The following is a 113,217-nucleotide window of genomic DNA, read 5'->3' as shown; positions in this document are numbered from 1 at the left end:
ACCGTTGGAGAAGGCGCGAATTGACCCAGAACCAGCTGCTTGCGCGCTCTGCAATGCACTTTCCGCGGCCTGTAGCAAGGATTCCCCGGTCGCTTCCGGTGCGCGTTGTGGAAGGGCAAAGCCGATACATGCGGTCAGGTGAAGTCGCGTTTGATCAAGTTCAATGGGATTGGCTATCGCCGCTTGCAGTCGCGTGGCGATCTGCAACACCACCTCAAGATCCGCGCGCGTAGATCGGTCTATGGCGATGCCGAAACGGCCACGCCCAAGTGAACAAATCAAATCGGTGACCCGCAACATCGATCTTAACGCCTCGCCCAGCTGTGCTTCGATCTTGTCTTGAGCGTCTAATCCGTAGTGATCTGCAATATTCGCGAATTCATCAATTGCGACAACAAGGCAGGTTTTTTCTTTTACATCAGGTGTTTCAAACCCTGCGTCCAATAGTGTTGTCAGGCGTTCGCGCAACGGCAGGTCTGTCACCGAATCCGTCGGCCACCTGTCTTTTAATGTCGAGCGAGTTATCGCCCCACCCAGTGCAAACGTGCCGGGGAAGACGATCGCGGCCAATAGCAAAGCGGGTTCACCGCCCCACCAATAAGCAAGTAACATCACAGCAGGAAGTAACGCCGTAAGATGGGGGCTGGTCAGCAGATTTCGAACAGCATTTTTAACGGATCTTTGACCAAAGCTGGCAGCCATGACGGGTTCCTAAATTGATACTCCAATCGCGTCCCGGTTGTCGGGGTCGCAAGGGACAAAGTAGGAACATGTGGTCAATCAGGTATTAACACGCCCAGAAAAACTGCTAAAAATTATTCAGGAATCTTCGGCATTTTCCGGCGCGCTACGTGTAAGACCTGCAAAATCAAACAGTTGCGGGTCTAAGAGGTGAGTGGGTCGCGTATTCATCAGTGCTCTGAACATGATTTGGCGGCGTCCTGGGAAGTTCGTTTCCCACTGATCAATGATCTTTTTGACCTGCTGGCGCTGTAGTCCATCCTGCGATCCGCAGAGGTCGCAGGGAATAATTGGGTAGTTCATCTGGGTCGCGAATCTCTCGCAATCTTTCTCGGCCACGTGGGCAAGAGGGCGATAAACAAACAGATCACCTTCTTCGTTGACCAGTTTTGGGGGCATTGTCGCAAGACGCCCGCCGTGAAAGAGGTTCATAAAGAAGGTCTCTAAGATGTCATCGCGGTGGTGCCCCAGAACGACGGCCGAACAGCCTTCTTCGCGCGCAATGCGATACAGATTGCCGCGTCGCAGGCGTGAACAGAGCGAACAGAAGGTGCGGCCCTGTGGGATTTTGTCCATGACGATCGAATAAGTGTCTTCATATTCGATCCGATTTGGCACCTGCATTTTTTCAAGGAATTCGGGCAGCACAGTTGCCGGAAATCCAGGCTGGCCCTGATCAAGATTGCAGGCCAGAATTTCGACCGGCAACATGCCGCGCCACTGGAGTTCGTACAGCGCGGCCAGCATCGTATAGCTGTCTTTTCCGCCCGACAGGCAGACTAGCCATTTCGCCCCGCGTTCGACCATGCCGTATTGGTCCAAGGCCTCGCGTACGTTGCGCATGATGCGCTTGCGCAGCTTCTTGAACTCGGTGGTCGAGGGCGCGCCGTGAAACAGCGGGTGAATATCGTCTAGGTCGTCCAACATGGGCGCGGCATAGGGGAAAACGCCACGTCGAGCAAGGGTTGGTCTGACAAGTGAAACGACAAGGCCGTGCTGCCTGACGGCAGTTCGGATCGTGCATATTCTCTGCGTGCGGTTGTGATCTGACGCAGCCCCAGTGTTTGGTAAAACGAAAGGGCTGCGTCGACGTCGGTGACGTTGATCGTGATCTGATTCAGGCCCATGACACTACAGCAGATGATGGCGCTGAGACGGCAAGGGACCGGGTTCTTCGGGCAGATTCAGATTCCGACGCAGGTGTGCGCTAAGGTCCTCTGTCCGAAGTGGGGCTGAAGGGCGTGCGAACAACGCCGCGCGCAGAACACGCCAGCGGCCATGGCGTTCGATCAACCCCATAAGGGCAGATTGCAGCCGAATAGAAGTGTGCCGACGGGGCGGAAGGGTCAAAACATGGGTCATTTCCGTGTCTCCTTTTGCAAGTTTGAACCAGTTGTCGGACCTCAAGTGAACTTTAGGTCAAGGGTTTTCTGACCCGCCCCGAAAGACTGGGACGGGTGCTGTGTAAACGGTTACCAAAACCGCGGTCTGTGAAGCTCTGGCGGAGGGTGGCCGGGCGGAAGCCCTACATCACGACGCAGATAGTCGGACAGGTTCTCTGCTTGCAGTCGTTTTGCTTTGCCTGAAACCACGCGCATCGCAAGCGCACGCAAAACGCGCAATGTGCCGTGATCCGCAATCAGATCATCCAGCAGATCGTTCAGCCGGACGGGAGTAGAATGAATATTAGAGTCCATCATGGGTTGGATACCGGCGCGGGCCGGCCCTCTTTATATTGGGTTTGGTTAAATGAAAGCTGGCGGGACGCAGAAACGCGGGCGCAATGCGACCGGGATCAGGGTTTATGTGTCAGCTGTGGGAAGGCCCGGAATGCGGGCGGATCGGGGCGGTTAAGCGCGGGACAGGTAGGTCACGCGGTAAGATAACCCCAAAGAGCCGCAACATGGCATGGGCAGAGAGCGCTGATATTCGTCATGTAACGCCTCCTTATGCTTGTGCGTTGCGATGGCGCTTGTTTAGCGCAAACAGGTTGAACCTCAAGCTTCTTGTTCCGGTTGTGGTCTGCTGTGGCCATTCGGGCACGATTGTATCAGTCGTGAGTGTTACAATCGTGATCCGTGCCTGGCACCGGATCATAACCGCAAGACCCCCAAGGATTGCAGCGCGCGATGCGCTTGGCTGCAATCCAGCCCCCTTTGAATGCGCCGTGTTTCTGCAAGGCTTCTAATGCATAGGCGCTGCAGGTGGGTTGATAACGGCAGTTGAACCCAACCCAGGGGCTGAAGATCATCCTGTAAGCGCGGATGGGTAAAGACAGTATGAATGCAGCTGGGCTCATTGTTTTTTGCGCGGTGCGTGCGATCTGTTCAATGGCGCGGACAAGGTCCGCTTTCATCTCCATATAGTCACGCGATGCTGTCTTTTCAGCGCGACCAATAAGCACATAGTCCCAACCGGCTTGCCCCAATCCGGGAAGAACCTCATGTGCAATGGCACGCAAACGGCGTTTTGCGCGATTGCGCGCAACCGCGTTGCCGACTTTCTTCGAGCAGGTAAACCCGATGCGGATTTGCTCGACTGGAACGCTTTCTTCAGCCCTGCGCTTACGCGCTTGAAGCATAAAGGCAGGGGCTGATGCGCGGCGGGCGCGGGCTGCTGTCAGAAAGTCGCGTCGTTCGGTCAGAGTCGTTAGCTTGCGATCACCCACGCAAACGGAAACCGCCGCAGACCCATCGGTCTCGGCGGTTTTCATTTTGTCAGCATTGGGCGCAGACATATCTGCGACCCGAGCGCTTACGCGCTCAGCGACTTCCGGCCACGTGCGCGGCGGGAGTTCAGAATCTTGCGTCCAGCTTTAGTAGCCATGCGCGAGCGAAAACCGTGGCGGCGTTTGCGAACCAGGTTCGAAGGTTGGTATGTGCGTTTCATCGCCCGTCTCCGTTAATGCGCCCAATCCCGGTGGATTCGGAGCGTGTGTCATTCGAAGCCCGGTCTATAGGGGGCATTCTGGGGCAAGTCAAATGCCTGATGAAATATTTTCGCCCCTTTTGTTACATCAGCGAACGTTTTCTTCACCACCGTTCAAGCAAGCGTGAGGTGGGTGGGCAAGGCCGGTGTTTGCGCTCATGTTGCTGGCAACTTAACGCGGCATTGCTGCACGTACGCCATACCGGCCCAGAAAGACAATTGATGATGACTGAACCCGATGCGGATATTCAGAAGCCTGTGCAAAACGCACTTCTGCGCCGCTTGCCATTGATCGCAATCCTAAGCGTAGCTGTGATCGGCGCGTTTACCCTGCGTGATTATCTAAGTTTCGAGACATTGGCGCAAAACCGCGAGGCACTTTTGGCCTTCCGGGACGCCAATTATCTGCTGACCGTTGGGGTGTTTATTGCAGCGTATATTGTGATTGTTGGGTTTTCTCTGCCCGGCGCGACCATCGCAACGCTGACGGGCGGTTTCCTTTTTGCGACCTTCCCGGGCGTGCTCTTCAACGTGACAGGGGCCACCATCGGGGCCACAGTGATATTTCTGGCCGCCCGTTGGGGGCTGGGCGAACGATTGGCTGCCAAGATGGAGGGCAGCGAAGGTGCGGTGAAAACCATCAAGGATGGGATAGACGAGAATCAATGGTCGGTTCTTTTCCTGATCCGCCTTGTGCCAGCTGTACCGTTCTTCGTAGCCAACTTGATCCCTGCGCTGGTCGGTGTGCCGCTGCACAGGTTTGTCATATCAACTTTCCTTGGCATCATTCCCGGCGGACTTGTCTACACTTCAGTCGGCGCTGGTCTGGGCGAGGTCTTTGCCCGCGGCGAAACCCCGGACCTTGGAATTATCTTCGAACCCCACATCCTATTGCCCATGCTGGGCCTGGCCGCACTGGCCGCCTTGCCGATGGTCATCAAGCTTTTCAAGAAGGACGCCTGATATGGTTGAACGGATCAAAACAGATGTCTGCATCATTGGCGCAGGCTCGGGCGGATTGTCAGTTGCAGCTGGTGCGGTACAGATGGGTGCTTCGGTTGTCCTTTTGGAAGGACACAAAATGGGCGGCGACTGTCTGAACTATGGTTGTGTGCCGTCAAAGGCGCTGCTTCATGCGGGGAAGTCAGGCATGGAATGGGGTGCGGCGCATGATCATGTGCGCGCGACCATCGCCACCATCGAACCCCACGATTCTGTCGAACGGTTCGAAGGGCTGGGTGTGCGTGTCATCACGGAATACGGCCAATTCATTTCACCTAAAGAAGTGCAAGCGGGTGATACCATCATCGAGGCACGGCGCTTCGTTATCTCGACAGGGTCTTCGCCCTTTGTGCCACCCATTCCGGGCATCGAGAACGTACCCTACGAGACGAATGAAACCATCTTTGACTTGAAGGAACAGCCCAAGCATCTGCTGGTAGTCGGCGGTGGCCCCATCGGTATGGAGATGGCGCAAGCACATCGCCGCCTTGGCTGCGAGGTTACGGTGATCGAGGGCATGAAGGCGCTGGGCCGTGACGACCCGGAACTGGCTGTACAGGTTCTAGACGCCCTGCACGACGAAGGCATTGTCATCGAAGAAGACGCAATGGCCGCCGAAGTTCGCGGCAAAGCTGGCGCGATCGAGGTTGAAGCAAAAGACGGCCGCATCTTTAAGGGCACGCATCTTTTGATGGCCGTGGGGCGCAAACCCAACACGGACAAGCTGAACCTAAAGGCTGCGGGCATCGAACCCACCCGTGCGGGCATCAAGGTGGATGACAGCCTGCGCACGACCAACAAAAAGGTCTATGCTATCGGCGATGTGGCCGGCGGACTGCAATTCACCCATGTCGCGGGCTACCACGCGGGCGTGATTATCCGGTCCATGTTGTTTGGTCTGCCCTCGAAACAACGCACAGATCATATTCCGTGGGCAACCTATACCTCGCCCGAGATGGCGCAGATCGGCCTGACCGAAGCGCAAGCCAAGGGCGCCCATGGCGACAAGATGGAAGTGGCGCGTTTTGACTTCGCGGGCAATGACCGCGCCATTGCGACCCAGCAAACGAAGGGCCTGATCAAGGTGATGATCGTCAAAGGGCGTCCCGTGGGGGTTTCGATTGTCGGCCCCGGGGCGGGCGAGATGATCAACCTGTGGGCGCTTGCCATGGCCAACCGTTTGAAAATGGGACAGATCGCTGCCATGGTTGCGCCGTACCCGACCATGGCGGAAATCAGCAAACGGGCCGCTGGGGCCTATTTCTCGCCACGGCTCTTTGATAGTCCTATGGTGAAGCGGGTTGTGGGTTTCGTACAGAAGTTCCTTCCCTGATGTGACCACACGAGGACGCGCAATTGTTCAACACTCTGTCTGGCCGATTTCTTATCCTGACGACCGCGTTCGTCATGTTGGCCGAAGTGCTGATCTTCGTGCCTTCAATCGCGCGGTTTCGGGCGGACTATCTTCAAGATCGGCTTGAGCGCGCGCAGATTGCATCTCTGGCCCTTTTGGCTGACGACATGATCGCGCCCGAGCTGGAAGCCGAGCTTCTGGAAAATGCCGAGGTCTATAACGTCGTGTTGCGGCGTGATGAAATGCGCGAGCTGATGTTGTCATCCTCATTGCCCGGCGCTGTGACACAAGACTTCGACCTACGTGATGCGTCAGCAATGCAGTTGATCCGGGACGCTATGATGCGGCTTTTTGAAACCGAGCCCGAGGTCATACGGATCATCGGCGATCCAGTGCGCGAGGGCGGATTGGTAATCGAGGTTACGATGTGGACCGCCAAACTTCGGGCAGCGATGATCGACTACGGTTTGAACATCTTGCTGCTGTCGGCGGTTATCTCGATCATTACAGCTGTGTTGTTGTTCCTTGCAGTGCAAATCCTGATTGTGCGCCCCATTAAGGGGGTCGTGGGCAATATGAAAGCCTATGCGGCCGACCCAGAAGACGCACGTCGTATCATTTCGCCGGACACCAACGTGACAGAACTGCGCGAAGCGGAGCTAACGCTTCGCAGCCTGCAAACCGACCTGACAGGCGCGCTGCGCCAGAAAGAGCGGTTGGCGCAATTGGGCGGAGCCGTTGCACGGATCAGCCATGACTTGCGCAATGTTCTGACCACCGCACAACTTTTTGCTGACCGTATGGAAGGAAGCAACGATCCAATGGTCAAGCGGGTGGTGCCAAAGCTTCTAAACTCGATCAGTCGCGCTGTCAGCTTGTGTGAAAACACGCTGGCTTTTGGGAAGGCTGAAGAGCCTGCACCGTCACTTGGTTGGGTGAACCTGGCTGACTTGGCAGGCGATATCTTCGACAGCGAACGTCTGTCTGCAGGTGACCATGACCTATCCTTTGCCGAGGATATTCCCATGGGGCTTTCCTTGCGTGCGGATTCCGAGCAGCTTTATCGCGTCCTCTCCAATCTCGTACGAAATGCGCGGCAGGCGATCGTTGCTTCTGGCCAACCCGGAGAGATCGCGTTGCAAGCGATCGAGACGGATGTGGATTGGCAAATTCGCGTGATCGATACCGGGCCGGGCTTGCCCAAAAATGCGCGCGACCATCTGTTCCAACCTTTTGCGGGGACAAACCGCAAGGGCGGCTCGGGTCTTGGTATGGCAATTGCTGCTGAACTGGTGCGTGGCCATGGCGGCGCGCTGGAGCTGGAGCGGACGGGTGAAGATGGAACAGCCTTCCTGGTCACCCTGCCGAAATCGATCGAAGAATAGACCTTCAACAAAAAAGGGGCCGCGCGAGCGACCCCTTACCTGCCCACCGTGAGTGGGGGACTAAGCTTTAGCTTTCCGGAGGCAGGATCACGCTGTCGATGACGTGGATAACGCCATTTGACGTTTCGATGTCTGCGGACACCACATTGGCACCTTGGACAGTGACGCCCGACATGGTGCCGATTTTAACTTCGGATCCTTGTACGGTTGCGGCCATCATGCCGTCTGACAGATCGCCCGACATCACTTTGCCCGGGACGACGTGGTACGTCAGGATTGAAACCAGTTTGTCTTTGTTCTCTGGCATCAGCAGCGTTTCGACAGTGCCTTCAGGAAGCGCAGCGAATGCGTCATCAGTTGGGGCAAAAACTGTGAATGGGCCATCGCCTTTCAGGGTTTCGACAAGGCCTGCAGCTTGAACGGCTGCAACAAGGGTGGTGAAGCTGCCAGCAGCTACGGCCGTGTCGACAATGTCTTTCGAGTGTCCGTCAGCGAAAGCGGGTGCGCTGAAGACTGCGGTGGCGGTGAGGGCGATAAATGTGCGACGAAACATAACGTTCTCCATGTTGTATGATACTAGGAGTACGCAAGCCTTTTCAGATCAGATCACTACTGATGATGACGTTTCCGTGATCTCAGAAATCCACCGCGATTTCACCGTCGGGTTCCTTTGCCCTGCTTTGACACAGGATCATCGCGCCTTCGCGCTGGGCGTTTGACAAGACAAAATCCCGGTGTTCGACATCGCCTGCGATCACGCCGCATTTGCACACACCGCAAATCCCGTCAGAGCATTTTACATCCACATGCACCCCGACGGCATTCAGCGCATCGGCAGCAGTTTGGTCCGCCGCTACGTCGACATGACGCCCGTCTTTCAGCCGGAGTGTGAACGGATGGTTTTCATAGTCGGGCTGTTCGGGAACCGAGAAATATTCCAGATGCCGCGCTTCTTCCGGGAAGCCCTGCTTGGCAGCAGCCTCCATCACCGCGTCCATGTAGCGATCCGCGCCACAGGCATAGACATGTGCGCCTTCCGGTGCATCCGCCAGCACGGCGTCGAAGTCCGCCCGCGTGTCTTCGTCGGTGATATGCAAATGCACTCGGTCTGCCCAAGACATCGCGGTAAGATCTTCAAGAAATCCGGCCTGGTCCCGGCAGCTGACAGAATAATGCAGCGCGAAGTCCGAACCCAGTGCGTGGAGCCGGTGGGCAAATGCGATCATCGGCGTGACGCCAATTCCGCCGCCCATCAGGAAGCTTTTGGGGGCGTCTTCGACCAATTCGAAATGGTTGAGGGGCTTTGAGACGAAGACCTTGCGTCCCTCGGTGAAAATGCGATGCAAAAGCGCAGATTCGCCGCGTCCGCCCTCCTCGCGCAGAACGCCAATTTGATAGAGACTGTGATCTGATGGATCGCCGGACAACGAATACTGGCGCAGGAAATCTGGTGACACCAGCACGTCCAAATGCGCCCCCGCCGTCCATGAGGGCAAACGCGACCCATCTGGCGCAGACAGTTCGTATTTGGCGATGCCCGGCGTCATTTGTTCGACCTTGGACACTGTCAGCTGCAAAACCGGGCTATCTTCTGGCACTGTATACCGATGCACCATCGACAGGTCGCCCTGTCCCTTGCGTTCGCGATATTCGCCCGCAGTGATCATTGTGTCATAGGCCGTGATACCGGCCTCGCGATCCATGGGGAAGGGATAGGGATAGGGCGGTGGCGCAAGATCGGCTGGATAGGCCGCAAGGGTCTGGCTTTCCGGATCAAGCCTGATCTCGCGTTGAAGATCGCGTCGGTTCACCGGGTCGTCTGTGGGGTGATAACCGCCATCCGGGCCAAGCTTCAGTATCCCACCACCATTTCTTGACGTCATTCAGCCCACCATTACCTACGGCATCATCAAGTTTCGCCAGCACAGGTGCTGCCCCTGGAACGGTCGATGCGGCCCATCGCAGGGGAGCCTGTGCGAACAGTCCCTCAAGGTTCCATGGGCACGTCTTCATACAGCGCCCACACATCGCACCACCGGGTTGGGTCACGCGGTAGGTGGTGCATTTCTGGCTGTCGGACTTCCAGATCTCATAGCCGTTGAACATTTTCTTTGGCCCGGCAGTGATTGCTCCGGACGGGCATTCGCGCGCGCATTTGTTGCACGCTTCGCAGAACCGTTGCAGGCCAAAGTCAATCGGCTTGTCATGAGCAAGTGGCATGTCGGTTGTCACAACGCCTGATTTCAGGCGCGGCCCCAGATAGGGATGCAGGATCACGTCACCGATCCGCGAAATCTCACCCAAGCCGGCCAAAAGAAGCAGCGGCGGCTGCAAGACCGTGCCATCCATCACTGTATGGGCTTTGGCCGAGTATCCCAGATTGCGGATTTGCTGCGCGATAACGCCCCCGATCAGCGAGAACCTTAGATAGGCACGCATGGACTGGCTGACGGCGATCCAATCATCTCCTGATGCGCCCTCCATCGTTTCGAACCCCTGATCGACAATCATGGAAATGGCCTGATCATGAGGCGGGTTGATTTCATCCCCGGCGGCATCATGGCTGTACCATGTCCAATCGGGACAACGACTGGTGCCCGCCGCATCGATACCTAAAAAGTAACTGGCGGCCCGGATTGCGGCAGCGTTCTGTTCCGCATCCGTCGGGCTTGCACCGTTGGCGACAGGCCCGTCTTGCAGCAACGTGAAAACACCCAGCGCACGTCGTTGCGCATAGCTGGGCGCGGCCTTGCGCACATACATTCCCCCGGACGAGCCTTCGTGCAAATGCTTCCCCATGTCCCCAAACTGCGCACGCGCGAACATGTCCGAACGCTTGGGAACCCGGGCAACGTTTTCTTCGTCGATGTACGATGTGGGCGTCTCGACCCGTTTCAGGCGCTCAAAAGGAAGCGGACCCATGGCGTAGTCGCGTTTCGCGTAGGGATCTTTGTTCAAGCCAGATTTGGCGCTGTCCTTGCCCAACCACCAGCGCAACCCGGTCAGGTTGGGTTGGTCAGGTTCAAGGGCAAGGGGGCGGTCTGGTGTCATCTCAAGATTGGTGGTGACAACCGCCAGTCCGAAGTTTTCCCCCAGCCATGGGGCACGCGCCCCGTCCGAGGTTGCCCAAGTCAGTCCGGCTTGAACCGACAGACGTGAGAGCCAGACGTCGCTGGCGGCTGCCGTGTGAGCCTTCGCATCAAACCCCAAAAGGCGCAGATAGTTCGCAATGACGATGGCGGTTTCAGCGGAGAGCAAACAGGCCCGTTGATCCTGCGCATCCATGATCCAGTTCGCACCGGGTTCGTCCTGCCTCGACGCGCGGTGATGTTCATATAGAAAGACGATCGCGTGGCTGTGATCCGTGATCGCTCGGTTCTTGGTTGCAAGGCTTTCTTTAAGGTCGGCCATCAGGACATCGATCCCAGCGGCCAGCGTTTTCACCTCGCGGGTTTCAAGGGCGTCTACAAGCTCTTGTATGCCGGGGTTTTCAACGGATGTCTCAAGATGGGCGGCCGCGTCCAGCCGAGTGATGCCCACCATTGATGCATCTGAAAAATACCCAAAGGCCTTTACGTGTCGTGCACGTTCGTCTGGGTCCGTGGGGATGGTTGAAGGCGCAGAGTTGATTTGACCATCGCGAATGGCATCCAAAGCCGCCTGATAGGGTGCCATTGCATTGACGATACTGTCCGGTTGATTTGGGCGGTCAAAGCTGATTGGCGCATCCATCGGCAACTGATCAATTGCGGCAAAGTGATCCGAGCGCCGAAGCCGTTCAAGCGGATAGGGGCCCAGAATTCACAGGCCGATTGCGGGTCGAAAACAAGCGCATCTTTGTCTTTCAGCTTGGCGAGCTGCCGGTGTCACAGGGAAAAATTAACAAGCCCCAATCCGACGACCCGACCTTGGTCGAGTAAGTATGTCTGTCAAATGATCATATTAGGTAACGCAACGCCAGTCAAAATTGGATTCAATATCCATTCCGGGCGCGAAACCTACCAATCTCGCGCGCCGAGGGCGCTTTTCCTGTGAAAAGTTCAACGTATAGGGGGACGCGATCTATGCGGGCGGCGTGATCTTCCCTTATTTCCATCGCGATATAGCCAACCTGCGTAAACAGAATGGTCATCGTCCTTATTTCGGCATCCGTAGGCGCATAGCCGAAACGCTCGAACATTCCTTGAATTGCGGTTTTGCGCTTCGCATCCGCTTCATCGACCCGCGCTTTCAGCTTCGTGTCATGATCTGCCCAATTTCGGATGGCACGATCCAGCTGGGCGTCAAACAATTTGGATTGGAACCAGCAATCCTGAAGGTTGAACATCGCCTCGCAAATCGTCTCGGCATATAGGTCACATTGGGCGACCAGATTGCCTGTGTTTTTGCGTTCCCACCGTTCAATCATCGCATCCAGCAGGGCGTCGCGATCGCGGAAATGATGGTAGAACCCGGTGCGTGTCAGGCCAAGGCGATCGGCCAATGGCATGATTTTCACACCGTCAGCACCAGTTTCGATCAACAGCTCTATTGCGGCGTCTAGCCAAAGCTTTTTGGTCGCGCGCGGGCGATTTTGTCGTTTTTGGGTCATGCGGTGCACTCTAGAGAACTTGACACATGTGTCAAACCTCCTGACGCTTGTGTCAATGGCAACTCGCAATGGAGGAGAATGGGATGAGCGAAACTGCGGTTAAGCGGCGGCGTAGCCGGGGTGGACGTCAAGCAAGGGATGGCTCGCCCGGACAGAATCCCCATTTGGAACGCCCCTATATCAAGCGGAACATCCCTACCTATGACCTTCTGGGCGATGAAGCGTTAGAACAGATCGAGGCGACAGCTGATCGCATCATGGCCGAGATTGGCATCGAATTTCGAGATGACCCCGGCACGGTTGAGATGTTTCGAAAGGCAGGTGGTGAGGTCACTCAGCTTGATCCCACACGATGGAACATCAAGTTCGCGCCGGGCATGATCCGCGAGATCCTGAAGACTGCTCCGGCAGTGTTTACACAACACGCGCGCAACCCTGCCAACAACGTCGAGATTGGCGGCGACAACGTGGTTTTCGCGCCTTCGTACGGTAGTCCCTTTGTCATGGATTTGGATAGGGGGCGGCGCTACGGCACGCTTGAGGATTTCCAGAACTTCGTGAAGCTGGGACAGATGAGCCCATGGCTGCACCACTCGGGTGGGACGGTTTGCGAGCCGACGGACATCCCGGTGAACAAGCGCCATCTGGATATGATCTATGCCCATATGCGGTATTCCGATCGGCCCTTCCTGGGATCAATCACCGCGTCTGAACGGGCCGCTGACAGTGTCGAAATGTGCCGAGTGCTGTTTGGCGCGGATTTCGTTGACCAGAACTGTGTGGTTATGGGCAACTTCAACACCACTAGCCCGCTTGTCATTGATGGCGTGACCTCTCTGGGTATTCGCGAATACGCCAAGGCGGGGCAGGGGTCTATTCACCTGCCGTTCTTGCTGGGTGGCGCGGTGTCGCCTTTGACCATAGCGGGATCAGCGGCGCAGTGTCTGGCGGAAAGCATGGTCTCGTGTGCGATTGCGCAATTGGAACGCCCCGGTTCCCCCGTTGTGTTGGCGAGCTTTTTAAGTTCGATGTCGTTGCGCTCTGGCTCTCCGACTTTCGGAACGGCGGAACCCGCGTTGGGCAGTCTGGTTTACGGCCAGCTTGCACGTCGTCTGAACTTGCCGCTGCGCTGCGCGGGGAATTTCTCGACCTCGAAGCTTCCGGATGCGCAAGCGATGCAGCAGGCCATGATGTCGATGATGTCAGCGGTGCAGTGTGGGGCGAACTACTTGCTGCATTCGGCAGGGTTCCTCGATGGGCTGTTGTCGATGTCGTACGAGAAGTTCATGCTTGATCTGGACCTCTGCGGCGCGTTGCATGCGTATTACGATGGCGTGCAGGTGAACGAGGATACTCTGGGCTTTGATGCTTTGGCCGAAAAAGGACCCGGAGAGCACCTCTTCTCGACCGCCCATACGATGCGTCACTACAAAACGGCCTATTACGACAGCGCGTTGGACGACAATCAGCCGTGGGAAACATGGGACGAGCAGGGCGAGGTCGATATGGCGAGCCGTGCCAACCTGCGCTGGAAGGCACAACTGGCAGCCTATGAAGCGCCGGGGATGGATCCGGTGAAGGATGAAGAACTGAAAGACTTCGTGGCGCGTAAGAAAGCCTCGATGGAAGATGCCTGGTACTGACGGAGAAGACGATGTCGAACGATCCCCTTTTGCAGCCTTATCAATTGGGTCACCTGACCTTGAGAAACCGGATCATGACGACCAGCCATGAACCGGCCTATCCTGAAGATGGGATGCCAAAAGAACGTTATGCAGCCTATCACGCAGAGCGTGCGAAGGCGGGTGTGGCGATGGCGATGACGGCTGGATCGGCGGCCGTGTCGAAAAACAGCCCACCGGTGTTCAACAACATCCTTGCCTATAAGGACGAGGTGGTGCCGTGGATCAAGAATCTCACCGATGCGGTGCATGAACATGGTGCGGCCTGCATGATCCAACTGACCCATTTGGGGCGTCGCACGGGTTGGAATAAAGGCGACTGGTTGCCACCGGTCTGCTCCACACCGCATCGGGAACCTGCGCATCGTGCGTTCCCGAAATTGGCCGAGGATTGGGATATTTCCCGGATCATTTCTGACTTTGCGGACGCGGCCGAGCGGATGAAAGCAGGTGGTATGGACGGGGTCGAGATCATGACCCACGGGCATTTGCTGGATCAGTTCATCTCGCCTCTGACCAATCATCTTGATGGTCCCTATGGCGGTGATCTGTCCGGACGGATGAAGCTGACGTTGGACATCATTGATGCCGTACGCAAACGCGTTGGCGACGAGTTTATCCTTGGTGTGCGCTTTGCCCCGGACGAGGTGGAAGACGGCGGCATTGACCCGGATATGGGTATGGAGATTGCCAAAATGCTGCGCGACAGCGGCCAGGTCCAGTATCTGAACATCAACCGTGGGCGTATTCATACGGATCCGGCGATGACAGATATGATCCCAATTCAGGGTGCGCCTTCATCGCCGCATCTGGATTTCGCAGGGCGAGTGCGCGCTGAGGTCGGAATGCCGACCTTCCACGCCGCGCGCATCCCTGACGTGGCCACCGCACGCCATGCCATTGCGTCAGGCCAGTTGGATATGGTTGGGATGACCCGCGCCCATATGGCAGACCCGCATGTTGTGCAAAAAATCATAGAAGGTCGAGAAGAGGATATCCGCCCCTGCGTCGGCGCGACCTACTGTCTGGATCGTATTTATCAGGCAGGTGATGCGCTGTGTATGCACAACGCAGCCACCGGTCGTGAACTGACCATGCCACATGTTGCCGATCCGGCGGACGAAAAGCGCAAAGTGGTTGTCGTTGGCGCAGGACCGGCAGGGTTGGAAGCGGCGCGCGTCGCGTCCGAGCGTGGGCACGATGTGACCGTGTTCGAAGCGCAACCTGACCCCGGTGGGCAAGTGCGGCTGGCCGCGCAAACCCCACGTCGACGTGAGATGATTGGCATTATCGACTGGCGCATGTCGCAATGCGCCGCCCGTGATGTGACGTTCCATTTCAACACATGGGCCGAGGCCGTGGACGTGAAAGCGCTTGATCCCGATGTGGTGATCATTGCAACAGGGGGGCTGCCCAACCTGACGCTTTTCGAAACCAAAAGCGAACAGGAGCTGGCGATCAGCGCGTGGGATGTGATCGCGGGCGATGTGAAGTGCGCGGGTGATGTGCTGATCTATGACGAAAGCGGCGACCACCCGGCGCTACAAGCCGCCGAAATCGCGGCCGAGGCGGGTGCAAATGTCGAAGTCATGACACCTGATCGCATGTTCGCCCCTGACATCATGGCGATGAACCTTGTGCCTTATATGCGGTCGCTTCAGCCCAAAGGGGTGAAGTTCACTGTGACTGAGCGCCTTAAGAATGTTGTCCGCGATGGTAACCGCCTGAAGGTCACACTGGGTACAGATTACTCTGACTTCACCCGCGAGGCGACGTATGATCAGGTGGTGGTGAACTATGGCACAATGCCGATGGACGACTTGTATTTCGAGCTGAAAGAGATGTCGTTAAACCGTGGTGAGGTTGACCAAGACGCCTTGATCGCGGGCAAGCCACAAACGATCAACATCAATGCAGAGGGTAAGTTTCAGCTGTTCCGCATCGGAGACGCCGTGACGGCGCGCAATACGCATGCAGCAATCTATGACGCGCTTAGGCTGGTGAAAGACCTGTAAAGCTTAACCCTGCTGCGTGCGTTCGATATACGCGCGCAGCTCTTCCGCTTCATGACGGGCGTCGCGTAGACCATCCATGGCAGCGCGAAGTTCAGCTTCAGTCTGGTGCAGTTGATTTGACATCTCGGCCTCACGCGATTGCAGATAGGTGATCGCTTCATCACGCGTTTCTTCCGCGTCGTGCAGGGCTTGCGCCATCTTGTCCAGCTCGCTCATTTCGCTGCCTTGCACCTGAACGAAACGGTGGATCAGCCAATGGGCAAACCAGCCCAGCACGAATGCCACGAAAAGAATGATCGCGGTGACGATGATAAACTCGGTTCTGTTCATCGGGCTGTCCTTTGATGTCTATCAGCGGTCCGGGCGCGGGGCCGGGCGGACGTCATTGTCTTCAGGGGCGAAGACCTCTGGACCACTATAGGGTGGTTCCGAGGGTTCATCACCAGAATTCGGTGTCGGGTGCGGTCGCGTCAGAAGCTTGGTCGGCTTCCGGGCTTGCGGCGGCATTTGGAAGGGCGTCGTTAGGTGCGCTGGGCTCTTCTACAGGGCCTGCGGGTTCAGCAGCTTCTGGGCTTTCAGCCTCTGCCACAGGGGCGGTTTCCGAGGTGCTTACAGCCTCTTCTACGGCATTGGCTTCGGTTGCGGGAGCGTCAGTTTCAGCACTTGGTTCGCTGACGGTCTCTTCGGTATCGGTAGCACCTTCAGAAGCAGGATTGACTGGTGACTCCTCAGTTTCCGTGACCTCTGTCGCGGGTTCCGCCTCGGCCTCAGGTGCTATTTCCGCATCAGTGCCGCTTGCGCCTTCTTCTGTGGCGGTTTCGGCTTCTGGCGCTTCACCCGAAGGTTCGGCTGTTTCCGCGCCACCTTCCAGTGTGGCACCTTCAAGAAGGCGGAACTCGATCCGGCGGTTGGCTTCGCGACCAACGTCGGTCCCGTTGTCGGCAATCGGGTTTTCCTCGCCATAGCCAACGGCTGAGAGGTTCGATGTCAGGATGCGGCGTGACAGCAGCGCCGTAAGTACGGCTTGCGCGCGGTTTTGCGACAGGGCCAGGTTCATCTCTTCGCGGCCTTGGCTGTCGGTGAAGCCCGAGATCTTCCATTCTTACATCAGAACAGGTGCGCATGATTTCTGCGATCTTGTCGATCGTATCGGCGGCAGAGGCCTCGATGTTGGCTGATCCGGGCGCGAAGGTGATTTTCTTTTCTGCCAGAACCGCGTTGATGTTCGCCGCGCACTGTTCCGGGCTGGGCAGGTTCAAGGTCGGGTCCAGGCGTTCTTCGTAGGTGACATTGACCTGAAAGTTCTCAGACGCTCCCAGTTTTTCGCCCAGCAAGCGCGAGATCTCGGCGCTGGCCTCGGGGTCGCCAGTACGGCCACGAATGTCCACAACATCGGGCTGCACAACGACAACACCGCTGGCAACAAGTGACAGTGCTTCAAGCCCGGCCAATACGCGCGTGGGCCAGTTGCCCGGCAGTTCAGGATCAAGACGGGTTGCAGGATAAACCGAGCGCGTTCCAAACTTGGCGCGTGCAAAGCTTTCTGCAGCGCTGCGCAAGGCTTCGTCCGACAAACGACCGCGCAACTGGACCTGCCCTTCGGGGCTGAGTGTTGCGACAAACTCAGGAGTTGCCTCTCCTTCGCCGGTACCATCTATTTTAACCGGTTCAGGCAAAACAGAATGCAGCGAATACAGATCGGGCAGATTGCTTTCCAGTTCTCCCACCACACGATCAAACGTTGCTTGTGGGGTGGTGTCTTGCGCAATCAGCGTGACGTCAGCATCCGAAAATGTAACTGACCCGCCACCAAGCGTAGCAACAGCGTTGATGCCCATTACGGCAGCGTCAGCCCAGTCGGGGGACGGAACACCCAACCCGATAATGCAATTGGTGACCCCGTCCAATCCGGCTTCAGTCGCGGCCGAGATAATCTTGGCGCGCCCAATAGCGTTATGGGCCGAACAGGCATCGAAACGGGCACCTTTATCGTCAATCAGGAACCGCAATGTGAAAGGGGTAATCACGGGGCGGGGCGCGGAAATGTCAATCGACAGAAGAATAGAGCGCGGCGCTTTGCGCTTTAGGCTGCGCGCCCAGTCTTGTTGTTGTTCGGCACTGTCGGCCACCGCGGTGATCGAAACCTTGTCCGCATCCATCGAAATCTTCGATCGCGGCAATTTGGACAGTGCATAGAGCACATAGTCCAGTGTTGTTTCCCAATTGGCGGGAACGGCGTAATCGGCAACCTCAAGAAGGTCCGTCACATCCGTTTCGCCTGCGATGTCGCCTACTTCCTCAATCAGATCATCGCGGTCGGTCTTTGCAGGGATCAGGCCGATCATGGAAATGCCGGCATCGTTTCGAAGAACCTCGATCGAGAAACGCGGCGGCTCTACCACCTCTGCTTCCGGGATCGTCATGTTGTCTATGACCCGTGCGGCATCAACCTCACTGCCCGCTACAGACAGAGCGCGAAATCGCATGGCTTCGCTGGGGGCAATGCCAGATAACACAACTTGCAAACCGTCCGACTGGACGTCAGTCCACTCGTGGCCACGCAATGTCAAAGCATCCCGCACGGCATCTTCCGAGCTTCTTTCGATCACGTTGACCGAAATTATGGCCGCGAACAGGGCCAGAAATGCGCCGACCACAAGCGAGGCCGGGACCAGAAGAATTTGCGATGCGCGCATACGAAAGTGGGTCCGTTATCTCTTTGGTTTAAAGCTTCTTATGGGGTGTTGGGGCGGGGTGCAATCATACGATTTGGCTTGCGGCAAGAAATAGCACAAAAATCAGTCCGGTATCGCGATTGGATCGAAACAATTTCAGGCAGATTTCAGAACTGTCCGTGTCTAGCTTGCGCAGCTGCCACGCCAAGTGCCACCCCATGAACCACGTTCCCCCAAGTGCGATGACCAAGGTTAGCACATTGGCCGAGGGTGCAAGTGCAAATATCGTTGCAAAAGCAGACAGAGCAACGGTTGTCATCAGGAATAGCATCAGCCACTTGCGGCTGTTTTCCCCAAATAGGCGGGCGGTGGATTTCACGCCGATCAAAGCGTCATCTTCAGTGTCCTGATAGGCATAGATCGTATCGTAAAACAACGTCCAGGCAATGCCAGCGCCATAAAGCAGGATCGGGGGCCAACCGAGCGAACCGGTATGTGCGACCCAACCTACCAATGCCCCCCAATTGAATGCGATGCCCAGAAAGGCTTGTGGCCACCAAGTGAACCGTTTGGCGAAGGGATAGATCGCAACAGGTATCAGGGCTGCGATACCCAGCAGGAACGTCGCAGCATTGAAGGTCAGCAGGATGCCAAACGAGATCAGCGCTTGAAGTCCCATCCAAATAACCGCTTGTTTCACAGAGACTTGGCCCGATGGAATGGGGCGACTTTTGGTACGCGCGACCTGCCCGTCGAAGTCACGATCAGTGATGTCATTCCATGTGCAGCCCGCGCCGCGCATCAGCCAGGCACCTATTGCACACCCCAGCATGATCCATGCGTCATAAAGCCCAAACTCTCCGGTGCTGGCGGTGGCAAGAAGCAGGCTCCACCAACAAGGGATCAGCAAGAGCCAAGTGCCAATCGGACGGTCCGCTCGGCTAAGCCGCAGATAGGGGCGCGACCAAGCGGGTGCACGGTGATCAACCCAATTACCCCGATATGCGTCGGAAACCTGTCCGGTAGGGTCTGGCAAATCGGCGTTCGGGGTCATAGGTTTCCCTCATGAAACAGGCAAAAGTTCGGCTCTATGTAGATCACCCTTTGGCCGAGGGGCAAACCGTTTCGCTGGATCGCGACCAAGCGCATTATCTTTTTGGGGTGATGCGGATGAGCGAAGGCGACCGCGTAGCACTGTTCAATGGGCGGGAGGGAGAGTTTCCGGCCCGCGTGATTGAGGTGGGGAAACGCAAGGGTGTGTTGGAGTGTGAGGCGCAATCCAAGCCGCTGCACATGCCGCCTGACCTGTGGCTGTGCTTCGCGCCGATTAAAAAGGCGCGCACGGATTTCATTGTCGAGAAAGCTGCCGAAATGGGTGCGGCGCTGATCCAACCCATGTCGACCGAGTTTACAAATTCCGAACGGATTCGCCGGGAGCGCTTGCAAGCCCACGCGGTTGAGGCTGCTGAACAATGCGGCGGCACATATGTGCCCGAGGTCGTGGACCTGATGCGCATGGACAAGCTTCTGGATGCGTGGCCGGATGATCGCCAGATCATGTTTTGTGACGAATCCCTCGTAGGCGCCGCTGAAACCCTGACCGCTGCTAGCGGCCACCGTTGGGCGATCTTCATTGGTCCAGAAGGTGGGTTTTCGGACCGCGAACGCGCGCGACTTCACGCGATGGAAAACGCCCACCCGGTTAGCCTCGGCCCCCGCATTTTACGCGCGGATACCGCCGCTGTTGCCGCAATGACGATGTGGCAGCAGGTCTTGGGGGATTGGGGATGATCCGCCTTGCGCAAGCTGGGGATGAGCCTGCGATCGAGGCTTTCTTGGCGGGTCATGCTGAAACTAGCATGTTTTTGCGGTCTAACCTTTTGAATCTGGAATTGGGGCAGGGGGCTTCGCCGCGCTCGACTGATTTCTGGCTGGTTGAAAGGCCGGACCTGCAAGGTGTCGTCGGATACAGCAAGGCGGGTTTTGTGATGTGCCAGATGCCGGACGCGACCTTGGCGAATTGGCAGGCAATTGCGAAGCAGCTGAAGGGGCGACCCGTTGGTGGCATTATGGGTACATCGGAGCAGGTTGCATTGGGCAAACGCGGTTTGGGGTTGGAGGCTGCAACCTACTCCACAGATCGCGAAGAACCGCTTTATCGACTGTCTATTGGTCAGATGGTTAACCCTGAAATCAGGGGCAAGCTGCGTTCTGCTGGCGAGGATGATCTGGATCTGCTGACCGACTGGATCATCGACTATGACATGACCGCATTCGGGCTGGAACTAACCGATGACGTCCGTCAGCGCGCAGTTGGAACTGCAAAGGCTCATATAGGATCGGACTTGCACCGCATTCTTGAAATTGACGGCACACCCGTGGCCAAAACCGCCTTCAATGCCAGTCTGCCCGACTTGGTGCAGATCGGCGGGGTTTATACGCCGCCGGATTTACGATCACGCGGCTATGCGCGACAGGCCGTAGCGCTGCATCTGCAAGAGGTGCAGGCAAAAGGTGTTGAAACCGCAATCCTTTTTGCATCTGGACCACCGGCTTGCCGGGCCTATGAGGCGATTGGATTCAAGCAGATCGGATCGTATCAGCTTTCCCTTCTGACCGAGCCTCAGCCTTTAGGAGGAATGCAATGACCTTCGTTCGAACAGATGCGATGACCGCCTTGACCCGTTTCCGCGAAGCGCTGGTTGGCGTGGGCGTCGTGATCCTTGGCTTGTGGTGGGCGTGGGGCTCGCTTGGATTGATAAAGTGGATGGGATTGGCGTTGGCTGTGCTGGGCGGATTGATCCTGTGGTCAGGCCTTAGGCAGGCGCGCATCCGGTCGGCTCATGGGGGCGTTGGTGTGGTGCAGATTGATGAACGACAAGTGACCTATTTGGCCCCGGTGGGCGGCGGATTTGCGTCTCTGGATGACGTTGTGCGGATCGAGATCGGCCGTGACCTGTCCGGCTTGCCGGTCTGGAGGTTTCAGAAGTTTGGTGAAGTCTTGACCATTCCCGCCCGCGCCGAAGGGGCCGAGGCAATCTTTGACGCGCTCACGGCATTGTCCGGGGCCAATATCGACATCGCCATCCGGGCGGTGAATACGCCACCCAATGACACTGTCGTGATCTGGCAACGCGGCCTTACGAAGCTGCATTGACACTGGCGGCAGCTTGCCGCACGACTGGAGCCCCTAAGGGCGAATTCTTACAGGAGCCGAACATGTCCATTCCTCAGTCCGGTGGTGGTCCGATCACCCATCATGATCAATTGGCGCAACTGCTTGAAGATGGTTGTAAGCCGCGCGAGTCGTGGAAGATCGGCACCGAACACGAGAAGTTCGGCTATTGCAAAGATACGCACAAGCCGCTGCCTTATGATGGTCCGCGCTCGATCCTGAAAATGCTGGAAGGGCTGCGGGACCGGTACAACTGGACCGAAGTGCGCGAGGCGGGCAACCTGATCGGGTTGGAACGCGATGGGGCCAATATCTCGCTTGAACCGGGCGGGCAATTCGAACTGTCAGGCGCGCCTTTAGATAACATCCACCAGACCTGTGACGAGGTGAACGAACACCTGCGTGAAGTACACGAGATCGCGGACGAGATCGGCGCGCGGTTCATCGGTTTGGGTGCCGCACCTGAATGGACCCACGAACAAATGCCGGTGATGCCCAAGGGGCGTTACAAGTTGATGACCGACTACATGGATAAGGTCGGCACGCACGGCAAGCAGATGATGTATCGGACCTGCACGGTTCAGGTGAACCTCGACTTCGCGTCCGAAGCTGACATGGTGCAAAAGTTCCGCGTGGCACTGGCGTTGCAGCCCGTGGCCACAGCGCTGTTCGCCAATTCGCCCTTCTTCGAAGGCAAACCCAACGGCCACAAATCCTGGCGCTCACGCATCTGGCGTGATCTGGATGGCGCGCGTACTGGCATGCTGCCGTTCGTCTTTGAGGACGGCATGGGGTTTGAGCGCTACGTGCAATATGCGCTCGATGTTCCGATGTATTTTGTCTACCGCGATGGCCAATACATTGACGCGCTGGGCCAATCGTTCCGCGACTTCATGCAAGGCAAACTGCCCGCGCTACCCGGTGAAACCCCGACGCTGTCGGATTGGGCCGACCATCTGACCACAATCTTCCCCGAGGCCCGCATCAAACAATATATGGAGATGCGCGGCGCCGATGGTGGCCCGTGGCGTCGACTATGCGCATTGCCCGCCCTTTGGGTCGGGTTGATGTATGACCAATCAAGCCTTGATGCTGCGTGGGATCTGGCCAAAGGCTGGGACGCGGAAACCCGCGAAGCCTTGCGTGTCGCGGCATCCGTCGACGGCTTGCAGGCCGAGGTAAACGGCGTCCGTATGCTGGATCTGGCTGGTGAAGTGGTGAAAATTGCGGAAGGTGGCCTGAAAGCCCGCGCGCGCGTTGGCACAGGTGGCATGGTGCCGGATGAAACCCACTTCCTGAACGCGTTGCAAGAATGCGTCGAAGAAGGGCGTTCGCCTGCCTGTGAACTGCTCGGCAAGTATCATGGCGAGTGGGACGGAGATCTAAGCCGGATATATGACGAGTACAGTTACTGAGAACGACCTTACGTGGTGAAACAGCCGCTGGTTGCTTTGGTTTGGTCTCTTTCTTGAAGGGCTTCGCGAGGCCAAATAAAAACAGCAGACCAGGTGGCGGAACTCTTCTCGCCAACACGATTGGGCATGTTTCTGTTCGTTTTGAAGCCACCCAAAGAAGGGTGATGGATGCAGTCGTGTCTCACATAGCGGCGAGCGTGTGTTCCTGCCCACTACGAATATGATCTGCCAGTGATTTCTATACCTTGGTCGCATCACGTGCCAATGCGGCTTCACGCCTGATACACGCTGTCTTCTCTCTGCCTTTTGTCGAAACATGGACGACTGATACCAGTGCGTTGAATGCAAAGTTATTGCAGGCCAATACTACTCTGCAGCCAGTTAGCACGTTCCTGTTGCTTGCGTACCAATGCTAACTTGCGTTCGAGACGCTGCTTTTTTTCGGGCTTTTCAACATCTGCAATTTCAGTTTGTAGCAGCAGCGCCTTAGCTTCGAGCTTTTTGATAACCTTGCTGACATGATCTGGCTTGATCTTCCGGGTTTTTCCTTTCTCAAGCCGATCGTAATACTTGTCGAGCTTCTCGATCATGCTCTCAAGTCCCATGGCATCCTCCCGCACGCGACGCTCTAAACTGCCGCAGGTTTGTAATAGCATTATGACACGCGGTACCGATCATTGGCCACCGCCACTGCGTTGATTGGCCGACGCGGTCAGTAGCAGATCGGCCAGTTCCTCGTCCTCTAGGGCGAGAATGCGTTCGACTTCGGCCATGGCATCTTCAGTTTCGATGTAATACGCGCGTGCTGCCCCCAGCAGGTCGCGTATCGCGGCATAAGCATAGTTGGAGTCATTCAGGAATGATGTTGCAACGGTTGCTTCAAGTTCTTGATTACGGATCAGTACATCGATCCTTTTGTTGGTATCCTGCGCATCACTGAGCACCTGAACACGCTCCTGATCAAGCCACAAGCTTGACCGGTCTTCGGGATCAGCCAGATCCAGCTTGTTGATCTCGACCAAAATCCGCGCGATTTCTGTCCGTAGCTGATCATAGAGGTCGGTGATTTTGCCTTGTGGCGTTTGTGTATATCGCGTGGCGTTTCGCCTTAGATGTTTGACAGCTTTCACCGCCCTAACGATCCGTCCGGCCACGTCACGTAGTGAATAGATATCGTCCATCACATCTTCGGGAATGTCCCTGGCACCAACGCGCGTCGCAAATTCAACAATTGCAGAATAAAGCGTTTTGATCCGCGCTTCGTAGCGTTCGTCGATGTCGAAGTCGACGGGTTCGCGGCTGGCGGCAACGGTTGCGGCGATGTCTTTGGTGGTGAAGATATCATGTCTGTGTAGGTTCAACCCGTGCACGATCAGTTCGACGGCATTGTCGTAAAGGTGTTTCACCTCGCTTCTCATTGCATGTTCAATGGTCTGCGGGAATTCATCCACTGCAGCAGACAGGTATTTCGGTTTGCTCAAGTCCTCTGCAGGTTGGACAATTGTTCGTTCTAAGAACACGATCAGTTTGTTCAGAAGCGGCAGCATGATCAGCACGCCAAGCGTATTAAAGATCGTGTGGAACACCGCCAGTTTCAATGTGTAATCGGTGTCGGCAATGCCAACGCCCGCGGATATGAAATCCACTGACATACGAATTGGACCAATAAAAATTAGGGCCACTCCTGCGGTGACCATGTTGAACACAAGGTGAGCCAGCGCCAGCCTCTTGCCTTGGAAATTGGCCGTCAGCGATCCGATGATGGCCGTAATCGTCGTACCGATATTTGCACCAATCGCCAAAGCCAAAGCGTTTTCATACGAGATTTGCGAGGCAGCGAGCGCCGTGATGATCAAAGTCATTGTCGCATGGCTGGACTGCATAACCACTGTCGCAGCCGTTCCAACCAACGTATAGACCAACAGCCCAAGCAAACCGGTCAGGGCAAATCTGGTCAGATCAAACTGATCTTTAAATGCCTCGAACCCCTCTTTCATGTGGTGGATGCCCAAAAACAGGAAGCCAAGTCCCGCAAGGACAAATCCCGCGCCCCGCCAGTACTTGTTCTTCTGGAACACAAGCACAATGGCGATGGCGAGCATGGGCAAAGCATAGGACGAGATTTTTACCTTCAGCCCAAAACCGGCCACCAGCCAAGCACCCGTTGTGGTGCCGATGTTCGCGCCAAAGATGATCCCGACGCCGGCAATAAGGGAAATTAGCCCTGCCGATAGAAACGAAATGGTAATCACCGACACCAATGAGCTGGACTGCATAATCGTGGTCGATAATATTCCGAAGCCCAGCGACTTCGGAACCGATCCGGTTGCCTTCTCAAGCATTTTTTCCAGAATGCCACCGCTGAACAACTTGAAGCCGTCTTCAAGCATCAGCATGCCGAACAAGAAAATCGCCACCCCTGCGGCGATCTCTTGAAAGTCACTGCTGGCCCAGAACCCAAGGGTCAGGATCAGAAGAATGACCGGAACAAGCAGTTTTTTCATCATGAGGATTGCTCGCTCCCTATGGCAACATCATGCCGCGAAGGACAAAATAGAAAAGCGCCGCAAGGACGGCCGAAATTGGCACCGTGATGATCCAAGCCGAAACGATTTTAAATAGCGATGCACGATGCACCAGCTGGCGCTTCAATGCCTTTTGAAGCACTTTACGTTCTGCGGCATCAATCACAGCCTCGGGGCCCATCTTTTTGAGCTCATTGAGCATGCGCTGCTTGTCTTCCGGCGGAGCATTGCGGAACGTCATCAAAACTTGCTCGGCAATAGCAAAATCTTTCTCGCCTTCGTGCTTGTGCAGCACATCTTCAACAACTTTACCCATGCGTGTTTCCAGAAACTCGCGCAGAAAGCCAACACCAAAGACTGCGCCAAGGGCGACGTGGGTTGAGCTGATTGGCATGCCAAGCTGACTTGCGAAAATAACGGTGATTGCAGCGGCAAGCGCGATACAAAACGCACGCGAGCGGTCCAGTTCTGTGATTTCAGAGCCGACAGTGCGGATCAGCTTCGGCCCGAAGAGTGCAAGGCCAATCGAGATGCCGATAGCCCCGATCACCATAACCCACAAAGGAATCGCCACTTTTGATGCGCCGCCTTCTGTTTGCGTGAGCGCATCGACAACACCCGCCAGAGGTCCAACAGCGTTCGCCACGTCATTGGCGCCATGGGCAAAGCTTAAAAGCGCAGCCGAGATGATCAGAGGAATAGTAAAAAGCTTGTTCACGCCCTCTGTCGAGTTTTCAAGCTTCGGTGCGGCTGCGTTGATTATCGGGCGCACAACAATTATCGCCACAAGGCCCGCAACAAGGCCAATTAGCATCGCTGTAGAAAACTCGATTTTAATCAATTTCTTGATGCCTTTGAGGGCGATATAAGTTGTGAAAGCCCACGTCATGATGCCGATCATGAATGGCACCACCTTGCGCGCATTCTCAACAAGATCATCTTTGAAGAAGATGGTCTTTTTCAGGATGAACAGGAACAGCGCTGCAATGATCCCACCTGTAACAGGCGAGACAACCCAAGACAGAGCAATCTTCCCCATCGAATCCCAGTTGACGACATCCCAGCCAACAGCGGCAATGCCTGCTCCCATCACGCCACCAACGATCGAATGAGTGGTCGAGACAGGCGCACCAAGCCAAGTTGCGGTGTTAAGCCAAAGGGCCGCGCCTATCAGCGCACCCATCATCACCCAGATGAATACATTTGGGTCTGATACATTTGCTGGATCAATGATCCCTTTCTTGACGGTCGAAACCACATCACCACCTGCAATGATTGCGCCGGCAGCCTCAAATATGGCGGCGATTACAATCGCTCCTGTCAAGGTCAGCGCGTAGGATCCAACAGCGGGACCAACGTTGTTTGCAACATCGTTCGCCCCAATGTTCATCGCCATATAGGCACCGATTACTGCTGCTGCGATGAGCAGGAACAGCTGATCGACGTGAGCGTATCTTGTACCCGTGTAAAGAATGACAGCGACCACAAAAAGGATGGCGGTCCCCAGCCGACCAACTTCTGATCGACTTAGATTTGTGGCGTTTTCGATCTGCAGATAGTCTTTGACTTTCAAAGTTTATCCCCCCAGCAAATTGTGTGGCAAAGCAACCAGCCACCGCGAAACAGCGGGGCCAGTATCTTGGCTTCCATTTTGTGTTGCTTAATCGGCGGCCATCATGACGCAGATCATTGACTGCATAGGTTCTGAGGGCTGTTGATATTTTTGTCACAAGCCTTTTCGGAGGACCATTCTGATCAGGATCAATGTGTCCCAACGAGTCGAGATGTATTGTGCAAGAGGATTATACTAGCAGGATAGTCGATGAGTGAAATTCGCGAAGATATCTCGCAGACATTGCAACTTGGGAGCCAGCGGAGGAGTTGGCGGGTTTGGACCTTGTTCTCTCTTGCTGCGATCATTGCCATAGCTGTCATATGGTTTGCAGTCCTAATGCCGAGAGGGACCGATCGGGTTCAATACGAAACCGCCACTGCCGGACGCGGCGACCTTGTGGTAACAGTCACTGCAACGGGCACGATTGAACCCACGAACCTAGTTGAGATTTCCAGCGAACTATCAGGCACGTTGGCATCGGTCGAAGTAGACTTCAACGACAAGGTTACTGTCGGGACAGTGCTGGCGCGGCTCGACACGCGTAAACTTGAAGCCCAGTTGCTCATTGCCAAAGCGTCGCTTGACGCAGCCATCGCGCGCGTCGCTGTTGCACAGGCGTTACTGGACGATGCACGCGAGAAATACGAAGCCGCGCTTGATTTAGAAGCGCGTGGCGTGACCTCTCAACAGGTGTTTTCTACGAAGCAAGCGGCCTTCAAAAGGGCGCAGGCAGAGCTTCAATCAGCGGTGGCTGACAGAGCCTTGGCCGAAGCGAACCTTGATCTGCACCAGACCGACCTTGATCGCGCTTGTATCTGTTCCCCCATTGATGGTGTGGTGCTGGATCGCACAGTAGACCCGGGACAGATCGTTGCTGCATCTTTGTCCGCACCGATCCTGTTCACTGTCGCCCAAGACTTGGCGCAGATGGAATTGCAGGTGAATGTAGACGAAGCTGACATCGGCAGTGTTGCGGTCGGGAAAAAGGCCTCCTTCACCGTGGATGCCTATGATGAGATGCAATTCCTGGCCGAAATCACGCAAGTGCGAGTCTCGCCCGAGATCGTGGACGGAGTGGTGACCTATAAGACCATCCTGACCGTCGATAACTCGGACCTGTTGCTGCGCCCGGGAATGACCGCCACCGCCGAGATTGTCGTAGCCGAGATCATGGATGCCTTGGTTGTTCCCAACGCGGCGCTTCGCTACTCGCCCCCGCTGGAAATGGACGCGCCCGATGAAGAAGACCGCAGCGGACTTCTTGGCATGCTCATCCCCGACCGGCAGGGTGGAGACGCCACAATCGACAATAAGACGCTTTGGATTTTGAAGGACGGCGTTCCGCATGAAATCGCCGTCAACGTGGGCCAAAGCGACGGACGAATGACTGCGATCCAGCCAGGGTCCCTTGTGGAAGGCGACGTGTTGATCATGGATCAGATCGATGGCTGAGACCGCTATCGTCGAACTTGAAGATATAAGCCGCGTTTACGGCGAAGGCGACATTGCCGTGCGGGCGCTGGATCACGTTGACCTGACCATCGATGCAGGAGAGTTCACCGCAATCATGGGGCCCAGTGGGTCCGGCAAATCGACAGCAATGAATGTTATCGGTTGTCTCGATTCCCCGACAAGCGGCCAATACAGGTTCTGCGGAGTTGAAGTCGGGACATTGACGCGCGACCAGCGCGCGTTGCTTAGACGGCAGTATTTGGGTTTTGTTTTTCAGGGCTACAACCTTCTGCCGCGCACAAGTGCTTTGGCAAATGTCGAACTTCCTCTGATTTACAAAGGCGTTGCGCGCGCCGACCGTCAGGTGGCGGCGCTTGAAGCGCTGCGCAAAGTTGGTCTTGAGGAACGTGCCCATCACGATCCAAGCGAGCTGTCCGGCGGCCAACAGCAACGGGTTGCGATTGCCAGAGCGCTTGTCGGCAATCCGCAAGTTGTTCTGGCAGACGAGCCGACGGGAAACCTTGATACCAAGACATCCGTCGAAATCATCGAGATGTTGCAGCGTCTGAACCGTGACGAGGGTCTGACAATTGTCATGGTGACACACGAACAAGACATGGCGGACTATGCGGAACGGCTGATCTGGATGGTAGACGGACGCATCGAACGCGACGACCGCAAACCGAGGACCGCCTGAGATGCTGTGGGAAACCGTCCGCTTGGCAATTCAAGCCATTTTCCGAAACACGATGCGGTCGCTTTTGACGGTCTTGGGCATCGTTATCGGTGTGGCGGCCGTGATCGCGATGGTCACCGTAGGGCAAGGGTCAACCGCACAGGTCACGGCGGATGTCGAAAAGCTGGGAGCCAACGTTGTCATGGTGATGCCAGGACAAGACGTCATGCAAGGCGGACCCGGTGGGACCTCGGCAAAGATGTTCTCGCTCCGTATGAACGACGAGGTGCAGGACCAGATCTCTGATGTGGCGATTTCTGCACCGATCAGTCAAACCCGCGCCCGCGTGATCTTTGGAAACGAGAACCGCCGCACGGATGTGGTTGGAACTGATAACCGCTACTTCGAGGCCGCTCGTTGGGAACTGCTCCGCGGTCGCTTTTTTGAGACCGGCGAAATCCGATCCGGGCGAACAGTCTGCATCATCGGTGAAACTGTGCGCAAAAGCCTGTTTGGCAACTCGGACCCGATCGGAGAGACAGTCCGCGTTAAGACCTTATCGTGCGAAGTCGTTGGCCTTCTGAAGTCGAAGGGGGCGTCCACGTTTGGCAGCGATCAGGATGATTTCGTAATCCTACCGCTGAAGACCTATCATCGGCGTGTAGCGGGCAATACTGACGTTCTGGCCTTCTACATCTCCGTCCGCGATGGTGCGTCCATTGAGGACACGATGGACGAGATCACCATCCTAATGCGTGATATGCGCCGCATTGGTCGGGGGGAAGAGGATGACTTCGAAGTCCTCGATATGAAGCAGTTCGCGACGATGCTGTCGGGTATCACCGGCATCTTGACCGGCCTTCTTTCCGCGGTTGCGGCTGTCAGCCTTCTTGTAGGCGGCATCGGGATTATGAACATCATGCTGGTCTCGGTAACAGAACGCACGCGCGAGATTGGTATCCGTCTTGCGATTGGCGCACAGGCGCGTCAAGTACTTCTGCAGTTCCTTGTGGAAGCCATAATACTGTCTCTGATCGGTGGATTGATCGGTATCGGTCTGGGCCTTGGCCTTGCAATCCTCGGGGCGAAATGGCTCTCGATACCCTTTACGCCGGACTTCAGTGTGATCCTGCTCGCTTTCGGCTTTTCAGCACTGGTAGGTGTTGTATTTGGCTACTTTCCAGCGCGGCGCGCTGCACGGCTCGATCCGATCGAGGCCCTGCGTCACGAGTGACAAGCGCGCCAGTGAAGTTCAGGCAAGGCCAACCGGCCAAGGTTTATGAGACATCACGCCAGGGGATTTGAACTTCACCCTCACCTTTTGTGGACTTTGACTATCCGTGCGATCATGATCGAAACACCTACAATAACAAGATTATTGTGGGTGCGGGTGCAAGGGCGCAATACCCGTGGAAGACGGGCGTTTTCTTCGCCGGAACAAAGGGATATGACATGAGCAAGACTTCGCATCCCCCACGGCTGACCTGCTTTAAAGCCTATGACATTCGCGGGCAGATCGGTGTTGATCTTGATACCTCTGTGGCGCGCGACATTGCGGTGGCATTTGCACAGGTCATGGCGCTCAAGCGGGTTGTTCTGGGTCATGATTGCCGAACAACAAGCCCAGAGTTCCACAAAGCGCTGGCCGATGGGGTGGTGTCGATGGGGGTCGACGTAATCGACATCGGTCTTGCCGGTACCGAAGAGGTCTATTTTGCCACTGATCACTACGATGCCGACGGCGGGATCGAAGTGACCGCGTCTCATAACCCGATAGATTACAACGGTATGAAGCTGGTGGGACCCGGCAGCCGTCCTTTGACTGTGCAAGAATTTGACAGGCTGGCTGAGCTTGCGTCCGCAAGACCAGATCCGTGCACCGACAGCATCAACCCCGGCAAGGTAATCAAACACGACCCCCGGCCTGCCTATGCCACACATGTCACAAACCTTATCGACACGGCTCATCTGGGCCAATTGAAGTTTGTCGTAAATGCAGGCAATGGGGTGGCTGGCCCCGCTTTCGACGCAATCATTGACGCGCTGGGGGATGCTGCGCAGAACTTGGATGTGATCCGCATCAACCACACGCCCGACGCCCGCTTTCCCAAGGGTATCCCTAACCCCTTACTGGTCGAGAACCGCGCAGAAACGGCGGAGGCTGTGCGCCGCGAAAAGGCCGACCTTGGGATCGCGTGGGACGGAGATTTCGACCGTTGTTTCTTCTTTGATCACACCGGTGCGTTTGTCGAAGGGGAATACCTTGTGGGTCTGCTTGCCGCGGCATTTCTGATGGACGGTCCGGGCGAAACCATCGTGCACGACCCGCGTGTTATTTGGAACACCACCGATCAGATCATTCGGCACGAAGGCAAGCCTGCGGTTTCCAAAACAGGTCATGCGTTTGTGAAGCAGGTCATGCGTGATAGCGGCGCCATCTATGGCGGAGAGATGTCCGCCCACCACTATTTCCGCGATTTTATGTCCTGCGATAGCGGCATGATCCCCTGGTTAAAACTGATCGAGAATCTTGGTCGCACAGGGCAGACCTTGGCAGAACGGGTCGCCGACATGAAAGCAGCGTTCCCGTCTTCTGGTGAACGTAACTTTGTGGCGGATCATGCAAAGGCCTGCATGGAAAAGGTCTTAGCCACGTATGAAGCGCGCGCAAAAGACATCGATTGGCTGGATGGCCTGAGCATGACGTTCGACACGTGGCGGATGAACCTGCGCATGTCTTCAACAGAACCCTTGTTGAGGCTAAACATCGAAACCAACAAAGACGGCCCGCCGATCGAGACACTCGTCGCAGAGTTTGTGCAATTGATAGATGAGAGATGAAGGAACAAGGCACATCGTCTTTGTGATCCGCATTGACGAAGTTCTAGTGCCCTTTCCAGTATGCGGGATTAGCTGGGCAGGGCGAATTGATCTGATGATGCAGAAAACAGGCGTTTCGACCTTGCTACGATGCTAACAGCTTGAACGCCCAAACTGTCTCAATCTGGTGCCTCCGTCTCAGCTGTACCAAAAATCACTACCCCTAATCAGGCAACACCTTCCCTGGATTTATAATCGCCTTCGGGTCCAGCGCCTGTTTGATTTGCCGCATTACCTCCAGCGCCAGAGGATCCTTGCGCCGCTGCATTGACGGCAGTTTAGACAGCCCGATCCCGTGTTCGGCCGAGAAGCTGCCACCCATCTCGCGCACCACATCTTCAACTCGTTCCATGATCGGACCACAGAGCGTTGGATCACTGGGAAAGACGGCGTAGTGAATGTTGCCGTCGCCCAAGTGTGCGACCTCTAAGGCTTCGGCCTTTGGGTCCAGAACGGCAAGTTCACCGGCCATCCGATCCAGAAAGACTTCCAGCTTATCCAGCGGTAAGGCGATGTCGTTGTTCACCAGCGGTTGACGCCCCAGCACCACCTCGGCGGCGGCTTCGCGACGCTCCCACATTTCAGTGCGCTGGGCGTCGTTTTGGGCGATCACAGCGTCCAGAACTGCGCCTTCTTCCATGAAGCCCACCAGAACCTCCTCCAGATAGGTGGTTAGGGGTTGGCTGCCATCCGCATCCAGCTGAACGTCGCGTGGCGCGTTCGAGGCGATCTCGGCTAGGATGTTGATCTGGTGGCGGTTTTCGAAAGGTTGGCGCAGGTCGGGGCGTTTGACGGCAAGCGCGTCCAAATAGCTGCCCGGCATGTATTCGAACGCTTCAACGCCGCCGCCGGTCACTTCTTGCAGACGGTTTAGCACCGACAGCGCTGTGTCCAGCCGATCCACGGCGATCATGGCCGTGGCGCGCGCGCCCGGCTCAGGCACCAGTTTCAACACTGCGCCGGTGATCACCGCCAACGTGCCTTCGGACCCGATCAGCAAATCACGCAGATCGTAGCCGGAATTGTCCTTGTGCAGCTCGCTCATCAGGTCGAGAATTTCGCCCCCCGGCAATACGGCTTCGATCCCCAAACACAGTGCGCGCATATTGCCGAATTTCAGCACATTCGATCCGCCCGCATTGGTCGCAAGCATGCCGGCAATCATACAAGATCCCTTCGCGCCGAAGGTCATCGGGAACCGCAATCCGTGCTCTGCGGAGGCGTCATGAAGCGCCTCCAGCACCACGCCACCGTCCACCACGGCCAAGCGGGCATCAGATTTGATGTCGCGGATGCGGTTCATACGGGCGAGCGACAAAAGCAGACTGCCGTCGCGTGCCTGCGCGCCGCCCGACAATCCAGTGTTGCCCGAAACCGGCACAACCGGCACGGCATAGTCCTGGGCCAGCGCCATGATCTGGCTGACTTCATGCGTTGATCCAGGGCGCAGCACGGCCAAAGGGGTGCTTTCGTATTTGCCCACCCAGTCGCGTGCCCAAGGGGCCGTATCATCACCCGTCAGCACATGTGTACCGCCAATGGCTTCACGCATTTCGTCCAGAATGCTCATTTGACCCCTCCTGTTTGCGGGCAGTCTAGGGCGCTGGGCTGGCAAGGCAAGGTGATCGGGCGTGACATAAGGTCGGCAGGATGTTAGCGATATCTTCCAGAACATACGGGAGGCCGAATTGACCCATATCCTCGCCATTGATCAGGGCACCACGTCGTCGCGTGCCATTCTGTTTGATAAGGACATGCGCCCTGCGCACACCGCGCAGCAGGAGTTCACTCAGCACTTTCCGAACTCGGGCTGGGTGGAGCATGATCCGGATGAAATCTGGGACAGTGTGGTCGCTACCTGCCGCACCGCGGTTGAGGGTAGGGACGTTACTGCCATCGGCATCACCAACCAGCGCGAAACGACGCTGGTTTGGGATCGCGTGTCGGGCGCACCCATTCACAACGCGATTGTCTGGCAAGACCGACGCACTGCGGAACGTTGTGCCGCGCTGAAAGCCCAAGGGCATGAGGCATTGATCACCGAACGTACTGGTCTTTTGTTGGACCCCTACTTCTCGGCTACCAAACTGGCGTGGATCCTTGAAAATGTTGAAGGTGCGCAGGAGCGGGCAGAGGCCGGAGAGCTGGCCTTTGGCACCGTTGATACGTTCCTGATCTGGCGGCTCACCGACGGGGCGTCCCATGTGACCGATGCAACCAATGCCGCGCGCACGATGCTTTACGACATCAAGTCCGGGCAATGGGACAAAGACATCTGTGATCTGCTGAATATCCCCATGTCGATGCTGCCAGAGGTGAAAGACTGCGCGGCTGACTTCGGGGTGACAGACCTTTTCGGGGATTCCGTGCCGATTTTGGGCGTGGCCGGAGATCAGCAGGCGGCCACCATTGGTCAGGCTTGCTTCGAACCGGGCATGTTGAAGTCAACATACGGTACCGGATGTTTTGCGCTTCTCAACACCGGAGACACGCCAGTAGCCTCGCAAAACCGGTTGCTGACGACAATTGCCTATCAGCTTGATGGCAAGCCGACCTATGCGCTTGAGGGGTCGATCTTCATCGCAGGCGCGGCGGTTCAATGGCTTCGTGATGGATTGGGAATTATCGAAAACGCTGCCGAGACCACAACGCTGGCTGACGCAGCTGATCCGGCACAGGACGTTATTCTTGTCCCAGCATTCACCGGAATGGGCGCGCCCTATTGGGATGCAGAATGTCGCGGGGCCATCTTTGGTTTGACACGCGGCTCCGGTCCAAAAGAATTCGCGCGCGCTGCTTTGGAAGCGGTGGGATTTCAGACCCGTGACCTGCTTGAAGCAATGCAATCCGATATAGGCGCAGACAGCGATGCCGTTCTGCGCGTGGATGGAGGTATGGCAGCGTCTGATTGGGCGATGCAATTCCTGTCGGATATCAATGGCGCACAAGTCGATCGCCCCACCGTGTTGGAAACAACAGCGTTGGGCGCTGCATGGCTGGCGGGCATGAGAGCGGGTGTTTACCCCGATCAAGCAGGTTTTGCGGAGGCCTGGGCGCTTGAGCGCCGTTTTACGCCCACGATGGACGCGGACACGCGGACCGCGCGCTATGCAGGCTGGAAAGACGCCGTTGCGCGCACGCTCAGTCGGTAGGGTCCTTCGACTTATAGATCCCCTCGGGCAAATTCAGGGCCGCTGTCAGGTCGCTTAGTTGTGAAAGCGAAAGGGTTATCCTGTGTATTAAATCTGTGCGGGGGTCCCATTGTTCCAAGGTCACACAATCTTCGAAGGCGTTAATCGTAACGTCTTCATTCAGGTGTTCCTGTCCCTCGTCCACAAGGGTAACAACGGTCGCGTCAAATTCGTGTTCTATGGTAAACATGTGATCAGTTTAGCGCGCAGAGCCACAAAGGCCAGCGTGTTTGGCAGAATGAAGAAGGTAAGCGCAGTAATGCAGCAATTCATCGGGTTCTTGACCGACAGGGGATCAAAATACGCGGTGTCCGGTGGCCCCGTGCAAACGCGTGCGGATGTAAAAGCCTTTCTAAAAGAGCTAATGCGCGACAAGCGCTATGCAAAGGCAACACACAACACTTGGGCGGCTGTTCTGCCCGACGTTGGTGGCGTCAAAGGCGATGACGGAGAAGCGGGCGCAGGCATGGTTATTCTGCGGATGTTGGAACGTGAAGAACTAGAGGGCCACGTGATCGTTGTCACGCGTTGGTTTGGTGGTACTAAATTGGGTGGCGATCGGTTTCGACGTGTGCAGGATGCGGTGCAGCACTATCTTGGGAATGCAACGTTGAAGGGGGATACATGCTGAAGGCTCTATGGCATAGGTTTTGGTTGAGGTGCATCTGGTCCTGGGCCGGGTGGTGCGCTGCGTGGCGCACTGAAATGTCCTTGTGGCAATGGACCGTTGCCTGCGTGATCTCGTGCTCGGCGGCGCTGTGGATGGACCTAACCCGCGGAGAGACTGCGCTGTTGATGGCGCTCAGCGTTCTGGTCGTTGCCTCCGAGTTGATCAACACGTCGATTGAACGCACCGTAGATCTGGTCACCCGTGAACAACACGATCTTGCCCGCGAGGCCAAGGATACGGCCAGCACATTTGTCGCGCTGACGGCGGTTGCCGCTGGCGTTGCGTGGGGTGTGATCCTGTTCGGGTGATCAGGTGTGACCGTTGTCGGTCTCTTCTTCGAGATGCAGTTTCATATCGATCAGAACATGCTGAAGCGCCAAGGTTTCACGCAAAAGGCGCTTGGCTTCGTTGATCGTGATGATCCCATCTTCGATGGACTGCTGATATTCGGCCATAAGCATCGCAAAACGCTGCGACAGCGCAATGACGTCGCTGTTCACCCCACCGTCACCCTTGGGTGTATTTTTGCGTTCGGCATCATACGAAAGTGTAATGCCGCGAAGTTCGGAAAGCGCGCCGGTCACATGGGGGTATCGAGAGGCTTCTTCCAAAGCGGCAACCGCGTCGATCGGCATGAAGCGATCCGAATGCTCTTCGCTGTCTGAATAATATCGTCCAAGCGTTGCTTTGGATTTGCCAGTGGCAGCGCATGCTGCTTCCAGCCCAACATCTTTCACCAGAGCCTCTGTGTGCTTTTTAAGATAACTTCCGACGCCTGCCATATGCCAATTCCTTTGCATTCCCAGTGGTGAGGGGAATTCCACACCCCTTTTCCCATTATTTTGCCAGTAAGGAAATGGCTTATTTGAATTGTAACGAGTGATCTGTTGCTGTTTGCGAGTGAAAGAATTTGTTCACGAGTGCCCGAGGCATTGTGCATCGGTTTGGAAACGCCCGTGTTTGTAATCACACGGGGTGCAGGAGAGGTGTCTGCACGAGAAAGTTGGACGTGGTTGTTTAGTCAGTTAAACGGTCATTTCCATCCCCGGGCCTAGCCCATTGACCGAATGTTGTGTTCGCGCCAGCTTTCTCCTTTTCTTCCCCCCTTCCCAGACCCCAATGAAATGATTGATGTCGGTGGTTGAACCTGACCGCGCGTCCGCGTAATTCATGGGTATGGCTAAACTCTACTTTCACTATTCGACCATGAATGCAGGGAAATCGACCCTGCTTTTGCAAGCCAGCCACAACTATCGTGAGCGCGGCATGCAAACCTTTTTGATCACTGCGCAGTTTGACAATCGGGCAGGGGATGCGCAGATCGGCAGTCGTATCGGCATTGGGTGCGAGGCCGATACGTTCGGGGTGGACGAAGATCTGTTCGCCAAGCTGGAGCGCCGGTTGAACGACGGCCCTTGCGCTTGCGTATTCATCGATGAGGCACAGTTTTTGAGCCACGATCAGGTATGGCAACTTGCCCGCGCTGTGGATGATCTGGGCGTGCCGATCATGTGCTATGGGTTACGTGTTGATTTTCAGGGAAATCTGTTTCCGGGCTCTGCCGCGCTGTTGGCGTTGGCGGATGAAATGCGCGAAGTGCGCACGATCTGTCATTGCGGAAAAAAGGCCACGATGGTGGTGCGGCAGGATGATCAAGGTCGGGTCCTGACGGATGGGGATCAGGTTCAAATCGGCGGAAACGAGACCTATGTATCGCTGTGCCGCCGCCACTGGCGCGAAGCCACGGGCGGCTGAGAGCTATTTCAGGACTTTAGACTTCGGACGGCAACGGTTCGCCGTTTGCAAAAGCCTCGACATTGTCCAATGCGAGCATACCCATATCTGTACGCACCTCTAACGTGGCCGTGCCCAAGTGGGGCAGTAGCGTGACGTTTTCGCGGGCGATAAGCGCATCGGGCACCTTTGGTTCGAACTCGTACACATCCAGCCCGGCCCCGGCGATCAGTCCCTTATCCAGCGCATTGATCAATGCCGCTTCGTCCACGATCTCACCGCGGGCGATGTTGATCAGGATGGCATGGGGTGGCATGGCGTCGAAGGTTGCCGAGTTGATCAGGTGGTGGGTGTCGGCCCCACCGGGCACAGCAACGACAAGGATGTCGGCGGCCTTTGCCACGGCCTCGATACTGTCCAGTTGCGTTGCAGGGACACTTAGCGTTTTGGGTGAGCGGTTGAAGAACACCACGTTCATGCCAAACCCGTAATGGCAGCGTTTCGCGATGGCTTCGCCAATGCGGCCCATGCCTATGATACCAACGGTTTTGCCCGAGACATGCTGGCCCAGCAATTGAGTAGGATGCCAGCCTTCCCAGTTTCCAGAGCGCAAAAGGCGCTCGCCCTCTCCGGCACGGCGTGCAGTCATCAGGATCAAGGTCATTGCAGTGTCGGCGGTGGCGTCGGTTACAGCGCCCGGAGTGTTGGTGACCCTCAGGCCCTGGGCTTTCGCAGCATCGACGTCGATATGATTGTAGCCCACGCCGAAATTCGCCAGCAGGCGCGCGCGGATCGCAGTCGCATCGGCAAAGATGTCCGCAGAATAGAGATCCCCAAGCGTGGGGAGCACGATGTCGTAGTCTTGCAAGCTCGCAATCATCTCGTCCCGCGTCATCGGGGTCGTTGCGTTGCGCACCGCGACGTCAAACCCTGCATGCGCACGTTCCAAAACTGGGGCGGGCAGGGGGCGTGAGATGAAGAGCTTCATCAATACATCCGTGCGCCGTCTGGCACAGGTTTGGATTTGTCGGGCGTCAGCAGCACGATTTCACCATCCGCATCCGGTAGGCCAAGCACCAGAACCTCGCTCATCACGGGGCCGATTTGACGAGGAGGGAAGTTGACCACCGCCAGCACCTCTTTCCCGACAAGTGTTTCGGGATCGTAATGCGCGGTAATCTGGGCCGAGCTTTTCTTCTCGCCCAGTTCTCCGCCGAAATCGACCCAAAGCTTGATTGCTGGTTTGCGCGCCTCAGGGAAGGGTTCGGCGCGCGTCACCGTTCCTTTGCGGATATCGACTTTCATGAAGTCGTCGAAGGTAATCTCAGCCATTGGCAAGCTCCTTGGATCGGTCGGCGGCGGCTTTTACGGCACGGGACAGAAGGGGGGGAAGCCATTGGCTTCATCCATTAAAACAGCCAGCGCGGCGGCGGTTGTGCCACCCGGGCTGGTCACGTTTACCCGCAGCTGATCGGGGCTCTCGTCAGCTTCCTCGGCCAATGCGCCCGCACCGCCCACAGTGGCTTTGGCAAGCTGCATGGACAATTCAGGTGGCAGACCTTGCGCGACGCCCGCAGCAGCCAGCGTTTCGATCAGGTGGAACACATAGGCGGGACCAGAGCCGGAAACGGCAGTGACTGCATCCATCTGGTGTTCGCCCTCCAACCGGACAACGTGACCAACGGCAGATAGCAAGGTCTCGGCCAGATCCATATCCGCGTCCGAAGAATTGGTATTGCCGCAGATTGCCGTGATCCCACGCCCAATCGCAGCAGGGGTGTTGGGCATCGCGCGGATGATCGGGGTTTCTCCGCCCAGCAGGTTTTCATAGGTGGAAATCGGGGTTCCAGCAGCCACGGATAGGAACAAGGTAGTGCCGTTCCCGAACGCCTTTAGCGAAGGCAGGGCATCTGTCATCATCTGCGGTTTCACGGCGATAAGAACGATGGCGGGATCATCCGGCAGCGTGGAGTTCAGGTTCAGCCCGTCCAGTGATTTCAGCCAGTCCGAAGGGTAGGGATCATTTACCCAAACAGATGAAGCTGGAAGCCCTTCCGCCAGCCAACCTTCCAGCATGGCAGATCCCATCTTGCCACAGCCCAGCAGCACCAAACCACGCGATTTCAACTTGTCCATAATCCGCTACGCCTTTGAAACCTTATCCAATCCACGCGAGAGTAATGCGGATTATGCGCGGCGCAACCCGATTCAATATAGGAGGCTAGATTGGGGTGAACCGTTCGTGACGGTTTAGGCGCGCCCGTAGGCCTCGGCAATCGCGACCTGAAGTGAGTCTTCGATGCTTCTGTCAGTCCATGCGACCAATTGAAACGCTGGATAGAAACGCTCGCTTGCAGATACAGCTGACGCGATCAATCGATCAATCTGTTCCGGACCTGCGAACTGTCCACCTGTCAAAGCAAGGCCATAACGCCAGACCATCAGGCGCTGTTCGTCCCAATAGGTGAACGCTCCGGTCCAGCACTGGTCATTGATACGGTTCAGGGCGTCATAGAGGCGGGGAAGGCTTTCTTCCGGCGGTTCCATTTCGAATGTGCAAATCAGGCGCAGGGTTTCATCATATGGCGACCAAGCCAATGTGATTGAATAGGTGCGCCATTGTCCTTCGACCGCCATTGCGATCTGGTCTTCAGCAACGCGGTCGAATTCCCACGCGTGGTGTTCCGCGATGGTTTCCACGATGTCGATCGGGTGAAGGTCTTCGCTTTCGATGTACTGCTCGGTTGCGGCCATGATATGCCCCCCTTGGTTTCAGCATTCGCGACGGGTTCGTGACAGCGACCCTTATTGGCCACAAATGCTTGATGCCTGTACTAGGTTCGGCGTTCGTTGCGCCTTGCCTTACTAGATATGGTGTCACCCCCATTGCAGGCTGTAAAGTGAAACTTTGCCTGTTCATCGAGTTGTCCACAGAAAACTTCGACTTCTCCACAACTTAGCGTGAGGGCGTGTAGGTGGCAGTTTAAAGCCACCTTCGGGCCAAGTGCTTGACCTTGCCGCTGAGACACACCAGTTTGGCGCAAATTCTTATCCCGTCAGGAGCCTCAGTTGCCCAAACGTACAGCCCCGTTTTCCCGTTTCGAATGGCAGATAGCGTGGCGGTATCTGCGTGCCCGCCGTGCCGAAGGTGGCGTCAGCACGATGACGTGGATCAGCCTGATTGGCATCACGCTGGCTGTGGCCGCGCTGATCATCACTCTGGCTGTGCGCACCGGGTTTCGGGATGAATTCGTCGATACTATTTTGGGGTCGAATGCGCATGTGGAAGTGTTTGCCCAAAGCCGTGTCACTGCGAATGGGGATTTGGATCGCACTATAACCGATTACGAGGATTGGGCAGACCGCATTCTGACCGTGCCCGGCGTGATCCGCGCAGCCCCCTTGGTCAAAGGGCAAGTGATGGCGAACCGCGGCCAGAACAACGCGGGCGTCGAGGTCTTCGGCATCTCATATGACGATATCCTGACCATCCCACGTGTTGCGCGACCTGAAAGCTTTGCGGGCGATCTATCCAGCTTTGAGCGCGGGGTTGCCATCGGGTCCGGTGTCGCGGCGGAGTTAAATGTCGGTGTCGGCGACAAGATCAAGATCATCTCACCCAACGGCGTTAAAACCGCCTTTGGTACCAGCCCGCGCGTGAATGCCTACGAAGTCACCTACATCTTTACCGCAGGCCGGTGGGACATCGACCGCACGCGTGTCTATCTGCCGATTGCCGAGGCGCAAAGCTTCTTCAACCGTGAAGGACTGGCCGACGAGATCGAGGTGATGGTGGATGACCCCGAAGAAATCGACAAGCTGTTGATGCCGATAATGGAAGCCGTCGAAGACCCCAGCGGTGTCTGGACTTGGCGCGACCGATCCGGGGCGTTTTTGCGAGCACTGGATATGGAGGACAACGTGATGTTCATCATCCTGTCCGTGCTGGTTCTGATCGCCTCGATGAACATCACCTCGGGCCTGATCATGCTGGTGAAGAATAAGGGGCGCGATATTGGCATCCTGCGCACGATGGGCCTGACCGAAGGTTCGATCCTGCGGGTGTTTTTCCTGTGTGGCTCATTAACCGGGATCGTTGGCACAATCGCAGGTGTCATCCTTGGATGCCTGTTTGCACTGAACATCGACAGCGTGTTCGCCTTGGTGAACTACATCGCCGGGGGTGGGGTCTGGGACCCTTCAATCCGCGGCATCTACCACCTGCCCGCGAAGCTTGAATTCGCAGACGTCGCTTCAGCGGTGGCCCTGTCACTGACCCTTTCCTTTGTTGTGACCCTGTTCCCCGCCCGCAAAGCGGCGCGCATGAACCCGGTCGAGGCGTTGCGCTATGAGTGACACAGTTCTGTCCCTGTCGGGGATCACCAAGACCTACAACGAAGACACACCCGGCGAAATCCGCGTGCTGCGTGGCGCGAACCTGTCGATTGCCAAAGGCGAGGTCGTGGCACTGGTCGCGCCGTCCGGATCGGGCAAGTCCACGCTTCTGCACATTGCTGGGCTTTTGGATGCCGCCGATGCGGGCGAGGTCTCGATCAACGGCCAAACTATGGGCGCTTTGTCTGACCGCCGCCGCACGGCCACCCGCCGCAACGAGGTCGGGTTCGTCTATCAGTTCCACCACCTGCTTCCCGAATTCACGGCGCTGGAAAACATCGTGCTGCCTCAGCTGGCGAACGGGATTAGCGACCGCGCCGCGCGCGATCACGCGATGGAGCTGATGGCCCGCGTGGGTGTCGATACCCGCGCCAGTCACCGCCCGGCAGAACTGTCAGGTGGCGAGCAACAGCGCGTTGCCTTCTGTCGAGCTTTGGCCAACCGTCCGGCGCTTCTGTTGGCGGATGAACCGACCGGGAACCTTGACCCCGACACTGCGGAAACTGTCTTTTCAGCACTGATGGAGCTTGTGCGCGACACCGGCCTGTCCGCCCTGATCGCCACGCATAACCTTGAGCTCGCCGCACGCATGGACCGCACCCTACGCCTCGATGGCGGCGAAATCCTCTGACCGCTCGCAACCCCTGACAATTGCGTGAGACCCGATTGCGTGGCGCGCATCAATCGGCATTCTGGCCCTGTATTTTGTACAGCGGAGAAACCGATGCGCGTTCTTACCCCGATCCTGGCCTTGATCCTGTCCGCCAGCATGGCTGCTGCAGGCCCCGTGAACTTCAACTCATGGCGCACGCATTGGTTCGCCATCTTCTCGAAAGTCACGTTTTCGGCGGCTGGCAGTGCGATGGGGGTGACGGCGGATGGGGCCGTATCCATTACCTATGATCGCCTTGGCCCGGAACGCTGGGACGCGCGCAAAGCCAGCTGGCGCTGGACGGTGGACAACTCGGTCCCCGCAACGGACTTGCGCCAAAAGGGCGGGGATGACCGCAACCTTGCGCTGTACTTCGCGTTCCTTCCGAAAGCCGAGGCTGAACGCCTGAACGGCAGCCGCAACCTGCGCAAACTTCTGAAAAACCCGGAAGGTCGCGTGCTGGTCTATGTCTGGGGCGGCGAACACCAACGCGGCGCGGTTCTGGGATCACCCTATCTGGGCAATCGCGGCAAAACCATCGTGCTGCGCGGGTCTGGCACGGGCAGCTTTTCGGAAAGCGTGGACCTTGCCGCAGATTACCGCCGCGCCTTCGGGACCGAGCCTGACGCGTTGGTCGCGCTGGCCTTGTCCGCCGACAGCGATGACACGGATGTGGTCATGCAGGGACAAGTCAGCAATTTCAGTTTGAAGTAACGCGGGGTTGCGTGTGGGCGTGGGCGTGATAGAATCGCGCCAAACCAATCCCTTAGACAAGGTTCACAGGGAAATCACATGTACCGCGCGCTTCCCCTTTTGCTGATCACCTTGGCTGCCTGCCAGCCCGAGGATATCTTTCGCACCCAAACCCAGCCCGAGATGGAAGACGTCTCGGACCTGACGGGGGCCGAGATCTTTGCCGAGAACTGCGCGTCCTGCCACGGCGATGACGCCAAAGGTGGCGTCTATCCCAGCGCGCCGGACCTGACCACATTGACCGCCAAACACGGCGGCAGCTTCCCAACCCGCCACGTCATGTCGACCATCGACGGATACGCCAAAGGCACCCAACGCGCCCCCATGCCGGAATTCGGCGCGCTGCTGGAAAGCGAGATGGAGGTCTGGGTGGACGAAAAAGGCGTGCAAACGCCGACACCTGCTGCGCTGATTAGGTTGGCGGAGTATTTGGAGTCTGTGCAGGGGTAGGTTTCCCCCTATCGATACACTTGTTGACGCCCGTCAGTGACGTAATTGAAGAGAGAACTTACGATACTCCCAATTGATTACCGCCAACAATTGAGCTACGCTATGGTTGAGTAATTCGGAGATAGGCTTATGGCCGCCAAAGGGCAACATGTAGTTCCCAACAATGGGAAGTGGAGCGTGAGAAAATCCGGAGCTTCCCGTGTATCTGGAACATATAGGACTCAGGCTCAGGCGGAAGAAGTCGCGCGCGCTCGCGCGAAACGTCAAGGTTCTGAACTTTATATTCACGGCCGAGACGGCCGCATTCGAGAACGAAGTACGTTTGGAAAAGATCCCTATCCACCAAAGGGGTAATAGTTGCCCGATTATTCACGATCAGTTTTTATTAACTGTCCATTTGATGATGAATTTGCCCCTCTGCTAGAGGCCATGCTTTTTTGCGTTGTAAGTGCAAAATTGATACCTCGCCTTGCTTCGGAAAGTCTTGAAGCGGGTGAGAGTCGACTCGAAAAGATTCTTGGGCTGATTGCCTGCTGCAAATACTCGGTTCATGATCTGAGTCTCGCGAAAGCTCGAAAGAAAGGTGAGCTATTCCGTATGAACATGCCATTTGAATTAGGGCTAGATATGGGGCGACGGCGTGCTCCGGATGAACTAACCAATGATAAAAAGTTCATAATTTTCGAGAAGGATCCTTTTGAAACAAAGAGCTGCCTTTCAGATTTGAATGGAGTGGACTTTGTATTCCACAAAGGTGATTTTCAACTTGTAATGCAGAAATTGAGAAATTTTCTGAAAGTGGAGGCGGGTAGCATACTCCCAGGGGCGTCCGCTTTGAATGGAGACTACGTAACTTTTCTGGGTTGGATGACTGAAAAGAAGATTTCCGAGGGACATACAGAGAAAGAAGCTAATTCTTTGCCGACACAGGAACGGCTGGAAGAGATGAAACTATGGATCGAGCTAGGAAAGCCGGATGAGTTCTAAGCACCTCTGGTGTCTAACTCAAACATCCAACTCCTCCACGAACTTCGCGTTCTCCTGAATATATTGGAAACGAAGTTCGGGTTTTTTGCCCATCAGCTGCTCGACCAAGGCGGCGGTTTCGCCGGGTTCATCCTCGTCAATTGTCACGCGGATCAGGGTGCGGGACGCCGGGTCCATCGTGGTTTCTTTCAGGTCTTTCGCGTCCATCTCGCCCAGACCCTTAAAGCGGCTGACGTCGATTTTGCCTTTGCCGCCCAGACCTTTTTCCAGCCACGCGTCGCGCTCGGCCTCGTCGATGCAGTAGACGCGTTTGGCGCCTTGGGTCAGGCGAAACAGCGGTGGGCAGGCCAGATACAGGTGCCCGGTGTCGATCATCGGGCGCATTTGGGTGAAGAAGAACGTCATCAGAAGCGCCGCGATATGCGCCCCGTCGACATCCGCGTCGGTCATGATGATGATCTTGTCATAGCGCAGGTCATCGACGTTGAACCGCGTGCCATGCCCCACGCCCAGCGCTTGGGTCAGGTCGCTGATCTCGGCGTTCGTTCCGATTTTCGATCCAGCGGCCCCCAGCACGTTCAGGATTTTACCGCGCAGAGGCAACAGCGCCTGTGTCTTACGGTTGCGCGCCATCTTGGCCGATCCACCAGCCGAGTCACCCTCGACAATAAACAGCTCTGTGCCCTCGCGGTTGGTGGCCGAGCAATCGACCAGCTTGCCGGGCAGGCGCAGTTTTTTGGTGGCGGTCTTGCGCTGCGTCTCTTTTTCCTGACGACGGCGCAGACGTTCTTCGGCGCGCAGGACAAGGAAATCAAGGATCGCACCGGCGGATTTCGTATCTGCCGCCAGCCAGTTGTCAAAGTGGTCGCGCACGGATTGCTCGACCATTTTGGCCGCGACTTCGGTCGACAGGCGGTCTTTGGTTTGGCCCACAAAGGCAGGGTCGGCAATGAAGCACGACACCAGCGCGCAGCCACCCGTCAGCAAGTCGTCGCGGGTAATGTTGGCGGCTTTCTTATTGCCCACCAATTCGCCATACGCCTTGATGCCCTTCAGGATCGCGGCCCAGAACCCAGTGACGTGTGTGCCGCCTTCGGGTGTGGGCACGGTGTTACAATAGGACTGGATGTAACCATCGCGCGACGGGGTCCAGTTGATCGCCCATTCGACGTAACCGGGTTCATTGAACCGCTCGCGAAATTCGACCTTTCCAGCGAAAGGTTGGTCGGCATAGATCGACGCGTTGCCCAGTGTTTCTTTCAGATAGTCCGCCAAGCCGCCGGGGAAGTGGAAGGTGGCTTCGGTCGGGGTTTCGCCGTCGTCGATGGCGGATTTCCAACGGATTTCCACACCCGAATACAGATAGGCTTTCGACCGCACCATTGTGAACAGCCGCTTTGGTTTGAAACGGTGCTTGCCGAAAATCTCTTCATCCGCGTGGAACGTAACCTCGGTCCCGCGCCGATTGGGGGCCGCGCCGATTTTTTCGACCGGCCCTTGTGGAATACCGCGCGAAAAGCGTTGTTCGAACAGCTCTTTGTTTTTGGCAACCTTGACGACCAAGCTGTCAGACAGCGCGTTTACCACGGACGAGCCAACACCATGCAGACCGCCCGAGGTCTGATAGGCTTTGCCCGAGAATTTTCCGCCTGCGTGAAGCGTGCACAGAATCACCTCAAGCGCGGATTTGTCGGGGAATTTCGGGTGCGGGTCGATCGGAATGCCGCGCCCGTTATCGGTGACCGTGACTGAATAGTCTTCGTTCAGCGTAACTTCGATCCGGTTGGCAAACCCGGCGACGGCTTCGTCCATCGAGTTATCAAGGATTTCAGCCACCATATGGTGCAACGCACGCTCGTCCGTACCGCCGATATACATGCCAGGGCGCTGGCGCACAGGCTCCAGCCCTTCAAGCACCTCAATGGATGAGGCGTCATAGCTATCGTCATTCCCGGAAAGGAGGTCGTCTGCCATATGCTCGAACTTTCTTATGTTGGTTGGGGCGTATTAGATCACCCGGCGCGGGCAGGGGCAATATGTGGTGGCACGTTCCAGCAAAAAAGGCACCGGTGGTCCCGATGCCTTTCTTCGTCGTTTCAGTTGGGCTTAGGTGTAAAGGACTGGTTCGCCCATTTGTTCGTGGATCGAATTGGACGTGCGGGCATCAATGCCCAGTGCCTGACCCAGATCATGCAGGTATTGCGCCTCGGCTTTGCTGTCGAGGTCCAGGCCGACCAGTGACATGGCGTAGACCTGTGCCTCCATCCCGCGTGGGGTGTCACTTGCAAGCCCTTGCACGTCAACCGCACGTTTGAATTCGGAATTCACGAAATCCGCTTCTTCACGAGATACATCGCCCAGATGCTCTTTCAGGGCTTTTTGTTCCTGCGCATCAATGCGGCCGTCGCTTTTTGCGGCTTGGATGATCGCGCGCAGCAACACAGCTGCCTTATCTTCTTCAGCCTGTGAAGGCGTTTGGCGCATGTTGCCACCACCTTGCAGGGCGTCGTTCAGCATATCGCCCAACGAACCAGCGCCGGGTTTCGACGCAGCAGCACCTGCTGCACCGCCAGCCAGCGCTTCCAACAATCCGCCAAGTCCGCCTTGCGCTCCGTTGTTAGATGCTTGTTGGCTGCCACCACCCAGAACTTGGCCCAGCATGTCGCTTAGTCCGCCACCCTGTCCGGTCGACTGACCACCGCCCAGAAGATCGCCAAGACCACCACCGCGTTGTGATCCTGATCCACCCTGCTTCATAAGGCCGCCCAGAAGGTCTGAAAGACCGCCACCGGATTGCTGGGCCGATTGGGTTTGACCCTGTGTTAGGCCGCCCAATATGTCGCTAAGCCCGCCGCCTGGCGAATGCTCATCCCCGAAAATGCTGCCGCTTCCGGCATTGGTGGTTTGTCGTGGGGTCGACCCACCCTTTGTCATGCTGGAAACACCTTTTGCGACCGCAACGCCGATGGCTACTTTGGCTAATGTACTAACGAGACTCATGAAAACTCCTCCCAAGTCGATCTAAAATCACCAACAGAATAAGGGCGATCCTGTCTAAGGATAGGGGAAAAGCCCTGCAACCGCCTCATCGGCGGAAAAGAGGTTCATGCGATTTCTATGTTTCGAAAGGATCATCTGGATAGGTTACGCCTGCCAGATAAAGCCCTTGGGGCGGGCTGACCGGACCGCAGGCGGTACGGTCGCAAGCTTCAAGCGCGCGGGTCACATCATCGGGTGACCATGATCCAGCGCCCACCTGTTCCAATGTGCCAATGAAACTGCGCACCTGATTGTGCAGGAAAGATCGCGCCCGCACATAGAAGCGATACTCAGTGCCCGTGGGCAAAGGCACCTCTTCCACGCGCAGCTCATCCAGCGTTTTCACAGGGCTTTCCGCCTGACAAATGGTGGACCGGAAAGTGGTGAAGTCGTGCCGCCCTATTAGCCGATCCGCCCCCGCCTGCATCGCGCCTGCGTCCAGCTTGCGCTTCACATGCCATGCCAACCCGCGTTCGTGGGTCAGTGGCGCACGACGCGAGATGAGCCGGAACAAATACCGCCTCTCGCGCGCAGAGAAACGGGCGTGGAAATCATCCCCAGCCACGACGCACTCGTTAATGGCGATGCGGTGATTGCGCAGATGATAATTCAACGCTTCGGACAGACGAAAGGGTGTCCAGTCCCGCGTCAGGTCAACATGTGCGACCTGCGCCAGCCCATGCACCCCCGCATCTGTGCGGCCAGCTGCGGCCAGTGTATGCGGGCCGGGTTCAAGCTTTTCCAGCGCAGCCTCAATCGCACCCTGAATTGTAGGATGCTCTTTCTGGCGCTGCCATCCGGCAAATCCTGCACCGTGATATTCGATTTTGAACGCAAATCTGGGCATATGGTTCGCATAACGCGCGGGCGAAGGCTCAGCAAGACCTGTTGCGGGATGGGGAGAAATGGATGCAACCTCCCCTCTGGCGAAATCACGCGCGGGACCATATCTATAAGTAGAGCAGAGAGGGAGACGCCTGTGGGGCTTGGCGACATTGCAGACAGTATTACCCGCCAGATCGAAGCGATCGGCGACGCCACAAGTGAGGCGTTGTTTGAACCCGTGATCCGGCTGGGCGTCACGGGCCTGTCACGCGCGGGCAAGACGGTGTTTATTACGTCGCTTGTTGCCAACTTGATGAATCGTGGGCGCATGCCGGGTCTGGTTGCAGCATCTGAAGGGCGGATCGAAACCGCATTCCTACAGCCCCAGCCCGACGACACAGTCCCGCGCTTTGACTACGAGGCACACCTGTCTGCCATGACAGGCCCGTCGCCACATTGGCCTGACAGCACGCGCGCGATATCCGAGCTGCGCCTGTCCTTCCGCGTCCAGCCTTCCGGCCTTTTGGGCGGGTTGCGTGGCGCGCGCACGGTACATCTGGACATCGTGGATTATCCCGGTGAATGGCTTTTGGATTTAGCTTTGCTGGATCTAAGTTATTCCGATTGGGCCGCGCAGGTTCTGACCCGGATCGACACACGCGAACAAGCGCAAGATTTCCTTGGCATGGCACGCGCTGTCGATGCGACCGAGAAACTGGACGAGATGCAGGCCAAGCGGCTTGCGGGCGCGTTTGCGGACTATCTGAAAACGGCCCGCGAAGACGGATACAGCGATTGCACGCCCGGTCGCTTCCTTCTGCCCGGTGATCTTGAAGGCAGCCCCGCGCTGACCTTCGCCCCGTTGCCGAAACCGGACACCACGCCCCGCCGCAGCTTGTGGCGTGAGATGGAGCGCCGGTTCGAAGCCTATAAATCCCGCGTGGTGAAGCCGTTCTTTCGCGATCATTTTTCGCGGATCGACCGCCAATTGGTTCTGGTCGACGTGCTTGGTGCGATCCATTCCGGCCCCGAAGCGCTGGAAGATCTGCGCCGCGCTATGGCTGAGATCCTGACCGCCTTTCGCCCCGGTACCAACGGATTTCTATCCTCGCTTATGTTGGGGCGTCGGGTCGAACGTATCTTGTTTGCCGCGACCAAAGCCGATCACCTGCATCACTCGCAACATGCGCGATTGACGGGGATCACCGAAGCATTGCTGCGTGACGCCCGTGATCGAGCGGATTTCGCGGGGGCTAAAACGGCAGCCATGTCTTTGGCTGCGCTGCGCACCACGACCGAGGATCGCCTGACCCATGATGGTCAAGACCTTGATTGTGTGCGTGGTCGCCTGTTGGAAGTTGGCAAGACCGCCGCGTTCTATCCCGGGGAACTGCCTGATGATCCTGCCCAGCTTCTGAAACCTGCGCGCAGTGGTCAGTCCAAATGGCTTGATGCGGATTATCAGATTATGCGGTTCGCCCCGGCCGAGGTTTCGCTGAAACCCGGTGAAGGTCCGCCGCATATCCGGTTGGATAAGGCCGCGGAATTTTTGTTGGGGGACAGGCTATGATGATCGCTCGCGCCTCAACCAGCGACATTCCAGCCATTGCCAACATTCTGTCTGGCTGGAACGCGGCAACGCCGTGGCTGCCGCGTGTACATTCGCGGGCCTCTGAAAAGGGGTTCGCGCAAATGCTGGTCGACCGGGGGTGGACATCTGTGGCGCGCACCGAAGGACAGGTTCTTGGCTTCCTGTCGCGTGAGAACCGTAAAATTCATGCGCTGTATGTAGCGCCACACGCGCGCAGAGCAGGGGTTGGAAAGATGCTTCTGGACCACGCCAAGGCGGCGCGAGACACCTTGTCGCTTTTCACTTTCCAACAAAACGACGGCGCACAACGTTTTTATACGCGCGAAGGGTTTTACGAAGCCTATCGCACCGATGGGTCTGGCAATGACGAAGGTCTGCCTGACATTTGCTATGAATGGAGGCGCGCGTGACAGAAAACCGCAAACCCGGCCCGGTATTGATCGAGCTTGACGAGGCACCAGTGGCCTCACCCGCTGACGTTCCCCCGGTGCCCGAGGTGAACGCGCCAGAACCAACCGGGGCAGCGATGCAGGGTGTGTTGGCTGTTGCCGGGCGAAGACCATCGCGGCTGATGCGCTGGTTTTGGTCGCTTCTGCTGTCCATTCTGGGTTTCGTGTTGTCGGTCATGGCGTATGATTTCGTAACCGGGCTAATTACGCGCAATCCATATTTGGGCTATGCAGCGCTGGCTTTGACCGGCGCGTTCCTTTTGGTTCTGTTGATCATCGCGCTTCGTGAATGGATCGCATTTGCCCGCATGCGCCGCGTTGATGCGCTGCATCACGCCGCCGAACAAGCCCGAACGCATAATGATTTGGACGAGGCACGAGATGTCATGACCCGTCTCAAACGGCTCTATCAAGGGCGGGACGACATGCGTTGGGGATTGGATCGCTTCCATGAACGCGAGGGCGAGGTGTTCGACGCAGACACCCTGTTTACTTTGGCAGAAACCGAACTGATGGCCCCGCTTGATCAAGCCGCCATGAAAGAGGTTGAAGCCGCTGCGCGTCAGGTGGCCACTGTCACGGCAATTGTGCCATTGGCCCTTGCCGACGTGGCCACAGCACTGACCGCGAACATCCGTATGATCCGCCGCGTGGCCGAGACTCTACGGCGGCCGGTCCGGCACGTTGGGAAGCTGGCGTTTGACCCGTGCTGTGATGACACATCTGGTTGCCACAGGCGCGGTCGCTGTTGGGGATGATATGATCGGGTCGCTCGCAGGCGGGGGTATGCTGTCTAAGCTATCTCGCCGGTTTGGCGAGGGTGTGGTCAACGGAGCATTGACCGCGCGCGTCGGCGTTGCAGCGCTTGAAGTCTGCCGTCCATTACCGTTCGGAAAAGGCAAACGCCCCGGCGTCACTGGGATCGTAAAGCGCGCATTGACGGGGCTGTTTGGGAAATGAAACGTGTTCTTGTGCTGGGCGGCTACGGCTTGATCGGTTCCGAGGTCATGACGCATCTGTTGCGGAGTGGCTATCACGTCGTCGGGCATTGCCGAAATGCCAAATCAGCGAAACGTGCACTGCCGAATGTTGATTGGTTGATACGTGATCTGGCGGACATGGTGGGCGTGTCGGCATGGGACCAAGTGTTGCAAGACTTCGATATCGTTGTGAACTGCGCAGGCGCGCTTCAGGATGGTGCACGCGACGACCTGCAAGCTGTGCATATTGATGCCATTTCCGCATTGGGTATGTCGGCTGCAAAACATGGAACCATGCTGGTTCAGATATCTGCCGCCGGGGTTTCCAACCAAGCTTCAACAGAGTTTTTTCGCACTAAGGCACAAGGTGATGCTGCCCTTTTGGCAAGTGGTGCGCAGGTTGTGATCTTGCGTCCCGGATTGGTTCTGTCACAGCAATCTTATGGCGGTACCGCGCTGATTAGACAGCTTGCGGCCTTTCCGTTGGCGCAGCCAATCGCTCTTGCAGATACACCCATTCAAACAGTGTCTGTTAGGGAGGTGGCAGTTGCGGTTGAGCGCGCTCTGGCCGGAGAGTTACCAGATCGGGTTGTTCTGGATTTGGTCGAGCATAAGTCAAATACTCTATCGGATGTGGTCGCCGCCCATCGAAAATGGTTGGGATTTCCGAGCGCAAGATTTCAGATCCCGGTACCAGTTTGGGTTATGCGGGGTATAGCTAAAACCGCTGATATCCTAGGCTGGTTGGGATGGCGGTCGCCCTTGCGGACAACAGCCATCGAAGTTTTGCGTGATGGCGTACAAGGTGATCCGCAACCCTATCGCGAACTGGCTGGAAATGTTCCGAGTTTGCACGAAACTCTATCTAGTTTTCCGAACGGAGCTGAGCATCGGCTGAAGGCCCGGATGTCGTGGTTCGTGCCTGCGGGGATTGGAATTTTATCGTTGTTTTGGCTACTTTCAGGGCTGATGGGCTTGGTATCGCTAGAAGCTGCGTCCGAAGTGTTGGTACGCGTCGGTTGGCCGGGTTGGGCCGCAAACAGCTCTGTGGTGTTCTGGGCTGTCGTCGATTTAGCGCTTGGTGTTGCGGTTCTTTATCGCCCATGGGTTAAGAAAGCTTTGGTGGGGATGTTGATGACCTGTCTGGTCTATCTTGTGTCAGCCAGCATTGTTACGCCCGTGCTTTGGCTGGACCCACTTGGACCCTTGGTGAAAATACTACCCATCATTTTGGCCATCGCACTGATGTTTCCGTTATTGGAGGATCGGTGATGGATTGGACACTGCTTCTTCGTTTAGCGCATGTTTTGGGCGCTGTTGTGTTGATGGGTACGGGTGCTGGCATCGCGTTTTTCATGGTAGCCTCACAGCGGTCTTGTGATCCTAAATTGATCGCTCATGTCGCTGGCATCGTGGTGTTGGCCGATACCGTGTTTACGGCAACCGCGGCCATTGCGCAGCCAATTACAGGGGTGCTCCTTGCTTGGTCGTTGGGGTGGAGTCTGTGGGAAAGCTGGATACTCGTCGGTATCGGTCTTTATCTGTTTGTCGGCGCGTTCTGGTTGCCTGTTGTCTGGATTCAAATGCGCTTGCGAGATTTGGCGCAGCGGGCTGCGGATGCAGGTGAGGGTTTGTCTGACGACTACCACCGACTTTTCCGTATTTGGTTCGCTTTTGGCTGGCCCGCATTTGCAGCAATGATCGCGATCTTCTGGGTAATGCTGTCGCGGCCTACGTTCTGGTAGGCCCTAATGTAAGCTCGGAACATCTATTGCCGGACGCGTCATATCTTCTACTCCCATGCGAAGCCCCCGCCCAATGCGATGGACCAAAGCAATCCAAGCGCGTGCGGTTTGGGGTAGCAGTTTGTCAGTCGCGACTTCTTCAAACAGTGCGATCCACGGGGTGAAATGCTCCGTGTGTACGTTCCCGGCCTGCATATGTGCACGCATTGGATTGCCATCATAGCCGGGTTCTCGAAGAATGGCGCCCCGCCAGAAGCGGGTGATCAGTGCGATATGTGTGTCCCATTCAGCATCGGTTTCTCCGACATGCCCGTTGAAGATCGGTCCAAGCTCGGGGTGGTGACGAATGCGGGCATAGAAACTGGCCAGCACCTCGTCGATTTCGTCGCGGGATATATCAAAAAGCCGAAGCGGATTGGGGGCGTGTGTCATGTCAAACCTCTTTCCCGACTGAAATAGTCAACTCAGCGGGCAGAGCCAAGGATGGATTGCAGGACAATTCAGCGCAGCTTGCGCCCCTATGGTGCCTTTACGCCACGCACGTGCGGGCCTATAACGCCCCCATGATGCATCTGAAGGCCATCATTATTCGAATTATTAGCCCGGCGCTCTGATCCAGACGAGCCGCCGGGACAAAGCGCATGGTTGACCCGCGCTGACCCTTCCGATTTCTGACGACATTTCCTGAAAAGGACCGGACACATGTGTGCCGACACTCCAGAATACAAAGATACCCTGACCCTTCCCGTAACCGATTTCCCGATGCGCGCTGGCCTGCCCAAGCGCGAGCCTGAATGGCTGGCCCGATGGGAGAAAATTGGCGTCTATGACCGCCTGCGTGAAACAGCTGGCGACCGCGAACCGTTCATCCTGCACGATGGCCCCCCCTATGCGAACGGTCACCTGCATATCGGCCACGCACTGAACAAGACGATCAAGGACATGATCGTGCGTTCGCATCAGATGATGGGTCATGACGCGCGTTACGTGCCGGGCTGGGATTGCCACGGTCTGCCGATTGAATGGAAGATCGAAGAACAGTATCGCAAGAAGGGTCGCGACAAGGACGAGGTTGACGTGGTCGATTTCCGTCAGGAATGCCGCAAGTTCGCCGAAGGCTGGATCGACATCCAGCGCGACGAGTTCAAGCGTCTGGGCATCACCGGCAACTGGGCCGATCCTTACCTGACAATGGACTTCCACGCCGAGCGTGTGATCGCCGAGGAATTCATGAAGTTCCTGATGAACGGCACGCTGTATCAGGGCTCGAAGCCCGTGATGTGGTCGCCTGTTGAGAAGACCGCGCTGGCCGAAGCTGAGATCGAGTATCACGACCACAAGTCGCACACGATTTGGGTGCCGTTCTCGTTTGCGAATGCCGAAGGTGAGGTGGATGACCCATGGAGCTATTTGGATACGCTTCGGGATGATGTCGTCAAAGAGTTGGCGCAAGGTTTGGATAGTGAAGCGGCCGAAAAGGCTACTTTCGATTATCTCAAGAAATATGCACCACTTGTAGATGCGCGCGTTGTGATCTGGACCACAACCCCTTGGACCATCCCGTCGAACAAGGCCGTGGCTTACAACAACAAGATTGCATACGGCCTGTACCGTGTGGACGCGACCGAAGAAGAAAGCTGGACCGCTCCGGGTCAGCTTTACGTCTTCGCAGACACTCTGGCCGAAGACGCGCTGGGCAAGTCCCGCGTGACCGAATTCTCGCGCGTGCGCGATGTCGCTACCGACGAGCTGGCCGGTTTGATCTGTAAGCACCCGTTCAACGGTGCCGACGGTGCCGATGGCTTCTGGGACTACGACGTTCCGATGATCGACGGTGATCACGTCACCGATGATGCGGGTACGGGTTTCGTTCACACCGCGCCCAGCCACGGTGCCGACGACTATGAGGCTTTCGTCGCCCGAAACTGGATCGACCGCATGACCCACAATGTGGGCGAGGAAAGCGAATTCCTGCCCCACGTGCCGTTCTTTGCAGGCCTTCAAGTGTTTGACCGCAAGGGCAAAGAAGGCAAAGCCAACAACGCCGTGATCGCCAAACTGGTCGAGGCCGGCGGCATCATCGCGCGTGGTCGCGTGACGCACTCCTATCCGCATTCGTGGCGGTCAAAAGCACCCATCGTCTTCCGCAACACACCGCAATGGTTTGCGTCGGTCGACAAAGAAGTTGGCGACGGGCAGGACGAGATGGGCAAGACCATCCGCGAACGTGCTCTGAACTCGATCGATCAGCTGGTGAAATGGTGGCCGCAGACCGGTCGCAACCGCTTGTATTCGATGATCGAAGCGCGCCCGGATTGGGTGCTGTCGCGTCAACGCGCTTGGGGCGTGCCGCTGACCTGTTTCGTGAAGAAAGGCCTGTTGCCGACCGACGAAGGCTTCCTTCTGCGCGATCCCGCTGTGAACGCTCGCATCGCCGAAGCGTTCGAGGTGGAAGGCGCTGATGCGTGGTATGCCGACGGCGCGAAAGAGCGTTTCTTGGGCAACGACCACAACGCCGACGAATGGGAGCAGGTCTTCGACGTGCTCGACGTATGGTTCGACTCAGGCTCAACCCACTCGTTCGTTCTGCGTGACCGTGAAGACGGCACACCCGATGGCATCGCAGATGTTTATATGGAAGGCACCGACCAGCACCGCGGTTGGTTCCATTCGTCGCTTCTGCAAGCCTGTGGCACCAAAGGCCGCGCGCCTTACAAGAACGTCGTGACACACGGTTTCACACTGGATGAGAAGGGCATGAAGATGTCCAAATCCTTGGGCAACACCATCGTGCCCGAGACGATTGTGAAGCAATATGGCGCAGACATTTTGCGCCTTTGGGTGGCTCAGGCCGATTACACCGCTGACCAGCGGATCGGGCCGGAAATCCTGAAGGGTGTGGCGGACAGCTATCGTCGCCTGCGCAACACGATGCGCTTCATGTTGGGTAACCTGCATGAGTTCGACGAAGCCGAGCGTGTGGACGTGGCCGATATGCCCGAGCTGGAACGCTGGGTGCTGCACCGTCTGGCCGAGCTCGATCACGTTGTGCGCGAAGGCTATAAAACCTTCGACTTCCAAGGTGTGTTCTCGGCCGTGTTCAACTTTGCGACCGTGGACCTGTCGAGCTTCTATTTCGACATTCGCAAAGACGCGCTTTACTGCGATGGGGCTGATAGCCTGAACCGCCGTGCAGCGCGTACTGTGCTGGACATCCTGTTCCACCGTCTGACCACATGGCTTGCGCCGGTGCTGGTCTTCACGATGGAAGATGTCTGGCTGGAACGCTTCCCGGGTGACGAAAGCTCGGTCCATTTGATCGACTTCCCGGACACGCCCGCTGATTGGCTGGACGAACCGCTGGCCGCAAAATGGGCCGGTATTCGTCAGGTGCGCCGAGTGGTCACCGCAGCGCTGGAAATCCAACGTCGCGATAAGGTCATCGGAGCTTCGCTTGAAGCCGCCCCTGTCGTGCATGTGCGGGACGAGGATGTGTTGGCAACGCTGAAGTCAGTGAACTTTGCTGATGTCTCGATCACAAGCCAGATCCAACTGACCAACGACCCGCTCCCGGCCGAGGCATTCCGTATGCCGGAAGCCGAAGGCGTAGGTGTGGTGTTCGAAAAAGCGTTGGGTGAGAAATGTCAGCGCTGCTGGAAGATCCTGCCGGACGTGGGCAGCCACGATCACGCGGGCACGTGCGGCCGTTGTGATGAGGCGCTGTCCTAATCGGACTGAAGTAGCAAGAAACGGAGCGCTCCGGCCATTGTGCCGGGGCGTTTTCTTTTGCAACATGGCCGCATGAACATAGCGGTCGTCGATAGCCCGGTCGGGCGTTTGGGTATTGTGGAAGACGCCGGCAATATTGTCCGGCTGGTTTGGAATGCCCAATCTGAGGGTGAGCAAACACCGGTGCTGGTTGAAGCGCAATCTCAGCTCAGCGCATATTTCGAAGGTCATTTGGCGAAGTTTGACTTGCCGACTTTGGTTCATGGCAGCGATTTTCAGCGCGCAGTCTGTGATGCTATGTCCGCCATTCCTTATGGCGAGACCCTGACCTATGGCGACATCGCCAAACAAACCGGTAACTCGGCACAAGCCGTTGGAAATGCCTGCGGCGGCAATCCCATCCCGATCATCATTCCATGTCATCGCGTGATGGGGGCGGGTAACAAGCTGGTTGGGTTTTCTGGTGCTGGCGGGGTCGAGACAAAAGTTCAGCTTTTGCGCCTTGAAGGTGCTGCTGGATTGCTTATCTGAGAAGCTTGGCCCACAAGGGACGCTTGGATGCACAAGCGCGGTGGCGAACAGGGGGACAGCATGGAAGCTTTTCTAAGCGTCAAAGGCGTGACCAAAACCTATGAAGGTGGTCATCAAGCACTGAAAGGTGTGGACCTTGAGATTGCCGAAGGCGAAATTCTGGCGCTCCTTGGGCCGAATGGTGCTGGTAAAACCACTTTAATTTCAATTATTTGCGGTATTTCTACGGCTAGTTCGGGTACCATCATGGTCGGCGGGTTTGACCATATGCGTGACTACCGAGAAGCGCGGAACCTAATCGGGTTGGTGCCGCAGGAAATCAATCTGGAACCGTTTGAGACGGTCATGAATTCAGTACGATTTTCGCGTGGGTTGTTTGGCAAGCCGCGCGATGATGCGCGGATCGAAGAGATCCTGAAAATGCTCAGCCTGCATGACAAGAAAGACAACCGCATCATGACGCTTTCGGGCGGAATGAAACGCCGGGTGCTGATTGCCAAAGCGCTGTGCCACGACCCAAAAATTCTGTTCCTTGATGAACCGACAGCTGGCGTTGACGTAGAGCTGCGCAAAGATATGTGGGAGATCGTAGCCCGTCTGAAAGAGACGGGTGTGACCGTGATCCTGACCACCCATTACATTGAAGAAGCCGAGGCGATGGCGGACCGGATTGGTGTGATCTCAAAAGGTGAGATCCTGCTGATCGAGGAAAAAGACGCGCTGATCAAACGCCTTGGTCAAAAGGAGCTGTTGATCGAGCTGGATACGCCGATCGATGCCGTGCCCGAGAAACTGTCCAGCTATCCGCTGACGGTCTCGGACGAAGGCGGTTTGATCTATACTTATGATGCGCAGGCGGGCAGTACCGGGATTACGGGGCTTTTGGCCGATCTGCGTGCGGCGGGGCTACATTTGGCAGACCTTTCAACGCGCCAAAGCTCGCTTGAAGATATCTTCGTCGATCTGGTGAAGGAGGATGCAGCATGAACTGGAATGCCATCGCGGCCATCTATCGTTTTGAAATGGCGCGCACGTTTCGCACGTTGGTACAGTCGGTTATCTCGCCCGTCCTGTCGACCTCGCTTTACTTCATTGTGTTCGGCGCGGCCATCGGATCGCGTATCGATCAGGTCGAGGGCGTAAGCTATGGCGCGTTCATTGTGCCTGGTCTGATTATGCTGACAGTGCTGACGCAAAGCACGTCGAACGCGTCCTTCGGCATCTACTTCCCGAAATTTATTGGCACGGTATATGAACTGCTTTCTGCCCCAATCTCGTTTTTTGAGATCGTCATCGGATATGTGGGGGCAGCGGCGACAAAGGCCTTCATGATCGGGATGATCATCTTCGTCACGGCTCATTTCTTTGTTGATCTAAGCATTGCACACCCAGTCTGGATGGTGCTGTTCTTGCTGCTGACTTGTATCAGTTTTGCGCTTTTCGGCTTCATTATCGGGATTTGGGCTGGCAATTTTGAGCAGTTGCAACTGGTGCCCATGCTGGTGATCACGCCGCTCGTTTTCCTTGGGGGGTCGTTCTATTCAATCTCGATGTTGCCACCCGTCTGGCAGACGATCACGCTGTTCAACCCGGTTGTCTACTTGATCTCGGGCTTCCGCTGGGCGTTCTTCGGGCAGGCGGATGTGGCGCTTGGCTGGTCCATTGCTGCGATCATCCTGTTCATGGGCGCCTGCCTTCTGACGATTGGTTGGATCTTCCGCACGGGATATAAATTGCGCAGCTGATACGCTGAGATGCCACAGGTGGGAAAAAGCGTGATCGCCTCACCCTTGTTGAAACTGCGCAGGACATCTAAATGGTTGCCATGATCGAACTTCTTCCATTTGTTAAAAAGCCACCCATGGTGGCGGTCGTGCGCCTGTCGGGCGTTATAGCAACCGGCACTCGCGGGCAGTTGAATGACGCCGTGATGGCGCCAGCCATTGAGCGTGCATTTCGCAAGGGCAAACCCGCGGCCGTCGCACTGGTGATCAACTCGCCCGGCGGCAGCCCCGTGCAGTCCAGTCTGATTGCCGCCCGCATTCGTCGACTGGCCGCGGAAAAAGAGATCCCCGTCTATGCATTTGTCGAAGACGTAGCTGCCTCGGGTGGTTATTGGCTGGCAACCGCAGCGGACGAGATCTATGCGGACGAAAGCTCGATCCTTGGATCAATTGGTGTGATTTCTGCCAGTTTTGGCCTGACAGGGCTGATGGAAAAAATCGGGGTCGAGCGTCGCGTTCATACTGCGGGTAAGTCGAAATCGATGATGGACCCATTCCAGCCCGAAAAACCCGCCGATGTGAAACGCTTGAAAGCGTTGCAAGAAGACATCCACGCGGCGTTCAAAACCCAAGTTACAACGCGTCGTGAAGGCAAACTGCCAGAAGGCGAAGATCTGTTCACCGGCGACATCTGGTTGGGCTATGGGGCCATCGAAAAAGGGTTGGCTGACGGGATCGGTCATGTCGTGCCGACCATGAAAGAGAAATACGGCAACAAGGTCCGTTTCCGCGTCTATGGCGCCAAACGCGGGCTGTTGTCACGGTTCGGAATGCGGCTTGTGTCGGACACGATCTCTATCATCGAGGAACGCGCGGAATACGCTCGTTTTGGTCTCTGATGGTCATCAAGATTGTTGTCCTGTTTCTGGTCGCAATGGGTGTGCTGGCCATGTTCGGAAAGCTACGCTATCCGGGCCAGCAACGCATCGAAGCGATGAAATGCCCACGATGTGGGCGTTATAAACTGGGAAAATCTCCCTGTGACTGCAAGGGAAAGGGCTAAGCCTTGGATCTGATTTTCGCCTCGCTTGGCCTTGTGATCCTTTTGCTCGCTGGTGACAGCCTTGTGCGTGGGGCAGTGAACCTGTCGCTGCGCCTTGGTGTGCCGGCGATGATCGTGTCGCTGACCATTGTGGCCTTTGGCACGTCTGCGCCTGAGCTTCTGATCTCGGTCAGTTCTATCCTTGAAGGTGTCCCCGGACTTGCCATGGGGAACGTGGTCGGGTCGAACACCGCCAACATCCTGTTGGTGCTGGGTGTGCCCGCATTGATGGCGGGTTTGTCCACCAAAACCTGCGACAGCCGCAAAAGCTATCTTCAGATGGTTGGCGCAACGGTGTTGTTCATCGTGCTGGCCTTTGGAGGAGAGATCGGGTGGCCGCAAGGCTTGGTGCTGTTGGCCGCACTCGGATTGATGCTCGGCTCGGCTTTCCGCGAGGCATTGCGCCATCGCCGTGCTGTCTGTGCCGGTGACGAAGAAGAAAATGACGACGATGATGACGTCGAAGGTGCGGATCCGGACATGCCTTGGTGGAAGGTGATTATGTTCTTGATGCTGGGCCTGATCGGTCTGCCATTGGGCGCGGACCTTCTGGTGGATGCATCAACCAATATCGCGCGCCAATACGGTATATCTGAAACTGTCATCGGCTTGACGCTGGTGGCCTTGGGCACCTCGTTGCCCGAACTTGCGACCACAGTAATGGCCGCGTTGCGTAAGCAGGCGGATGTTGCCTTGGGGAACGTGATCGGTTCGAACATGTTCAACCTGTTAGCCATCATCGGCATTTCGTCTTTGGTTGGACCGATCCCAGTTGATCCGGGTATCCTGAAGTTCGATTTGTGGGTCATGCTGGGTGCAACGTTGCTTCTGGCGCCATTTGTCTTCCTGAAATGGCACATGGGCCGCATATGGGGCATCCTGCTGTCGATACTCTATGTGATCTATATCCTGATGGTTCTGGGGCACGCATAATGATCAACAAATGCGCATTGGTGACAGGAGCAGGTGGGCGGCTTGGCCGCGCGCTGGCTTTAGAGTTGGCGCGGCATGGGTTCGACGTCGCTGTTCACTACAGCAGTTCAGCCAAAGGCGCTGCGCAAACCGTTGCTGAGATTGAAAGCATTGGACGTCGTGCCGTTGCACTTCAAGCCGATTTCCTGAAGCTCGACGAGGTCAAAACCCTTCTGTCACGCGCCACAGAGGCTTTGGGCGGGCCTTTGTCAGTTCTGGTGAACAATGCTTCGATATTTGAGTACGACAGCATCGGAACAGTTTCCGATGACAGTTGGGATCGGCACATGTCGTCGAACCTCCGCGCGCCTTTGTTCCTGATACAAGACTTTGCAGCGCAAGCCCCACAAGCCACGAAAGACGAGCTGGGAGAGCTGCTGTCACAAGCCCTTGTTGTCAACATGTTGGATCAGCGGGTGCAGAAGTTAACACCGGAATTCATGAGCTACAGTTTGGCCAAACACGGGCTTTGGACTTTGACACGCACGGCAGCCCAGGCCCTTGCCCCCCATGTGCGGGTGAACGGAATTGGACCCGGATCGACAATGATTGGTGAGCGCCAATCGCAAGAGCATTTCGAGGCGCAACGCATAGGGTCAATCCTGAAGCGCGGTCCGAACCCCAGCGACATCACATCAGCCTTGTCCTATTTGCTGAATGCGCCCGCAGTAACAGGGCAGATGATTGCGGTTGATGGTGGCCAACATTTGGGGTGGCAGACCCCCGACGTGATTGGAAATCCAAAGAAATCTTGAATTTTTGCCCGGTCTTCAAGCGGTGTTGGCAGCGAAGTTGTGCACCTGTGAAGCAAAACGGCGCGTATTTTCGTGATTTTTGCAATGATTTCACATGTTTACATAATGGTCATATTTCTTTTGTTTAAAAACAGTAGGTTACAGTACTGCCTAAAAAACAGGCAGATTGACGAAAAGGGCCGAATACAACGAAAAATTCCGATCCTTGGCGACATGTCCTCAGACTTATCCACAGTTTCTGTGGGCATGTTTTCTCTTGTATCGGTAACGATAAGATTGCAGCGGGACACAGAATCAAGAAAGCTACCCCATGACGCGCGATAATCAGGACAAACCAGACGAAAATGAACCGGTTGAAACCGGTCACGAGGTTGTCCAATCCTATTTGAAAACGCTTGATAATTCGCCGGGTGTTTACCGAATGCTCGATGCGAAAGGGCGGGTTTTGTATGTGGGGAAAGCGCGCAGCTTGAAGAAGCGTGTGTCGAACTACGCCAAGCCTACAGGTCACAGCGCGCGTATTGCGCGGATGATCAGCCAGACGGCATCGATGATGTTTCTGACCACCCGGACAGAAACCGAAGCGCTGCTTCTTGAGCAAAATCTGATCAAGCAACTGAAGCCGCATTTCAACGTGCTTTTGCGCGACGATAAGAGCTTTCCAAATATCCTTGTGACGGATCATGAGTTTCCTCAGATCAAGAAGCACCGCGGCGCGCGGAAAGAAAAGGGGCGCTATTTCGGGCCCTTTGCCAGTGCGGATGCTGTGAACCGCACGCTGAACCAGTTGCAAAAGGTGTTCCTGCTGCGCAATTGCACAGATGCCACGTTTGACGGTCGCTCGCGGCCGTGCTTGCTGTATCAAATCAAACGGTGCGCTGGGCCCTGTGTGGGCAAGATTGATGCCGAAGGCTATGGCGCGCTGGTCAAGGATGCCGATGACTTCTTGTCGGGTCGCACAACCAAAATGCAAGAAAGCCTCGCGTCCGAGATGCAGGTGGCATCAGAAGCGATGGCGTTTGAGAAAGCCGCCGTGCTGCGCGATCGTATCAGCGCATTGACGCAAGTTCAGCAGACCCAAGGTATAAACCCGCGCGGCGTTGGCGAAGCGGATGTGATCGCGCTTCATATGGAAGGGGGGCAGGCCTGCGTTCAGGTCTTCTTCATTCGGGCGCATCAAAACTGGGGCAACCGGGATTTCTATCCACGAACTGGTGCTGGTGCGGGGCCGGGCGAGGTGCTGCAAGCGTTTGTGGGTCAGTTCTACGATCAAAAAGAACCCCCACGTTTGATCCTTTTGTCCGACCCCTTGGATGAACAAGATCTCATGGCCGAAGCGTTAAGCGAAAGGCTGGGGCGCAAGGTCGAAATCTCGGTCCCACAGCGGGGCGAGAAATCCGAGCTTGTGGCCAATGCCCAACGGAATGCGCGTGAAAGTCTGGCCCGAAAAATGGCTGAAACGGCAACGCAGGCCAAATTGCTTGATGGCGTTGCAAAGGCCTTTGAATTGGACGGTCCACCTGCCCGGATCGAGGTTTACGACAACTCGCACATTCAGGGCGCTCATGCGGTGGGGGCTATGATTGTCGCGGGGCCAGAAGGCTACATGAAAAGTCAGTACCGAAAATTTAACATCAAGGGTGAGGATCTGACGCCCGGTGATGACTTTGGAATGATGAAAGAGGTACTGACCCGACGCTTCAAGCGCCTGTTGAAAGAGGACCCTGAGCGGGAACAGGGGCTGTGGCCAGAGCTTCTGTTGATTGATGGCGGGGCGGGGCAAGTCAGTGCCGTGCGTGAAATCATGGAGGAAATGGGCGTAACAGACATTCCCATGATCGGTGTGGCCAAAGGTGTAGACCGCGACCACGGGAAAGAGGAGTTCCACAGGCGCGGCCAGCGTCCCTTCGCGTTGCAGCGCAATGACCCCGTTCTGTACTTCATCCAACGCCTACGTGACGAGGCACACCGCTTTGCCATCGGCACCCACCGCGCCAAGCGCGCAAAAGCCCAAGGCGCAACCCCGTTGGATGAGGTTCCGGGCGTAGGTGCCACCAGAAAACGTGCGCTCTTGCAGCACTTCGGATCGGCCAAGTCTGTCAGTCGCGCGGGTCTTGAGGATTTGAAAGCTGTTGATGGCATTTCAGAAACACTTGCAGAAACCATCTATGGCTTCTTCCATGACAAGGGCTGACGCGGTATTGAAAACACTATGAAATGGACTGTGCCTAATATCTTGACCATGGGGCGGCTGATTGCAGCCCCCGCCGTGGCGATCCTATTCCTGTACTTTTCGCGCCCACTAGCCGATTGGCTGGCGTTGATCCTTTTCCTGCTGGCGGCAGCCACCGACTGGATTGATGGGTATCTGGCGCGCAAATGGGGGCAGGAAAGCAAGCTTGGTGCGATGCTTGACCCAATCGCTGACAAGGCGATGGTGGTGATCGCGTTGATGGTGATCGTTGGATACTCTGACGTGTATTGGACCCCGTGGCTTGTTCTTCCCGCAACCGTGATCCTGTTTCGCGAGGTTTTTGTCTCTGGTTTGCGAGAGTTCCTTGGGGACACCGCAGGTACGCTGAAGGTCACCAAACTTGCGAAATGGAAAACGACTGCGCAAATGGTTGCGATTGCGGTCCTATTCTCGCGCGGGATCTTTGAGCACCATCTGGTGATGGGATCATTTGGCATGGATCAGGCAATGGTCGAGCAAATCATGTTGGGTGAAGTTGAGGACGTGAATGGGTTGCGCGGCCATTTTCACGGCATGATCTGGTCGGGGCGCATTGGTCTTTGGCTTCTATGGATCGCGGGTTTGCTGACACTGATCACTGGCTGGGATTACTTCCGCAAAGCGTTGCCGCACTTGAAAGAGGAATGACGCATGATCGACGTAATGTACTTCGCTTGGGTGCGTGAACGGATCGGTGAGCCGCGCGAAACGGTCGAGACATCGGCGGTGACGGTCATGGAATTGGTCGAAGAACTGCGTGCCCGCGAGCCAAGATATGCAGCGGCATTCGAAGACTCTGTCCGCCTTACGTGTTGCGCTGGATCAGGAACTCTCTGACTTCGATGCGTCGCTTTCGGGTGTACGTGAAGTGGCCTTTTTCCCGCCGATGACAGGTGGCTAAAATGACTGTCCGCGTTCAAACAGAAACCTTCGATCCCGGGGTGGAGCTTTCGGGTTTTGCGCAAGGCCGTAGTGATCTTGGTGCGGTGGTCAGCTTTACTGGTGTGGTGCGCGACGATGCCGGAACGCTCGATCGGATGGAGATCGAGCACTATCCAGGCATGACCGAGAAAGCGATTTCCAAGATCGTGGACGAGGCGACAGACCGTTGGTCATTAGCAGAGTGTCTGGTGATACACCGTCATGGGGCTTTGAAACCGGGAGAGCAGATCATGATGGTCGCCACCGCCTCGGCCCATCGTGTGGCGGCGTTTGAAGCCGCAGAATACTTAATGGATTACCTTAAATCCCGCGCGCCGTTCTGGAAAAAAGAGTTCACAAAAGACGGTGGCACCGATTGGGTGGATGCAAAGGTGGATGACGAAGACGCCTTGAAGCGCTGGCAAGAAGATCGTTAGTCGCGCGCGGGAATAATCTGCTGCGCGATCCCTGCAAGAAGCAGGTAGATCGACGTTGCAACCAGACCCCAATGCGCCCAGCTTTCTGGGTGAAAATCAACCCATGCTGCCCAGCCAGCAAACCCCGTCCATGCCAATGCCATTGGCAGGCTGATTGCGCGCCAACGCTCGGTCCGTACGGGGTGGACGAACTTAAGCGGCAGGAACATTGCGATCGCGATTGCAGTCACCAGCACGGTCATCAGCCAGAAATTCGGTTCTGTGGCAAACAACACCAAGATCACCATGTTCCAACATCCCGGAAACCCCGAAAAACTGTTGTCTTTGGTTTTCATACGCGTGTCGGCGAAATAGACAACGCTGGTGAAGGTGATCACGATGATTGCAAACCAACCCGTCCAGCCGGGCATCAGGCCAGACTTGAACAATGCGTAAGCTGGGATGAAAACATAGGTCAGATAGTCGATGATCAGATCCATCAACACGCCATCATATTGCGGCGCATTGACCTTTACATGATATCGCCGCGCCAAGGGCCCGTCGATCCCATCGACCATGAAAGCCACCACCAGCCAAAGAAACATCAGCCCCCATTTTTCATCCACAGCAGCCAGCATTGCCAGCATGGCAAAGACAGCTCCGGTAGCGGTCAGAAGATGGACGAGCAGGGCTTTGGTCGTGATGTTCATCCGCGCTTTGTGCCGGAAAACAGCCAAAGGGGAAAGCGAAAATCTTGTCAGTGCTTGCGCGGGTTCAAGCACGCGGGTGGGCGGATTTGTACACTTCAAGAAGCCGGGACGTATCAAGTGCCGTGTAGCCCTGTGTTGTCGACAGGCTGGAATGCCCAAGCAATTCCTGAATGGTGCGCAGATCTCCACCTGATGCCAACAGGTGCGTGGCAAAGCTGTGGCGCAACGCGTGTGGGGTAGCGGTTGCGGGAAGGCCAAGTTGCAACCGGACCTGCTGCATGAGTTTCTGCACTTGCCGTGCGCCAAGTGCGCCCCCACGTACCCCGCGAAACAGAGGGGCTTCGGGCGTTTCCGGATGAGGGCAGATATTGCGGTAGGTTTCGACAGCCTCGCGGGCCACAGGCAATACAGGTACCAATCGTTCTTTATTGCCTTTGCCGACAATGCGCAGAACGTCACTTAATGGGGCATCAGCAGCCGTAAGCCCCAAAGCTTCGGAAATTCGAAGTCCACAACCATAAAGCAATGTGATGACGGCGGTGTCGCGTGCGCCGACCCAATCGTGACGTGACTGCAATGGAGCGGCCTCTTGCACGGCTTTAGCGGCATCTGGCGACAGCGGGCGCGGGAGTCTCTTTGCGAATTTTGGACTGCGCGTCGACAGGACGGCGGTGGCGTCGAACCCGTCTTGTTCGCTCAGCCAAGAATAAAAGCTTCTCACTGCAGACAATGCCCGCGCCAAGCTGCGTGATGCGACGCCGCGCGCACGTTCCGATGCCATCCAGGCCCGCATGTCACTGATCGAGACTTTGGCCAAAGCTCCGCGACCGGCTTCACCGCCCAGATGTGTGGCCATGAAAGCCAGATACCCAGATATATCGGCCTGATAGGCTTTGATCGTGTTTTCAGACGCGGCATCTAATGCACGCTTATGTTCAAGAAATTGTTCCAGTGCATCCCGTGCCCCGGGCGCGATCTGCAATCTGTTTGGGGCCGTCATGACAGCCAGCGGCGCATCGCGCGTTCGAACACGCCCCCGAAAAAGTCCAGAAGGTCTGTCGACTGACCAGGGCGGAATTGCGCAAGGTCCTCGGTGCCCATGACCAACATGCCCGGCAAGCGACCTTCGCCCAAGTCAAGGACGATGCAAGCTTCTGATCTTATCCAGAAGCCGCAATCACCATAGATGTCCGCATCGCGTTCCTGAATCTGGCGCAAGAACACTTTGCGCCGGTCCGGACCGGCGGCTTGCCCCAGATAGGTATCGATGAAACCAGCAGGCGTGGTTGAAATGACCGCGCCCAGCCGCGAGATCGCAGGATTGATATCTTCCTGTGTTGTTTCCAGCACCAAGCGAAGACAATCCACCTTCAGTGTCTCGGACACTTCGCCATCTAGGCTTTGCATGAATTCAGCAAAATCAGCCGGGTCCAACATGCGCAGCACGGCCCGGTGGATTAGGTTCATCCCGGCGACATTCTCATAAGCCGCAGCCAGCACGGACCGATGCGTGTCTTCCAGTTGATCTAGCCGATCAGTCAGCCGATCCATTGCGGCACCACGCAAATCCACGATATTCGTGCCCATCTTGCGTTCATGTGCTGACACCAAGGCATTCATGATGTCTTGGTCATTTAAAATAGTTTCGGGCTGCGCAATCAGATGTGCGCGCAACTCGTCATCCAATGCAGGGTGACCACTCATGACTGCCTCGATATTATTTGTCGTTTTCACGGATCATACATCAAGTGTGCAGGTGATGCGGCTAAAATTTGGTTACGCAGAAAAGAGAAAAGGGGGCCGTGGCCCCCTCGTCACATCCTGATTTTTATCCAGATTACAGGATTTTGATGTCAGCCGCTTTGATGTCAGCCAAGAAAGCGTCCAATCCGTTGTCTGTCAGAACGTGCTTTGCCATAGCTTGAATGACTGATGGAGGAGCGGTTGCAACGTCAGCGCCAACCAAAGCCGCATCTTTCATGTGGTTCACGTTGCGGATCGAGGCAGCAAGGATCTGCGTCTCGAACAGATAGTTGTCATAGATGGTGCGGATATCTTCGATCAGCTCCATACCGTCCAGATTGATGTCGTCCAGACGGCCAATGAAGGGCGAGATGAATGTTGCACCAGCTTTCGCAGCCAAAAGCGCTTGGTTGGCCGAGAAGCAAAGAGTCACGTTTACCATTGTGCCTTCGTCCGACAGGGTTTTACAGGCTTTCAGCCCGTCCCATGTCAGCGGCACTTTCACGGCGATGTTTTCGGCGATCTTGGCCAGTTTGCGGCCTTCAGCGATCATCGTGTCTGCGTCAATGGCGGTCACCTCGGCCGAGACGGGCCCATCTACGATGTCACAGATCTCTTTCGTGACGTCGATGATGTCGCGGCCCGACTTTTTGATGATCGAGGGGTTGGTGGTCACACCATCCACCATGCCAAGGTCGTTCAGTTCCTTGATGGCTTCGATGTCGGCGGTGTCGGCGAAGAATTTCATGTGCGCGTTTCCTGCAGAAGTTTGCGTTTGCGCTCTCATACCCCATGGGCGCGCGCGCAGAAAGCCCTTATGCTGCATCTGGTAACAGGGAATCTGGCAATATGAGCGACATTGAGCAGTTTCCGGAAGGCGCAAGGGTCGGCGTGCTGACTGCCCAGCCTCTGGACCGAATCCTGACCTACCGCGCACCCGAAGGGGGCTGCGTGCAGGGGGATTTTATCGAGGTGCCTTTGGGCCCGCGAAAAGTTCTGGGTGTGGTGTGGGGGCCGGGCGAGGGCGGATTTGATGCGTCCAAGCTGCGCGCGGTGATCCGCGTGCTGGATGTGGCCCCGATGCGCCGCGAAATGGCTGACTTCCTGAGCCGTGTTGGCGACTACACTCTAACACCGATGAGCCAGATGTTGCGCCTTGCCACCCGCGCGCCGGGCCTGTCGGACCCGCCGTCCATGCGCAAGGTTCTGAAAGCATCAGGCCACCGCCCCAACCGACTGACCGATGCACGCGCCAAAGTGATGGACGTGTTGATGGATCAGCCCGGCGTCGGGTTCACCCAGAAAGAACTGGGCGATTTAGCCGGGGTCAGCGGGTCAGTCGTGAAGGGCTTGGTGAAGCTGGGTGCCATCCGTGAAGAAGATACCCCGCGTGATATGCCATATCCTCGTCTGGATCCTCACTGCCCAGCAAGGAACTGACCGAGGATCAGGCCGCCGCTGCCAAGCAACTGACCGATGGTGTGCGCGGTGGCCGCTATGGCACGACGCTATTGCGTGGCGTCACGGGTGCGGGGAAGACCGAGGTTTATCTGGAAGCGGTCGCCGCCTGTCTACGCAAGGGGCGTCAGGCGCTGGTGCTGCTGCCTGAGATTGCCCTGACTGCTGAATTCCTGAAACGGGTCGAGGAACGCTTTGGCGCGCGCCCGGCCGAATGGCATTCCGGTGTGACCATGACCGAACGCCGCCGGTGCTGGCGCATGGTCGGGCAGGGCGACGCGCAGCTTGTCGTCGGCGCGCGATCCGCACTCTATTTGCCGTTCCGCGATCTTGGTCTGATCATCGTGGATGAGGAACATGACAGTTCCTACAAACAAGAAGATGGGGTGCTGTATTCTGCCCGTGACATGGCGGTGATGCGGGCGTCTCTTTGTGACGCGCAAGTGGTGTTGGCGTCCGCCACGCCATCGCTGGAGACATGGGCCAATTGCGAGGCAGGTAAGTACAAGCGCATCGAGCTGACCAGCCGTTATGGCCCCGCCGTTATGCCCGACATGCGCGCGATTGATATGCGGCAAGAGGATCTGCCGTCGCAAAGTCTGGATCTCACCCACACTAAAAGCCGCGGTGACTTTGCGCATTTCAAAGGGCGAACAATCGCTTCTGTTCATCAACCGCCGTGGTTATGCGCCGGTCACGATCTGCCGCGCCTGTGGCCACCAGATCGGTTGCGATCACTGCGATGCACGCATGGTGGAACACCGCTTCCAAAAACGCCTTGTCTGCCACCAATGCGGCGAGACGAAACCGATGCCGGACGCCTGCCCGGAATGTGAAGTCGAGGGCAAACTGGCCCCGGTTGGGCCGGGTGTCGAGCGACTGGCAGAGGAGGTTACGGCCGCATTCCCGGATGCACGCATTGCGGTGCTGTCATCCGATCTGTTTGGGTCGGCCCGCGCACTGAAAGCGCAGATCGAACTGATTGCCGAAGGCGGGGCCGATATCATCATCGGCACGCAGCTGGTCGCCAAAGGGCATAACTTCCCGAAGCTGACCCTTGTGGGGGTGATCGATGCGGACCTTGGCTTGCAAGGGTCAGATCTGCGCGCCGCCGAACGCACCTTCCAACTGATCCGACAAGTGGCGGGCCGGGCGGGGCGGGCGGAAACGCCGGGCGTGGCTTTGCTCCAAACCTTCCAGCCGGAACACCCGGTGATCCGCGCGATCCTTGCGGGCGAGGAAGAGAAGTTCTGGAAGGCCGAGGCAGGCGAACGCCAAGTCGCAGGCGTGCCGCCTTACGGTCGGATGGCCGGGATCGTTCTATCTTCGCCCGATATTCAAGCGGTGTTTGATCTGGGGGCCGAGATGGCGCGACGGTCTGAGCCGCTCACCCAAATAGGCGCGCAGCTATTCGGTCCGGCCCCAGCCCCCATCGCCCGCGTGCGCGGACGCCACCGCGTGCGTCTGCTTGTGAAGGCCGAGAAAACCGCCCCCATCCAAGCCGCGCTAAAGCGCTGGCTGGCGCAGTTCCAGATCAAAGGGGATATGCGGGTGTCCGTGGATATCGATCCGCAGAGTTTTTACTGAGGAGGCTTAAGCGACATATGTCCGCTTTGCGGGACATAGCTGCCTTTTGCCGACGCAGCTTTTGCTGGCGGAGAATACCTTTGCACCCGCAGCGACGAGAACTTGGTAATGCGGCGGATTTCAACAGAGCGACCATTGAAAGTCAGCTGAACGCGAAATTCAAACCTCACTTTCGCTGCGGGCTTCTTCAACCATCGAGACGCGGGCTCTTCCAGATATTCTCTGGTGCACGTTTTGCACGCGGAGCGTTCCTTGGCAGCTGCGGCAGAGTTTCGCTACGACAAGTCTGGTAATGCCAAACTAGCCATTGAGTTATGTCACGAGACGCTGCAACCAACCTGTTCTTTGCCGTGAATGGGCAGATTTTGTAAGAAAGAAATTTACGCGCGACAATTACTAACTTTACAGAAATCGATTTTGTGAGCATCCTTGGAAATCAGGAATATCAATGTGGCAACGGAAAGGTTCGCCAATGACGGATCAAAAAATCAAGAACATGGAGGACTTTGCAGCGGTTAGCGGGATCTCTCGTCCGACGATTTCGAAGTACTTCAATGATCCGGATAGCGTTCGGAAGTCCACCCGTGAGAAAATCGAGACTGCATTAGAGAAACATGACTATCGGCCGAACATTTATGCGGTCAATCAGAATCGACGCCAGACCAAGAACATTGGTTTGGTGGTTCCCAACTTAACCGATCCCTTTTTCGCCGGTTTTGCTCGAACGATAGAAGGGCTTATCGTCGAAGCTGGTTACAATCCGTTGTTGCTCAGTTCTCACAGCGGGCCAGAGCAAGAGCTTGCCAACCTCGACAGCCTTCGGTCCATCAAACCTGCCGGTGTGTTGTTGGCGCCGCTCGGCAGGGCATCGCTAGAAGAGCGGGTTGAGGAGTTCACCAATGAAGTCCCAACAGTGTTGTTTGACGCCAACCTCGAAGGAATTGGCGAGGCGTTTTTTGGTTCAGACAACAACCAAAGTATCAGCTTGATTGTTGACTATCTGTGTCGATCCGGCGAGCCGCCGGTATTTTTTGAATTGAAGGCGCCCATCAACCCAAACGCATACAAACGACGCACAGCATATTTAGACGCGATGGAGCGATTGGGGCATGAGCCACATCTGATCCAGGTCGATGGACAGGGGTGGAACTTTGAAGAAATCGGCTTTCGTGAAGGATCGCGGAATCCTGTCTAACCAACAGCTCCCCTCAAACACAATTTTGTGCTCAAACGACCGGCTCGCAATTGGTCTGCTGTCGGCTGCATTTGAAAACGGTTTGAAGGTCGGCCGTGATCCGGGGTCTTCTCTTAGAATTGCGGGACATGATGATCACCCATTCTCGCGCTTTACATGCCCGAGTTTAACGACTGTCTCGCAAGATTATGAGGCCATCGCGGCAAAAAGTGTTGAGACCGTTTTGTCTTTGGTCGATTCTAGGGAATGCCTAAAAACGCGCGAAGAAATACTATTTGAGGGCAAGCTGGTTATGCGAGGTTCAGCGTAAGGCGCTGAAAACATTAACCTCACTCTCTAAAATTTACGCGAGTAAAAAATAGGATTGACGCGAAGTAATAATCGTTGGTAGCGTTTATGCACAACATCCAATCTAGGGAGGAACCCGGATGTCTTTTAAAAATGCACTTTGCGCTGCAAGCGCAATTGCCCTTTTGGGGGGCGCTGCCGCGACCGCCGACAGCCTGACAATCGCGATCGTTAACAACGGTCACATGATCAACATGCAAAAGGTCGCCGAGGCCTACACTGCGGAGACCGGGGTCGAACTCAACTGGGTTTCTCTGGAAGAAGGCGTTCTGCGCGAGCAGGTCACGTCGGACACTGCAACTGGTGGTGGTCAGTATGACATCATCAACATCGGCATGCAGGAAGCACCCATTTGGGGTGCTGCTGGATGGATCGAACCGCTGAGCTTCAGCGCTGATTACGATGTGGACGACATTCTGCCTGCAATGCGCAACGGTCTGTCGCATGAAGGCACGCTTTATGCCGCGCCGTTTTATGGTGAATTGTCGATGGTCATGTACCGCAAGGATCTGGCCGACGCAGCCGGCGTGAGCATTGCCGACAACGACAGCTGGGACAACGTCAAGGCAGCCGCCGCTGCAATCCACGATCCGGATAACGGCGTTTACGGCGCTTGCCTGCGCGGCAAGCCGGGCTGGGGCGACAACATGGCGTTCATCACCACGGTCGTTAACTCCTTCGGTGGTGCTTGGTTCGATGCCGACATGAAGCCTGCTTTGGACAGCGCCGAATGGAATGCTGCGATCAACTTCTACGTTGACCTGCTTGGTAACTACGGACCTCCGGGCTCAGAAGGCAATTCGTTCAACGAAATCCTTGCGCTCTACAATGAAGGCAAGTGCGGAATGTGGATCGACGCGACTATCGCGGCATCGTTCCTTGAAGTCGACGGCGTCGCCTACGCTCAATCACCGAACGCTGGCAACCCTGTTGGGGCCAACTGGTTGTGGGCATGGGCAATGGCGATCCCCGCCGGTTCGCCAAATGCTGAAGCCGCTGGTGCCTTCATCGAGTGGGCAACGTCGAAAGACTATGTGAAAGCCGTTGGCAACCACCCGGACTTTGGTTGGGGTTCTGTCCCGACCGGTCAGCGGGCATCGACCTATGCGATCCCTGAATTCCAGGCCGCAGCGGGTTTTGCAGCTGCCGAACTGGCCGCGATCAACAGCGCCGCACCTGAAGCGACCGATCTGAAGCCATACGTCGGAGTTCAGTTTGCCGCCATCCCGGAATTCCCGGAAGTGGGTTCAGCTGTCGCTCAGGAAATGGCAGCAGCTTTGTCCGGCGCTAAGTCGGTAGAGGATGCGCTGGCCGCATCGCAAGCCGCAGCTGATGCGATCATGCGTGAAGCTGGTTACTACGAATAACCGCACAGCAAGGAGGGCCTGGCTTCGCCGGGCCCTCTGACCACTTGGCCGCTTTTGTTGAAATAACGACCCTGCGGCACGTAAAGTCCAAACATTCGCAACTCATACGTCACAAGCAAAACGATGGCCTCGTTTTGCTGGGAGGATAGACTAATGTCTGACAGAAAGCTTCCAAGGCTTCTTCAAACTCCAGCGGTACTTCTGCTTTTGGTTTGGATGTTGATCCCACTTGGGATGACTCTTTACTTCTCGTTCATCCGGTATGTGCTGAATAGCCTTCGCCGCCCAGAATGGACGTCGCCGAGTTTGAGCAACTGGCGTGGGTTCGGAAACTATGAATTTGTTCTGAAATCCAAAGACTTCCTGCTCGCCATTCAAAACAGTCTCTTCATCGTGTGCAGCATCCTGTTTCTGACGGTCATTCTAGGTGTGCTAATTGCGGTCCTGATCAACAAGTCCTTCCCGGGACAAGGGATTGTCCGGGTATTGCTGATTTCACCGTTCTTCGTAATGCCTGCGGTGAATGCGGTCCTCTGGATCAACATGATCCTCGATCCTGTTCTGGGTTTGCAGGGGATCGCAGTTGGCGGGATAAACGACATCTTGGATGGGTTACGACAAATGCCCGTTCTCGGCGGCTTCTTCTCGCTTTGGCCAGAATTCGAACCGATTTCGTTTCGTGCGACCCAAACATCAGCCATCGCGGTGATCATGATGGTGACCTGGCAATGGACGCCCTTTGCGGTCCTTATCTTCATGACCTCGCTTCAATCTGAAGATCAGCAACAGAAAGAAGCCGCTGTTCTGGATGGCGCAAGCACCTGGTCTCAGTTCCGGTTTCTGACGCTGCCACATCTGGGCCGCCCGATTGCCATTGTGGTGATGATCCAGGCGATTTTTCACCTGTCGCTATATGCGGAGATCGAAATCGTGAGCCGGGGCAATGGGAACAAGAACCTGCCTTATCTGATCGGTGAATTCGCCAACAACAATATCGGCGCAGCCAGTGCCACCGGTATCTTCGCCGTAATCCTCGCCAACATCGTCGCAATCTTTCTGCTGCGTGCGGTTGGCAAGACATTGATGGAATAGGAGGGCTAGATCATGGCAATCGTTGCACAATCCTCGAAATTCAGTACCTATGGACGGCCCGTTTTGGCCTGGGCTGTCGGACTGTTGTTCTTCTTCCCCATCTTCTGGATGGTTCTGACAAGCTTCAAAACCGACGCCGACGCGGTGAAGCCCGAATTCCTGTTCTTCTTCACCCCAACGCTTGAGAACTATCTCAACATGACCGAGAACTATGACTATTGGCGCTTTGCCCGTAACTCTGTCATCTCGGCCGTTTCCGCGACAGTTTTTACATTGGTTGTTGGTGTCCCTGCTGCCTATGCAATGGCGTTCAACCCAAGTCGTGCGACCAAAGACGTTCTGATGTGGATGTTGTCGACAAAGATGCTACCCGCAGCGGCGGTGCTGTATCCGATGATTTTTCTTGCCAAAGGCATCGGGCTTTATGACACGCATATCCTGGTCATCACCGTGCTGTGCCTGATCAACCTGCCAATCGCAATCTGGATGCTGTTCACGTACTTCAAGGAAATCCCGAAAGATATCATCGAAGCGGGCAAGATGGACGGCGTCAACACTTGGGGCGAGATCAAAGAGATCCTTATTCCCCTTGCTTGGGGTGGCATCGCGTCAACTGCGCTTCTGGTCTTCATCTTTTGCTGGAACGAAGCTTATTGGACGGTCCGCTTAACCACCATCGACGCGGCGACACTCTCTAAGCTCATTGAGGGCAACCGGGCCCCAGAAGGTCTGTTTTTCGGACGCCTATCAGCAGTCTCAACCGCAGCCGTCGGACCAATCGTTGTCCTTGGATGGTTCTGCCAGAAACAACTTGTCCAAGGCTTGACCTTCGGCGCTGTGAAATAAGGAAAGATCATGGGACGTATAGTACTCGATCAAGTATCCAAAAAGTTCGGTGAAGTCGAAGTCATCCCTCCGCTGGACCTGACCATCGAAGACGGAGAGTTTGCTGTTTTCGTCGGTCCATCCGGCTGCGGTAAATCCACGCTGCTGCGCATGATTGCGGGTCTTGAAGATCTAACATCCGGCAACATAGAGATCGACGGTGAGGTCGTGACCGAGGTCCCGCCTTCGAAACGTGGTTTGGCCATGGTGTTCCAGTCCTATGCGCTTTACCCGCATATGACGGTGCGCAAGAACATCGGATTCCCGCTTCGTATGGAAAAGATGGCGCCTGCCGAGGTCGACAAGCGTGTCGAGGCCGCTGCGCAATCTTTAAACCTGAACGACTATCTGGACCGCAAACCGGGGCAACTTTCTGGTGGTCAGCGTCAGCGAGTCGCGATTGGGCGCGCCATCGTACGTGACCCTTCGGCATTTCTGTTCGACGAACCTCTGTCGAACCTTGACGCTGCATTGCGCGTCGGTATGCGCCTCGAAATCAGCGAGATGCATGAGCGCATGCAGACCACCATGATCTACGTGACGCATGATCAGGTGGAAGCGATGACAATGGCCAACAAGATCGTGGTGCTCCAGGCTGGTGTGATCGAACAGGTCGGCTCTCCGCTGGATCTTTATCACAAACCCCAGAATGTGTTCGTGGCAGGTTTTATCGGTTCGCCAAAGATGAACATCTTTTCCGGTCCAGAGGCGGAAAAACTGGGTGCGCACACCATCGGCATCCGTCCAGAGCACACTGATGTCAGCATGACTGAAGGCACTTGGAAGGGAACCGTAGGTGTAGCGGAACACCTTGGGTCAGACACGTTCATCCACGTACATGACACCGGGCTTGCTGATATGATCACGGTTCGTATCAATGGGGATATCTCGGTGAAGCACGGGGACGATATTTACCTGACCCCACAAGCGGACCAGATCCACAGGTTCGACGCACAAGGGCTGCGGGTCGAATGAATCGTCTGGATGGCAAATCTGCACTGATAACGGGGGCCGCCCGGGGGATCGGGTTGGCCTTTGCCAAGGCCTATGCGGCCGAGGGCGCGCGGGTTGCCATTGCGGACATCGATCTTGAACGGGCGCGTGACGCCGCGGCCGCGATCGGCGACGCTGCATTTGCTGTTGAATTGGATGTCACCCGACAAGACAGCATTGACGCAGCTATTGTCGAAACGGTGTCGGCCTCTGGTCAGATAGACATCCTGATCAACAACGCTGCCGTATTCACTGCTGCACCGATCGCCGAAATCACGCGTGAAGACCATGCGCGTGTCTTCGACATCAACGTTGCCGGAACCTTGTTCACCCTACAGGCCGTTGCTCGTCACATGATCGAGCAAGGTATTAAGGGCAAAATCATCAACATGGCCAGTCAGGCAGGACGACGGGGTGAGCCCCTGGTTGCCACCTATTGCGCCTCAAAGGCTGCTGTCATCAGTTTAACCCAGTCCGCCGGGCTGAACCTCATCGCGCACGGGATCAACGTGAATGCGATCGCTCCGGGGGTCGTGGACGGCGAACACTGGGACGGCGTTGACGCCCTTTTTGCCAAATACGAGGGCAAGGCTCTGGGACAAAAGAAAAAGGAAGTTGGCGAAGCCGTCCCCTTTGGACGCATGGCACACTCTGAAGATCTAACCGGGATGGCGATTTTTCTCGCCTCACAAGACGCCGATTACATTGTTGCCCAGACCTACAATGTTGATGGCGGAAACTGGATGAGCTGATGGAAGATCTCGCGCAGGAAACCGATCTCATGAAACTGAACAACGCTACACTTAAACAGCTCCCCAAGGCCGTCCTGCGCCCGCTCTATGACCGTGAGCAGCTGACACCCGGAATTGTTCATATAGGCGTTGGAAACTTTCATCGCGCCCACCAAGCATGGTATCTGCATCGCCTGATGCAACAGGACGAAGCGTTAGATTGGGCGATCATTGGTGCGGGTGTTCGTCAGTATGACGCCAACATGCGAGAGAAACTGCTGAAGCAGGATTGTCTGACAACGCTGATTGAACTGGATCCATCGTCTGCGACTGCTGAAGTTATCGGGTCAATGATTGACTACCTTCCAATTGAAGAGGGCAATGGCGCGCTGGTTGAACGAATGGCTCGACCAGACATCCGCATCGTATCGATGACCGTGACAGAGGGTGGGTATTATATCGACCCAGCCACTAAGGGGTTTGATCCGACGCACCCAGACATTATCCATGACTATCACAACCCTGAAACGCCAAGAACCGCGTTCGGAGCAATAGTCGCAGCACTTCGTCTGCGCCACGAAAACGGTATCGGCCCCTTTACGTGCCTGTGCTGTGACAACCTGCAGGGCAATGGGGATGTGCTGCGCCAAACTATAGTGTCTTTGGCGCGTCTGTCCGATTCAGATCTGGCAAATTGGATTGAAGCAAACTGCACATTTCCAAATTCCATGGTCGACAGCATTGTACCGGCAACCGGCCCTAGCGAGCTGGCATTGGCGCATCAACTTGGCATTGATGATATGACCCCTGTGACCCATGAAAACTTCCGCCAATGGGTGATGGAGGATGACTTTTGCGCCGGACGCCCGAACTGGGAAAACGTCGGCGCGACCTTTACGGATGATGTTCATAGTTACGAAGCGATGAAGATCCGTATTTTGAACGGTGGTCATCAGGTGATCGCAGTTCCGGGCGAGGTTCTCTCGGTCAAGACGATTGCAGATTGCATGGGGCACGATCTGATCAGCCAGTTCTTTACCAAGGTCGCGCAAGAAGAAATCGCCCCGCTGGTCAAACCTGTCTCAGGCATGGCTACAAATGAATATGTCGGGTTGGTCCACAAACGGTTCTCGAACCCTAAGATTATCGACACAACGCGCCGGGTGGCCTTCGACGGGTCCTCCCGTCATCCGGGCTTTGTTATCCCGTCAATCCGTGAAGGCCTGGAGAGAGGTGCTCCAATCGAAGGGCTTGCCTTGGTCGAAGCAGCCTGGGCACGAATGTGCGAAGGCACGCGTGGAGATGGAAGCAAGATCGAGCCCAATGACCCAAACTGGGACGACTTGAATGCAAAGGCTTTGGAAGCCCGCACAAATCCGAGTGCTTGGCTTGAGATGAGCCAATTCTATGGTGAGCTCGGAGGGGACCTTCGTTTTGCGGATAGCTTCGCTCATTGGCTCAGCCTGATTTGGGATGAAGGGTTGGAAGTCGCGATCGCAACCTATCTTGAATCCTAAGACATGATCCATATTCACAATGCAGTGCGTGCAACAGGAGTTCGCCGCGTGATCTTTGAGGAAATCCTATGATCCTTTGTTGTGGTGAAGCGCTTATAGACATGATCCCTGAGCAAACAGTTCAGGGCCTTGATGGCTACGTGCCGCGAACAGGTGGTGCGATATTCAATACGGCCATTGGCTTGGGCCGACTTGGGTGCCGAACAGGTCTCTTAAGCGGTATTTCAACAGATATGTTTGGCCACCAACTTATGGCCGATCTGCGGGCCAGCAATGTCGACACCCGATATGTCATTCGATCAGACCGTCCGTCCACACTTGCGTTTGTAAAACTGTCCGATGGTCACGCATCGTATTCATTTTTTGACGAGAACTCCGCCGGTCGGATGATTGCACCACATGATCTTCCTGAAAAAATAGAAGATGTATCTGCTCTGTATTTCGGCGGTATCAGCCTCGCCTGTGATCCGGGTGCCGAAACCTACGTGCAACTCGCTGAAACGCTTGAGCGTAACTGTGTTGTGATGGTCGACCCCAACATTCGGCCCAGTTTCATCAAAAATGAACAGGCATTTCGGGACCGCCTTGAGCGGCTATTCCGCTTGGCAGATATTGTGAAAGTCTCTGACGAGGACTTGAACTGGATCATTCAAAGTGCGGATTCCTTGGAAGCGAAAGTCGCGCAACTACAGAAACGTGGACCCTCCATCGTGATCTTGACGCGGGGCAGCTCTGGGGCGCAAGCGTGGTTGCCGGATGGACGATCAATCTTTGTTGCCAGTCAGAAGGTTGATGTTGTCGACACAGTGGGAGCGGGGGACACGTTCAATGCCGGTGTCCTTGCAAGCTTGTCGGAAGCAGGTCTGCTCACAACCTCCGCAATTCAAACGGTGTCAGAAAGTGACCTCGCAGAAGCAATAAGTTTCGGGGCGCGAGTGGCTGCAATCAATGTCGGTCGAGCTGGCGCCAACCCACCTTGGCGTGATGAGTTTTGATCAAGCAGATAAACGAGAGAAACAAGATTTCTAAGCGCTCAAAGCAAGCGAGCCATCCGCGAAAATACAACTGCTCATTCGTGGTCTCAGATTCGCCGGAACTTTACCAAAGTCCGTAATTTCTGCCGCGCCGCAATAGGGCTTTTCGTTAAAGTGCTGCATTTCTAGTGCTGCGTGCGCGCGCAGCGAGAATACTGAATTACCACAATGGGCTCATACCCGTCATTCGCTGCAGGATACCACGCGCTCACTTCACTCCGCCGCCACACCCACAGCCCCGCGCTGATCCACCAGCGCATCTGTCGCCATCGCGCCGATCCACATGCACAGAAGCGCAAGCCATGCGGTGCCGACAAAGATGGAGCCTCCGGTAACGCCTGCACCGATTGCGCAGCCTCCGGCCAGCATCGCGCCGAAGCCCATTAGGACCGCGCCGGTCATGGAGCGGCGCATGATCGCTTCGCCCTCGAACCCTTGGAACTTGAAGTCACCGGCTAACCAGCTGGCCGCAAACGCCCCGATGACGACGCCGGGCACCAAGCCCACGTCGAATTCTAAAACCGGGTCGGGGATCAGGAAGAACATCAGCGTATTTGCGGACGGGCCCGAGAAGGTGGCCGAGGTGACTGACACCGGTTCAAACGCGGCAAGTGACAGTTGATAGGTCAGAACCCAGCCCAGCGCGACGGCGAATCCCACGCCAGAGCCAAAGATCAGCCGTGTATATCCCATGCCGGATTTGCGTGCGATGGCGATGGCAAGCACGGCGGTGACCAGCCCAAGGGCCAAGCCGCCCCATTCGGGTGCGCCAATCAAAGTCAGAAGGTTTACGTTCACGCCGCCCTCGGTCATCCAAATTCGGGCAAGGTAGTCGCGGGTGGGGGCAAGCCAGCCATGCAGGCTCATCTGTGCAACGACAGCAAAGATCAATCCAGACACGACAGAGCGAAGGTTCCCCGTGGCAGCCAGCACCAGAAGGCGGCCTGAGCAGCCGCGTGCCAGAACCATGCCGACCCCAAACAAAAGCCCGCCGATGATGGCGCCGGACCAACTGCCGGTCACGGCCATCATGCGCGCGTCCTCGGTCCGCATAAGACCCAGAAGGTTTGCGCCTTGAACCCAGACAAGCGCGGTCGAGAAGGTCAAAAGCCAGATGGCGACCGAGCTGTCCATCATGCGGCGCGCAAATTCGACCGCGGCGGCACGCAAACAGAACCGTGAGCGCTGGGCGGACACACCGAAAACGATGCCTGTGATCAGGCCAAAAAGCGCGGCGGTCGGGTTCTCTCCGATCCGGTCGATCAGTGGGACGATATCCATAGGGTCTCCTTGAACTTGCCGCAGTTTTAGTGATTTGGGCGCTTGGGGCTTTGACATATGTCAGAAACGTATCAGCATTTTTGAATGCGATTTGCGCTCGCCAAGGTTGGAAAAGGGGCGTAATGCAAACGCATGAGACACCAGATCTTGACCCTTGACGAAGCCCGCGAACTGCCCTTTTGGCGGCGGCCGATATTCCTTCTGATGCTGATGGCAGCGGGGATGCCGATTGCCTTTTTCACGTGGTCGGCCCTTCTGAACAACTTCGTGATTGAAGCTGCGAATTTCACCGGGGTCGAGATCGGCTGGTTGCACACAGTGCGCGAAATTCCGGGCTTTCTAGCCATCGGTGTGATCGCCCTGATGATGCTGTTTCGCGAACAGGTGTTGGGTGTTGTATCCTTAGGGCTCTTGGGTGCCGCCACCGCGATTACAGCATGGTTTCCAAGCTTAGGCGGCATTCTGACCGTGACGATGCTCAGCTCGATCGGGTTTCACTACTATGAGACCGTGAACCAATCCTTGCAGCTGCAGTGGATCGATAAGAAACGTGCGCCGCAAATGCTGGGTTGGATCATGTCCATTGGGTCCGCTGCTGCTTTGGTCAGCTATGGCCTTCTGGTTCTGACGTGGAAGACATTCGATCTGAGCTACAACCTGGTTTACATGATCGCGGGCGGTGTGACGCTGGCCATCGCCATCTTTGCCTTCTTCGCCTATCCGCAGTTCGAAAGCCCCGAGCCGCAATTAAAGCAGTTCGTGTTGCGCAGACGGTATTGGCTCTACTACGCGCTGCAATTCATGGCAGGCGCACGTCGACAGATCTTCATCGTCTTCGCGGCCTTCATGATGGTCGAACGGTTTGGCTTTGAGGTGCACGAGGTCACGGCACTGTTTCTGATCAACTACGTTGCCAACATCTTCTTTGCCCCGCTGATGGGGAAAGCTGTGGCCAAATGGGGCGAACGGCGTGCGTTGATTTTCGAATACGTCGGATTGATGGGCGTTTTTTTGGCCTATGGCGGCATCTACTTCTTCGGCTGGGGCGTCGTATTGGCTGCCGCGCTTTATGTGCTGGATCACCTGTTCTTCGCGTTGGCGTTTGCATTGAAAACCTATTTTCAGAAAATCGCTGATCCACAAGACATTGCACCCACGGCGGCAGTGGCCTTTACGATCAACCATATTGCAGCAGTCTTTCTGCCAGCGCTCTTGGGGTATCTGTGGGTTGTGTCGCCCGGAGCTGTTTTTGGGCTAGCGGCGGCCATGGCAGGTGTTTCATTGGGCTTGTCCATGCTGATTCCACGTCATCCCGAAAAAGGGAATGAGACAATCTTGTCGTATCGGATTGTACGCCCCGCTGAGTAGGCGATAATCTGCGTGAAGCCGCAGGGTCAGATAATCCTTACTCGTAGGATGCAACTTAATCTGACAAACTAAGTGCGCTCGACAACCCTTGGCTGTCGACATTGTTATTTGATTGCTATTCAAGAGATCTGATTTGAGCACCAGTTTTGAATTCTATTCGCGCTTTGATGCGATCGAAATCGGCTATGCCTTGCGTGCCCTTGCTGCTGAACGCCGCAAGCGGTCTAAAGGTTGGGGCGGTGAAATCAGAGCCACGATCTTGATTGTCGCTTTGGTTGCCATCGCTGCTATCGCGACCTTCACAAATGGTGCAGGCATTGGAGTGTTCGTGGCATTCCTGCTGCTGATTGGGGCAGGACTTCTGGTCATAAGACACAGCAAAAACTCCTATCAGGCGACGCTTAGCAAATCCCCCATGCGCGAAGGTGTGGCACGGGTTGTTTTATCTGCTTTGGGCATGCGGATCACACATCCGGGATATGAGGTTTTGATCTCTTGGAGCCATATGGAGGGCTTGATTGTCACCGAGCGTGGATTGCTGTTGCTGATTGATGGATATGGGTACTGCCCGATTGAAAGCTCTGCCTTCAACAACGACGCGCATATGCAAGAGGTCGCAGACCAGGTTGAAGCCTGGAGAGCAGCCGTTGTTGTCGATGCGTCCGCGACAGATGCTTGACCCGCTGAATAGGGGGCGGTAGGGCACAAGGGCTTTTGGGAAAGGAAACCATATGCCCACCTGGACCGCTTTGACGACCGTCGACGGACAAGACGCTGCTGAAGCCCTTGGCGTAGCGATGGAAAACCTTATTCCCGAACCTACTGGGATTGGTGTGTTCGAAGTCGAAGATGATAGCGGCTTATGGGAAGTTGGCGGGTATTTCGTCGATGAACCCGACACCGCTGGATTGGCGCTTTTGACGTCGATGCATGGTGCAAAAGATTTCACCGTTTCTGAATTGCCTGAAGTCGATTGGGTTGCCCACGTGAAACGTGAGCTTGCGCCGGTCGAAGCTGGGCAGTTTTTTGTCTATGGAAGCCATGACGCGGCATCGCTTCCCAAAGATAAAATTGGGCTGCTGATTGATGCGGCAATGGCCTTTGGCACAGGGCACCACGGCACCACACTGGGGTGTTTGCGTGCACTAGACTATTTGGTTAAAGATGGGTTCGTCGGCAAAAGCGTGGCAGACATCGGCTGTGGTACCGCAGTTCTTGGAATGGCCGCGGCAAAGATATGGCCCGATACCGTCATCGCCAGTGATATTGACGAGGTCGCAGTTGATGTGGCGCGCGCGAATGTTTCGGCCAATGATCTGCAGGACCGGGTTATCTGCGTTGAAGCCGCTGGTTTCGGTGCTGATGAGATCGCGAAGAAAGCTCCTTTCGATCTGGTTTTCGCAAACATCCTAAAAGGACCGCTGATTGGGTTAGCCCCTGATATGAGTACAAATATTGGTACCGGCGGCTACGCAATTTTGTCAGGGATTCTTAACCCTCAGGCTGAAGAAGTTATTCAAAGCTACAATCAAAACGGGTTTGAAGTGACCCAGCGGCAAGAGATTACAGATTGGACCACCTTGATTTTGCGGAGAAAATGAAAAAATTGTGGCAAGAAACAATAGGTTTCCTAGTAAATGCCTCAAAATTGCTGTAATCTGTAATTGCTGTTTGTATTTTGGTTTAGGCTTATCAGTTAGGGGGAATTGATTGTGGCTGAAGTTCAGGAAAGAGATTTTCGAAAACGCGTGCGACAAATTGATCGTCGCCACAACAAGATGGCCCGTGGATACGTTCATTTGGTAGAACGGGACGGGCTTCTTGTTCCGAAGGAAAGTAGTTTCAAAAGCCGCAGCTTTCCGCTGCGTGCGATAGCTACAGCGCTTGTTGGTCTTGTGCTTTTCAAGGGAATGCTGATCAGTCAGGTTGGTATTTCCAGCTACTCCACACGACTTGAAAGCCTTGCCGAAGGCGGCGTCATCGAAAAGGCTGGTGCTTGGTTGATGCAAATCGACCCATTCTCGCGTACCGTCGCTGAGGTGATTGCCGGACTTTTCTAAGCTCTACGCAATACGAATCAAGACTGGTCTGCATCAATTGCAGGCCAGTTTTTCTTTGCGGATAGCAAAGTTGTTACTGAAGTTCTTTCCCAGAGAAAAATCTGGCGCATTTAGGCTCGAAAATCCTACACATCGTTGTTATTTGAACTGTCGAATATGCAGCGTATAAGCTGCACGACTGATGGATGAATGCCGTTGCATAAATTGCAACACGCCAGAAAGGGAGAGCCACATGGCGAAGATCACCTATATCGAGCATAATGGAACGAAACATGTCGTGGATGTAGCCGCTGGGCTGACCGTTATGGAGGGCGCGCGTGATAACAACGTTCCGGGTATTGAGGCCGATTGCGGCGGGGCGTGCGCCTGTTCAACCTGCCACGTCTATGTGGACAACGCTTGGGTTGAAAAGCTTCCTGCAAAAGACGCGATGGAAGAAGACATGCTGGATTTTGCGTTTGAACCCGATGCAGCCCGCTCACGCCTGACCTGCCAAGTCAAAGTTACCGATGATCTTGACGGACTGACTGTGCATCTGCCTGAAAAACAAATCTGATGTTCGGTCTTCGGGCCACCCTGTTTGCTTTGTGCCTGGCAGCCCCAGCGGCTGCCCAGATTACGGATGCGCGCTATCTTGAACCGACAGCGCGTTATGGGCACGGGGCAGTTCCGGGTGGTGAATACGGAGCGCTCGAAGTGACGTTGAAAGACGGTCACCAAGTCGCGCTACGCGTTTCGGGTGGTGTTTTTGAAGACACGACCCCGCGGCTGCACGACTTTGATGATGATGGGCTCCCCGAAGTTGTGACCGTATTTAGCGGGAACGATGTCGGGGCGATGATCCGCATCTATGGCTGGCGCGACGGGGAACTAAAAACCTTCGGCGTCAGCCCGGCTATCGGCACGCGGTATCGCTGGTTGGCCGTAGCAGGGATCGCGGATTTTAATGGCGATGGATTGGACGAGATCGCTTATGTCGACCGCCCTCACCTGGCCCGCAGACTCAGACTTTTGACCGTTGATCTCAGCACTGACAAGGCAGCTTTCACCGAATTGGCGTCCGTCGGCGGGCTGACCAATCATAAATTCGGTAGTCCGGTGATCGAAGGTGGCGTGCGCGATTGTGACGGGCAAGCACCCGTGATCGTCACCGCAAGCGCCAATTGGTCCCGCGTGATTGAAATCAAGTTCGACGGGCAGGAATTGATCCTGTCCAACGTTGGCCCTTACCAAGGTGCAGAAGCCCTTTCAAAGCGTCTGGGTTGCTGACAGCTAAAGCGCGCGCCAAGCGATGTCTGAGCGATTGAACCCTTCGGGCCAATCGATCCCATCGACCATCGCATAGGCACGGTCACGTGCCTCTTGCAGACTATCACCGCGTGCAGTCACGTTCAGAACGCGCCCGCCGGATGCGGTGATTTTACCGTCGACCTCGGTTGTGCCCGCATGGAACACCATGTTTTTAGAATCTTCAGGCAGGGCATCCAATCCATTGATGACCGATCCCTTTTCGTATGATCCGGGATAGCCGTTTGCAGCCATTACGATGCTCACGGCGTGATCGTCAGCCCAGTTGACTTGTGCTTCGTCCAAACGCCCTTCGGCGCAGGCCAGCATCAAGTCCAGCGCTTGTGCGCCAAGACGCATCATCAGAACCTGGCATTCAGGGTCGCCGAAACGCACATTGTATTCGACCAACCGTGCCTGACCGTCTTTGATCATGAAGCCCGCATAGAGCACGCCTTGATACGGTGTGCCGCGTTTGGACATCTCGTCCACAGTGGGCTGTACGATTTCGCGCATGGCGCGGGCGGCGATTTCGTCCGTTAGAACTGGGGCGGGTGAATAAGCACCCATGCCGCCAGTGTTCAACCCGGTGTCTCCGTCGCCGACGCGTTTGTGGTCCTGAGCCGTTCCGATCGGAAGTGCGGTCTTGCCATCGCAGAGGATGAAGTAAGACGCCTCTTCGCCTTCCATGAACTCTTCGATGACGACCTCGGCCCCCGCGCCACCAAATGCGCCGCCAAACATGTCGTCGATGGCGTCCAAGGCGGTCTGATCATCCATTGCAACGATCACGCCTTTACCGGCAGCCAAGCCGTCTGCTTTCACCACGATCGGCGCGCCTTGTTCGCGGATGTAGGCTTTGGCGGCGTCGGCGTCGGTGAAATGCCCGTAGGCTGCTGTGGGTGCGTTTGCCGCGTCGCAAATCTCTTTTGTGAAGCTTTTCGAGGCTTCCAGTTTTGCCGCTTCAGCAGAGGGACCGAAGACCTTCACACCAGCCTCGCGCAGACGATCCGCCACGCCTTTCGCCAATGGCGCTTCGGGGCCGACAATCACGAAGTCGATGGTGTTTTCCTGTGCAAAGGTTGCAACCGCGCCGCCATCTTCGATGTCCAGCTTTGCGCATTCCGCAATCTGCGCCATACCCGCATTGCCGGGGGCTACGATCAATCGATCACATTTCGGGTTTTGCATGACGGCCCACGCTAGTGCATGCTCACGTCCACCACTGCCCAGAATAAGGATGTTCACGACCGGCTCTCCCTTTGCTAGTTGTGGAGGGGATACAGAACACGCGAGGCGGCGACAAGCATGCAGAACGAAAAGCTTTGGAAAGCGATACAGGCCTACCAATTCGACCAACCTGATGTTGACCTGCCGTTTTCGCAAAAACTGGCGAAAGCTGAGAAGTGGAGCAATGAATTCACAGCCGGCGCAATTGAAGAATACCGCCGGTTTTTGTTCCTGTCACAGCTGTCCGATAAGCCCGTCACGCCGTCAGACATCATCGATAAAGTCTGGCATTTGCACATGACTTACACGCGCGAATATTGGGATGTGTTGTGCAAAACGGTTCTTGGCAGGCCGCTTCACCATGAGCCGGGAACGCGAACCTCGGACAACGTGCGTCATGCTGAACAATTCCAGCATACCAAGGCATTATATAGCGCGGTCTTTGGTATCGAAGTTCCCGACGCCTATTGGTCACCAACGCCGCCACCAAGCCCTTCGGTATTCCGGATGTTGGTGGCGACACTGGTCGCAGTCGGATTGGTGAGCGCAGGCATTCTCACCAATCAAAGCGTCTTGATTGCGATGAGTATGGTTTTCGCTGTCTTGGCGTGGTTTTACATCTCTGGCGTTCTCATTGCGGGCAAGCCGATCTCGGCCTATGTGAAAAGTGGTTCAGATCCCACCGGTTGTGGGTCTGATTGCGGCGGCGGATGCGGAGGAGACTAAGATGGACCTGATCGACGATCCTCAACCCGGCGAAAATGCCCCGGAGTTCACCGTTTCCGAAGATCTCGGGTGCGGTGAAGAAGACCATTGAGGGGGCATTTGGCCGTGTCCGTGTGCGCGGCGAAGTTGGTCGCGTGATGCTGGCGCGCTCTGGGCATCTTTACTTTGACGTGAAGGATGACCGATCCGTCATCGCAGCGGTCAGTTGGAAAGGGCAGGTCAGCCGCCTGTCTATCATGCCGGAAGAGGGCATGGAGGTGATCGTTTCTGGAAAGATCACCACGTTTGGCAATCAGTCGAAGTACCAGATCAACGTCGATGACGTGGTCGTCGCGGGCGAAGGCGCGTTGATGGCGATGTTGGAAAAGCGCAAGAAAGCAATGGCGGCCGAGGGGCTTTTTGCCCCCGAACGCAAGAAAAGTCTGCCTTTCCTGCCCGAAGTGATCGGGGTGGTAACATCGCCCACGGGGGCTGTGATCCGCGATATTCTGCACAGGTTGCGGAATCGATTCCCACGCAAAGTTTTGATCTGGCCCGTCGCTGTGCAAGGCGACGCCTGTGCCCCGCAAGTTGCAGCCGCGATCGAGGGCTTCAATAAACTGACCCCCGGCGGCTCCTTACCCCGGCCTGATCTTCTAATCGTCGCGCGCGGTGGCGGGTCCATCGAAGACCTATGGGGTTTCAACGAAGAGGTTGTCGCCCGCGCTGCCGCCGCATCTGACATCCCGTTGATCTCAGCCGTTGGGCATGAAACCGACACGACCCTGATTGATTTCGTATCCGATCTGCGCGCACCGACCCCAACTGCGGCGGCCGAACATGCTGTTCCGGTTCGTCTGGAGTTGCTTGCTTGGACAAAAGAGCAGGGAACCCGGCTTACCCGGTCTTTAGAGCAGGGGGTTGGACAAAGGGGTCAGCGGCTGCGTGATCTTGCGCGTGCTCTTCCACGCGCCGAAGCGTTGCTGGACGGGCCGCGTCAACGGTTGGACAGAGCAGGGCTGAAACTGCCTACAGCGTTGACCCACATGACGCAGGCGCGTCGTGTGAAGCTGACGGAAGCGGCGGCCGGATTGCGTCCGCGCGCGCTGACTGCGCGACTGGCACCATTGCGAGATAAGTTGAACGGCACCGCCGCGCGTCTTGGGCCGGGCTTGTCGCGCGGCACGGCAGATCATCGTCGCGATCTGAACAAGCTGGCGACGCGACTGGATACTGGACGTATCCGGGAAGATAATAAGAAACGTGCCGGTCAGGTCGCGGATGTCGCTGCGCGCTTGGATCATGCCTATCTAAGCGCTGTCACCCGCCACAGCGACCGACTGGCGGCATTGGAACGCATGCGCCAGACGCTGGGCTATACCGAGACGCTGAAACGTGGCTATGCGGTCGTGCGCGGGGATGGCAATGTGGTCACCACTCAAAAAGCAGCGTCAAAAGCAGAGTCTCTTGAGATCGAGTTCGCAGATGGACGGCTTGCTGTCGGGGATGCGACGGCTGCCTCCCAAAGGCCAAAGCCCAAACCGGCGAAACCGTCCACTCCCGGCAAAACGGATCCTGGTCAGGGGTCTTTGTTCTAACAGAACACCCGTCGTTTAGCGCTTCGGTCTTTGCCCCGGCTTGCCGCGTTGCGGGCGTCCTGATTTTTGTGGATTGGGGCCTTTGGACCCAGGCTTAGGTCCGGGCTTGGAACCAGACTTGAAGCCGGCTTTCGGAGCGGCGCCCCGATTGCCTTTAGGGGGCGCTTTGCGCGTCCGTGTGGGCGTTTTCTTATCTTCGTCCATCCCCAGCTGATCACGCACCACACGGCGTTTGATCTCTTCGACCGCACCTGCTTTCAAGTCACCCAGTTGAAACGGGCCATAGCTGACGCGAAGAAGGCGGTTCACCGACAGGCCAATGGCTTCCATCGCGCGACGAATCTCTCGGTTCTTGCCTTCTTGAAGGCTAATGGTCAGCCAAGCATTCGCGCCCTGCTGCCGATCAAGCGAGATCGACATGGGTTGGAAACGCTCACCATCAACGGTGATTCCCTTGCGAACCGGTGCCAGCACATCATCTGTCGGCCGGCCTTTTACACGCACGCGGTATTTGCGGGTCCACCCGGTCGAGGGCAGCTCCAGCTTGCGTTTCACCTCTCCGTCATTGGTCAGAAGAAGCAAACCTTCAGAGTTCAGATCGAGGCGCCCAATACTCATCACGCGCGGCAGATCATCAGGCAGCTTGTCAAAGACGGTTTCGCGCCCTTTTTCATCTTTTGCCGTGGTCACCAGCCCTGACGGTTTGTGATACAGCCAGATGCGCGGTGGTTCAGGTTCGGCAACGGGCTTATCATCGACAAGGATCCTGTCCTGCAAAGTCACGTTCAACGCGGGGCTTTCGATCACCTTGCCATTCACGCTGACGCGCCCGGCTTCGATCATACGTTCAGCTTCGCGGCGGCTGGCAACGCCAGCGCGCGACAGCACTTTGGCGATACGGTCGCCTTTGGGGGTGGGATTGTCCGTCATACCCCCGCATAACGCGGGCCGGGCGAAAGGGGAAGCCTTGGCAAGCGCATCATTGAAAGGCATGAAGGTCGCATGAGCCAGTTTAAGAGCCATATGAAGACTGCCCTGTCGGAAGCCCGCGCCGCCGCAACCCGCGGTGAAGTGCCTGTGGGCGCTGTGTTGGTATCGCCATCCGGTGAAATCGTGGCCAAGGCCGGCAATCGTACTCGCGAGCTGAACGACCCGACGGCCCATGCAGAAGTCCTTGTGATCCGCGAGGCGTGCGCAAAAACGGGGTCCGAGCGTCTGCCCGATCACGATCTTTACGTCACACTTGAACCATGCCCGATGTGCGCCACTGCCATTTCCGCAGCCCGTATCCGGCGGGTCTATTACGGCGCGGCGGACCCCAAATCTGGTGGTGTTGCGCAAGGCCCGCGGATATTCAGCCACCCGCAGTGCCATCACGTGCCCGAGGTTTACGACGGGATCGCAGCGGACGAATCCGAGCAGCTTCTGAAAACCTTTTTTGCTGCGAGACGTGATTGAGCGCCCCTTACAAGCGCGCACCGCTTGCAGCTTGAGCCCCCGCGCGATAAATGACGGGACAAACCGCCTTGTGCGACACACATCCGGAGACACTTCATGTCGATTGATATCGAAACCGCGCGCAAGGTTGCGCATTTGGCCCGCATCAAGGTCGAGGAAGACCGCCTGCCGGAGCTGGCTGAAAACTTCAATGCGATCCTTGGGTTCATCGAGCAATTGAACGAAGTGGATGTGGAAGGTGTCGAGCCGATGACCTCGGTCACACCCATGCGTTTGAAGCGCCGTGAAGATGTGGTGACCGATGGCAACATGCCTGAAAAGATTCTGTCCAACGCACCGGATGCACGCGAAGGCTTCTTCGCTGTTCCGAAAGTTGTTGAATAAGGGGGCGTGGATATGACTGATCTGAACAAACTGACCATTTCGGATGCCCGTGACGCGTTGCGCAAGGGCGATGTAACCTCGGCGGAAATTACGGATGCGTGTCTGAGCGAGATTGAAGGCGCTGGTGCGTTGGGCGCTTTTGTCCACAACACACCTGATCTGGCGCGTGAGCAGGCGAAAGCCGCTGACGCCCGTATTAAAGCGGGCGATGCGCCTGACATGTGCGGCATCCCGCTGGGGATCAAAGACCTTTTCTGCACAAAGGGTGTGCCAAGTCAGGCTGGGTCAATGATCCTCGACGGTTTCAAGCCGGAATACGAATCGACCGTTAGCCAAAACCTTCTGGATGCGGGCACGATCATGCTGGGTAAGCTCAACATGGACGAGTTTGCGATGGGATCGTCTAACGAAACCTCGGTTTACGGAAACGCAGTGAACCCTTGGAAAGTGGATGATCGCGATCTTACACCCGGTGGTTCTTCGGGCGGGTCTGCTTCGGCTGTGGCTGCGGACCTGTGTCTGGGGGCCACTGGCACGGACACCGGCGGATCGATCCGTCAGCCTGCTGCCTTCACTGGCATCACCGGCATCAAGCCCACCTACGGACGTTGTTCGCGTTGGGGTGTGGTGGCTTTTGCAAGCTCGCTGGATCAGGCTGGACCGATGACCAAATCGGTACGCGATGCGGCGATCATGCTGGAGGCTATGTGTGGCCATGACGCGAAAGATTCGACCAGCGTAGATATCCCCGTCCCGAATTTCGAGGCGATGCTGACCGGCGATATCAAAGGCAAGAAGATCGGTATCCCCAAGGAATACCACATGGATGGCATGCCCGACGAGATCGAGAAGCTTTGGGCCGATGGGGCCGACATGTTGCGTGACGCAGGTGCCGAGATGGTCGACATCTCGCTTCCGCACACCAAATACGCATTGCCAGCCTATTACGTGATTGCACCTGCCGAGGCATCGTCGAACCTTGCGCGATATGATGGCGTGAAATATGGCCACCGCGCCAAATTGGAAGCGGGCGACGGCATTGACGACATGTATTCCAAGACCCGTGCAGAAGGTTTCGGGGACGAGGTGCAGCGCCGCGTGATGATCGGCACCTATGTGCTGTCAGCGGGCTTTTATGACGCCTACTACAACCGTGCCCGCCGTGTGCGCGCGTTGATCAAGAAAGACTTCGACGACGTGTTTGCCCAAGGCATTGATGCCATCCTGACCCCCGCCACGCCATCTGCGGCCTTCGGCTTGGGCGAGATGGAGAATGCGGATCCGGTGAAAATGTACCTCAACGACGTCTTCACCGTGACTGTAAACCTTGCGGGCCTGCCCGGCATCTCGATCCCAGCAGGTCTGGATGCACAAGGTCTGCCGCTTGGTCTGCAGCTTATTGGACGTCCGTGGGAAGAAGGCGATTTGCTGAATATCGCCCACGAAGTGGAAGCGCGTGCCGGCTTTGTGGCGAAGCCGTCTAAATGGTGGTAAAACCCGCAAAACTGGCGTGACAGCAACTTCAAGGATCTCGCGATGCGCATCACAATCGGACTTTTTGTTCTTGGCTTGACTGCTGGCTGTATGTCGCCTTTGCCGGATAGTCGTTCCCCTGAAGGAATATCCGGGCAGACAGCGCCAATGGGTGCGGACGGGCAGCCCTTGTCTGCATTTGGCAACGACAGTTCAGTTGATGCCACACCAACCGCTGCGTCTGAAGCTGCGGGCATCTCGGACGAACAAGATTTTTCGGCAGTGTCTTCACGTGAAAGCATTCAGAGTGATGCGCAGCGTTTGGCTGGATACCGCGCGAACTATGAACAGGTGCAGCCAGAAGCACTGCCAGATCGACCCTCGGGAAGCTCGGCGTCGATTGTGCAATATGCATTGTCGACCACGAACTCGGTCGGGCAGCCGATCTATCAACGTTCTGCCCTTTCGGGTGATGCGCGGTCGCGTCGAAATTGCGGGCGCTATACCTCGGCGGATTTTGCACAAATCGCATTTCTTGAGGGCGGAGGCCCCAAGCGCGACAAACACGGCATTGATCCCGATGGGGATGGGTTTGCTTGTGCGTGGGATCCAGCGCCATATCGCGCAGCACGTGGCGTGACACAGCCTTCGGCAACGCCGGATGCAGCTGTCAGTGCGGAAGAACTGCAGGCGATTGGTATCACCACCAATCCAGCCCCTGCACCGGCCCCTGCACCGGCCCCTGTACCACAGCCTGCGCCCGACGTGCCGCTGCCCGGGGAAGCGCTTAATATCTCGACTGAGTGAATGCAGGCAATTTCCCACCCATCGCCGAACTTCGGCCCCCGGCGGGATGGATTGCTGCCGTCACTTATCGTTCTTCACTACACTGCCATGCCGGACCCGGACGAGGCTTTGGCCCGCCTTTGTGAACCCGAACATGAAGTTTCGGCGCATTACCTTATCCATCGGGATGGGCAGCTATTTCAGATGGTCGAGGAAGATCAACGCGCTTGGCATGCGGGTGCAGGGTCTTGGGGTGGGAGCGCTGATATCAACTCGCGTTCAATCGGGATCGAGATCGACAATGATGGCGCTTCACCTTTTTCCGAACCACAGATGTTTGTTTTGGAACAGCTGTTGCCCAGCATTATGACCCGTTGGGCGATCCCGCCGGAGGGTGTGATTGGTCACAGCGACATGGCGCCTGCGCGAAAAGCAGACCCTGGACGCCGGTTCGATTGGGCGCGTTTGGCGCGACAGGGACTGGCAATCTGGCCCGATGCTGGCGACGTAGCCGGCGACGAAGACATGTTTTTGGAAGCGGCTGCCCGGTTTGGGTACCCCATCGAAGACGGGTGTGAGCCGGTTCTTGACGCCTTACGCCAAAGGTTTCGCCCATGGGCGACGGGACCGCTTGATCCAAAGGATTTTGGCATAATCAAAGCGCTGGCCAGCCGCTTCCCCGTTGACCGATCTGTCCCCATCGCCTAAGTCCAGCTTTGCGCGGATGGCTGGATGACCGCGGGTCGTAAAGATGCTTGCATCGTTGTGGCGCGAGGAAAGTCCGGACTCCACAAGGCAACGGTGCCGGGTAACGCCCGGCCGGGGAAACCCGAGGGAAAGCGCCACAGAAAACAGACAGCCTTCGCATGCGGAGGTTATGGTGAAACGGTGGAGTAAGAGCCCACCGCGCTTCTGGCAACAGCGGCGGCACGGCAAGCCCCACCGGGAGCAATGCCAAATAGGGATCGCGCGGGGGCAACCCCAGGGGCGTCTTGCCCCGAGCAAGATCCGGGTTGGCAGCTTGAGCCTGTTGGCAACAGCAGGCCTAGAAGAATGGTCATCCACGGTGGCAACACCGGGACAGAATCCGGCTTACAGGCCGTCCGCGCATACTACTCTGCCGTCTTTCACATCCGGCCAAGCATACAAAGCACGGCCCGCGTAAAGTGAATGTGTCCTGACCCGCATAATTTGACCTTTCGCTGTTGACTCGGGGGCCAATGGCGCTACAAGGCGGGTTCCAGAGATATACCCGGGCGATATGCGCCCGCCCGATAGGAGTTATTGTTATGGCGAAGCCGACCACAATCAAAATCCGCCTGAACTCGACGGCGGACACTGGCCACTTCTATGTGACCAAGAAAAACGCACGTACCATGACCGAAAAAATGGTTGTGAAGAAATATGACCCGGTTGTGCGTAAGCACGTTGAGTACAAAGAAGGCAAGATCAAGTAAGATCGCCTGACTTTGCTGAAGATGCCGTCCCATTGGGGCGGCTTTTTCTTTTTCAGGGGGTGTTTTTTATCGGTGTAGGATTCGCTGCGCTACTTTTTCACCCATCAAGTAGTAGGTGTTCGGTCCGGGATGGAACCCATCCTCTGCCATCATCGTTGGGGTCAGCGGGATGTCGAAGTGAATATAGTCGACGCCCAAGGTTAAGGCTTGTTGCGCCAGTGCCCTGTCGAAACGCTTGGCCTGCAATCCCAAGAACCAGCGCAAAGGGTGCGGCAGCAGCGGGAAATCCTTTAGGGGGGGATTCCGGCAACGATGACTCGCTTTGCCCCCCAGTCTTCAAACAGCAATTGGTAAAGTTGCGCACGCTGACGCAGCAGCCGTTTCAATGGGATCTGACGGGTGATGTCATTCACGCCTAAGACTACCAGCGCAACGTCTATCTGTTCAGGCTGTTGGGATCGCAGCAGCGGGATGGTTGAGCGTGTTGTGTTCCCGGTCCGGGCAATCAACTTCCAACTGACGTGATAGGAATCCCCCAAGGCCCGAACCAGCTGTCCCGAGAGCGCTTCGGTCTGGTGTGTCGCGCCGACACCAGCGGCAGAGCTATCGCCCGTGATCAAAAGAGTCAGTGGCTGTCCACGGCCTGCGCTGCCAAATCGGTGGCCCGGCGGTTCAGAAAGGATGGTTGCTGTCTTGCGCACGCTCAGTGCCTGATAGGTCAAAAGCGGGCTAAGAAGAAGTTTAGCGATGGTTTCAAACAAGACCAGCATGACTGTATCTCACAACAAAAAAGGGCCGGTCGCAATGACCGGCCCCATATTGGTCTGTAGATCGCAGATCACTCGCGGTTGCCAAGGAACTGCAGCAGGAACATGAACAGGTTGATGAAGTCCAGATACAGGTTCAGCGCACCCATGATCGCCGATTTGGCCAGCCATTCGCTGTCCATCGCGTGTGCATGTGCAAGATAGTCTGTCTTGATCTTCTGCGTGTCATAAGCGGTCAAGCCTGCAAAGATCAGCACACCGATCACCGAGATCGCGAAGTGGATCATAGACGAACCAAGGAAGATGTTCACGATCGACGCGATGATGATACCGATCAGACCCATGATCAGGAAAGCACCCATCGGTCCAAGATCGCGCTTGGTTGTGTAACCATAAAGGCTAAGACCAGCGAATGCGATCGAGGTGATCAGGAATGTCTGAGCAATCGACATGCCAGTAAAGACCACAAAGATATAGCTGATCGAGATGCCCATGACGGCCGAGAATGCATAGAAAAACAGCTGTGCACCAGCAGCGGACAGGCGATTGATCATCGCACCGAAGGCAAACACCATGATCAACGGTGCAAACATCACGATATAACGGGTGAAGCCGGTGAACAGCGTCTCCATCATCGCGGCGTTGTTGCCAACGGCCCAAGCAGCCGCGAAGGTCAGCAAAAGACCCACGGACATTGTGCCGTATACTTTGTTCATATGGGCGCGCAGCCCTTCGTCGATCGCGGCCTGCGAACCTACGCCGGTGCGGATCGTGTCAAACTCAGCCATTGAGACCTCCAAGTAAACCTATTGCGGCGGTCTCAAACAAAAACCGCCCTTGGCCGTAATATCGGCAAGGGCGGCGTAATTTTCAAGTGCTTAAGCGCGGAAAGCTCTTAGTATTGCCAATGTGTTGGGACGTCCCAAAGAGGGCGGTTGGCTTCGCGATGTGCTTGGGCTTCGGTCAGACCGATGTCTTCCAAGCGATATGCGTCCAGTTCGGCCAAAGCCTTACGCTCCCGGCGAATTTCCAGCATATTTGCGAACCACGTGAGCGGCGAGAAGCTGTTTTTTGCGATCGGGGTGTTGGTACAGGTTACTGCGGTCATCTCGTCTCTCCTTCACGATTGTGATGAATGATGCCTGTTGCATCAAAATACTTGATCGTTATGCTTGTTCGGAATGGATAAGTAAAATGAATGATTGTGCATTGAATCATCACAGGAGGTGATATGCCGCGAAATCTTGATCTGACTGCCTTGCGCAGTTTCGCAACCGTTGCTGACGCCGGGGGGGTTACTCGGGCAGCTGGACTGTTGCACCTTACGCAATCTGCGGTGTCGATGCAGCTAAAACGCCTGGAGGAAAGCCTTGGACGGCCTTTGTTGGATAGATCAGGTCGTGGTGTTTCGCTGACTGCGGATGGAGAGCAGCTTTTGGGCTATGCACGCAGGATCCTGCGTTTGAACGATGAGGTTTATTCGCGCCTGACTGATCAAGCATTCGAAGGCGAAGTTGTCTTGGGTGTGCCATCAGATGTGGTGTACCCGGCGATTCCCAAAGTGCTGCGCCAGTTCCACGCAGAGTATCCGCGCATGCGGGTTCAGCTGATCTCGTCTTATACAAGTCGCTTGAAAGCGATGTTCGGGCGTGGGGAATGTGATGCCATTCTAACGACAGAAGAGCAAAAAGATGCGGGCGGTGAAACTCTGACAGCCCTTCCATTGGTGTGGGTCGGCGCGCCTGGTGGGCAAGCTTGGCGTCAGCGGCCACTACGTCTGGCTTTTGAGCACAACTGCATCTTCAGAAAAGAGGTGCAGGAAGCTTTGGATGAAGTCGGTATTCCGTGGGAAATGGGGGTCGAGAGCGATTCCACCCGGACAATCGAGGCGTCATTGTCAGCCGATCTGGCTGTACATGCTGTGATCGAAGGCACCGTACGTAGCGATCTTAGCGTTGTGGATCATGGCGGCGCGCTGCCTGAATTGGCGGTGACGCAAGTGAACATGTATGCCGCCCCGAAAAACGGCAACGAGGCTTTGGATGAACTTCTTGAGATGATCAGGCGCGCCTTTGACGAGCTTTAGGTGTTTGACCCCATGGTCACCACCACTTTGCCCGTGGATTCTCCGGCTTCTCAGAAGCTCTAGCGCCTGATCAACCTGATCCAAGGGCAGGCTGTGGCTGACATGAGGTTTGATTTTCCCTTCCGCATACCAGTCAAGCAATACACGAAGGCTGTCGGTCAGCACCTCGGGTTTGAACTTAAGATAGCTCCCCCAGTAAAGCCCAATTGCAGTGATGTTTTTCACCAGCATATGATTGGGTTTCAGGTTGGGCATGTCGCCTGAAGCAAATCCGATGAACAGAAAACGCCCATCCGGATTGGTCGCACGAAATGCAGCCTCGCCGTGTTCACCGCCAACTGCGTCATAGACGACGTCAGCGCCTCCAAGCGATTTTACTGCCGTGCGAATGTCTTCCGAAGTGCTGTCAATCACATGATCAGCACCAGCGCGTTTACATATTTCCAGCTTTTCTGGCCCCCGTGCGCAAGCAATAACGCGCGCGCCCATCACTTTTCCGATCTCGACGGCCGTTAAACCGACACCTCCGGCAGCGCCCAACACCAGCAGTGTTTCTCCTGGTTTAAGCTGCGCTTTGTAATCAAGGGCCACATGGCTGGTTCCATATGCGATCTGAAATGCGGCCGCGTCCTCGAAGCTCATGTTGTCTGGAAGGGGAAGGCAACGATCTGCCGGGAAAACCCCTTCATCCGCAAGCCCGTCAGAGCCTGAAAACACAACGACGCGTGAACCCACAGCGGGCGCATCGGTGTCTGGTCCAAGCTCTGTCACAGTGCCAGCAGGTTCCATCCCAAGTGAAAACGGCACCTCTGGGGTGTCCTGATACGTCCCTTTCGACATTAGAAGATCTGCGAAATTCAAACCGCATGCACGGATGTCGATCCGCGCGAAACCCTTCTGCAAGGGCTGGGCGGGCAAGTCGGTCAGTGTGGGGTGTTTTCCAAGCTCTGTGACGCGATAGGTTTTCATGGGGCCTCCTGCCCGTGGTGTAACGTTGCTTCCGAAAAAAATCGAGTGCTGTCGGCACTCAACTTTGCCTAAGGTTATTCAACCGGCGAAATTGCAATATATACCTGAATATGCTAGGCGTTTTCGCATTAAGCTTGTACGCGATATGTATCTAAAGGCTTTCGACGTTCAGGCCGTATGAAACGAATTAAGTTAGGCTGCCGGGCAGCTTGTTAACGAGGAGTTATTGGATGAAGCATCCCGTGGATATCCATGTAGGTAAACGAGTGCGCCATCGTCGGTGGATGGTTGGTATGACCCAGCAGCAACTGGCTGAAAAAGTCGGGATTAAATTCCAACAGATCCAAAAGTATGAAACCGGGATGAACCGAGTTTCGGCCTCTCGCTTATGGGACATGGCTGCTGCTCTTTCAGTGCCCGTGAGTTTTTTCTTTGATGGGTTGGAAAGCCACGCGGATGACACAGATGAAGATGCGGTGCCCGGAGATTTCCTTGCTGACAAAGAAGCGCTTGAGCTGGTCCGCAGCTACTATGCTATTCCAGAAAACCAACGCCGCCGGTTGTTCGAGCTTGCAAGGGTTCTGTCAGACGTCGCCTGACGCTTGACGATGCTCGCGCATCACTGCTACCGCGCTAGGGGTAGCAGAAGGATATCGTGATGCAAAAGCTAAGCGCAGAAACTCAGGCAGAGTCTGATTCACGTGGCCAAACTATTGGCTGATGCAGCGCGCGAAGCGATTTTACCCTATTTCCGCTCGAATGACCTGACCGCAGACAACAAGTTGACCGACGGGTTTGACCCGGTCACAGAAGGTGATCGCGCGGCAGAGACTGCCATGCGCGACTTGCTTGCCAATCTGCGCCCCGACGACGCCATTTTCGGTGAAGAGTTCGGTTCGACAAAGGGCACGTCTGGCCTAACCTGGGTGCTCGACCCAATTGATGGGACGCGTGGGTTTCTGTCTGGCACACCAACCTGGGGGGTTCTTATCGCCGTTGGGCGCGAGGATGGGCCTGAACTGGGCATCATCGATCAACCCTATATCAAGGAACGGTTCATCGGTGGATTGGGCGAAGCATCGATTGATGGACCTTTGGGTCGCCGCAATCTGAAAACCCGAACCACTTCCGATCTGTCGGACGCTATTTTGTTCACCACCTTCCCCGAAGTTGGAACCGCGCAAGAAGGCGCCGCGTTTCAAACGCTTTCCCAGCAAACAAAGCTGACGCGATATGGGATGGATTGCTATGCCTATGGTCTGGTCGCGGCTGGTCAGATTGATTTGGTGGTTGAGGCCGGATTGCAATCTTACGATGTTCAGGCCCCAATTGCGGTGATCGAAGCGGCGGGCGGTATTGTGACCGATTGGCAGGGGAAACCGGTCCATCAAGGCGGTCGTGTGCTTGCCGCCGCAAATGCCGACATCCACAAACAAGCCCTCGCGATTCTGTCCAAGGTGTAAGCACGCACTCATAGCTGCGGGTTGCGCGATCCGTCGCCCCTGTGGCAAACTTCTCCTGTTCGCGAGTCCTTTGCCCTTTCTGTCGCGCACCTCATGTTGTCTCACCGAAACGGGCGAAAGGAGGCAACATGGACTATCTTATCAAAAACGTGCGGACCGTGCTGACGATGGACGACAACGATCAGGAGTTGTCGGGCGTCGATATTCATCTGTCGGGCGGGGTGATCCAACAAATTGGTGACGGGCTGGATGCGCCCGGAGAAGTGATTGATGCGCGCAATGCCATCATCACGCCGGGATTGGTCAATACCCATCACCATCTGTATCAGACATTGACCCGCGCCGTGCCGGGCGGACAGGACGCACTGCTATTTGGTTGGTTGCAAACACTTTACCCAATCTGGTCGCACTTTGGGCCCGACGAAATGCGGATATCTGCAATGGTTGGGTTGGCCGAGCTTGCATTGTCTGGCTGCACCATGTCGTCGGATCACTTGTATCTTTACCCAAACGGGGCGCGGCTTGAGGACACGATAGACGGTGCGCGCGAGGTGGGCTTGCGCTTTCACCCGACGCGTGGGGCGATGTCCATTGGCGAAAGCGATGGCGGCTTGCCACCCGACAGTTTGGTCGAGGATGAGGGCGCGATCCTTGAGGATTGCATCCGCGTCATCGACGCGTTCCATGATCCCGCGGAAGGGTCCATGCTGCGCGTAGGGGTTGCTCCATGCTCGCCTTTTTCAGTCAGCCGGGACCTGATGCGCGACGCCGCCATACTGGCCCGCGACAAGGGGGTCATGCTGCACACACATCTGGCCGAAAACGACGAAGACATCGCCTATTCCGAGGCGCAATTTGGGTGCCGCCCCGGCCAATATGCGGAAGAGTTGGGCTGGGTCGGCGATGATGTTTGGCATGCCCATTGTGTAAAGCTGGACGGAGCTGAAATTGACCTTTTCGCACATACGCGCACAGGGGTGGCACATTGCCCTTGTTCCAATTGCCGTTTGGGATCTGGCATCGCACCGGTTCGTGCGATGCGGGATGCCGGCGTGAAAGTCGGGTTGGGCGTGGATGGTTCGGCGTCAAATGATCTGGGCAATCTGATGGATGAAGCGCGTCAAGCGACGCTGCTGCAACGTGTGGCCAACGGAGCCGACAAGATGAGCGCGCGCGAGGCATTGCGGATCGCCACACGAGGTGGAGCCGAGGTGCTGGGGCGCAACGATTGTGGGCAGATCGCAGTCGGCAAACGTGCGGATATCGCCATCTGGGATGTGAGCGGGTTGGAAAGTGCAGGCAGCTGGAATCCCGCAGCCCTTGTGCTGGCCGGACCACGCAAAGTTCGCGACCTTTTTGTCGAAGGTCGGCAGGTGGTGCGTGACAGTCAGATCGCTACGATTGACCTGCCACGCGTGATCGAAAACCAGAACCGGCTTGCAAAAGCCTTGATGGGTTAACGCAGCTTACGCCCGTTTGCCCAAACAGCCGAGATCGCCCGATCATCCCCCATCATGATGGTGGGGAATAGGGCCTGCCATATATCCTCGGCGCGTGCGGCGCGCTGGGCGATTGCAGGGGTAGAGGCAAGATCGATGGCAATGATGTCGGCCTCGTATCCGGGGGCCAGACGTCCGATCTTGTCGCCCAGATGAATGGCATTTGCTGAACCGGCTGTTGCCAGCCACCAAAGCTGTGCAGGGTGTAAGGCGAACCCGGACAACTGGCCGACTTCGTAAGCAGCAGCCATGGTACGCAGCATCGAAAAGCTCGACCCGCCGCCGGTATCTGTCGCAAGCCCAATCCGGTGGCCTTGTGTCATCAAGCCTTTCATGTCGAACAGGCCAGAGCCGATAAACATGTTGGATGTCGGGCAGTGAATAAGGCTGGCGTCGAATTCGCGAATCCGGTCGCGTTCGCGTTCGGTCAGGTGAATGGCGTGGCCCAACAGGGCTCCGGACCTCACCAGTCCGAATTTCTCGTAGACGTCCAAGTAATCCTCTGCCTCGGGGAAGAGGTCCGCAACCCATGCAATTTCTTCGTGCTGTTCACTGATATGGGTCTGCATCAGCAGCTCGGGATGCTCGGCCCAAAGCGCACCAAGAGCTTCAAGCTGTTCGGGCGTGGACGTGGGCGCGAAGCGCGGGGTGATCACGTAAGACAGGCGATCCTGACCGTGCCAACGCTCTAGCAACGTCTTGCTGTCATCATAAGCCAATTGGGCGGTGTCTTGCAGATCGTCAGGCGCATTGCGATCCATGCAGGTTTTCCCACCCAACGCACGAAGCCCGCGCTTCTGGGCAGCGCTGAAATAGGCGTCCACGCTTTCCGGATGGATCGTGCAGTAGCTGACAGTGGTGGTGGTGCCGGATGCGGTCACCAGATCGAAATAAGTTTCAGCAATCTCGGTCGCATGACCGGCGTCCCCGAACCGGCTTTCTTCGGGAAATGTATAGCTGTTTAGCCAATCAATCAGGCGTTTGCCCCAAGAAGCAATGATGGCGGTTTGCGGATAGTGAACATGTGTGTCGACAAAGCCCGGCGACAAAAGCGCGTCGCCCATATCGGTCACTGCGGCGTCGGGATGCGACGCGCGCAGGGTGTCAGCGTCGCCTACGTCAAGGATCGTTCCGTCTTTGATTGCAACAGCGCCACGCCGAATGTGATGGGCGGCGTCTTCGGGTCGCCCCTCAAACGGTGTGTCGTTGAATTGCAGAACCTGCCCCAACAGAAGTTCCATGGTGGCCTCCTTGATTGCCGTCGATCACCGTAGGTGGCGAATTTCACCTGTTCAATGTCTTTCTGACGGTTCCCTTGCGATACAGCTTGTCCTATGTTCGGTCCGAACCGAAATCGGAGGGCGCGCGATGCGGGATGATCAACATTTGGATGGCGTGCCAGAAGACGGCGACTATGAGCTGGATAACCTGACATTTGGTCCGGTTCGCCAGGCAATTGCGGCTAACGATGCGCAAGCATTGCACGCGTTGCTAGAGCCGCTGCACGCAGCAGATATCGCCGACCTTGTCGAACAATTGCCCAAAGAAGAGCGGGACGGGTTTGTACGCCTTTACGGCACAGAGTTTGACGGCGAAGTCCTGTCCGAACTGGAAGAAGGGCTGCGCGAAGATGTCGTGCACGCCATGGAACCAGCCGTACTTGCCGAGGCTGTCCGCGAGCTGGAAACGGATGATGTTGTCGATCTGATCGAGGATCTGGACGACCCGCAGACCGAAGCCGTTTTGGACGCGCTGGATGAAGACGACCGGGCAGTTGTAGAACAGTCTCTGGCGTATCCTGAAGAAAGTGCCGGGCGCTTGATGCAACGCGAGCTGGTGGTGGCTCCGGATCATTGGAACGTGGGGCAAACCATCGACTTTCTGCGTTCGCAGGATGATCTTCCTGAACAGTTTTATCATGTGATACTGGTTGATCCGCGTATGCAGCCAACAGGTTATGTTACGCTTGGCCGCCTGATGGGCAGCGCGCGCGAAATTGCCATGACCGCCATCACAGAAGATAGCTTTCGCAAGATCCCCGTCCTACAGGACGAAGGCGAGGTCGCCTACGCATTCAACCAGTATCACCTGATTTCCGCCCCCGTCGTGGATGCAGACGAGCGGTTGGTTGGTGTGATCACCATCGACGACGCGATGGCGATCTTGGATGAAGAGCACGAAGAAGACATCCTGCGCCTTGCGGGTGTGGCTGAAGAAAGCTCTCTGTCCGATAAGATTATCGACACAACCAAACGCCGGTTTCCGTGGTTGGCGGTGAACCTTGTGACCTCGATCCTGGCCTCGCTTGTGATTGCTCAGTTTGACGAGGTGATCGCGCAGTTTGTGGCTTTGGCCGTGCTGATGCCGATTGTGGCCTCGATGGGTGGCAACGCAGGCACGCAATCCCTGACCGTTGCGGTACGCGCCATCGCAACAAAAGACCTTACATCCGCAAACCTTTGGCGGGTTATCTGGCGTGAAGCGGCCGTGGGTTTGGTCAACGGTGTCATATTCGCGGTGGTGATGGGTGTGGTCGGCGTTGTTTGGTTTGGAACACCTTTGCTTGGTGTCGTGATCGGGGTCGCCATGGTCGTGAACCTTGTGATTGCCGGGTTTGCGGGTGTTATTATTCCGGTCGTATTGGACCGCATGGACATTGATCCCGCGCTTGCCTCTGGGGCTTTTGTGACCACGGTGACAGATGTTGTGGGGTTCTTTGCGTTCCTTGGCCTTGCGGCCGTAATGCTGATCTGACAACCCGAACGGACCCGACCCATGACAGACCTGACCGAAGTAAAGGCAGCCGCACGCAAGGCTGCTTTCACCCGCCGGAAAGACGCACATTGCGAAGCGCGTTCTGCGCTTGGCGTGGCGCATCTGATCTCGGTCTTGAACGAACATAAGGGCAAGCCGATATCCGGTTACATGCCGATCCGGACCGAGATCAACCCGCTCCCGGCCATGGCAGCCATGGCCGCGTGGTCGACCATCGGCGTTCCCTATATTCAGGGCGAGGGTCAACCGTTGAAATTCGCTAGCTGGCGCCCGGACAGCGAGATGGTAGACGGGCCCTTTGGGGCGCACATACCTGCATCGCTGGAATTCATCACGCCAGAAGTTGTGGTGGTTCCTTTGGTGGCTTTTGACAGCAATGGTGGCCGTCTGGGCTATGGTGGGGGCTTTTATGATCGAACCCTTGAAGGTTTGCGTGCAAAACGTCCGACACTTGCCATCGGGTATGCTTATGGCGCGCAGCAAGCAGACAATCTGCCGTTAGAGCCAACCGATCAGCCTTTGGACGCTATCGTGACTGACGAAGGGGTCACTTGGTTCTGAATCGGTTAAAGTGGGCCCACCCATGAAGGTGGCCCCACTTCGATTTCAGGAACAGGTGGTGTTACTCAGCCGGTTGCACGCTTTCGCCGCGAAACCAACCTATTCGACGGAACAAAAGCCAATCGAGCATCAATGCCAATAGCAAGCTGGCACCCATGAGCGGTAGTAGCAGCATCAACACGACAACAGTTACGCCCATGCCCCAGCCCAAGCTGGCCTCTGGTGCGCGCGGCACACCAAGTTCGCCAGCCGGGCGGCGTTTCCACCACGCAACAATGCCTGAGACAGACAGTACAACGCCAAGCAGTGCCGCAAGCGTGTTCAGCGCAAGGTTCAGTGGACCGAACAATTCACCCTGATGCAGGCTAATGCCATAAGACACGGTCTTTGCGATGATCGGATTCTCGCTGAATTCGATGCGTTTCAGGATGTCGCCTGAATATTGATCAACCAGAATTTCTGTTTGCTCGGATCGATGGCGGGAACCCGATCGCATCCAATAGGCAGCGTCTGGTTTGCGTGGTGGTTTCACCTCGATCGGCGAGACAAGGCTTTGTTCCCACCCCATGGCCACGATTTGTTCAATGGGCAGGGTGTCGCCACTATCAGCTGTTGATTTCGGTTTGCGACCGCCGAACCGCAGCGAAACGGATTCTTGTCCGGTTTGCTTTTGCATATAGCTCAAACCTCCGCCCCAAACATCGGTCCATGGCAGGCCTGAGATCAGAAGCGGGGTTATCAGAACAGCCGCCAACATTCCGGTGAACATGTGCGTCTCGCGCCACCATGCGCGGCCCGGTGAACGGGGCAGCGATACCGCATCACGCAGGCTGCGTTTACCGCGCGGCCACCACAAAACCACGCCCGTGATCATCATCACGATGGCCCAATGAGCAGCCAGTTCGACAAACTTGGTGCCGAACGCACCGCCCAAAAGCTCTCCGTGAAACTTTTTGACCACGCGCATGATCAGTTGGTCCCGTGGGGTTGAGGCCAGAACTTCGCCTGAATAAGGATCAACCCATGCGACAGATCGGGTGTTGTCAGTGTCGTTGAATTCAATCTTGGTTGATCTGGCCGGGTCGTCATGAACCGTCACCATGCGAAGGCGTTTCATGCCATAGGCTTGGGTTAGGGCGTCGATTTGCTGGGCGTAGGTCAAAGGTGTTCCTGTAGCCTCGACATGCAGCCTATCTGCATAAAGCCAGCCTTCGATCTGGGGTTTGTAAAGGTAGATCCCGCCCGAAATTGAAAGGATCAGCATGAAGGGCAGAACATAGAGAGCAGCTAGAAAATGCCACTTCCATACAAGGCGATAGAATGCGCCACCTTGAACAGGTGCGCGCGCGGCGGTGGCCGCGGTCGTGTCAGTTGTCATTGGTTTTATCCTTGAAAGTCTGTTGTTTGAGTTGGATCAGACAGTCAGGATTGGGGGCGCGCGGGCAGGTCGTTTGCGTAGGTAAGGTGAATCCACACGCACAATTTCTTCACGCAGGCCAGTGGTTAGAAGATAGCTGCGCGCGAGGGTCTTCCAATGAGACAGCGGGGCCATGTCTGTGATCAGGATACTTCCCAACACACAGGGTTCGGCTTCATCACTAACCTCTTCAACAGGGTTACCTTCGGCATCGATGCGGATCGTGATGATACCGTCGCCGGTACAAAGAACCACGGTTTGAAGCTCGCCAAGCACCAACATTTGAACAGCCGAACCAACCTTGGGCAAAACAACCCCAAGACACAGTGCAGCGGTCAATAAGATGCGAATGAGGCTTCTCATAACGGTGAGCTACCGCAGGTGACAAAAAAGCTCCAGATATTTGTCGGTTGTTTTACGCGCTCTTGCCCTTTTGCGTTCATGCCAATAGGGCTATCTGCCATGAAAATACTCTTTCTTGGTGATATCATGGGGCGTGCCGGACGGCGCGCAGTTGCAGAGCGACTGAAAGGTCTTCGCGAAGACTGGAAGCTCGATTTCGTTGTGGCCAATGGTGAAAACGCCACCAGCGGGCATGGTTTGAACGCAAGCCACGCCAAAGAGTTTCTTGACGCGGGCGTGGACGTGATCACTTTGGGGGATCACGCCTTTGATCAGCGCGATATGCTGACCTATTGCGAACAGGAAAAGCGTATCATCCGTCCACTGAATTTTGCCAAAGATTGTCCCGGCGTGGGCGCGCGTGTGTTTGCGGATGCACGCGGACGCAAGATCCTTGTGACGCAGGTCTTGGGACAGGTCTTTATGAAACGCGCCTTCGACGATCCGTTTTCCGCGATCGATCTGGTGTTGAAGCGGCACACGCTTGGCGGCGCAGTGCAGGCGTCTTTGGTAGACATACACTGCGAAGCCACGTCCGAGAAAATGGCGGTCGGACACTGGTGTGATGGACGTGCCAGCGTGGTTGTTGGCACCCATACTCATGTTCCCACGGGGGACGCGCAAATTCTTCCAAAAGGAACGGCCTATCTGACCGATGCGGGCATGTGCGGGGACTATAACAGCGTGATTGGCATGCAAAAAGAAGAACCGATGCGCCGTTTTGTAACCGGGATGGCCAAAGGGCGTTTCACCCCTGCCGAAGGGGAGGCCACATTGTCCGGCCTGTATATCGAAACAGATGACCGTACGGGCAAGGCCACACGTGTTCAGATGGTGCGTAATGGTGGGCGTTTAACACCGTGTTCCCCAATGGACGCAAGCTAAGTCTCGCGACCAAAATCCAGCACGCGACAAAACCGCGCTTGCTCATACCCCCCGCGCAAGGCAAAACTAGATCAAGCGATTAAACGGGGACTGTGCATGGGTTTATTCGAGTTCAGCGCCACAACTCAGGCGGTGATTGCCCTTCTGACCGTAGGGGGGATGTTTGTCCTTTTCCTGCGTGAAAGCTTCCCCACCGAGGTTGTTGCCATTGGTGGCGTGTCCATCATGCTGGTCATGGGCATTCTCGACTATGAAAGCGCGCTGGAAGTGCTTTCCAATCCGGCCCCTTGGACGATCGCTGCGATGTTCATTGTCATGGGCGCTTTGGTGCGCACCGGCGCGCTTCAATGGTTCACCCAGATTGCGGAGAAGAAGGCCGAACATAACCCGATGATGGCTTTGGCATCCCTTATGGGCTTTGTCGTGGTGTCCTCTGCGGTGGTATCGAACACGCCGGTGGTGGTCGTCATGATCCCGGTTTTCATTCAACTGGCGAAGAAGATTGGAAAATCGGCGTCCAAGCTGCTGATCCCGCTAAGCTATGGCGCCATTCTGGGCGGCACGTTGACCCTGATCGGGACATCAACCAACCTTCTGGTGGATGGCGTCGCCCGTGAAGGCGGGCTGGAACCGTTTACAATCTTCGAAGTCACACCGCTTGGCATTGCCTTGGTGGCTTGGGGTATGTTCTATCTTCGCTTCATCGCCCCCAAGATCCTGCCCGACCGCGACAGTATGGCGACCCTTCTAACCGACAGATCCCGCAAGAAATTTTTCACCGAGGCCGTTGTCCCACCGGAATCAAACTTGATCGGGCGTGAAGTAAGCGGCGTTCAGTTGTTCAAACGTGAAGGTGTGCGACTGGTCGATGTTATTCGTGGTGATGCTTCATTGCGACGGGATATGTCCGGTGTCACGCTGCAAGTTGGCGACCGCGTTGTTCTTCGGACAGCGATGACGGAACTTCTAAGTCTGCAACGTGACAAAAGCTTGAAGCGCGTGGATCAGGTGTCTGCCGTCGAAACCACCACGGTCGAGGTCTTGATCTCGCCCGGCTGTAAGATGGTCGGCAAGCAGCTTGGTAAGATGCGTCTGCGTCGCCGATATGGCGTGTATCCGTTGGCGGTGCATCGCAAGAACCAAAATATCGGGCGTCAACTGGATGAATTGGTTGTGCGCGTCGGCGATACGCTGCTTTTGGAGGGCGCTCTGGCCGACATCCAACGGTTGGCGCAAGACATGGATCTGGTCGATGTTTCGGCCCCTTCGGATCGCGAGTATCGACGCGGTCACGCCCCGATCGCGGTGGCTGCACTTTTCGGATTGGTGGCCTTGGCAGGTTTTGGAGTGGCGCCGATTTTCTTGTTGGCCTTTTTGGCCGTTGCGGTTGTTCTTTTGACCCGCTGTATCGACGCGGACGAGGCCTTTGGGGCCGTTGATGGGCGATTGCTTGTGCTTATCTTCTCGATGCTTGGCATCGGGGCGGCGTTGGAAAGCTCGGGCGCGGTTGCGTTGATCGCGGAAGGCATCGCACCAGTTTTGGGCAAGCTTCCACCCTTCTTAATCGTCTGGGCCATCTACCTGCTGACATCTGTCCTGACCGAGCTTGTGTCGAACAACGCTGTTGCTGTTGTGGTGACACCTATCGCAATCGGGCTGGCACATGCGCTGGGCCTTGATCCGCGCCCCTTGGTTGTTGCGGTGATGGTGGCAGCCTCGGCCAGTTTTGCGACGCCCATCGGCTATCAGACAAACACGCTGGTCTATGGACCCGGCGGATACAAATTCTCGGACTTCTTGAAAGTTGGTGTTCCGCTGAACTTGTCCGTGGGCATCCTTGCCTCGATCCTGATCCCCTTCATCTGGCCGCTGTGACACCTGATACTGATGTCTCTGAGGCGCTGCGTCTGGCCACAGTCGAGCTTTTGGCCCGCGCGGGGCTTGGGCTGGAGTTGGACGGGCGGGTGCAGGTCTGGGCGGATCAAGTGATGGATCGGATGTCCGATTGGCCCCGCCAAAGTGATGCGATCTATGTGCTGGAAGCTTTGCCGTCTCCCGTGCATTGGGGTGAGGTTGATCAGTTGCTCGCGCTGGCGACAACAAACCTAAAGCTGCAGCGTCCCAAAGATGAATCTGAAAGCGCCATTTGGTTGGCCGGTTTGCATGTGGCTGAAATCCTTGCCGCAAAAGGGGACGATTTCACCGCGCTAAAGAAACTGTCACGGCTGTGGTTTGACCACGAGGTTGATGCGCTTAAGGGTTTTTATCTTCTCAAGCACGCCATTCGGGATGTTGAACGTCATGGCGCACAGCCACACTGGCCGGGGCTGACGCAGGAAAACTGGCGTGATCTTTTGTGTGAACATTGCGTGGCGTGGCAGCAAGACCACCCATCACCCAATCCGTTTACACCAACTGCGGCGCGCTGATTACAGCGGCCAGAACACCAAGATCGCCGGGATCGAGACCGCAACCACCAAAATCTCGAGCGGCAAACCCATGCGCCAGTAATCACCAAAGCGATAGCCACCCGGGCCAAGGATCAACGTGTTATTCTTATGACCGATGGGCGTCAGGAACGCACAGGACGCAGCGATCGCCACAGCCATCAGGAATGGGTCGGGGTCTTTGCCCAAGGCATGCGCCATCTGGATGCCCACAGGTGCCGCCACGATGGTGGTCGCCGTGTTGTTCAGAACGTCTGACAAGGTCATGGTAACCACCATCAACACCGTCAACACGGCCCAAGCGGGCAATCCTTCTGTCCATTCAACCAAGGCCCCTGCGATCAGTTCGGTCCCGCCAGAGCTTTCCAACGCAGCGCCCAGCGGGATCATGGATCCCAGCAGCACCACGACGGGCCATTCAATATGGGTGTAAAGCTCTGACAGCGGCACGATCTTGGCCAAGACATAGCCGACCACGACCAACCCAAGGGCCACGGGCAAATACACCAGCCCAATGCTTGCCGCAGCGACGGCCGCTGCAAAAAGCCCAATGGCCAGCCAGACCTTTTCGTCGCGGGTGACGGTCAAGCCGCGTTCGGCCAGGGGCAAACAGCCCAACCATTCGGTCACGTCCGCTTCATTGCCCTGTGGCACCAGCAAAAGAAGGATGTCGCCCGGTTGCACCTCGGTTTTGCGTACCTGTTGGGTGATCGTCTTACCCGCGCGCGAAATCCCCATTAGGACCGAGCGTCGACGCCAATTCAGCCCAATGGCCTGCGCCGTTTTGCCGGCAATACGGGCATTCTCAGGAACGACCACTTCGATTTTCGAAAGACCATCGCCTTCGGCTTTCAGTTTTTCTTCTCGGGTTTCCTCGGCGAAGGCCAATCCGGTTGCCGTACGAAACTCATCCAGCGCCTCAGGCGTAGCCTCCAGTACCAAAGCGTCGCCTTCAGCCAGTTTGGTGCCACGTTGGGTGCCGTATCGCCGCTTGCCATCGCGCACGAGGCCAAGGATCGCGACATCGTTCTTCTCGGCTGTTTCCAGCAGTTCTTTCACGCGCTTGCCGATGTGTTTTGATCCCTCGGGCACGGTCAGCTCAGCAACATAATGGCCGAACTCTTCCATAGGGTTAGACCCGTTTTTGTCTGCATGGGGTTGCGGGATCAGACGCCAGCCGATCAGTGCGACGAAGATCAATCCTGCAATCGCGGTGACACCACCGACGGGTGCAAAATCAAACATCTTAAAAGGTTCACCCAAAGCATCTTCGCGGATGGACGCAATGATGATGTTGGGGGGCGTGCCGATCAGCGTGACCATGCCGCCAAGGATGGTGGCAAAGGACAAAGGCATCAGGCTTAACCCCACAGGGCGCGCCGCCTTGCGGGCGGTTTGAATGTCTACGGGCATCAACAATGCCAGCGCGGCCACGTTGTTCATGAAGGCCGACAAGACGCCACCAATGGCCCCCATCAGCGCGATATGCGACCCAAGCGATCGCGACGCGTCGACCAAGGTTCGGGTGATCAGAAACACGGCGCCCGAGCGGACCAGCCCGGCAGAGACAACCAGTACCAGCGCCACGACCAACGTGGCTGGATGCCCGAAGCCGGAAAACGCCTCTTTCGTGGGCACAACACCCAGCACCACCCCCACCATGAGGGCGGAAAAGGCTACAATATCATAGCGAAAGCGACCCCACAAAAGCAGGCCGAATACCGCACCGAAAAGCGAAAAGAGAATGATTTGATCTGTTGTCATGCCCAAGGCTTACCGCGAAGGGCAGGGCGCGTCACCCGTAGATTACGGGGAAAAGCGTGGCAATCAGCAGCAGGGCCATGGTGACATTGAAGGCTTTAAGCCGCGTTGGGTTCGTAAGGATCACGCGGATTTTCTGACCCAGTACGGTCCAGGTAGAGACGGATGGAAGGTTCACGGCACCAAAGATCACCGCCACCAAAACCACCGCGCCCATGTCGCGCGTTGGTGCATAGACGCTGATCGCAGTCAGGGCCATCGCCCACGCTTTGGGGTTCACCCATTGAAAAGCCGCCGCCTGCAAAAACGTCATCGGTGTCCCGCCAGCCTTGCCTGTTCCGGGTTCACTTGCGCGCGCAATTTTCCATGCCAGCCACAGCAAATAGATCACGCTTCCGGTTTTCAGGATCGTGTAGCTGATCGGGTATAGGTCAAAGAGCTGCATAAGCCCGGCACCGACCAGAACCACCATGAATATAAATC

General features: G+C 56.3%; 107 protein-coding genes, 1 other RNA gene and 9 pseudogenes (2 of these 117 cut by a window edge). 72 read left to right on the top strand and 45 right to left on the bottom strand.

Annotated features, from left to right (window positions below; translation table 11 throughout):
- The 8 genes and pseudogenes from AC0L6A_RS14645 to rpmH all read right to left on the bottom strand — a co-directional run.
- Positions 1-612: the 5' end (the start) of a putative bifunctional diguanylate cyclase/phosphodiesterase gene (locus tag AC0L6A_RS14645; protein ID WP_473293512.1), read on the bottom strand. Its footprint begins 870 nt before the window's first position; the window shows 612 of its 1,482 coding nt (coding positions 1-612); its start codon is at positions 610-612; the stop codon falls past the left edge of the window.
- A gap of 207 nt (positions 613-819) precedes the next feature.
- Positions 820-1,668 carry a tRNA 2-thiocytidine(32) synthetase TtcA gene (gene ttcA, locus AC0L6A_RS14640; RefSeq protein ID WP_473291051.1) on the bottom strand — a complete coding sequence of 283 codons (849 nt, stop codon included), beginning with the start codon at positions 1,666-1,668 and terminating at the stop codon, positions 820-822.
- Positions 1,653-1,868 carry a VOC family protein gene (locus AC0L6A_RS14635; protein ID WP_473291049.1) on the bottom strand — a complete coding sequence of 72 codons (216 nt, stop codon included), beginning with the start codon at positions 1,866-1,868 and terminating at the stop codon, positions 1,653-1,655. Before AC0L6A_RS14635 ends, ttcA begins: the two co-directional genes overlap by 16 nt.
- A gap of 4 nt (positions 1,869-1,872) precedes the next feature.
- Complete coding sequence (locus AC0L6A_RS14630) at positions 1,873-2,103, bottom strand: hypothetical protein (RefSeq protein WP_473291048.1); 231 nt, start codon at positions 2,101-2,103, stop codon at positions 1,873-1,875.
- 110 nt (positions 2,104-2,213) lie between these two features.
- Complete coding sequence (locus AC0L6A_RS14625) at positions 2,214-2,441, bottom strand: hypothetical protein (protein WP_473291046.1); 228 nt, start codon at positions 2,439-2,441, stop codon at positions 2,214-2,216.
- Positions 2,442-2,791: 350 nt separating this feature from the next.
- Positions 2,792-3,040 (bottom strand): membrane protein insertion efficiency factor YidD, encoded by a 249-nt coding sequence (yidD, locus tag AC0L6A_RS14620; protein WP_246928166.1) that lies wholly within the window; start codon positions 3,038-3,040, stop codon positions 2,792-2,794.
- Between the two features lie 75 nt (positions 3,041-3,115).
- Positions 3,116-3,454: pseudogene (gene rnpA, locus AC0L6A_RS14615) on the bottom strand (ribonuclease P protein component); the annotation flags it as partial.
- Between the two features lie 41 nt (positions 3,455-3,495).
- A complete protein-coding gene (gene rpmH / locus AC0L6A_RS14610) occupies positions 3,496-3,630 on the bottom strand; it encodes a 50S ribosomal protein L34 (RefSeq protein ID WP_155529820.1) in 135 nt (44 codons plus the stop codon).
- Between the two features lie 261 nt (positions 3,631-3,891).
- Between rpmH and AC0L6A_RS14605 the strand changes: the two genes are divergently transcribed.
- Genes AC0L6A_RS14605 through AC0L6A_RS14595 form a run of 3 tightly spaced genes read left to right on the top strand, consistent with a single transcriptional unit; the run spans position 3,892 to position 7,410 of the window.
- Positions 3,892-4,632: a TVP38/TMEM64 family protein gene (locus AC0L6A_RS14605; RefSeq protein WP_473291045.1), complete on the top strand. Its 741-nt coding sequence runs from the start codon at positions 3,892-3,894 to the stop codon at positions 4,630-4,632.
- 1 nt (position 4,633) lies between these two features.
- Positions 4,634-6,004 carry a dihydrolipoyl dehydrogenase family protein gene (locus AC0L6A_RS14600; protein ID WP_473291044.1) on the top strand — a complete coding sequence of 457 codons (1,371 nt, stop codon included), beginning with the start codon at positions 4,634-4,636 and terminating at the stop codon, positions 6,002-6,004.
- 23 nt (positions 6,005-6,027) lie between these two features.
- Complete coding sequence (locus AC0L6A_RS14595) at positions 6,028-7,410, top strand: sensor histidine kinase (protein ID WP_473291042.1); 1,383 nt, start codon at positions 6,028-6,030, stop codon at positions 7,408-7,410.
- Positions 7,411-7,477: 67 nt separating this feature from the next.
- Here the strand turns inward: AC0L6A_RS14595 and AC0L6A_RS14590 are convergent, their stop codons facing one another.
- The 3 genes and pseudogenes from AC0L6A_RS14590 to AC0L6A_RS14580 form a co-directional block, all read right to left on the bottom strand.
- Positions 7,478-7,963, bottom strand: a complete 486-nt coding sequence (locus AC0L6A_RS14590) for a fasciclin domain-containing protein (protein ID WP_473293510.1) — start codon at positions 7,961-7,963, stop codon at positions 7,478-7,480.
- Between the two features lie 82 nt (positions 7,964-8,045).
- Positions 8,046-11,245, bottom strand: a pseudogene (locus tag AC0L6A_RS14585) (reductive dehalogenase).
- A 138-nt stretch (positions 11,246-11,383) separates the two neighbouring features.
- Entirely contained in the window at positions 11,384-12,001 is a 618-nt protein-coding gene (locus AC0L6A_RS14580) for a TetR/AcrR family transcriptional regulator (RefSeq protein WP_473291041.1), read from the bottom strand.
- A gap of 83 nt (positions 12,002-12,084) precedes the next feature.
- Between AC0L6A_RS14580 and AC0L6A_RS14575 the strand changes: the two genes are divergently transcribed.
- Complete coding sequence (locus AC0L6A_RS14575; protein WP_473291040.1) at positions 12,085-13,644, top strand: trimethylamine methyltransferase family protein; 1,560 nt, start codon at positions 12,085-12,087, stop codon at positions 13,642-13,644.
- Positions 13,645-13,655: 11 nt separating this feature from the next.
- Positions 13,656-15,698 (top strand): FAD-dependent oxidoreductase, encoded by a 2,043-nt coding sequence (locus AC0L6A_RS14570; RefSeq protein WP_473291038.1) that lies wholly within the window; start codon positions 13,656-13,658, stop codon positions 15,696-15,698.
- Between the two features lie 3 nt (positions 15,699-15,701).
- Here AC0L6A_RS14570 and AC0L6A_RS14565 read toward each other — a convergent pair whose 3' ends face one another.
- From AC0L6A_RS14565 to ubiA, 3 genes are all read right to left on the bottom strand, one after another.
- Entirely contained in the window at positions 15,702-16,028 is a 327-nt protein-coding gene (locus tag AC0L6A_RS14565) for a hypothetical protein (RefSeq protein WP_246928143.1), read from the bottom strand.
- Positions 16,029-16,137: 109 nt separating this feature from the next.
- The gene (locus tag AC0L6A_RS14560) at positions 16,138-16,755 is read right to left on the bottom strand and encodes an OmpA family protein (RefSeq protein WP_473291037.1); all 618 of its coding nucleotides are present in this window, start codon (positions 16,753-16,755) and stop codon (positions 16,138-16,140) included.
- 1,703 nt (positions 16,756-18,458) lie between these two features.
- Positions 18,459-19,427 (bottom strand): 4-hydroxybenzoate octaprenyltransferase, encoded by a 969-nt coding sequence (gene ubiA / locus AC0L6A_RS14555; protein WP_473291035.1) that lies wholly within the window; start codon positions 19,425-19,427, stop codon positions 18,459-18,461.
- A gap of 11 nt (positions 19,428-19,438) precedes the next feature.
- Here ubiA and AC0L6A_RS14550 point away from each other — a divergent pair, with 11 nt between their 5' ends.
- From AC0L6A_RS14550 to AC0L6A_RS14535, 4 genes are all read left to right on the top strand, one after another.
- Positions 19,439-20,164 carry a 16S rRNA (uracil(1498)-N(3))-methyltransferase gene (locus tag AC0L6A_RS14550; RefSeq protein ID WP_473291034.1) on the top strand — a complete coding sequence of 242 codons (726 nt, stop codon included), beginning with the start codon at positions 19,439-19,441 and terminating at the stop codon, positions 20,162-20,164.
- A complete protein-coding gene (locus tag AC0L6A_RS14545) occupies positions 20,161-21,021 on the top strand; it encodes a GNAT family N-acetyltransferase (protein WP_473291033.1) in 861 nt (286 codons plus the stop codon). Before AC0L6A_RS14550 ends, AC0L6A_RS14545 begins: the two co-directional genes overlap by 4 nt.
- Positions 21,018-21,530: a hypothetical protein gene (locus AC0L6A_RS14540; RefSeq protein ID WP_473291031.1), complete on the top strand. Its 513-nt coding sequence runs from the start codon at positions 21,018-21,020 to the stop codon at positions 21,528-21,530. Before AC0L6A_RS14545 ends, AC0L6A_RS14540 begins: the two co-directional genes overlap by 4 nt.
- Positions 21,531-21,592: 62 nt before the next feature.
- The gene (locus tag AC0L6A_RS14535) at positions 21,593-22,963 is read left to right on the top strand and encodes a glutamate--cysteine ligase (RefSeq protein WP_473291030.1); all 1,371 of its coding nucleotides are present in this window, start codon (positions 21,593-21,595) and stop codon (positions 22,961-22,963) included.
- A 350-nt stretch (positions 22,964-23,313) separates the two neighbouring features.
- On the opposite strand, the gene AC0L6A_RS14530 is transcribed toward AC0L6A_RS14535, so the two are convergent.
- The 3 genes from AC0L6A_RS14530 to AC0L6A_RS14520 are packed head-to-tail and all read right to left on the bottom strand — an operon-like array spanning position 23,314 to position 27,061.
- A complete protein-coding gene (locus AC0L6A_RS14530) occupies positions 23,314-23,619 on the bottom strand; it encodes a hypothetical protein (RefSeq protein ID WP_473291029.1) in 306 nt (101 codons plus the stop codon).
- An 18-nt stretch (positions 23,620-23,637) separates the two neighbouring features.
- Positions 23,638-25,470 (bottom strand): Na/Pi cotransporter family protein, encoded by a 1,833-nt coding sequence (locus tag AC0L6A_RS14525; RefSeq protein ID WP_473291027.1) that lies wholly within the window; start codon positions 25,468-25,470, stop codon positions 23,638-23,640.
- A gap of 16 nt (positions 25,471-25,486) precedes the next feature.
- On the bottom strand, positions 25,487-27,061 hold the full coding sequence (locus AC0L6A_RS14520) for an inorganic phosphate transporter (protein ID WP_473291026.1): 1,575 nt from the start codon (positions 27,059-27,061) through the stop codon (positions 25,487-25,489).
- Positions 27,062-27,439: 378 nt separating this feature from the next.
- Here AC0L6A_RS14520 and AC0L6A_RS14515 point away from each other — a divergent pair, with 378 nt between their 5' ends.
- The 4 genes from AC0L6A_RS14515 to AC0L6A_RS14500 all read left to right on the top strand — a co-directional run bounded on the left by AC0L6A_RS14515 (position 27,440) and on the right by AC0L6A_RS14500 (position 32,072).
- Positions 27,440-28,555 (top strand): efflux RND transporter periplasmic adaptor subunit, encoded by a 1,116-nt coding sequence (locus AC0L6A_RS14515; RefSeq protein WP_473291025.1) that lies wholly within the window; start codon positions 27,440-27,442, stop codon positions 28,553-28,555.
- Entirely contained in the window at positions 28,548-29,252 is a 705-nt protein-coding gene (locus tag AC0L6A_RS14510; protein WP_473291023.1) for an ABC transporter ATP-binding protein, read from the top strand. Before AC0L6A_RS14515 ends, AC0L6A_RS14510 begins: the two co-directional genes overlap by 8 nt.
- A gap of 1 nt (position 29,253) precedes the next feature.
- Positions 29,254-30,465 (top strand): ABC transporter permease, encoded by a 1,212-nt coding sequence (locus tag AC0L6A_RS14505; protein WP_473291022.1) that lies wholly within the window; start codon positions 29,254-29,256, stop codon positions 30,463-30,465.
- A gap of 218 nt (positions 30,466-30,683) precedes the next feature.
- A complete protein-coding gene (locus AC0L6A_RS14500; RefSeq protein ID WP_473291021.1) occupies positions 30,684-32,072 on the top strand; it encodes a phosphohexomutase domain-containing protein in 1,389 nt (462 codons plus the stop codon).
- Positions 32,073-32,274: 202 nt separating this feature from the next.
- Here AC0L6A_RS14500 and AC0L6A_RS14495 read toward each other — a convergent pair whose 3' ends face one another.
- Positions 32,275-33,681, bottom strand: a complete 1,407-nt coding sequence (locus tag AC0L6A_RS14495; protein ID WP_473291019.1) for an FAD-binding oxidoreductase — start codon at positions 33,679-33,681, stop codon at positions 32,275-32,277.
- 118 nt (positions 33,682-33,799) lie between these two features.
- Between AC0L6A_RS14495 and glpK the strand changes: the two genes are divergently transcribed.
- Positions 33,800-35,263, top strand: coding sequence for a glycerol kinase GlpK (gene glpK / locus AC0L6A_RS14490; RefSeq protein ID WP_473291018.1), 1,464 nt, complete (start codon positions 33,800-33,802; stop codon positions 35,261-35,263).
- On the opposite strand, the gene AC0L6A_RS14485 is transcribed toward glpK, so the two are convergent.
- Complete coding sequence (locus AC0L6A_RS14485; RefSeq protein WP_246928115.1) at positions 35,253-35,492, bottom strand: hypothetical protein; 240 nt, start codon at positions 35,490-35,492, stop codon at positions 35,253-35,255. The genes glpK and AC0L6A_RS14485 overlap by 11 nt on opposite strands.
- A gap of 69 nt (positions 35,493-35,561) precedes the next feature.
- On the opposite strand from AC0L6A_RS14485, the gene AC0L6A_RS14480 reads away from it, so the two are divergent.
- Together AC0L6A_RS14480 and AC0L6A_RS14475 are read left to right on the top strand one after the other, a co-directional pair.
- The gene (locus AC0L6A_RS14480) at positions 35,562-35,933 is read left to right on the top strand and encodes a YigZ family protein (RefSeq protein ID WP_473291017.1); all 372 of its coding nucleotides are present in this window, start codon (positions 35,562-35,564) and stop codon (positions 35,931-35,933) included.
- Complete coding sequence (locus AC0L6A_RS14475) at positions 35,927-36,280, top strand: diacylglycerol kinase (RefSeq protein WP_473291015.1); 354 nt, start codon at positions 35,927-35,929, stop codon at positions 36,278-36,280. The genes AC0L6A_RS14480 and AC0L6A_RS14475 overlap by 7 nt, the downstream gene beginning before the upstream one ends.
- On the opposite strand, the gene AC0L6A_RS14470 is transcribed toward AC0L6A_RS14475, so the two are convergent.
- Entirely contained in the window at positions 36,281-36,754 is a 474-nt protein-coding gene (locus tag AC0L6A_RS14470) for a hypothetical protein (protein WP_473291014.1), read from the bottom strand.
- 394 nt (positions 36,755-37,148) lie between these two features.
- Here AC0L6A_RS14470 and AC0L6A_RS14465 point away from each other — a divergent pair, with 394 nt between their 5' ends.
- The gene (locus AC0L6A_RS14465) at positions 37,149-37,727 is read left to right on the top strand and encodes a thymidine kinase (RefSeq protein ID WP_473291013.1); all 579 of its coding nucleotides are present in this window, start codon (positions 37,149-37,151) and stop codon (positions 37,725-37,727) included.
- Between the two features lie 16 nt (positions 37,728-37,743).
- On the opposite strand, the gene AC0L6A_RS14460 is transcribed toward AC0L6A_RS14465, so the two are convergent.
- The 4 genes and pseudogenes from AC0L6A_RS14460 to AC0L6A_RS14445 all read right to left on the bottom strand — a co-directional run bounded on the left by AC0L6A_RS14460 (position 37,744) and on the right by AC0L6A_RS14445 (position 40,460).
- A complete protein-coding gene (locus tag AC0L6A_RS14460) occupies positions 37,744-38,694 on the bottom strand; it encodes a 2-hydroxyacid dehydrogenase (RefSeq protein WP_473291011.1) in 951 nt (316 codons plus the stop codon).
- Entirely contained in the window at positions 38,694-39,038 is a 345-nt protein-coding gene (locus tag AC0L6A_RS14455) for a tRNA-binding protein (protein ID WP_473291010.1), read from the bottom strand. The genes AC0L6A_RS14460 and AC0L6A_RS14455 overlap by 1 nt, the downstream gene beginning before the upstream one ends.
- Positions 39,031-39,842: pseudogene (proC, locus tag AC0L6A_RS14450) on the bottom strand (pyrroline-5-carboxylate reductase). The gene AC0L6A_RS14455 and the pseudogene proC overlap by 8 nt, the downstream one beginning before the upstream one ends.
- A 114-nt stretch (positions 39,843-39,956) precedes the next feature.
- On the bottom strand, positions 39,957-40,460 hold the full coding sequence (locus tag AC0L6A_RS14445; protein WP_246928941.1) for a YbjN domain-containing protein: 504 nt from the start codon (positions 40,458-40,460) through the stop codon (positions 39,957-39,959).
- A gap of 315 nt (positions 40,461-40,775) precedes the next feature.
- Here AC0L6A_RS14445 and AC0L6A_RS14440 point away from each other — a divergent pair, with 315 nt between their 5' ends.
- From AC0L6A_RS14440 to AC0L6A_RS14415, 6 genes are all read left to right on the top strand, one after another.
- Positions 40,776-42,062: a lipoprotein-releasing ABC transporter permease subunit gene (locus AC0L6A_RS14440; RefSeq protein WP_473291009.1), complete on the top strand. Its 1,287-nt coding sequence runs from the start codon at positions 40,776-40,778 to the stop codon at positions 42,060-42,062.
- Positions 42,055-42,732, top strand: a complete 678-nt coding sequence (locus AC0L6A_RS14435) for an ABC transporter ATP-binding protein (RefSeq protein WP_473291007.1) — start codon at positions 42,055-42,057, stop codon at positions 42,730-42,732. Before AC0L6A_RS14440 ends, AC0L6A_RS14435 begins: the two co-directional genes overlap by 8 nt.
- 93 nt (positions 42,733-42,825) lie before the next feature.
- Positions 42,826-43,467, top strand: a complete 642-nt coding sequence (locus AC0L6A_RS14430) for a DUF3047 domain-containing protein (RefSeq protein ID WP_473291006.1) — start codon at positions 42,826-42,828, stop codon at positions 43,465-43,467.
- 78 nt (positions 43,468-43,545) lie between these two features.
- Complete coding sequence (locus AC0L6A_RS14425; protein WP_473291004.1) at positions 43,546-43,956, top strand: c-type cytochrome; 411 nt, start codon at positions 43,546-43,548, stop codon at positions 43,954-43,956.
- A 129-nt stretch (positions 43,957-44,085) separates the two neighbouring features.
- Positions 44,086-44,310, top strand: coding sequence for a DUF2188 domain-containing protein (locus tag AC0L6A_RS14420; protein WP_473291003.1), 225 nt, complete (start codon positions 44,086-44,088; stop codon positions 44,308-44,310).
- A gap of 3 nt (positions 44,311-44,313) precedes the next feature.
- Complete coding sequence (locus AC0L6A_RS14415) at positions 44,314-44,943, top strand: hypothetical protein (RefSeq protein ID WP_473291002.1); 630 nt, start codon at positions 44,314-44,316, stop codon at positions 44,941-44,943.
- A gap of 18 nt (positions 44,944-44,961) precedes the next feature.
- On the opposite strand, the gene parE is transcribed toward AC0L6A_RS14415, so the two are convergent.
- The 3 genes from parE to truA all read right to left on the bottom strand — a co-directional run bounded on the left by parE (position 44,962) and on the right by truA (position 48,829).
- The gene (parE, locus tag AC0L6A_RS14410) at positions 44,962-46,917 is read right to left on the bottom strand and encodes a DNA topoisomerase IV subunit B (RefSeq protein ID WP_473291000.1); all 1,956 of its coding nucleotides are present in this window, start codon (positions 46,915-46,917) and stop codon (positions 44,962-44,964) included.
- Between the two features lie 132 nt (positions 46,918-47,049).
- Complete coding sequence (locus AC0L6A_RS14405) at positions 47,050-47,943, bottom strand: DUF533 domain-containing protein (RefSeq protein WP_473290999.1); 894 nt, start codon at positions 47,941-47,943, stop codon at positions 47,050-47,052.
- A gap of 115 nt (positions 47,944-48,058) precedes the next feature.
- Positions 48,059-48,829, bottom strand: coding sequence for a tRNA pseudouridine(38-40) synthase TruA (gene truA / locus AC0L6A_RS14400; RefSeq protein WP_473290998.1), 771 nt, complete (start codon positions 48,827-48,829; stop codon positions 48,059-48,061).
- Between the two features lie 132 nt (positions 48,830-48,961).
- Between truA and AC0L6A_RS14395 the strand changes: the two genes are divergently transcribed.
- From AC0L6A_RS14395 to AC0L6A_RS14375, 5 genes and pseudogenes are all read left to right on the top strand, one after another.
- Complete coding sequence (locus tag AC0L6A_RS14395) at positions 48,962-50,377, top strand: YcjX family GTP-binding protein (RefSeq protein WP_473290997.1); 1,416 nt, start codon at positions 48,962-48,964, stop codon at positions 50,375-50,377.
- A complete protein-coding gene (locus tag AC0L6A_RS14390) occupies positions 50,374-50,808 on the top strand; it encodes a GNAT family N-acetyltransferase (protein WP_473290995.1) in 435 nt (144 codons plus the stop codon). The genes AC0L6A_RS14395 and AC0L6A_RS14390 overlap by 4 nt, the downstream gene beginning before the upstream one ends.
- Positions 50,793-51,807 (top strand): annotated as a pseudogene (locus tag AC0L6A_RS14385) (YcjF family protein). Before AC0L6A_RS14390 ends, AC0L6A_RS14385 begins: the two are co-directional and overlap by 16 nt.
- Positions 51,804-53,099 carry an SDR family oxidoreductase gene (locus AC0L6A_RS14380; protein WP_473290994.1) on the top strand — a complete coding sequence of 432 codons (1,296 nt, stop codon included), beginning with the start codon at positions 51,804-51,806 and terminating at the stop codon, positions 53,097-53,099. Before AC0L6A_RS14385 ends, AC0L6A_RS14380 begins: the two are co-directional and overlap by 4 nt.
- Positions 53,099-53,572, top strand: coding sequence for a DUF2269 family protein (locus AC0L6A_RS14375; protein WP_473290993.1), 474 nt, complete (start codon positions 53,099-53,101; stop codon positions 53,570-53,572). The genes AC0L6A_RS14380 and AC0L6A_RS14375 overlap by 1 nt, the downstream gene beginning before the upstream one ends.
- Positions 53,573-53,575: 3 nt before the next feature.
- Here the strand turns inward: AC0L6A_RS14375 and AC0L6A_RS14370 are convergent, their stop codons facing one another.
- Positions 53,576-54,004 carry a group III truncated hemoglobin gene (locus tag AC0L6A_RS14370; RefSeq protein ID WP_473290991.1) on the bottom strand — a complete coding sequence of 143 codons (429 nt, stop codon included), beginning with the start codon at positions 54,002-54,004 and terminating at the stop codon, positions 53,576-53,578.
- A gap of 270 nt (positions 54,005-54,274) precedes the next feature.
- Between AC0L6A_RS14370 and ileS the strand changes: the two genes are divergently transcribed.
- From ileS to AC0L6A_RS14315, 11 genes and pseudogenes are all read left to right on the top strand, one after another.
- Positions 54,275-57,301, top strand: a complete 3,027-nt coding sequence (ileS, locus tag AC0L6A_RS14365) for an isoleucine--tRNA ligase (RefSeq protein ID WP_473290990.1) — start codon at positions 54,275-54,277, stop codon at positions 57,299-57,301.
- A 72-nt stretch (positions 57,302-57,373) separates the two neighbouring features.
- The gene (locus AC0L6A_RS14360; RefSeq protein ID WP_473290989.1) at positions 57,374-57,832 is read left to right on the top strand and encodes a methylated-DNA--[protein]-cysteine S-methyltransferase; all 459 of its coding nucleotides are present in this window, start codon (positions 57,374-57,376) and stop codon (positions 57,830-57,832) included.
- A gap of 60 nt (positions 57,833-57,892) precedes the next feature.
- Complete coding sequence (locus tag AC0L6A_RS14355) at positions 57,893-58,819, top strand: ABC transporter ATP-binding protein (protein WP_473290987.1); 927 nt, start codon at positions 57,893-57,895, stop codon at positions 58,817-58,819.
- Complete coding sequence (locus AC0L6A_RS14350) at positions 58,816-59,577, top strand: ABC transporter permease (RefSeq protein ID WP_473290986.1); 762 nt, start codon at positions 58,816-58,818, stop codon at positions 59,575-59,577. The genes AC0L6A_RS14355 and AC0L6A_RS14350 overlap by 4 nt, the downstream gene beginning before the upstream one ends.
- Positions 59,578-59,657: 80 nt before the next feature.
- Positions 59,658-60,455, top strand: coding sequence for a S49 family peptidase (locus AC0L6A_RS14345; protein ID WP_473290985.1), 798 nt, complete (start codon positions 59,658-59,660; stop codon positions 60,453-60,455).
- Between the two features lie 167 nt (positions 60,456-60,622).
- Complete coding sequence (locus AC0L6A_RS14340; RefSeq protein WP_473290983.1) at positions 60,623-61,591, top strand: calcium/sodium antiporter; 969 nt, start codon at positions 60,623-60,625, stop codon at positions 61,589-61,591.
- Positions 61,591-62,385, top strand: coding sequence for an SDR family oxidoreductase (locus AC0L6A_RS14335; protein WP_473290982.1), 795 nt, complete (start codon positions 61,591-61,593; stop codon positions 62,383-62,385). The genes AC0L6A_RS14340 and AC0L6A_RS14335 overlap by 1 nt, the downstream gene beginning before the upstream one ends.
- A gap of 310 nt (positions 62,386-62,695) precedes the next feature.
- A complete protein-coding gene (gene uvrC / locus AC0L6A_RS14330; protein WP_473290981.1) occupies positions 62,696-64,579 on the top strand; it encodes an excinuclease ABC subunit UvrC in 1,884 nt (627 codons plus the stop codon).
- 18 nt (positions 64,580-64,597) lie between these two features.
- Positions 64,598-65,266 carry a CDP-diacylglycerol--glycerol-3-phosphate 3-phosphatidyltransferase gene (gene pgsA / locus AC0L6A_RS14325; protein WP_473290979.1) on the top strand — a complete coding sequence of 223 codons (669 nt, stop codon included), beginning with the start codon at positions 64,598-64,600 and terminating at the stop codon, positions 65,264-65,266.
- A gap of 3 nt (positions 65,267-65,269) precedes the next feature.
- A pseudogene (gene moaD, locus AC0L6A_RS14320) lies at positions 65,270-65,519 on the top strand (molybdopterin converting factor subunit 1).
- A gap of 1 nt (position 65,520) precedes the next feature.
- The gene (locus AC0L6A_RS14315) at positions 65,521-65,976 is read left to right on the top strand and encodes a molybdenum cofactor biosynthesis protein MoaE (RefSeq protein WP_473290978.1); all 456 of its coding nucleotides are present in this window, start codon (positions 65,521-65,523) and stop codon (positions 65,974-65,976) included.
- Here the strand turns inward: AC0L6A_RS14315 and AC0L6A_RS14310 are convergent.
- The 4 genes from AC0L6A_RS14310 to fsa form a co-directional block, all read right to left on the bottom strand.
- Positions 65,973-66,665, bottom strand: coding sequence for a CDP-alcohol phosphatidyltransferase family protein (locus tag AC0L6A_RS14310; protein ID WP_473290976.1), 693 nt, complete (start codon positions 66,663-66,665; stop codon positions 65,973-65,975). The two genes, AC0L6A_RS14315 and AC0L6A_RS14310, sit on opposite strands and share 4 nt — an antisense overlap.
- Before the next feature lie 64 nt (positions 66,666-66,729).
- The gene (locus AC0L6A_RS14305) at positions 66,730-67,665 is read right to left on the bottom strand and encodes a tyrosine recombinase XerC (RefSeq protein ID WP_473290975.1); all 936 of its coding nucleotides are present in this window, start codon (positions 67,663-67,665) and stop codon (positions 66,730-66,732) included.
- Positions 67,662-68,369 carry a DUF484 family protein gene (locus AC0L6A_RS14300; RefSeq protein ID WP_473290973.1) on the bottom strand — a complete coding sequence of 236 codons (708 nt, stop codon included), beginning with the start codon at positions 68,367-68,369 and terminating at the stop codon, positions 67,662-67,664. Before AC0L6A_RS14300 ends, AC0L6A_RS14305 begins: the two co-directional genes overlap by 4 nt.
- Positions 68,370-68,502: 133 nt before the next feature.
- On the bottom strand, positions 68,503-69,156 hold the full coding sequence (gene fsa / locus AC0L6A_RS14295) for a fructose-6-phosphate aldolase (protein WP_473290972.1): 654 nt from the start codon (positions 69,154-69,156) through the stop codon (positions 68,503-68,505).
- Positions 69,157-69,257: 101 nt separating this feature from the next.
- Here fsa and AC0L6A_RS14290 point away from each other — a divergent pair.
- The 9 genes and pseudogenes from AC0L6A_RS14290 (at position 69,258) to AC0L6A_RS14250 (ending at position 80,576) form a co-directional block, all read left to right on the top strand.
- A pseudogene (locus tag AC0L6A_RS14290) lies at positions 69,258-71,453 on the top strand (primosomal protein N').
- Between the two features lie 472 nt (positions 71,454-71,925).
- A pseudogene (locus AC0L6A_RS14285) lies at positions 71,926-72,958 on the top strand (LacI family DNA-binding transcriptional regulator).
- Positions 72,959-73,076: 118 nt separating this feature from the next.
- Positions 73,077-74,363, top strand: a complete 1,287-nt coding sequence (locus AC0L6A_RS14280) for an ABC transporter substrate-binding protein (RefSeq protein WP_473290971.1) — start codon at positions 73,077-73,079, stop codon at positions 74,361-74,363.
- A 153-nt stretch (positions 74,364-74,516) separates the two neighbouring features.
- Positions 74,517-75,455, top strand: coding sequence for a carbohydrate ABC transporter permease (locus AC0L6A_RS14275; RefSeq protein WP_473290969.1), 939 nt, complete (start codon positions 74,517-74,519; stop codon positions 75,453-75,455).
- A 12-nt stretch (positions 75,456-75,467) separates the two neighbouring features.
- Complete coding sequence (locus AC0L6A_RS14270) at positions 75,468-76,301, top strand: carbohydrate ABC transporter permease (RefSeq protein ID WP_473290968.1); 834 nt, start codon at positions 75,468-75,470, stop codon at positions 76,299-76,301.
- Between the two features lie 9 nt (positions 76,302-76,310).
- Positions 76,311-77,315, top strand: a complete 1,005-nt coding sequence (locus tag AC0L6A_RS14265) for an ABC transporter ATP-binding protein (RefSeq protein ID WP_473290967.1) — start codon at positions 76,311-76,313, stop codon at positions 77,313-77,315.
- Positions 77,312-78,085 carry an L-iditol 2-dehydrogenase gene (locus AC0L6A_RS14260; RefSeq protein ID WP_473290965.1) on the top strand — a complete coding sequence of 258 codons (774 nt, stop codon included), beginning with the start codon at positions 77,312-77,314 and terminating at the stop codon, positions 78,083-78,085. Before AC0L6A_RS14265 ends, AC0L6A_RS14260 begins: the two co-directional genes overlap by 4 nt.
- Positions 78,085-79,581: a mannitol dehydrogenase family protein gene (locus AC0L6A_RS14255; RefSeq protein WP_473290964.1), complete on the top strand. Its 1,497-nt coding sequence runs from the start codon at positions 78,085-78,087 to the stop codon at positions 79,579-79,581. Before AC0L6A_RS14260 ends, AC0L6A_RS14255 begins: the two co-directional genes overlap by 1 nt.
- Before the next feature lie 68 nt (positions 79,582-79,649).
- Complete coding sequence (locus tag AC0L6A_RS14250; protein ID WP_473290962.1) at positions 79,650-80,576, top strand: carbohydrate kinase family protein; 927 nt, start codon at positions 79,650-79,652, stop codon at positions 80,574-80,576.
- A 252-nt stretch (positions 80,577-80,828) separates the two neighbouring features.
- Here the strand turns inward: AC0L6A_RS14250 and AC0L6A_RS14245 are convergent, their stop codons facing one another.
- Complete coding sequence (locus AC0L6A_RS14245) at positions 80,829-81,896, bottom strand: YeeE/YedE family protein (protein WP_473290961.1); 1,068 nt, start codon at positions 81,894-81,896, stop codon at positions 80,829-80,831.
- A 132-nt stretch (positions 81,897-82,028) separates the two neighbouring features.
- Here AC0L6A_RS14245 and AC0L6A_RS14240 point away from each other — a divergent pair, with 132 nt between their 5' ends.
- The 6 genes from AC0L6A_RS14240 to AC0L6A_RS14215 all read left to right on the top strand — a co-directional run bounded on the left by AC0L6A_RS14240 (position 82,029) and on the right by AC0L6A_RS14215 (position 86,593).
- Positions 82,029-83,264 (top strand): MFS transporter, encoded by a 1,236-nt coding sequence (locus AC0L6A_RS14240; RefSeq protein ID WP_473290960.1) that lies wholly within the window; start codon positions 82,029-82,031, stop codon positions 83,262-83,264.
- A gap of 133 nt (positions 83,265-83,397) precedes the next feature.
- Positions 83,398-83,943 (top strand): YcxB family protein, encoded by a 546-nt coding sequence (locus AC0L6A_RS14235; protein WP_473290958.1) that lies wholly within the window; start codon positions 83,398-83,400, stop codon positions 83,941-83,943.
- A gap of 52 nt (positions 83,944-83,995) precedes the next feature.
- Complete coding sequence (locus tag AC0L6A_RS14230; RefSeq protein ID WP_473290957.1) at positions 83,996-84,865, top strand: 50S ribosomal protein L11 methyltransferase; 870 nt, start codon at positions 83,996-83,998, stop codon at positions 84,863-84,865.
- Positions 84,866-85,012: 147 nt separating this feature from the next.
- Positions 85,013-85,324 (top strand): hypothetical protein, encoded by a 312-nt coding sequence (locus AC0L6A_RS14225; RefSeq protein WP_473290955.1) that lies wholly within the window; start codon positions 85,013-85,015, stop codon positions 85,322-85,324.
- 232 nt (positions 85,325-85,556) lie between these two features.
- Entirely contained in the window at positions 85,557-85,880 is a 324-nt protein-coding gene (locus tag AC0L6A_RS14220; protein WP_473290954.1) for a 2Fe-2S iron-sulfur cluster-binding protein, read from the top strand.
- On the top strand, positions 85,880-86,593 hold the full coding sequence (locus tag AC0L6A_RS14215) for an FG-GAP repeat domain-containing protein (RefSeq protein ID WP_473290952.1): 714 nt from the start codon (positions 85,880-85,882) through the stop codon (positions 86,591-86,593). Before AC0L6A_RS14220 ends, AC0L6A_RS14215 begins: the two co-directional genes overlap by 1 nt.
- Positions 86,594-86,596: 3 nt before the next feature.
- On the opposite strand, the gene purD is transcribed toward AC0L6A_RS14215, so the two are convergent.
- The gene (gene purD / locus AC0L6A_RS14210) at positions 86,597-87,859 is read right to left on the bottom strand and encodes a phosphoribosylamine--glycine ligase (protein WP_473290951.1); all 1,263 of its coding nucleotides are present in this window, start codon (positions 87,857-87,859) and stop codon (positions 86,597-86,599) included.
- Positions 87,860-87,919: 60 nt separating this feature from the next.
- Between purD and AC0L6A_RS14205 the strand changes: the two genes are divergently transcribed.
- Together AC0L6A_RS14205 and xseA are read left to right on the top strand one after the other, a co-directional pair.
- Positions 87,920-88,567: a glycine-rich domain-containing protein gene (locus AC0L6A_RS14205; RefSeq protein WP_473290949.1), complete on the top strand. Its 648-nt coding sequence runs from the start codon at positions 87,920-87,922 to the stop codon at positions 88,565-88,567.
- 1 nt (position 88,568) lies between these two features.
- Positions 88,569-90,144 (top strand): annotated as a pseudogene (xseA, locus tag AC0L6A_RS14200) (exodeoxyribonuclease VII large subunit).
- A 15-nt stretch (positions 90,145-90,159) separates the two neighbouring features.
- Here the strand turns inward: xseA and AC0L6A_RS14195 are convergent.
- A complete protein-coding gene (locus tag AC0L6A_RS14195; RefSeq protein WP_473290948.1) occupies positions 90,160-91,074 on the bottom strand; it encodes a pseudouridine synthase in 915 nt (304 codons plus the stop codon).
- Positions 91,075-91,146: 72 nt separating this feature from the next.
- Here AC0L6A_RS14195 and AC0L6A_RS14190 point away from each other — a divergent pair, with 72 nt between their 5' ends.
- The 7 genes from AC0L6A_RS14190 (at position 91,147) to rpmG (ending at position 95,702) form a co-directional block, all read left to right on the top strand.
- On the top strand, positions 91,147-91,602 hold the full coding sequence (locus tag AC0L6A_RS14190; protein WP_473290947.1) for a nucleoside deaminase: 456 nt from the start codon (positions 91,147-91,149) through the stop codon (positions 91,600-91,602).
- Positions 91,603-91,698: 96 nt separating this feature from the next.
- Positions 91,699-91,986, top strand: a complete 288-nt coding sequence (gatC, locus tag AC0L6A_RS14185) for an Asp-tRNA(Asn)/Glu-tRNA(Gln) amidotransferase subunit GatC (RefSeq protein ID WP_473290946.1) — start codon at positions 91,699-91,701, stop codon at positions 91,984-91,986.
- Positions 91,987-91,998: 12 nt separating this feature from the next.
- On the top strand, positions 91,999-93,480 hold the full coding sequence (gene gatA / locus AC0L6A_RS14180) for an Asp-tRNA(Asn)/Glu-tRNA(Gln) amidotransferase subunit GatA (protein ID WP_473290945.1): 1,482 nt from the start codon (positions 91,999-92,001) through the stop codon (positions 93,478-93,480).
- A 42-nt stretch (positions 93,481-93,522) separates the two neighbouring features.
- Positions 93,523-94,266 (top strand): hypothetical protein, encoded by a 744-nt coding sequence (locus AC0L6A_RS14175; RefSeq protein WP_473290944.1) that lies wholly within the window; start codon positions 93,523-93,525, stop codon positions 94,264-94,266.
- Complete coding sequence (locus tag AC0L6A_RS14170; RefSeq protein ID WP_473290943.1) at positions 94,267-94,953, top strand: N-acetylmuramoyl-L-alanine amidase; 687 nt, start codon at positions 94,267-94,269, stop codon at positions 94,951-94,953.
- 12 nt (positions 94,954-94,965) lie between these two features.
- Positions 94,966-95,356, top strand: an RNA gene (rnpB, locus tag AC0L6A_RS14165) — RNase P RNA component class A.
- A gap of 178 nt (positions 95,357-95,534) precedes the next feature.
- A complete protein-coding gene (rpmG, locus tag AC0L6A_RS14160) occupies positions 95,535-95,702 on the top strand; it encodes a 50S ribosomal protein L33 (RefSeq protein WP_008034579.1) in 168 nt (55 codons plus the stop codon).
- 66 nt (positions 95,703-95,768) lie between these two features.
- On the opposite strand, the gene AC0L6A_RS14155 is transcribed toward rpmG, so the two are convergent.
- The 4 genes from AC0L6A_RS14155 to AC0L6A_RS14140 form a co-directional block, all read right to left on the bottom strand.
- A complete protein-coding gene (locus tag AC0L6A_RS14155) occupies positions 95,769-95,966 on the bottom strand; it encodes a hypothetical protein (RefSeq protein ID WP_473290941.1) in 198 nt (65 codons plus the stop codon).
- A gap of 26 nt (positions 95,967-95,992) precedes the next feature.
- Complete coding sequence (locus AC0L6A_RS14150; RefSeq protein ID WP_473290940.1) at positions 95,993-96,472, bottom strand: SGNH/GDSL hydrolase family protein; 480 nt, start codon at positions 96,470-96,472, stop codon at positions 95,993-95,995.
- 68 nt (positions 96,473-96,540) lie between these two features.
- Complete coding sequence (locus AC0L6A_RS14145) at positions 96,541-97,257, bottom strand: Bax inhibitor-1/YccA family protein (protein ID WP_473290938.1); 717 nt, start codon at positions 97,255-97,257, stop codon at positions 96,541-96,543.
- Between the two features lie 107 nt (positions 97,258-97,364).
- A complete protein-coding gene (locus tag AC0L6A_RS14140; protein ID WP_473290937.1) occupies positions 97,365-97,577 on the bottom strand; it encodes a DUF1127 domain-containing protein in 213 nt (70 codons plus the stop codon).
- A gap of 123 nt (positions 97,578-97,700) precedes the next feature.
- On the opposite strand from AC0L6A_RS14140, the gene AC0L6A_RS14135 reads away from it, so the two are divergent.
- Positions 97,701-98,555: a LysR family transcriptional regulator gene (locus tag AC0L6A_RS14135; protein WP_473290935.1), complete on the top strand. Its 855-nt coding sequence runs from the start codon at positions 97,701-97,703 to the stop codon at positions 98,553-98,555.
- Here AC0L6A_RS14135 and AC0L6A_RS14130 read toward each other — a convergent pair.
- A pseudogene (locus AC0L6A_RS14130) lies at positions 98,552-99,524 on the bottom strand (NADPH:quinone oxidoreductase family protein). The gene AC0L6A_RS14135 and the pseudogene AC0L6A_RS14130 overlap by 4 nt on opposite strands.
- A gap of 230 nt (positions 99,525-99,754) precedes the next feature.
- On the opposite strand from AC0L6A_RS14130, the gene AC0L6A_RS14125 reads away from it, so the two are divergent.
- The 3 genes from AC0L6A_RS14125 (at position 99,755) to AC0L6A_RS14115 (ending at position 102,447) form a co-directional block, all read left to right on the top strand.
- Complete coding sequence (locus tag AC0L6A_RS14125) at positions 99,755-100,123, top strand: helix-turn-helix domain-containing protein (protein ID WP_473290934.1); 369 nt, start codon at positions 99,755-99,757, stop codon at positions 100,121-100,123.
- Positions 100,124-100,216: 93 nt separating this feature from the next.
- The gene (gene hisN, locus AC0L6A_RS14120) at positions 100,217-100,987 is read left to right on the top strand and encodes a histidinol-phosphatase (RefSeq protein ID WP_473293508.1); all 771 of its coding nucleotides are present in this window, start codon (positions 100,217-100,219) and stop codon (positions 100,985-100,987) included.
- 128 nt (positions 100,988-101,115) lie between these two features.
- The gene (locus AC0L6A_RS14115) at positions 101,116-102,447 is read left to right on the top strand and encodes an 8-oxoguanine deaminase (RefSeq protein ID WP_473290933.1); all 1,332 of its coding nucleotides are present in this window, start codon (positions 101,116-101,118) and stop codon (positions 102,445-102,447) included.
- On the opposite strand, the gene guaD is transcribed toward AC0L6A_RS14115, so the two are convergent.
- Positions 102,444-103,727 carry a guanine deaminase gene (gene guaD, locus AC0L6A_RS14110; protein WP_473290931.1) on the bottom strand — a complete coding sequence of 428 codons (1,284 nt, stop codon included), beginning with the start codon at positions 103,725-103,727 and terminating at the stop codon, positions 102,444-102,446. The two genes, AC0L6A_RS14115 and guaD, sit on opposite strands and share 4 nt — an antisense overlap.
- A gap of 127 nt (positions 103,728-103,854) precedes the next feature.
- Between guaD and mgtE the strand changes: the two genes are divergently transcribed.
- Together mgtE and AC0L6A_RS14100 are read left to right on the top strand one after the other, a co-directional pair.
- Positions 103,855-105,240: a magnesium transporter gene (gene mgtE, locus AC0L6A_RS14105; RefSeq protein WP_473290929.1), complete on the top strand. Its 1,386-nt coding sequence runs from the start codon at positions 103,855-103,857 to the stop codon at positions 105,238-105,240.
- 21 nt (positions 105,241-105,261) lie between these two features.
- Positions 105,262-105,822, top strand: a complete 561-nt coding sequence (locus AC0L6A_RS14100) for a 5-formyltetrahydrofolate cyclo-ligase (RefSeq protein ID WP_473290928.1) — start codon at positions 105,262-105,264, stop codon at positions 105,820-105,822.
- 61 nt (positions 105,823-105,883) lie between these two features.
- On the opposite strand, the gene AC0L6A_RS14095 is transcribed toward AC0L6A_RS14100, so the two are convergent.
- A complete protein-coding gene (locus AC0L6A_RS14095; protein ID WP_473290926.1) occupies positions 105,884-107,200 on the bottom strand; it encodes a PepSY-associated TM helix domain-containing protein in 1,317 nt (438 codons plus the stop codon).
- A gap of 36 nt (positions 107,201-107,236) precedes the next feature.
- Positions 107,237-107,578, bottom strand: a complete 342-nt coding sequence (locus tag AC0L6A_RS14090; RefSeq protein WP_473290925.1) for a hypothetical protein — start codon at positions 107,576-107,578, stop codon at positions 107,237-107,239.
- A gap of 123 nt (positions 107,579-107,701) precedes the next feature.
- Between AC0L6A_RS14090 and AC0L6A_RS14085 the strand changes: the two genes are divergently transcribed.
- The 3 genes from AC0L6A_RS14085 to AC0L6A_RS14075 all read left to right on the top strand — a co-directional run bounded on the left by AC0L6A_RS14085 (position 107,702) and on the right by AC0L6A_RS14075 (position 110,955).
- A complete protein-coding gene (locus tag AC0L6A_RS14085; protein ID WP_473290924.1) occupies positions 107,702-108,526 on the top strand; it encodes a TIGR00282 family metallophosphoesterase in 825 nt (274 codons plus the stop codon).
- Between the two features lie 96 nt (positions 108,527-108,622).
- Complete coding sequence (locus tag AC0L6A_RS14080) at positions 108,623-110,401, top strand: SLC13 family permease (RefSeq protein WP_473290922.1); 1,779 nt, start codon at positions 108,623-108,625, stop codon at positions 110,399-110,401.
- Positions 110,398-110,955: a hypothetical protein gene (locus tag AC0L6A_RS14075; protein ID WP_473290921.1), complete on the top strand. Its 558-nt coding sequence runs from the start codon at positions 110,398-110,400 to the stop codon at positions 110,953-110,955. Before AC0L6A_RS14080 ends, AC0L6A_RS14075 begins: the two co-directional genes overlap by 4 nt.
- Here the strand turns inward: AC0L6A_RS14075 and AC0L6A_RS14070 are convergent, their stop codons facing one another.
- Positions 110,956-112,737, bottom strand: coding sequence for an SLC13 family permease (locus tag AC0L6A_RS14070; protein ID WP_473290920.1), 1,782 nt, complete (start codon positions 112,735-112,737; stop codon positions 110,956-110,958).
- Between the two features lie 31 nt (positions 112,738-112,768).
- Positions 112,769-113,217, bottom strand: the 3' portion of a protein-coding gene (locus AC0L6A_RS14065; protein WP_473290918.1) for a LysE family translocator. It continues 145 nt past the right edge of the window; only the last 449 of its 594 coding nucleotides appear in the window; its start codon lies beyond the right edge, outside the window; it ends in the stop codon at positions 112,769-112,771.

The sequence above is a fragment of the Aliiroseovarius sp. D2-2 genome, assembly GCF_055809455.1.
This window is presented reverse-complemented; position numbering and strand designations above follow the sequence as displayed.

What these genes read in the sequence shown, in the direction of transcription:
- AC0L6A_RS14070 (WP_473290920.1), bottom strand. Translation starts at nt 112,737, where the DNA reads ATGACAACAGATCAAATCATTCTCTTTTCGCTTTTCGGTGCGGTATTC.
- AC0L6A_RS14095 (WP_473290926.1), bottom strand. Translation starts at nt 107,200, where the DNA reads ATGACAACTGACACGACCGCGGCCACCGCCGCGCGCGCACCTGTTCAA.
- AC0L6A_RS14150 (WP_473290940.1), bottom strand. Translation starts at nt 96,472, where the DNA reads ATGCTGGTCTTGTTTGAAACCATCGCTAAACTTCTTCTTAGCCCGCTT.
- AC0L6A_RS14255 (WP_473290964.1), top strand. Translation starts at nt 78,085, where the DNA reads ATGGAAGATCTCGCGCAGGAAACCGATCTCATGAAACTGAACAACGCT.
- AC0L6A_RS14530 (WP_473291029.1), bottom strand. Translation starts at nt 23,619, where the DNA reads ATGCTATTACAAACCTGCGGCAGTTTAGAGCGTCGCGTGCGGGAGGAT.
- AC0L6A_RS14500 (WP_473291021.1), top strand. Translation starts at nt 30,684, where the DNA reads ATGAGCAAGACTTCGCATCCCCCACGGCTGACCTGCTTTAAAGCCTAT.
- AC0L6A_RS14080 (WP_473290922.1), top strand. Translation starts at nt 108,623, where the DNA reads ATGGGTTTATTCGAGTTCAGCGCCACAACTCAGGCGGTGATTGCCCTT.
- gatC (WP_473290946.1), top strand. Translation starts at nt 91,699, where the DNA reads ATGTCGATTGATATCGAAACCGCGCGCAAGGTTGCGCATTTGGCCCGC.
- uvrC (WP_473290981.1), top strand. Translation starts at nt 62,696, where the DNA reads ATGACGCGCGATAATCAGGACAAACCAGACGAAAATGAACCGGTTGAA.
- AC0L6A_RS14170 (WP_473290943.1), top strand. Translation starts at nt 94,267, where the DNA reads ATGCAGGCAATTTCCCACCCATCGCCGAACTTCGGCCCCCGGCGGGAT.
- AC0L6A_RS14265 (WP_473290967.1), top strand. Translation starts at nt 76,311, where the DNA reads ATGGGACGTATAGTACTCGATCAAGTATCCAAAAAGTTCGGTGAAGTC.
- AC0L6A_RS14190 (WP_473290947.1), top strand. Translation starts at nt 91,147, where the DNA reads ATGAGCCAGTTTAAGAGCCATATGAAGACTGCCCTGTCGGAAGCCCGC.
- AC0L6A_RS14280 (WP_473290971.1), top strand. Translation starts at nt 73,077, where the DNA reads ATGTCTTTTAAAAATGCACTTTGCGCTGCAAGCGCAATTGCCCTTTTG.
- parE (WP_473291000.1), bottom strand. Translation starts at nt 46,917, where the DNA reads ATGGCAGACGACCTCCTTTCCGGGAATGACGATAGCTATGACGCCTCA.
- AC0L6A_RS14360 (WP_473290989.1), top strand. Translation starts at nt 57,374, where the DNA reads ATGAACATAGCGGTCGTCGATAGCCCGGTCGGGCGTTTGGGTATTGTG.
- AC0L6A_RS14425 (WP_473291004.1), top strand. Translation starts at nt 43,546, where the DNA reads ATGTACCGCGCGCTTCCCCTTTTGCTGATCACCTTGGCTGCCTGCCAG.
- AC0L6A_RS14215 (WP_473290952.1), top strand. Translation starts at nt 85,880, where the DNA reads ATGTTCGGTCTTCGGGCCACCCTGTTTGCTTTGTGCCTGGCAGCCCCA.
- AC0L6A_RS14175 (WP_473290944.1), top strand. Translation starts at nt 93,523, where the DNA reads ATGCGCATCACAATCGGACTTTTTGTTCTTGGCTTGACTGCTGGCTGT.
- AC0L6A_RS14350 (WP_473290986.1), top strand. Translation starts at nt 58,816, where the DNA reads ATGAACTGGAATGCCATCGCGGCCATCTATCGTTTTGAAATGGCGCGC.
- AC0L6A_RS14445 (WP_246928941.1), bottom strand. Translation starts at nt 40,460, where the DNA reads ATGGCCGCAACCGAGCAGTACATCGAAAGCGAAGACCTTCACCCGATC.
- AC0L6A_RS14270 (WP_473290968.1), top strand. Translation starts at nt 75,468, where the DNA reads ATGGCAATCGTTGCACAATCCTCGAAATTCAGTACCTATGGACGGCCC.
- AC0L6A_RS14420 (WP_473291003.1), top strand. Translation starts at nt 44,086, where the DNA reads ATGGCCGCCAAAGGGCAACATGTAGTTCCCAACAATGGGAAGTGGAGC.
- AC0L6A_RS14535 (WP_473291030.1), top strand. Translation starts at nt 21,593, where the DNA reads ATGTCCATTCCTCAGTCCGGTGGTGGTCCGATCACCCATCATGATCAA.
- ileS (WP_473290990.1), top strand. Translation starts at nt 54,275, where the DNA reads ATGTGTGCCGACACTCCAGAATACAAAGATACCCTGACCCTTCCCGTA.
- AC0L6A_RS14135 (WP_473290935.1), top strand. Translation starts at nt 97,701, where the DNA reads ATGCCGCGAAATCTTGATCTGACTGCCTTGCGCAGTTTCGCAACCGTT.
- truA (WP_473290998.1), bottom strand. Translation starts at nt 48,829, where the DNA reads ATGCCCAGATTTGCGTTCAAAATCGAATATCACGGTGCAGGATTTGCC.
- AC0L6A_RS14375 (WP_473290993.1), top strand. Translation starts at nt 53,099, where the DNA reads ATGGATTGGACACTGCTTCTTCGTTTAGCGCATGTTTTGGGCGCTGTT.
- AC0L6A_RS14435 (WP_473291007.1), top strand. Translation starts at nt 42,055, where the DNA reads ATGAGTGACACAGTTCTGTCCCTGTCGGGGATCACCAAGACCTACAAC.
- AC0L6A_RS14335 (WP_473290982.1), top strand. Translation starts at nt 61,591, where the DNA reads ATGATCAACAAATGCGCATTGGTGACAGGAGCAGGTGGGCGGCTTGGC.
- AC0L6A_RS14140 (WP_473290937.1), bottom strand. Translation starts at nt 97,577, where the DNA reads ATGACCGCAGTAACCTGTACCAACACCCCGATCGCAAAAAACAGCTTC.
- pgsA (WP_473290979.1), top strand. Translation starts at nt 64,598, where the DNA reads ATGAAATGGACTGTGCCTAATATCTTGACCATGGGGCGGCTGATTGCA.
- AC0L6A_RS14390 (WP_473290995.1), top strand. Translation starts at nt 50,374, where the DNA reads ATGATGATCGCTCGCGCCTCAACCAGCGACATTCCAGCCATTGCCAAC.
- AC0L6A_RS14230 (WP_473290957.1), top strand. Translation starts at nt 83,996, where the DNA reads ATGCCCACCTGGACCGCTTTGACGACCGTCGACGGACAAGACGCTGCT.
- AC0L6A_RS14315 (WP_473290978.1), top strand. Translation starts at nt 65,521, where the DNA reads ATGACTGTCCGCGTTCAAACAGAAACCTTCGATCCCGGGGTGGAGCTT.
- AC0L6A_RS14370 (WP_473290991.1), bottom strand. Translation starts at nt 54,004, where the DNA reads ATGACACACGCCCCCAATCCGCTTCGGCTTTTTGATATATCCCGCGAC.
- AC0L6A_RS14580 (WP_473291041.1), bottom strand. Translation starts at nt 12,001, where the DNA reads ATGACCCAAAAACGACAAAATCGCCCGCGCGCGACCAAAAAGCTTTGG.
- AC0L6A_RS14145 (WP_473290938.1), bottom strand. Translation starts at nt 97,257, where the DNA reads ATGGCTGAGTTTGACACGATCCGCACCGGCGTAGGTTCGCAGGCCGCG.
- AC0L6A_RS14510 (WP_473291023.1), top strand. Translation starts at nt 28,548, where the DNA reads ATGGCTGAGACCGCTATCGTCGAACTTGAAGATATAAGCCGCGTTTAC.
- AC0L6A_RS14100 (WP_473290928.1), top strand. Translation starts at nt 105,262, where the DNA reads ATGACAGACCTGACCGAAGTAAAGGCAGCCGCACGCAAGGCTGCTTTC.
- AC0L6A_RS14085 (WP_473290924.1), top strand. Translation starts at nt 107,702, where the DNA reads ATGAAAATACTCTTTCTTGGTGATATCATGGGGCGTGCCGGACGGCGC.
- AC0L6A_RS14570 (WP_473291038.1), top strand. Translation starts at nt 13,656, where the DNA reads ATGTCGAACGATCCCCTTTTGCAGCCTTATCAATTGGGTCACCTGACC.
- AC0L6A_RS14240 (WP_473290960.1), top strand. Translation starts at nt 82,029, where the DNA reads ATGAGACACCAGATCTTGACCCTTGACGAAGCCCGCGAACTGCCCTTT.
- AC0L6A_RS14635 (WP_473291049.1), bottom strand. Translation starts at nt 1,868, where the DNA reads ATGGGCCTGAATCAGATCACGATCAACGTCACCGACGTCGACGCAGCC.
- AC0L6A_RS14605 (WP_473291045.1), top strand. Translation starts at nt 3,892, where the DNA reads ATGATGACTGAACCCGATGCGGATATTCAGAAGCCTGTGCAAAACGCA.
- AC0L6A_RS14495 (WP_473291019.1), bottom strand. Translation starts at nt 33,681, where the DNA reads ATGAGCATTCTGGACGAAATGCGTGAAGCCATTGGCGGTACACATGTG.
- AC0L6A_RS14455 (WP_473291010.1), bottom strand. Translation starts at nt 39,038, where the DNA reads ATGGCTGAGATTACCTTCGACGACTTCATGAAAGTCGATATCCGCAAA.
- AC0L6A_RS14115 (WP_473290933.1), top strand. Translation starts at nt 101,116, where the DNA reads ATGGACTATCTTATCAAAAACGTGCGGACCGTGCTGACGATGGACGAC.
- AC0L6A_RS14525 (WP_473291027.1), bottom strand. Translation starts at nt 25,470, where the DNA reads ATGATGAAAAAACTGCTTGTTCCGGTCATTCTTCTGATCCTGACCCTT.
- AC0L6A_RS14545 (WP_473291033.1), top strand. Translation starts at nt 20,161, where the DNA reads ATGATCCGCCTTGCGCAAGCTGGGGATGAGCCTGCGATCGAGGCTTTC.
- AC0L6A_RS14310 (WP_473290976.1), bottom strand. Translation starts at nt 66,665, where the DNA reads ATGAACATCACGACCAAAGCCCTGCTCGTCCATCTTCTGACCGCTACC.
- AC0L6A_RS14345 (WP_473290985.1), top strand. Translation starts at nt 59,658, where the DNA reads ATGATCGAACTTCTTCCATTTGTTAAAAAGCCACCCATGGTGGCGGTC.
- AC0L6A_RS14205 (WP_473290949.1), top strand. Translation starts at nt 87,920, where the DNA reads ATGCAGAACGAAAAGCTTTGGAAAGCGATACAGGCCTACCAATTCGAC.
- rpmH (WP_155529820.1), bottom strand. Translation starts at nt 3,630, where the DNA reads ATGAAACGCACATACCAACCTTCGAACCTGGTTCGCAAACGCCGCCAC.
- AC0L6A_RS14430 (WP_473291006.1), top strand. Translation starts at nt 42,826, where the DNA reads ATGCGCGTTCTTACCCCGATCCTGGCCTTGATCCTGTCCGCCAGCATG.
- AC0L6A_RS14560 (WP_473291037.1), bottom strand. Translation starts at nt 16,755, where the DNA reads ATGAACCTGGCCCTGTCGCAAAACCGCGCGCAAGCCGTACTTACGGCG.
- AC0L6A_RS14195 (WP_473290948.1), bottom strand. Translation starts at nt 91,074, where the DNA reads ATGACGGACAATCCCACCCCCAAAGGCGACCGTATCGCCAAAGTGCTG.
- AC0L6A_RS14565 (WP_246928143.1), bottom strand. Translation starts at nt 16,028, where the DNA reads ATGAACAGAACCGAGTTTATCATCGTCACCGCGATCATTCTTTTCGTG.
- AC0L6A_RS14305 (WP_473290975.1), bottom strand. Translation starts at nt 67,665, where the DNA reads ATGACGGCCCCAAACAGATTGCAGATCGCGCCCGGGGCACGGGATGCA.
- AC0L6A_RS14550 (WP_473291034.1), top strand. Translation starts at nt 19,439, where the DNA reads ATGAAACAGGCAAAAGTTCGGCTCTATGTAGATCACCCTTTGGCCGAG.
- AC0L6A_RS14465 (WP_473291013.1), top strand. Translation starts at nt 37,149, where the DNA reads ATGGCTAAACTCTACTTTCACTATTCGACCATGAATGCAGGGAAATCG.
- AC0L6A_RS14300 (WP_473290973.1), bottom strand. Translation starts at nt 68,369, where the DNA reads ATGAGTGGTCACCCTGCATTGGATGACGAGTTGCGCGCACATCTGATT.
- AC0L6A_RS14505 (WP_473291022.1), top strand. Translation starts at nt 29,254, where the DNA reads ATGCTGTGGGAAACCGTCCGCTTGGCAATTCAAGCCATTTTCCGAAAC.
- yidD (WP_246928166.1), bottom strand. Translation starts at nt 3,040, where the DNA reads ATGAGCCCAGCTGCATTCATACTGTCTTTACCCATCCGCGCTTACAGG.
- mgtE (WP_473290929.1), top strand. Translation starts at nt 103,855, where the DNA reads ATGCGGGATGATCAACATTTGGATGGCGTGCCAGAAGACGGCGACTAT.
- ttcA (WP_473291051.1), bottom strand. Translation starts at nt 1,668, where the DNA reads ATGTTGGACGACCTAGACGATATTCACCCGCTGTTTCACGGCGCGCCC.
- AC0L6A_RS14220 (WP_473290954.1), top strand. Translation starts at nt 85,557, where the DNA reads ATGGCGAAGATCACCTATATCGAGCATAATGGAACGAAACATGTCGTG.
- AC0L6A_RS14405 (WP_473290999.1), bottom strand. Translation starts at nt 47,943, where the DNA reads ATGAGTCTCGTTAGTACATTAGCCAAAGTAGCCATCGGCGTTGCGGTC.
- AC0L6A_RS14515 (WP_473291025.1), top strand. Translation starts at nt 27,440, where the DNA reads ATGCCGAGAGGGACCGATCGGGTTCAATACGAAACCGCCACTGCCGGA.
- AC0L6A_RS14630 (WP_473291048.1), bottom strand. Translation starts at nt 2,103, where the DNA reads ATGACCCATGTTTTGACCCTTCCGCCCCGTCGGCACACTTCTATTCGG.
- AC0L6A_RS14475 (WP_473291015.1), top strand. Translation starts at nt 35,927, where the DNA reads ATGCTGAAGGCTCTATGGCATAGGTTTTGGTTGAGGTGCATCTGGTCC.
- AC0L6A_RS14540 (WP_473291031.1), top strand. Translation starts at nt 21,018, where the DNA reads ATGACCTTCGTTCGAACAGATGCGATGACCGCCTTGACCCGTTTCCGC.
- AC0L6A_RS14380 (WP_473290994.1), top strand. Translation starts at nt 51,804, where the DNA reads ATGAAACGTGTTCTTGTGCTGGGCGGCTACGGCTTGATCGGTTCCGAG.
- AC0L6A_RS14480 (WP_473291017.1), top strand. Translation starts at nt 35,562, where the DNA reads ATGCAGCAATTCATCGGGTTCTTGACCGACAGGGGATCAAAATACGCG.
- AC0L6A_RS14590 (WP_473293510.1), bottom strand. Translation starts at nt 7,963, where the DNA reads ATGTTTCGTCGCACATTTATCGCCCTCACCGCCACCGCAGTCTTCAGC.
- AC0L6A_RS14470 (WP_473291014.1), bottom strand. Translation starts at nt 36,754, where the DNA reads ATGGCAGGCGTCGGAAGTTATCTTAAAAAGCACACAGAGGCTCTGGTG.
- AC0L6A_RS14245 (WP_473290961.1), bottom strand. Translation starts at nt 81,896, where the DNA reads ATGGATATCGTCCCACTGATCGACCGGATCGGAGAGAACCCGACCGCC.
- rpmG (WP_008034579.1), top strand. Translation starts at nt 95,535, where the DNA reads ATGGCGAAGCCGACCACAATCAAAATCCGCCTGAACTCGACGGCGGAC.
- AC0L6A_RS14485 (WP_246928115.1), bottom strand. Translation starts at nt 35,492, where the DNA reads ATGTTTACCATAGAACACGAATTTGACGCGACCGTTGTTACCCTTGTG.
- fsa (WP_473290972.1), bottom strand. Translation starts at nt 69,156, where the DNA reads ATGAAATTCTTCGCCGACACCGCCGACATCGAAGCCATCAAGGAACTG.
- AC0L6A_RS14250 (WP_473290962.1), top strand. Translation starts at nt 79,650, where the DNA reads ATGATCCTTTGTTGTGGTGAAGCGCTTATAGACATGATCCCTGAGCAA.
- ubiA (WP_473291035.1), bottom strand. Translation starts at nt 19,427, where the DNA reads ATGACCCCGAACGCCGATTTGCCAGACCCTACCGGACAGGTTTCCGAC.
- gatA (WP_473290945.1), top strand. Translation starts at nt 91,999, where the DNA reads ATGACTGATCTGAACAAACTGACCATTTCGGATGCCCGTGACGCGTTG.
- AC0L6A_RS14260 (WP_473290965.1), top strand. Translation starts at nt 77,312, where the DNA reads ATGAATCGTCTGGATGGCAAATCTGCACTGATAACGGGGGCCGCCCGG.
- guaD (WP_473290931.1), bottom strand. Translation starts at nt 103,727, where the DNA reads ATGGAACTTCTGTTGGGGCAGGTTCTGCAATTCAACGACACACCGTTT.
- AC0L6A_RS14125 (WP_473290934.1), top strand. Translation starts at nt 99,755, where the DNA reads ATGAAGCATCCCGTGGATATCCATGTAGGTAAACGAGTGCGCCATCGT.
- AC0L6A_RS14600 (WP_473291044.1), top strand. Translation starts at nt 4,634, where the DNA reads ATGGTTGAACGGATCAAAACAGATGTCTGCATCATTGGCGCAGGCTCG.
- AC0L6A_RS14355 (WP_473290987.1), top strand. Translation starts at nt 57,893, where the DNA reads ATGGAAGCTTTTCTAAGCGTCAAAGGCGTGACCAAAACCTATGAAGGT.
- AC0L6A_RS14275 (WP_473290969.1), top strand. Translation starts at nt 74,517, where the DNA reads ATGTCTGACAGAAAGCTTCCAAGGCTTCTTCAAACTCCAGCGGTACTT.
- AC0L6A_RS14625 (WP_473291046.1), bottom strand. Translation starts at nt 2,441, where the DNA reads ATGATGGACTCTAATATTCATTCTACTCCCGTCCGGCTGAACGATCTG.
- AC0L6A_RS14575 (WP_473291040.1), top strand. Translation starts at nt 12,085, where the DNA reads ATGAGCGAAACTGCGGTTAAGCGGCGGCGTAGCCGGGGTGGACGTCAA.
- AC0L6A_RS14460 (WP_473291011.1), bottom strand. Translation starts at nt 38,694, where the DNA reads ATGAAGCTCTTCATCTCACGCCCCCTGCCCGCCCCAGTTTTGGAACGT.